General features: G+C 34.2%; 98 protein-coding genes, 1 pseudogene and 1 CRISPR repeat array (1 of these 100 cut by a window edge). Of the genes and pseudogenes, 47 read left to right on the top strand and 52 right to left on the bottom strand.

What is annotated here, in order from left to right:
- Positions 1-58: 58 nt before the first annotated feature.
- The 5 genes from ilvA to ilvG all read right to left on the bottom strand — a co-directional run bounded on the left by ilvA (position 59) and on the right by ilvG (position 6545).
- Positions 59-1603: a threonine ammonia-lyase, biosynthetic gene (ilvA, locus tag GQ596_RS02650; RefSeq protein ID WP_160400133.1), complete on the bottom strand. Its 1545-nt coding sequence runs from the start codon at positions 1601-1603 to the stop codon at positions 59-61.
- 1 nt (position 1604) lies between these two features.
- A complete protein-coding gene (gene ilvD, locus GQ596_RS02645; protein WP_160400132.1) occupies positions 1605-3455 on the bottom strand; it encodes a dihydroxy-acid dehydratase in 1851 nt (616 codons plus the stop codon).
- A gap of 115 nt (positions 3456-3570) precedes the next feature.
- A complete protein-coding gene (locus GQ596_RS02640; protein ID WP_160400131.1) occupies positions 3571-4500 on the bottom strand; it encodes a branched-chain amino acid transaminase in 930 nt (309 codons plus the stop codon).
- A gap of 131 nt (positions 4501-4631) precedes the next feature.
- Positions 4632-4862: an acetolactate synthase 2 small subunit gene (gene ilvM, locus GQ596_RS02635; protein ID WP_160400130.1), complete on the bottom strand. Its 231-nt coding sequence runs from the start codon at positions 4860-4862 to the stop codon at positions 4632-4634.
- A 3-nt stretch (positions 4863-4865) separates the two neighbouring features.
- Positions 4866-6545, bottom strand: coding sequence for an acetolactate synthase 2 catalytic subunit (ilvG, locus tag GQ596_RS02630; RefSeq protein ID WP_160400227.1), 1680 nt, complete (start codon positions 6543-6545; stop codon positions 4866-4868).
- A gap of 459 nt (positions 6546-7004) precedes the next feature.
- Between ilvG and GQ596_RS02625 the strand changes: the two genes are divergently transcribed.
- From GQ596_RS02625 to GQ596_RS02605, 5 genes are all read left to right on the top strand, one after another.
- Positions 7005-7448 (top strand): hypothetical protein, encoded by a 444-nt coding sequence (locus tag GQ596_RS02625; RefSeq protein ID WP_160400129.1) that lies wholly within the window; start codon positions 7005-7007, stop codon positions 7446-7448.
- Between the two features lie 383 nt (positions 7449-7831).
- Positions 7832-8722 carry an SDR family oxidoreductase gene (locus GQ596_RS02620; RefSeq protein WP_160400128.1) on the top strand — a complete coding sequence of 297 codons (891 nt, stop codon included), beginning with the start codon at positions 7832-7834 and terminating at the stop codon, positions 8720-8722.
- A gap of 153 nt (positions 8723-8875) precedes the next feature.
- Positions 8876-9538: a hypothetical protein gene (locus tag GQ596_RS02615; protein ID WP_160400127.1), complete on the top strand. Its 663-nt coding sequence runs from the start codon at positions 8876-8878 to the stop codon at positions 9536-9538.
- Positions 9539-9749: 211 nt separating this feature from the next.
- Positions 9750-10196, top strand: coding sequence for a hypothetical protein (locus GQ596_RS02610; protein ID WP_160400126.1), 447 nt, complete (start codon positions 9750-9752; stop codon positions 10194-10196).
- A 250-nt stretch (positions 10197-10446) separates the two neighbouring features.
- Complete coding sequence (locus GQ596_RS02605) at positions 10447-10974, top strand: hypothetical protein (protein ID WP_160400125.1); 528 nt, start codon at positions 10447-10449, stop codon at positions 10972-10974.
- Positions 10975-11101: 127 nt separating this feature from the next.
- On the opposite strand, the gene GQ596_RS02600 is transcribed toward GQ596_RS02605, so the two are convergent.
- From GQ596_RS02600 to GQ596_RS02570, 7 genes are all read right to left on the bottom strand, one after another.
- A complete protein-coding gene (locus GQ596_RS02600; protein WP_160400124.1) occupies positions 11102-12310 on the bottom strand; it encodes a PLP-dependent aminotransferase family protein in 1209 nt (402 codons plus the stop codon).
- A gap of 269 nt (positions 12311-12579) precedes the next feature.
- The gene (locus GQ596_RS02595) at positions 12580-13821 is read right to left on the bottom strand and encodes an MFS transporter (protein ID WP_160400123.1); all 1242 of its coding nucleotides are present in this window, start codon (positions 13819-13821) and stop codon (positions 12580-12582) included.
- Positions 13822-14005: 184 nt separating this feature from the next.
- Positions 14006-15118 carry a cupin domain-containing protein gene (locus GQ596_RS02590; protein WP_160400122.1) on the bottom strand — a complete coding sequence of 371 codons (1113 nt, stop codon included), beginning with the start codon at positions 15116-15118 and terminating at the stop codon, positions 14006-14008.
- Entirely contained in the window at positions 15108-15893 is a 786-nt protein-coding gene (locus tag GQ596_RS02585; protein WP_160400121.1) for a YchF/TatD family DNA exonuclease, read from the bottom strand. The genes GQ596_RS02590 and GQ596_RS02585 overlap by 11 nt, the downstream gene beginning before the upstream one ends.
- Positions 15894-15905: 12 nt before the next feature.
- A complete protein-coding gene (lapB, locus tag GQ596_RS02580) occupies positions 15906-17084 on the bottom strand; it encodes a lipopolysaccharide assembly protein LapB (RefSeq protein WP_160400120.1) in 1179 nt (392 codons plus the stop codon).
- Positions 17085-17096: 12 nt separating this feature from the next.
- Complete coding sequence (locus GQ596_RS02575; protein WP_202113724.1) at positions 17097-17402, bottom strand: LapA family protein; 306 nt, start codon at positions 17400-17402, stop codon at positions 17097-17099.
- 148 nt (positions 17403-17550) lie between these two features.
- Positions 17551-18270 carry a phosphatase PAP2 family protein gene (locus GQ596_RS02570; RefSeq protein WP_160400119.1) on the bottom strand — a complete coding sequence of 240 codons (720 nt, stop codon included), beginning with the start codon at positions 18268-18270 and terminating at the stop codon, positions 17551-17553.
- Positions 18271-18371: 101 nt separating this feature from the next.
- Here GQ596_RS02570 and ribA point away from each other — a divergent pair, with 101 nt between their 5' ends.
- Complete coding sequence (gene ribA / locus GQ596_RS02565; RefSeq protein WP_160400118.1) at positions 18372-18983, top strand: GTP cyclohydrolase II; 612 nt, start codon at positions 18372-18374, stop codon at positions 18981-18983.
- A 182-nt stretch (positions 18984-19165) separates the two neighbouring features.
- Here ribA and GQ596_RS02560 read toward each other — a convergent pair whose 3' ends face one another.
- From GQ596_RS02560 to zipA, 4 genes are all read right to left on the bottom strand, one after another.
- Complete coding sequence (locus GQ596_RS02560; RefSeq protein ID WP_160400117.1) at positions 19166-19354, bottom strand: 2-hydroxymuconate tautomerase; 189 nt, start codon at positions 19352-19354, stop codon at positions 19166-19168.
- Between the two features lie 9 nt (positions 19355-19363).
- A complete protein-coding gene (gene luxS / locus GQ596_RS02555) occupies positions 19364-19879 on the bottom strand; it encodes an S-ribosylhomocysteine lyase (protein ID WP_160400116.1) in 516 nt (171 codons plus the stop codon).
- Between the two features lie 70 nt (positions 19880-19949).
- On the bottom strand, positions 19950-22028 hold the full coding sequence (ligA, locus tag GQ596_RS02550) for an NAD-dependent DNA ligase LigA (RefSeq protein WP_160400115.1): 2079 nt from the start codon (positions 22026-22028) through the stop codon (positions 19950-19952).
- 178 nt (positions 22029-22206) lie between these two features.
- Entirely contained in the window at positions 22207-23127 is a 921-nt protein-coding gene (gene zipA / locus GQ596_RS02545; RefSeq protein ID WP_160400114.1) for a cell division protein ZipA, read from the bottom strand.
- 405 nt (positions 23128-23532) lie between these two features.
- Here zipA and GQ596_RS02540 point away from each other — a divergent pair, with 405 nt between their 5' ends.
- Both GQ596_RS02540 and GQ596_RS02535 read left to right on the top strand, forming a co-directional pair.
- The gene (locus GQ596_RS02540; RefSeq protein WP_160400113.1) at positions 23533-24741 is read left to right on the top strand and encodes an efflux RND transporter periplasmic adaptor subunit; all 1209 of its coding nucleotides are present in this window, start codon (positions 23533-23535) and stop codon (positions 24739-24741) included.
- Between the two features lie 16 nt (positions 24742-24757).
- The gene (locus tag GQ596_RS02535; RefSeq protein WP_160400112.1) at positions 24758-27967 is read left to right on the top strand and encodes an efflux RND transporter permease subunit; all 3210 of its coding nucleotides are present in this window, start codon (positions 24758-24760) and stop codon (positions 27965-27967) included.
- Between the two features lie 133 nt (positions 27968-28100).
- On the opposite strand, the gene ruvC is transcribed toward GQ596_RS02535, so the two are convergent.
- Together ruvC and GQ596_RS02525 are read right to left on the bottom strand one after the other, a co-directional pair.
- On the bottom strand, positions 28101-28589 hold the full coding sequence (gene ruvC / locus GQ596_RS02530; protein ID WP_160400111.1) for a crossover junction endodeoxyribonuclease RuvC: 489 nt from the start codon (positions 28587-28589) through the stop codon (positions 28101-28103).
- Positions 28589-29332: a YebC/PmpR family DNA-binding transcriptional regulator gene (locus GQ596_RS02525; RefSeq protein WP_160400110.1), complete on the bottom strand. Its 744-nt coding sequence runs from the start codon at positions 29330-29332 to the stop codon at positions 28589-28591. Before GQ596_RS02525 ends, ruvC begins: the two co-directional genes overlap by 1 nt.
- A gap of 339 nt (positions 29333-29671) precedes the next feature.
- Between GQ596_RS02525 and rbsD the strand changes: the two genes are divergently transcribed.
- The 6 genes from rbsD to rbsR are packed head-to-tail and all read left to right on the top strand — an operon-like array spanning position 29672 to position 35480.
- A complete protein-coding gene (rbsD, locus tag GQ596_RS02520) occupies positions 29672-30091 on the top strand; it encodes a D-ribose pyranase (protein ID WP_160400109.1) in 420 nt (139 codons plus the stop codon).
- A gap of 33 nt (positions 30092-30124) precedes the next feature.
- Entirely contained in the window at positions 30125-31648 is a 1524-nt protein-coding gene (rbsA, locus tag GQ596_RS02515; RefSeq protein ID WP_160400108.1) for a ribose ABC transporter ATP-binding protein RbsA, read from the top strand.
- Complete coding sequence (gene rbsC / locus GQ596_RS02510; protein WP_160400107.1) at positions 31626-32576, top strand: ribose ABC transporter permease; 951 nt, start codon at positions 31626-31628, stop codon at positions 32574-32576. The genes rbsA and rbsC overlap by 23 nt, the downstream gene beginning before the upstream one ends.
- Before the next feature lie 23 nt (positions 32577-32599).
- Complete coding sequence (gene rbsB / locus GQ596_RS02505; protein WP_160400106.1) at positions 32600-33487, top strand: ribose ABC transporter substrate-binding protein RbsB; 888 nt, start codon at positions 32600-32602, stop codon at positions 33485-33487.
- A 55-nt stretch (positions 33488-33542) separates the two neighbouring features.
- The gene (gene rbsK / locus GQ596_RS02500) at positions 33543-34472 is read left to right on the top strand and encodes a ribokinase (protein ID WP_160400105.1); all 930 of its coding nucleotides are present in this window, start codon (positions 33543-33545) and stop codon (positions 34470-34472) included.
- 15 nt (positions 34473-34487) lie between these two features.
- A complete protein-coding gene (gene rbsR, locus GQ596_RS02495) occupies positions 34488-35480 on the top strand; it encodes a ribose operon transcriptional repressor RbsR (protein ID WP_160400104.1) in 993 nt (330 codons plus the stop codon).
- A gap of 76 nt (positions 35481-35556) precedes the next feature.
- Here the strand turns inward: rbsR and fis are convergent, their stop codons facing one another.
- The 5 genes from fis to GQ596_RS02470 are packed head-to-tail and all read right to left on the bottom strand — an operon-like array spanning position 35557 to position 39442.
- Entirely contained in the window at positions 35557-35853 is a 297-nt protein-coding gene (gene fis / locus GQ596_RS02490) for a DNA-binding transcriptional regulator Fis (RefSeq protein WP_160400103.1), read from the bottom strand.
- A 7-nt stretch (positions 35854-35860) separates the two neighbouring features.
- Positions 35861-36868: a tRNA dihydrouridine synthase DusB gene (dusB, locus tag GQ596_RS02485; protein WP_160400102.1), complete on the bottom strand. Its 1008-nt coding sequence runs from the start codon at positions 36866-36868 to the stop codon at positions 35861-35863.
- Positions 36869-36905: 37 nt separating this feature from the next.
- On the bottom strand, positions 36906-37772 hold the full coding sequence (gene prmA / locus GQ596_RS02480) for a 50S ribosomal protein L11 methyltransferase (RefSeq protein ID WP_160400101.1): 867 nt from the start codon (positions 37770-37772) through the stop codon (positions 36906-36908).
- Positions 37747-39198, bottom strand: a complete 1452-nt coding sequence (gene panF, locus GQ596_RS02475; RefSeq protein ID WP_160400100.1) for a sodium/pantothenate symporter — start codon at positions 39196-39198, stop codon at positions 37747-37749. The genes prmA and panF overlap by 26 nt, the downstream gene beginning before the upstream one ends.
- A 7-nt stretch (positions 39199-39205) precedes the next feature.
- Complete coding sequence (locus GQ596_RS02470) at positions 39206-39442, bottom strand: YhdT family protein (RefSeq protein WP_160400099.1); 237 nt, start codon at positions 39440-39442, stop codon at positions 39206-39208.
- 165 nt (positions 39443-39607) lie between these two features.
- Here GQ596_RS02470 and ilvC point away from each other — a divergent pair, with 165 nt between their 5' ends.
- A complete protein-coding gene (ilvC, locus tag GQ596_RS02465; protein WP_160400098.1) occupies positions 39608-41086 on the top strand; it encodes a ketol-acid reductoisomerase in 1479 nt (492 codons plus the stop codon).
- A 288-nt stretch (positions 41087-41374) separates the two neighbouring features.
- Positions 41375-41938, top strand: a complete 564-nt coding sequence (locus GQ596_RS02460) for a cell division protein ZapC (RefSeq protein ID WP_160400097.1) — start codon at positions 41375-41377, stop codon at positions 41936-41938.
- Positions 41939-41976: 38 nt separating this feature from the next.
- Here the strand turns inward: GQ596_RS02460 and GQ596_RS02455 are convergent, their stop codons facing one another.
- The 3 genes from GQ596_RS02455 to greB form a co-directional block, all read right to left on the bottom strand.
- A complete protein-coding gene (locus GQ596_RS02455; protein ID WP_160400096.1) occupies positions 41977-43674 on the bottom strand; it encodes an SEL1-like repeat protein in 1698 nt (565 codons plus the stop codon).
- Between the two features lie 92 nt (positions 43675-43766).
- Positions 43767-44867, bottom strand: coding sequence for a YcbX family protein (locus GQ596_RS02450; protein WP_160400095.1), 1101 nt, complete (start codon positions 44865-44867; stop codon positions 43767-43769).
- A 599-nt stretch (positions 44868-45466) separates the two neighbouring features.
- On the bottom strand, positions 45467-45952 hold the full coding sequence (gene greB, locus GQ596_RS02445; RefSeq protein ID WP_160400094.1) for a transcription elongation factor GreB: 486 nt from the start codon (positions 45950-45952) through the stop codon (positions 45467-45469).
- A gap of 286 nt (positions 45953-46238) precedes the next feature.
- On the opposite strand from greB, the gene GQ596_RS02440 reads away from it, so the two are divergent.
- The 3 genes and pseudogenes from GQ596_RS02440 to GQ596_RS02430 all read left to right on the top strand — a co-directional run bounded on the left by GQ596_RS02440 (position 46239) and on the right by GQ596_RS02430 (position 51868).
- The gene (locus GQ596_RS02440; RefSeq protein WP_160400093.1) at positions 46239-47684 is read left to right on the top strand and encodes a hypothetical protein; all 1446 of its coding nucleotides are present in this window, start codon (positions 46239-46241) and stop codon (positions 47682-47684) included.
- 165 nt (positions 47685-47849) lie between these two features.
- Positions 47850-50019: pseudogene (locus GQ596_RS02435) on the top strand (Tex family protein); the annotation flags it as partial.
- A 301-nt stretch (positions 50020-50320) separates the two neighbouring features.
- Entirely contained in the window at positions 50321-51868 is a 1548-nt protein-coding gene (locus GQ596_RS02430; RefSeq protein ID WP_160400091.1) for a hypothetical protein, read from the top strand.
- A 305-nt stretch (positions 51869-52173) separates the two neighbouring features.
- Here GQ596_RS02430 and GQ596_RS02425 read toward each other — a convergent pair whose 3' ends face one another.
- From GQ596_RS02425 to GQ596_RS02380, 10 genes are all read right to left on the bottom strand, one after another.
- Positions 52174-53040, bottom strand: coding sequence for a YjjW family glycine radical enzyme activase (locus GQ596_RS02425; RefSeq protein WP_160400090.1), 867 nt, complete (start codon positions 53038-53040; stop codon positions 52174-52176).
- Positions 53015-54562 (bottom strand): YjjI family glycine radical enzyme, encoded by a 1548-nt coding sequence (locus GQ596_RS02420; RefSeq protein WP_202113723.1) that lies wholly within the window; start codon positions 54560-54562, stop codon positions 53015-53017. The genes GQ596_RS02425 and GQ596_RS02420 overlap by 26 nt, the downstream gene beginning before the upstream one ends.
- 14 nt (positions 54563-54576) lie before the next feature.
- On the bottom strand, positions 54577-56193 hold the full coding sequence (ushA, locus tag GQ596_RS02415; protein ID WP_370516478.1) for a bifunctional UDP-sugar hydrolase/5'-nucleotidase UshA: 1617 nt from the start codon (positions 56191-56193) through the stop codon (positions 54577-54579).
- Between the two features lie 99 nt (positions 56194-56292).
- Positions 56293-57594, bottom strand: coding sequence for a pyrimidine-nucleoside phosphorylase (locus tag GQ596_RS02410; RefSeq protein ID WP_160400088.1), 1302 nt, complete (start codon positions 57592-57594; stop codon positions 56293-56295).
- Positions 57595-57741: 147 nt separating this feature from the next.
- Complete coding sequence (locus GQ596_RS02405) at positions 57742-58137, bottom strand: cytidine deaminase (RefSeq protein WP_160400087.1); 396 nt, start codon at positions 58135-58137, stop codon at positions 57742-57744.
- A 27-nt stretch (positions 58138-58164) separates the two neighbouring features.
- On the bottom strand, positions 58165-60123 hold the full coding sequence (locus tag GQ596_RS02400) for a bifunctional 2',3'-cyclic-nucleotide 2'-phosphodiesterase/3'-nucleotidase (RefSeq protein WP_160400086.1): 1959 nt from the start codon (positions 60121-60123) through the stop codon (positions 58165-58167).
- Positions 60124-60152: 29 nt separating this feature from the next.
- A complete protein-coding gene (gene add, locus GQ596_RS02395) occupies positions 60153-61325 on the bottom strand; it encodes an adenosine deaminase (RefSeq protein WP_160400085.1) in 1173 nt (390 codons plus the stop codon).
- Positions 61326-61620: 295 nt separating this feature from the next.
- A complete protein-coding gene (locus GQ596_RS02390; RefSeq protein ID WP_160400084.1) occupies positions 61621-62892 on the bottom strand; it encodes a nucleoside permease in 1272 nt (423 codons plus the stop codon).
- A gap of 120 nt (positions 62893-63012) precedes the next feature.
- Positions 63013-63729, bottom strand: a complete 717-nt coding sequence (gene deoD, locus GQ596_RS02385) for a purine-nucleoside phosphorylase (RefSeq protein ID WP_160400083.1) — start codon at positions 63727-63729, stop codon at positions 63013-63015.
- Positions 63730-63771: 42 nt separating this feature from the next.
- Positions 63772-65004 carry a phosphopentomutase gene (locus GQ596_RS02380; RefSeq protein WP_160400082.1) on the bottom strand — a complete coding sequence of 411 codons (1233 nt, stop codon included), beginning with the start codon at positions 65002-65004 and terminating at the stop codon, positions 63772-63774.
- Between the two features lie 439 nt (positions 65005-65443).
- Here GQ596_RS02380 and murB point away from each other — a divergent pair, with 439 nt between their 5' ends.
- The 3 genes from murB to birA are packed head-to-tail and all read left to right on the top strand — an operon-like array spanning position 65444 to position 68584.
- Entirely contained in the window at positions 65444-66454 is a 1011-nt protein-coding gene (murB, locus tag GQ596_RS02375) for a UDP-N-acetylmuramate dehydrogenase (protein ID WP_160400081.1), read from the top strand.
- Positions 66455-66513: 59 nt separating this feature from the next.
- A complete protein-coding gene (locus GQ596_RS02370) occupies positions 66514-67656 on the top strand; it encodes an MFS transporter (RefSeq protein WP_160400080.1) in 1143 nt (380 codons plus the stop codon).
- On the top strand, positions 67631-68584 hold the full coding sequence (birA, locus tag GQ596_RS02365; RefSeq protein WP_160400079.1) for a bifunctional biotin--[acetyl-CoA-carboxylase] ligase/biotin operon repressor BirA: 954 nt from the start codon (positions 67631-67633) through the stop codon (positions 68582-68584). Before GQ596_RS02370 ends, birA begins: the two co-directional genes overlap by 26 nt.
- Positions 68585-68636: 52 nt before the next feature.
- Here the strand turns inward: birA and GQ596_RS02360 are convergent, their stop codons facing one another.
- Both GQ596_RS02360 and GQ596_RS02355 read right to left on the bottom strand, forming a co-directional pair.
- Positions 68637-70979 carry a zinc/cadmium/mercury/lead-transporting ATPase gene (locus tag GQ596_RS02360; protein WP_160400078.1) on the bottom strand — a complete coding sequence of 781 codons (2343 nt, stop codon included), beginning with the start codon at positions 70977-70979 and terminating at the stop codon, positions 68637-68639.
- Between the two features lie 262 nt (positions 70980-71241).
- On the bottom strand, positions 71242-72147 hold the full coding sequence (locus tag GQ596_RS02355; RefSeq protein WP_237398341.1) for a substrate-binding domain-containing protein: 906 nt from the start codon (positions 72145-72147) through the stop codon (positions 71242-71244).
- A 315-nt stretch (positions 72148-72462) separates the two neighbouring features.
- On the opposite strand from GQ596_RS02355, the gene GQ596_RS02350 reads away from it, so the two are divergent.
- The 3 genes from GQ596_RS02350 (at position 72463) to dnaB (ending at position 75763) form a co-directional block, all read left to right on the top strand.
- On the top strand, positions 72463-73482 hold the full coding sequence (locus GQ596_RS02350) for an aspartate-semialdehyde dehydrogenase (RefSeq protein WP_160400076.1): 1020 nt from the start codon (positions 72463-72465) through the stop codon (positions 73480-73482).
- Positions 73469-74260, top strand: coding sequence for a tRNA pseudouridine(38-40) synthase TruA (truA, locus tag GQ596_RS02345; protein ID WP_160400075.1), 792 nt, complete (start codon positions 73469-73471; stop codon positions 74258-74260). The genes GQ596_RS02350 and truA overlap by 14 nt, the downstream gene beginning before the upstream one ends.
- Positions 74261-74338: 78 nt before the next feature.
- Positions 74339-75763, top strand: a complete 1425-nt coding sequence (gene dnaB / locus GQ596_RS02340; protein ID WP_160400074.1) for a replicative DNA helicase — start codon at positions 74339-74341, stop codon at positions 75761-75763.
- A 56-nt stretch (positions 75764-75819) separates the two neighbouring features.
- Here dnaB and GQ596_RS02335 read toward each other — a convergent pair whose 3' ends face one another.
- Genes GQ596_RS02335 through GQ596_RS02320 form a run of 5 tightly spaced genes read right to left on the bottom strand, consistent with a single transcriptional unit; the run spans position 75820 to position 79351 of the window.
- The gene (locus tag GQ596_RS02335; protein WP_160400073.1) at positions 75820-76671 is read right to left on the bottom strand and encodes a metal ABC transporter permease; all 852 of its coding nucleotides are present in this window, start codon (positions 76669-76671) and stop codon (positions 75820-75822) included.
- Positions 76668-77498: a metal ABC transporter permease gene (locus GQ596_RS02330; RefSeq protein WP_370516477.1), complete on the bottom strand. Its 831-nt coding sequence runs from the start codon at positions 77496-77498 to the stop codon at positions 76668-76670. Before GQ596_RS02330 ends, GQ596_RS02335 begins: the two co-directional genes overlap by 4 nt.
- Entirely contained in the window at positions 77477-77581 is a 105-nt protein-coding gene (locus GQ596_RS11230) for a hypothetical protein (RefSeq protein WP_370516476.1), read from the bottom strand. Before GQ596_RS11230 ends, GQ596_RS02330 begins: the two co-directional genes overlap by 22 nt.
- Positions 77535-78431 (bottom strand): manganese/iron ABC transporter ATP-binding protein, encoded by an 897-nt coding sequence (locus tag GQ596_RS02325; protein ID WP_160400071.1) that lies wholly within the window; start codon positions 78429-78431, stop codon positions 77535-77537. Before GQ596_RS02325 ends, GQ596_RS11230 begins: the two co-directional genes overlap by 47 nt.
- The gene (locus tag GQ596_RS02320; protein ID WP_202113721.1) at positions 78431-79351 is read right to left on the bottom strand and encodes a metal ABC transporter substrate-binding protein; all 921 of its coding nucleotides are present in this window, start codon (positions 79349-79351) and stop codon (positions 78431-78433) included. The genes GQ596_RS02325 and GQ596_RS02320 overlap by 1 nt, the downstream gene beginning before the upstream one ends.
- A 415-nt stretch (positions 79352-79766) precedes the next feature.
- Between GQ596_RS02320 and GQ596_RS02315 the strand changes: the two genes are divergently transcribed.
- From GQ596_RS02315 to GQ596_RS02300, 4 genes are all read left to right on the top strand, one after another.
- Complete coding sequence (locus GQ596_RS02315) at positions 79767-80693, top strand: L-lactate dehydrogenase (RefSeq protein WP_160400070.1); 927 nt, start codon at positions 79767-79769, stop codon at positions 80691-80693.
- Positions 80694-81257: 564 nt separating this feature from the next.
- Complete coding sequence (locus tag GQ596_RS02310; protein ID WP_160400069.1) at positions 81258-82919, top strand: hypothetical protein; 1662 nt, start codon at positions 81258-81260, stop codon at positions 82917-82919.
- Between the two features lie 683 nt (positions 82920-83602).
- Positions 83603-83870: direct repeats of the CRISPR family, unit length 28 nt; unit sequence CCTTAACGCCGTATAGGCGGTTTAGAAA.
- Positions 83871-84534: 664 nt separating this feature from the next.
- Positions 84535-86244 carry a hypothetical protein gene (locus GQ596_RS02305; protein ID WP_160400068.1) on the top strand — a complete coding sequence of 570 codons (1710 nt, stop codon included), beginning with the start codon at positions 84535-84537 and terminating at the stop codon, positions 86242-86244.
- A 271-nt stretch (positions 86245-86515) separates the two neighbouring features.
- A complete protein-coding gene (locus GQ596_RS02300) occupies positions 86516-86743 on the top strand; it encodes a ChaB family protein (RefSeq protein WP_160400067.1) in 228 nt (75 codons plus the stop codon).
- 134 nt (positions 86744-86877) lie between these two features.
- Here GQ596_RS02300 and rplI read toward each other — a convergent pair whose 3' ends face one another.
- Genes rplI through rpsF form a run of 4 tightly spaced genes read right to left on the bottom strand, consistent with a single transcriptional unit; the run spans position 86878 to position 88257 of the window.
- Positions 86878-87327 (bottom strand): 50S ribosomal protein L9, encoded by a 450-nt coding sequence (gene rplI / locus GQ596_RS02295; RefSeq protein ID WP_160400066.1) that lies wholly within the window; start codon positions 87325-87327, stop codon positions 86878-86880.
- Positions 87328-87349: 22 nt separating this feature from the next.
- Positions 87350-87577: a 30S ribosomal protein S18 gene (gene rpsR / locus GQ596_RS02290; RefSeq protein ID WP_025314965.1), complete on the bottom strand. Its 228-nt coding sequence runs from the start codon at positions 87575-87577 to the stop codon at positions 87350-87352.
- A 4-nt stretch (positions 87578-87581) separates the two neighbouring features.
- The gene (gene priB / locus GQ596_RS02285) at positions 87582-87890 is read right to left on the bottom strand and encodes a primosomal replication protein N (RefSeq protein WP_160400065.1); all 309 of its coding nucleotides are present in this window, start codon (positions 87888-87890) and stop codon (positions 87582-87584) included.
- Positions 87874-88257: a 30S ribosomal protein S6 gene (gene rpsF / locus GQ596_RS02280; protein ID WP_160400064.1), complete on the bottom strand. Its 384-nt coding sequence runs from the start codon at positions 88255-88257 to the stop codon at positions 87874-87876. The genes priB and rpsF overlap by 17 nt, the downstream gene beginning before the upstream one ends.
- Before the next feature lie 386 nt (positions 88258-88643).
- Here rpsF and GQ596_RS02275 point away from each other — a divergent pair, with 386 nt between their 5' ends.
- The 7 genes from GQ596_RS02275 (at position 88644) to GQ596_RS02245 (ending at position 95548) form a co-directional block, all read left to right on the top strand.
- On the top strand, positions 88644-88991 hold the full coding sequence (locus GQ596_RS02275; protein ID WP_065626141.1) for an HIT domain-containing protein: 348 nt from the start codon (positions 88644-88646) through the stop codon (positions 88989-88991).
- Positions 88992-88998: 7 nt separating this feature from the next.
- Positions 88999-89649, top strand: coding sequence for a hypothetical protein (locus GQ596_RS02270; protein WP_160400063.1), 651 nt, complete (start codon positions 88999-89001; stop codon positions 89647-89649).
- The gene (gene nagZ / locus GQ596_RS02265; RefSeq protein ID WP_160400062.1) at positions 89649-90692 is read left to right on the top strand and encodes a beta-N-acetylhexosaminidase; all 1044 of its coding nucleotides are present in this window, start codon (positions 89649-89651) and stop codon (positions 90690-90692) included. Before GQ596_RS02270 ends, nagZ begins: the two co-directional genes overlap by 1 nt.
- Complete coding sequence (locus tag GQ596_RS02260; protein ID WP_160400061.1) at positions 90655-91914, top strand: sigma 54-interacting transcriptional regulator; 1260 nt, start codon at positions 90655-90657, stop codon at positions 91912-91914. The genes nagZ and GQ596_RS02260 overlap by 38 nt, the downstream gene beginning before the upstream one ends.
- Positions 91915-91919: 5 nt before the next feature.
- The gene (gene rfbB / locus GQ596_RS02255) at positions 91920-92948 is read left to right on the top strand and encodes a dTDP-glucose 4,6-dehydratase (RefSeq protein ID WP_160400223.1); all 1029 of its coding nucleotides are present in this window, start codon (positions 91920-91922) and stop codon (positions 92946-92948) included.
- A gap of 4 nt (positions 92949-92952) precedes the next feature.
- On the top strand, positions 92953-93912 hold the full coding sequence (locus GQ596_RS02250) for a glycosyltransferase (protein WP_160400060.1): 960 nt from the start codon (positions 92953-92955) through the stop codon (positions 93910-93912).
- 196 nt (positions 93913-94108) lie between these two features.
- Positions 94109-95548, top strand: coding sequence for a hypothetical protein (locus GQ596_RS02245; RefSeq protein ID WP_160400059.1), 1440 nt, complete (start codon positions 94109-94111; stop codon positions 95546-95548).
- A 109-nt stretch (positions 95549-95657) separates the two neighbouring features.
- Here GQ596_RS02245 and GQ596_RS02240 read toward each other — a convergent pair whose 3' ends face one another.
- The gene (locus tag GQ596_RS02240; protein WP_160400058.1) at positions 95658-96650 is read right to left on the bottom strand and encodes a glycosyltransferase family 2 protein; all 993 of its coding nucleotides are present in this window, start codon (positions 96648-96650) and stop codon (positions 95658-95660) included.
- Positions 96651-96828: 178 nt separating this feature from the next.
- On the opposite strand from GQ596_RS02240, the gene glf reads away from it, so the two are divergent.
- On the top strand, positions 96829-97926 hold the full coding sequence (gene glf, locus GQ596_RS02235) for a UDP-galactopyranose mutase (RefSeq protein WP_160400057.1): 1098 nt from the start codon (positions 96829-96831) through the stop codon (positions 97924-97926).
- A gap of 64 nt (positions 97927-97990) precedes the next feature.
- On the opposite strand, the gene GQ596_RS02230 is transcribed toward glf, so the two are convergent.
- Together GQ596_RS02230 and GQ596_RS02225 are read right to left on the bottom strand one after the other, a co-directional pair.
- A complete protein-coding gene (locus GQ596_RS02230) occupies positions 97991-99730 on the bottom strand; it encodes a glycosyltransferase (protein WP_160400056.1) in 1740 nt (579 codons plus the stop codon).
- Positions 99711-100667 carry a hypothetical protein gene (locus GQ596_RS02225; protein ID WP_160400055.1) on the bottom strand — a complete coding sequence of 319 codons (957 nt, stop codon included), beginning with the start codon at positions 100665-100667 and terminating at the stop codon, positions 99711-99713. The genes GQ596_RS02230 and GQ596_RS02225 overlap by 20 nt, the downstream gene beginning before the upstream one ends.
- A 220-nt stretch (positions 100668-100887) precedes the next feature.
- On the opposite strand from GQ596_RS02225, the gene GQ596_RS02220 reads away from it, so the two are divergent.
- The 3 genes from GQ596_RS02220 to GQ596_RS02210 are packed head-to-tail and all read left to right on the top strand — an operon-like array spanning position 100888 to position 103503.
- Positions 100888-101262 (top strand): capsular biosynthesis protein, encoded by a 375-nt coding sequence (locus tag GQ596_RS02220; protein WP_160400054.1) that lies wholly within the window; start codon positions 100888-100890, stop codon positions 101260-101262.
- Positions 101259-102821: a capsular biosynthesis protein gene (locus GQ596_RS02215; protein WP_160400053.1), complete on the top strand. Its 1563-nt coding sequence runs from the start codon at positions 101259-101261 to the stop codon at positions 102819-102821. Before GQ596_RS02220 ends, GQ596_RS02215 begins: the two co-directional genes overlap by 4 nt.
- Positions 102793-103503 carry a capsular biosynthesis protein gene (locus GQ596_RS02210; protein WP_160400052.1) on the top strand — a complete coding sequence of 237 codons (711 nt, stop codon included), beginning with the start codon at positions 102793-102795 and terminating at the stop codon, positions 103501-103503. The genes GQ596_RS02215 and GQ596_RS02210 overlap by 29 nt, the downstream gene beginning before the upstream one ends.
- Before the next feature lie 313 nt (positions 103504-103816).
- Here the strand turns inward: GQ596_RS02210 and waaO are convergent, their stop codons facing one another.
- Positions 103817-104833 (bottom strand): lipopolysaccharide 3-alpha-galactosyltransferase, encoded by a 1017-nt coding sequence (gene waaO / locus GQ596_RS02205; RefSeq protein ID WP_160400051.1) that lies wholly within the window; start codon positions 104831-104833, stop codon positions 103817-103819.
- A 221-nt stretch (positions 104834-105054) separates the two neighbouring features.
- Here waaO and msbA (GQ596_RS02200) point away from each other — a divergent pair, with 221 nt between their 5' ends.
- From msbA (GQ596_RS02200) to GQ596_RS02185, 4 genes are read left to right on the top strand one after another with little or no spacing between them, the layout of a single operon-like run.
- Positions 105055-106791, top strand: a complete 1737-nt coding sequence (gene msbA / locus GQ596_RS02200; protein WP_160400050.1) for a lipid A export permease/ATP-binding protein MsbA — start codon at positions 105055-105057, stop codon at positions 106789-106791.
- A 13-nt stretch (positions 106792-106804) separates the two neighbouring features.
- Entirely contained in the window at positions 106805-108577 is a 1773-nt protein-coding gene (msbA, locus tag GQ596_RS02195) for a lipid A ABC transporter ATP-binding protein/permease MsbA (RefSeq protein WP_202112557.1), read from the top strand.
- 36 nt (positions 108578-108613) lie between these two features.
- On the top strand, positions 108614-109732 hold the full coding sequence (locus GQ596_RS02190) for a glycosyltransferase family 9 protein (RefSeq protein ID WP_160400049.1): 1119 nt from the start codon (positions 108614-108616) through the stop codon (positions 109730-109732).
- A 31-nt stretch (positions 109733-109763) separates the two neighbouring features.
- The gene (locus GQ596_RS02185) at positions 109764-110972 is read left to right on the top strand and encodes a glycosyltransferase family 9 protein (protein ID WP_160412526.1); all 1209 of its coding nucleotides are present in this window, start codon (positions 109764-109766) and stop codon (positions 110970-110972) included.
- Between the two features lie 11 nt (positions 110973-110983).
- On the opposite strand, the gene GQ596_RS02180 is transcribed toward GQ596_RS02185, so the two are convergent.
- Positions 110984-111934 carry a glycosyltransferase family 8 protein gene (locus tag GQ596_RS02180; protein WP_160400047.1) on the bottom strand — a complete coding sequence of 317 codons (951 nt, stop codon included), beginning with the start codon at positions 111932-111934 and terminating at the stop codon, positions 110984-110986.
- Positions 111935-112079: 145 nt separating this feature from the next.
- On the opposite strand from GQ596_RS02180, the gene GQ596_RS02175 reads away from it, so the two are divergent.
- From GQ596_RS02175 to GQ596_RS11225, 3 genes are all read left to right on the top strand, one after another.
- Entirely contained in the window at positions 112080-113057 is a 978-nt protein-coding gene (locus GQ596_RS02175; RefSeq protein WP_160400046.1) for a glycosyltransferase family 8 protein, read from the top strand.
- An 11-nt stretch (positions 113058-113068) separates the two neighbouring features.
- Positions 113069-114043 (top strand): glycosyltransferase, encoded by a 975-nt coding sequence (locus GQ596_RS02170; RefSeq protein ID WP_160400045.1) that lies wholly within the window; start codon positions 113069-113071, stop codon positions 114041-114043.
- A 295-nt stretch (positions 114044-114338) separates the two neighbouring features.
- Positions 114339-115343 carry the 5' portion of an ATP-dependent DNA helicase gene (locus GQ596_RS11225; RefSeq protein WP_160400044.1) on the top strand. It continues 900 nt past the right edge of the window, so 1005 of the gene's 1905 nt are visible here — the first part of the coding sequence; its start codon is at positions 114339-114341; the stop codon falls past the right edge of the window.

The raw sequence follows: 115343 nt of genomic DNA, 5'->3' as shown, positions 1-115343 counted from the left end.
GGAAAGGTGTTGATTTTATTGATGTTTTTTCTTGTTGTTTTTTAACAAAAAAACAACATTACGCCCCCTGATTTGTCAAAAACAACCCAAGTGATGGATTTTGCGTTTCGTTATGAAAACCATACCCCAAAGCTTTCAAATGCTGATTAAATTCACTACTATCACTTTCGCCAATTTCAAACGCAGCAAGCACTCTACCATAATCAGTCCCATGGCTACGGTAATGGAACATCGAAATATTCCAATTTGTCCCTAATGTTTGCAAGAATTTAAGCAAAGCGCCTTGTGATTCAGGAAATTCAAAACTGTACACTTGTTCTTGAAGCGATTTGCACGGTTTGCCGCCAATCATGTAACGAACATGCAGTTTTGCCATTTCATCTTCGGTCAGATCCACAACAGGGTAGCCTGCGGCGGTGAGTTCTTGCATGATGTCGTCTTTTTCGTTGCTTTGCGCAATTTTGATGCCGACAAAAATATAGGCGGACTTGTCGTCGTGGTAGCGGTAGTTAAATTCGGTCACTGAGCGTCTGCCAAGGAGTTGGCAGAATTTTAAAAAACTGCCTTTCTTTTCGGGAATGGTGACTGCAAAGAGTGCTTCACGCTTTTCGCCAAGTTCGCAACGTTCTGATACATAACGTAAGTTGTGGAAATTTAAATTTGCCCCCGATAATATGTGGGCAAGATTTTCGCCGCTGATGTTGTGGTGCTCTACGTATTTTTTTAGCCCTGCTAAGGCAACTGCGCCAGAGGGTTCAGCTATGGCACGTACATCGTCAAATAGGTCTTTTACTGCTGCACAAATTTCGTCGCTACTGACGGTGATGATATCGTCGATATATTGTTGGCAAAGCCTGAATGTTTCGTCTCCAATTCGTTTAACGGCGACACCTTCGGCAAAAAGTCCAACACGATCTAAATCAACAGGGTGGCCGGCATCTAACGCCGCTTTTAAGCAAGCGGAATCTTTAGGTTCGACCGCAATAACTTTGATTGATGGCATGATTTGTTTGATTAATACCGCAACGCCAGCAGCAAGCCCTCCACCACCGACGGGTACAAAGATGCGGTCGAGTTTGGCATTTTGTTGTAATAATTCCATCGCAATACTGCCTTGTCCTGCAATGACAAGTGGGTGGTCAAAGGGTGGAATAAAAATGCGTTTTTGTTCTTTGGCAAGCGCCATGGCTTTGGCTTTGGCTTCGTCAAAATTGGCTCCGTACAAAAGTACTTCACCGCCGAAGCTTTTTACTGCTTCGACTTTGATGTCGGCGGTTGTTAGCGGCATAACAATTAAAGAACTGATGCCTAATTTAGACGCCGAAAAAGCAACGCCCTGCGCATGGTTGCCTGCTGATGCGGCAATAACACCGCATTTGCGTTCATCTTCACTTAGGCTTGCTATCATGGCTTGTGCGCCACGGATTTTGAAACTGTGGACGAGTTGGCGGTCTTCGCGTTTGACAAAAATTTGATTGTTTAATCTTGTTGAGATTTTTTCCATCTTTTCAAGTGGAGTGACTTCGGCCACGTCATAAACGGCACTGCAAAGTGTTGCTTTTAAGTAGTCGGCGCCTGTGAATTGTGTGTTTTGTTGTTTCACATTAACCTCCAAGTTTGCTTTTATCACGAACTGCCCCTTTGTCTGCGCTGGTTGCTAAGCTAGCGTAAGCTTTAAGTGCATAAGAGACTTGGCGGTTGCGGTGGTGAGGCGTAAAGGCTTTGTCACCACGGGCAAGTTCGGCGACTCGGCGGCGTTCAAGTTCATCATTAGGGACATCTAGTACGAGTTTTCGATTTGGAATATCAATATCGATTATATCACCATCACGAACTAGCCCTATAACTCCACCACTTGCTGCTTCTGGTGAGATGTGTCCGATTGATAAGCCCGATGATCCTCCTGAAAATCGTCCATCAGTAATAAGGGCACAAGCTTTGCCAAGTCCCATTGATTTTAGATAGCTGGTTGGGTAGAGCATTTCTTGCATGCCCGGTCCACCTTTTGGTCCTTCGTAAATAATGACAACTACATCGCCTGCTATTATTTTTCCACCTAAAATGGCATCGACAGCATCTTCTTGGCTTTCAAATACTTTGGCCGGGCCTCGGAAAATGAGATTTTCAGCAGCAACGCCTGCAGTTTTAACAATTGCTCCATCCAGTGCTACGTTACCATAGAGTGTGGCAAGTCCACCATCTTGACTATAGGCATGGGCTATATCACGAATACACCCCTCTTGACGGTCATCGTCAAGTGTGTCCCAATAGCAGTCTTGTGAAAATGCTTTGGTAGTGCGAATGCCGGCTGGGCCACTACGGTACATTTTTTTGACGGTTTCGTCGTTAGTTTGTTTGATGTCGTATTTAGTAAAGGTTTCTTGTAATGATAAACCGAGTACGTTGTGAACATTACGATTGAGTAGGCCTGCTTTGTCTAATTCAGACATGATTGATACCACGCCACCAGCACGGTGTACATCTTCCATATGATATTTTGCAGTACTTGGCGCCACTTTGCATAGGTGTGGGACTTTGCGGGATAATTTGTCGATATCTGACATAGTAAAATCGATTTCACCCTCTTGTGCTGTTGCTAGCAGATGTAAAACGGTATTGGTCGATCCCCCCATGGCAATATCGAGTGACATGGCGTTTTCATATGCGGCTTTAGTTGCGATAGCGCGTGGTAGGTAAGATTCATCATCATGTTCGTAATAGCGTTTGGTAATTTCAACAATGCGTTTTGCTGCTTGTAAAAAGAGTTGTTCACGCTGTTTGTGTGTGGCAACTAATGAGCCGTTGCCGGGTAGGGATAGGCCTAAGGCTTCAGTTAAGCAGTTCATGGAGTTAGCGGTAAACATGCCTGAGCAAGAGCCACAAGTTGGGCAGGCTGATTCTTCGATTGCTTTGCTGTCTTCGTCGCTGACATTTGGGTTAGCACTTTGGATCATGGCATCGACCAGATCTAATTTTATAATTTGATCTGAAAGTTTGGTTTTGCCCGCTTCCATTGGTCCACCAGAAACAAAAATGGTGGGAATATTTAAACGAAGTGATGCCATTAACATGCCGGGAGTGATTTTGTCGCAGTTCGAGATGCAGATCATTGCATCGGCACAATGTGCGTTAACCATATATTCAACCGAATCGGCAATAAGTTCGCGCGATGGTAATGAATAGAGCATACCACCATGCCCCATGGCGATGCCGTCATCAACGGCGATTGTGTTGAATTCTTTGGCAATACCACCTGATGCTTCAATTTGTTTTGCAACCAGTTGACCAATGTCTTTTAGATGGACATGCCCTGGTACGAATTGTGTAAATGAGTTAACCACCGCAATGATGGGTTTACCAAAGTCTTCATTTTTAACGCCTGTTGCACGCCATAATGCACGGGCGCCAGCCATGTTTCGGCCTTCGACCGAGGTTGCTGAACGATATTTAGGCATTTTTTGCTCCCAAGTTTTTATTATGCATACGATTTTATTTTGTCTCGATAATAAATCAATATAGCTAATTCGATGTTTAAAAAATTCCCACCAAATTAGTTGGTGGGAGTGATTTTTATTTAATTGGATCTAACCAACCGTATTTGTCTTCGGTTTTACCACTAAATAAGCCAAAAAATGTTTGTTGTATTTGTTTGGTGATTGGGCCGCAACGACCAATACCCACTTGAATGCGGTCAACACTGCGTACGGGGGTGATTTCGGCTGCGGTGCCTGTCATAAACACTTCGTCGGCTAAATAAAGTGATTCACGAGATAGTGTTTGTTCACGCACTTCTATGCCAATGTCTCGTGCTAATGTTAATACTGCATCACGTGTAATACCCGGTAGCGCTGAAGACGATAGCACTGGGGTATATAAAATGCTATCTTTTATGATGAATAGGTTTTCGCCTGCGCCTTCTGATAGGTGACCATGCACATCTAATGCGATACCTTCTTGGAAACCATTTGCTCGTGCTTCAGATCCAATTAGTAATGACGATAAATAGTTACCGCCCGCTTTAGCTGCTGCGGGAATGGTGTTTGATGCGACACGATGCCACGATGAGACCATTGCATCAATACCTTGGTCTAATGCTTCTTCGCCAAGATAGGCACCCCATGGGAATGCGGCAATCATGACATCGGTTTGATAACCTGCTGGTGGGTTGACTCCCATGCCTACATCACCAACAAAAACAAGTGGGCGGATATAAGCACTTTTTAAATTATTTTTTTTGATGGTTTGGCGAGTTGCTTCCATAATTTCTTCAAGCGAATAAGGAACAGGAAAACGATAAATTTTGGCTGAGTTTAATAGTCGTTGTGCGTGTTCTTTATGGCGAAAAATAGCAGGGCCTTTATGGGTGTCATAACAACGTACCCCTTCAAATACTGAAGTTCCATAATGTAAGGCGTGCGACATAACATGTACTTTGGCATCTGCCCATGGAACCATTTCGCCATTAAACCAAATATAATCCGATTTTGCTGTAGAACCCATTTTTGTTTTCCTCTTTATTTTTTATTTGATAAGCATTTTTTGCTGTAAGTATTTTGCTTTAATGGTTAAGCATTATACTCTGAACTTGTGTTTGTTTAACTGTTAAGTTATTTATTAATTTGGTTAATCTTTTATTCAACTGTAATGACATCTTCTAATTTTGCGACTTGGTTTTGTAATGTTGATAGTGATCTTTCGGTCGTTAAGTGTAGCGTCATTGTTATTGTGTTGTTTTCGAATGTTTGCATTTGCATTGATTCGATGTGTCCACCTCGATGGCGGATTACACGCAATATTCGTTCAAGTGTTCCTAAGGCGTCATTCGCTTTTATGGTTAATTGATGTTGCGTTTGTTGGTTCATTGCTTACTCCTTGCCACTTTTGTCTAACATGTTTTCGTTGGCCGCACCAGGTGGTACAAGTGGCCATACGTTTTCTAATTCGTCTATGCATACATGTAAAAGGTAAGCACCTTTGGAATTGAACATGTTGTCAAGCGCACCGTTTATTTGTGACTTTTTGCTGATGGTTTGCCCCGGTATGTCAAACGCTTTGGCTAGCGTTAAAAAATCGGGATTATCAGATAGGTTTGTTTCGCTGTATCTTTCGTTAAAAAATAGCTCTTGCCATTGGCGAACCATGCCTAAGCGTTGGTTATCAATTAATACAATTTTTATTGGTAGCTGTTTGCGTTTGATGGTGGTGAGTTCTTGAACATTCATCATGAATGAACCATCGCCCGATACACAGATAACGCAGTCATTCGGTCTTGCCATTTGTGCACCAACGGCAGCAGGTAAACCAAATCCCATAGTGCCAAGCCCACTTGATGTGATAAAGTTTTGTGGGTGGGTAAAGCGCATGTGCTGGGCTGTCCACATTTGGTGTTGTCCAACATCGGTTGTAATAACTGCATCGGCCGATTTACGCTCTGATAGGGTTTTTAATAATGCTGGTGCATAAATGGCTTCGCCTGGGTGATCATAACGGGTTGGATGCTGTGCTTTTAATTCATCAATCCTTTGATGCCATGCATTTATTGATACAGTTTGATTTAGCAAGGGTAACACGTGTTTTATGTCACCTTGCAATCCTAAATGGCTTTGGCGTAATTTGTTGATTTCGGCTTGGTCAATATCAACATGAAGCACTTTAGCATGTCGTGCAAATTCGTTAAGATTGCCCGTTACTCTGTCATCAAATCGCACCCCTAACGCAATTAGTAGATCGCACTCTTGCACTGCTAAATTAGCTGCTTTGGCGCCGTGCATGCCAATTAGTCCTAAATAATAAGGGTTATTAAGATCGGCTACGCCAAGTCCTTTTAGTGTTGATACACTTGGGATGTTTGTTAGTGCCATGAATTGTCTTAGTTCGGCTATTGCTCCAGAAAGTCCAACACCACCACCAATGTAAAGGATTGGTTTTTTAGCTCGGGCGATCATTTGTTTGGCTTGGTTTATATCATCAGGCAAGATTGGATATAATTGAGAGTTATCTTGTTGAGAAGTTTTGGTTAAGGATGGCGATAAATAGTTTTGGTACTCTAGGTTTGCAAGCTGTATGTCTTTGGGGATGTCAATTAATATTGGTCCCGGCCTGCCTGAATTGGCTAAGTCAAAGGCCTGTTCTAAGGTGTTGGGTAAGTCTTTAGCCTCATCAATTAAGTAACTGTGTTTGGTGCAAGCAAGTGATAATCCTAAAACATCTACTTCTTGAAAGGCGTCAGTACCAATAAGGTTGGTGGGAACTTGTCCTGTTATGGCAACAATCGGTACTGAATCAATTAAGGCATCGGCAAGACCTGTGATGATGTTTGTTGCACCAGGGCCAGAGGTTGCAATGCAGACACCTGTTTTTCCTGTTGCTCGGGCATAGCCTATGGCTGCCATGGCTGCACCTTGTTCGTGGCGACACAGTACATGCTCAATACCACCATCATAAAGCGCATCATATAGTGGCATAATTTGTCCGCCAGGATATCCAAAAACGGTAGTTACGCCTTTCTCTTTTAAAGTTTTTACTATCCACTGTGTTCCTAACATTGATTCCTCACTTATTTTGCCCATTTATTTTTCATAAAAAATAAGGTTCATAAAAAAACCCCCGCTTTTTGAGGGCGGGGGTTTTTGATCTATGTATGAACATATTTTTAATTCAAAAAACGCCCCCGCGCTGGAATAATGACCACGCTGACAATAATGTTGATGAGGACGATTTTGAGTGAAAATTTCATAATGTTATATAATTAACTTTTTGTCATTTTTAAAAACTATTCTTAACAAAATACTCGTTTTTAAAAAAAGTGCAACCGTTTTTTGACGTTTTTGTCATGTGTATCAATAATCTGTTGAAAAGGTTTGGCGATTTTTTTGTTGTAGTATAAAAAAACATCATCTTTGATGCTTTGTTTTGGTGTTTTTGATGATGTGGTGTATAAATAGTAAACATGAGTAATATTAAGAAATATCGTATATCTAAACCATTAAAAATGAGATATCAGTATGAAAATATTGCAACTAATTCTTTTTGCACTTTTAAATCTAGCTTTAATCAGCTGTGATAACGCTAAAAGCCCTTCACAAAGTGCGTCCAATACAGATTCAAAAAACAGCGAGCTTAGCGATACTCAAAATGAAGTGATTGAACCAATAAAAAAAGCGTTACCGATTGATATTGATGAGCTCACTACGTTAGTTGGGGTAGAAAAAGATCATAATACAATTAATTATACTTATAGTGTTCGAAATACACCTGAACAAGCTCTATTATTACCAACAACAATTGATGCTATTCGTCAAAAATTGCTTAAGACGTATTGTGAAAATAGTGATGAGATGAGAACACTAAAAAATGATTTTCCGGATGGTATTAACTATCACTACGATATTAATAATAAAGAAATCATTATAATTGAATTAAAATCAACAGATTGCAAAGTTAATTGATCTTTTTTGTTAATGCGCTATATCTAGCTTAGTTAATTTTAATTTGCTACACTAAATCCAGTACAAAATTATACAACGATCATGGCTTTGATATGACTATTTTCACCGTTCTCACCAAGCCCACTCAAAGCCAGCTTTAATGAATTTTTAGTCCTTATTTTTAATTTTTTTGAAAATTTAGAAGGTGTTACCAAGTAGCAAAATTCAGTTTTAAAAGCAAAAGTCTTTAAAAAAGTCCCAATCTTAAACTATATAATTTATTGAGTTGATTAAGTATTTTTAACATTGATATGAGTACACATAGGATTTTGTGAGTCTTAATTGATTTTATTTAAATTATATTAAGGTTTTATAAAAAATATAGATTAACTTAGGAGCATATTATGCGTAAACAAAAAATCTATAATCCACTTACCAAATATCATCATGACAAGTTTCCAAAACAAAAACAGGTTGCACCAGCTTTACAGTGTGAAATGACCCCAATTCCTGATTGTGGCGAAAAGAGCTATCAAGGACATAATCGTTTAGAAGGGCGTAAAATGCTTGTGACTGGCGGCGATTCAGGCATTGGACGTGCAGCAGCGATTGCTTATGCTAAAGAAGGCGCTGATGTGGCTATCAATTATCTTCCTGTTGAACAAAAAGACGCGGAAGAAGTTGCTAAAGTTATTGAGGCCGCTGGGCGTAAAGTGGTGTTAATTCCCGGTGATTTAAGTGATGAGGCGTTTTGTAAAAAATTAGTTGATGAAGCTCATGATAAATTAGGTGGGTTAGATAATTTGACGTTAGTTGCCGGTAAACAAACTGCAGTCGAAAATATTATGGACCTTACCACAGAGCAAATTAAAAAAACGTTTGAAGTGAATGTGTTCTCGCTTTTTTGGATGACTAAAGCAGCTTTAGGATATTTAAAACCCGGTTCGACTATTATTACTACTTCGTCAGTTCAGGCTTATCAACCTAGTGGTAATTTATTAGATTATGCTTCAACTAAGACGGCTATTATTGCGTTTACTCGTGGTTTAGCTAAACAATTAGCGCATAAAGGTATCCGTGTAAATAGCGTGGCGCCAGGACCAGTTTGGACTCCACTACAAATTTGTGGTGGTCAACCAAGTGATGTGATTCCTGAATTTGGTAAACAAACCCCATTACAACGAGCAGGTCAACCTGTTGAGCTTGCTGGTGTTTATGTGCATTTAGCATCAGAAGAGTCAAGCTATACAACAGGCGAAACGTATGGTGTTACTGGTGGTATGCATATTAACTAATTAAGTAATTAGCTAATAGATAACGGTCACTGTAAAAGTGCTTTTTATGTGCTTTTACAGCTGATTTATAGGTAATCAATTTTTAAAATCAATAGGTTATTGCGAATCCAAATCACTATAGCCAATATAAATTAAAAATAGAAGGGGAATAATATGAAACTTTTTAAAGTAATCTCTTTAGTAGTATTAGGGTTTTTTTTAGTTAATTGTGATAATTCAAAATCAAAAACTGATGATATCAAGCAGCAAGCCGAGCAGACAAGTTCAGAAATAAATGACAAGGCTAATCAAGTAGGATCTCAAATTAGCGAAAAAGCGAGTCAATTAAGCTCTGAAATTGGCGATAAAGCAAGTCAATTAGGCTCAAAAATTGGCGATCAAGTTAAGCAAGTAAGTTCAGCCGTTAGTGATAAGGCTAAAGATTTGTATGAACAAACAAAATCGGAAAAAGAAGATATGCTTAATAAGATTAAAGAAGGTAATTATGGTGTTGCTCAAGGTTTGATGATCAAGGCGATTAAAACAAAATTGCCTGCAACTATTGATTCGAGTATGACTTTGGTTGATGTATCAACAGAGAGTAATGCAATTAATTATAAATATGTTGTGAATAATATTACTAAAGATGCATTGCTAGCTGAAACTAATCAAAAAAATTTACAAAATAAATTAGTTGCGTTTTATTGTGGTGATGATGCTAGTATGAAGACGCTAAGATTAGTATTCCCTAGAGGTGCTAATCATAATTATTACATCAATGACGATAAAGTTTTTTCAGTGGATGTAAAACCGACTGATTGTGATGATAATGATTAAATATGGTTTGATTAGATTCAATAAGTATAAATAGTTAAAACTCATTAGTAATAAAAGGGCTTATTAAAGCCCTTTTTATTTATTATTTATTTTTGTTTAAAAATGTAAAATATGACAATTTTTATACCTATTTTCTTTCAACTATTTTACAATGCTAATGCCTGAATAATTGGCAAAAATAAAATTAGTAACTTAATAAAAAGGAATATTGATGAAAGGTTTAAAACCAGCCGCAGTAGTCGCAATTTTGATGAGCTTAGCTCTTTTTGGTTGTGATAACTCAAAATCCGATGCCAACAAATCAGTTGGTGATTCTTCAAAAAGTACTGATCTTACTCTTTTACAAGATACTATTATTAATGAAGCTAAAAAAATGCTTCCAGTTAAAGTTGATGCAAAAACTAATTTAGTTGAAATAGCAAAAGATAGTGAATTACTGAGTTATAAATATATTATTAATGCTTCAAAAGATGAGATATCAATCTCTGACACAAAAAATCAAACAGGAGAGGCATTGAAAAAAGTTTATTGTGGTAATAACCCACAACTTAAACAGTTTAGAGACGCATTTCCAAATGGTGTTAGTCATAACTATTACATTGGAGACGAAAAAATAATGTCATTTGAGTTAAAACCGAGTGATTGTGATACTAAATAACGGTATATTTATTTTGCATTATTTTGTTTAACATTATGAAAAAGTTAAAATTTATGGATTATATCTATCAATTTTGACGAGTTTAGATAAAAAGGGCTCTGTTTGAGCCCTTTTTATTGATTTTTTGTTTAATATGTAAAATATGACAATTTTTATACCTATTTGTTTTCAAAAATTTTACAATGATAATGCCTGTATTTTAAATAATTGGTAAAAATGAAATTGGTAACTTTAATAAAAAGGAATATCAATGAAAGGTTTAAAACTAGCAGTAGTTGCAATTTTGATGAGTTTAGCTCTTTTCGGTTGTGATAACTCGAAATCTGATGCCAACCAAGTAGTTGGTGATTCTTCAAAAAATACTGATCTTGCTATTTTACAAGATACCATTATTAATGAAGCTAAAAAAATGCTTCCAGTTAAAGTTGATGCAAACACTAATTTAGTTGAAATAGCAAAAGATAGTGAATTGCTGAATTATAAATATATTATTAGTGCTTCAAAAGATGAAATATCAATCTCTGATTTAGTTGAAATAGCAAAAGCTAGTGAATTACTGAATTATAAATATATTATTAATGCTTCAAAAGATGAGATATCAATCTCTGACACAAAAAATCAAACAGGAAAGGCATTGAGAAAAATTTATTGTGGTAATAACCCACAAATTAAACAGTTTAGAGACGCATTTCCAAATGGTGTCAGTCATAACTATTACATTGGAAACGAAAAAGTAATGTCATTTGAGGTAAAACCGAGCGATTGTGATACTAAATAACGATATATTTATTTTGTATTATTTTATTTAAGATTATGAAAAAGTTAAAGTTTATGGATTATATCTATCAATTTTGACGAGTTTAGATAAAAAGGGCTCTATTTGAGCCCTTTTTATTGGTATGAATCTACATTATTGTTGGGCTTTCTTCTAGTATATCTGACCAGTTAGCGATTAATTTAGCTAATGTTTTGATGCCTTGTTCAATTTTTTCTTCTGGTACTGTGACAAAAGCAAGTCGCATGCAATTAGTTCGAATAGCATTAGCAAAAAAGGTTTCACCCGGTACAAAAGCAACTTTATGTTGGATTGCTTCGCTAAGTAGTTCTGTCGCATTGATATTTTTTGGTAATTCAATCCAAATAAACATGCCTCCTTCGGGTTTATTCCAAGTGACTGTGGTTGGCATGTATTTTTGTAATGCATTTAACATTGCTTGGCAACGATGACCGTATAATTCACGAATAGTTGGAATATGCTTATCAAGAAAGCCATCTTTTATTACATGGTAAGCAATACGTTGAGTTAGACTTGGGGTATGTAGATCTGCTGCTTGTTTTAGTTGTACCAATTTGTTGATTAATTTTTCATTGGCAACGATATACCCAAGGCGTAGTCCTGGGGCTAAGATTTTTGAGAAAGAACCTAAATAAATAGTGTTTTCTGGCGCTAATGTGTATAAGCTTGGTAAACGATGTCCTTGGTAATCTAATTCTCCATAAGGATCGTCTTCGACCAATGCAAGGTTATTGCGGATTGCTTTTTCTGCTAATTGTTGGCGTCGTGCTAATGGTAAACGGCGTCCTGTCGGGTTTTGAAAGTTAGGGATTACATACATAAAATTGGCATCGGCTGCCGTTTTGTCATCAAGTTTTTCAGGAATAATGCCTTGTTCATCACCTTCTAGCGAAATATACTCAGGCTCATATTGAGTGAAAGATTGTAATCCACCTAAATAGGTTGGGGTTTCAACTAGGACTTTACTTCCTTTGTCTATCAGTGCTTTGCCAATAAGATCTAAAGCTTGTTGAGAACCAGTGACTATCAAAATTTGGTTAGGTTTTACGTTAGTGTTATCACGCTGAGATAAATATTCAGCTAACCAGATGCGTAGCGGTGCATAACCTTCGGTTGGTCCATATTGTAAAGAACCACTCATTTCGTCAGCGGTAATAATATGGTCGAAGGCGTCTTTTATTTTTTGTACTGGAAAAGTATTTGGCGAAGGTAAGCCTCCAGCAAATGAAATAACATCAGGCTGTTCGGTAATTTTTAAAATTTCACGAATAGCAGAGCTTTTCAATGCTATAGCTCGGTTAGATAGTTTCCACAACATAAATACTCACCTTTATCTTGTTTATAGTTTTATAGTCGGTTTTATCAGTGCATTATTGTATTTTAATGAATAATGCTTTTTTAGAATGATTTAGATATCGACAATATTTTAGTTACAATATTATTTTCGTGCTCACTATAATATGGCATATTTAATTTGTCATTAAAACAAATTAAACAATTTAGCCGTATTTTCATTGTTTAATATAATAAGTTTGAATTGATATAAAAAAACAGGGCTGTTGCCCTGTTTTTTATTTTTGAGATATTTTATTCGAGTGCTTTGCCTTTTGTTTCAGGTATTAAAAAGACAAATGCAGCAGCCGATAATAAATAAGCGGCAGACAATAAAGCTAATGCATAGCTAATTGAGTAGACAGTGGCCAAATAGGCAATAAGCACTTGTGATACGCCAGCAAGACCTCGACCTATATTGAAGATAATGTTTTCAGCACTTGATCGTGCATCTGTTGGGTAATGCTCAGCAAGCAACGCACCATATCCACCCATCATGCCATTGACAAAAAAGCCAATCACTGAACCAAATATAATAAGTATAACCATATCAGTTTGTTGGAAATAGAACCAAATCGAAACGGCTGAAACAAATAAAAACAGAATGTAAGAAGGACGACGGCCAAATTTGTCGCATAACCAACCAAAAATCAAAATCCCTAATGACATGCCAATAGTGGTTGAAATGGTCCAAAACATGGTGTTTTTAAATGGCAATTTGAGTTCGGTTGCAATCATGTTTGGCATCCAAACCATGAGTCCATAAAAGCCGAAGTTTTGTACTGCACAAGCAATGGTTAATCCTATTGTTGTTGCTATTGTTCGGGGATTTTTAAATAATTTGCCAATGGCAATTTTATTTTTGTTTTGGTTTTTAAGGTTTTGCCAAATTTCAGGTTCTTTTAGACCTTTACGAGTCCATGCAACAAATAATGCGGGTAATACACCCATGGCAAAAGCCCAGCGCCAACCATAAATTTCACCAATGAAATTGACAGTCAATGCGGCTAAAATAATACCTACTTGAAAGCCTAGTGCAACAATTGATGTTGCTCTTGAACGTTTATTTTTAGGCCAACTTTCAGAAACTAGCGTCATGCCAATACCAAATTCGCCACCAAGACCAAGCCCACTTAAAAAGCGAAATATTAAAAAGCACTCATAGTTGGGTGAAATTGCGCATAGTCCAGTGAAAAAGGAAAATATTAAAATCGTCCATGAAAAAACTCTAACTCGACCATATTTATCAGCAAGTACACCAAATAAAATGCCCCCTAATACTGCGCCAAGTAGGGTCACTGATGTTAAGGTGCCTAAATCTGCTTTAGTTAGGTTAAAGCTTGTCGAAATCAGGCTAAAACAAACACCTAAAATCATCATATCCATGCCATCAAGTGCATAACCTACGGTGGAAGCAAAAAGTGTTTTCTTTTGGTATGGCGTTGTTTGTTCACTTTCGCTTTTAGCTTGCTGGGCTGTGTTTGCTTCAGTTTTCATGTATACCTCTAGTTTTTAAAATTAGATAGTTACTTAAAATTTTCATTTTATAATGTTTAATTTGTGATTAAACGGCGGGTAAATAAAAGCGGGGGAAAGTATATACTTAAAACTCATAAAAAGCCAAACTTAAAGCTTAAATAGCTGTTTTATCCGCCGATTTTAATATCGGCGGGATGTTATGTCATTCTTCTGCAAAATACCAGTAACCTTTGTTAACAAACTCAAGCATTATTTGAAGCACGTTTTTATCTTGTAACTGCTTGTAATATAATGTTTCTGTTTCACAAAGTAGATCGATGATAGGCATTGGTAAGTCAATTTTTTCACCATGAATGTAGCCAAAATCACCTACCTTAAGAATGCGAATGCTAGGTACTCGGTGTAGTTTTGAACCATTTTTTAGTAGTGATTCGAATTCATTGTAATCGTAGGGTGGTTCAACAGGTACAATATTTAGTTCGTGCATTGATTGTGTAATGTGTTTGCCAAACCAATCGTTAAATAATTGGGGTGTTTTGATTAAGTCGATAATTTGATCCTGTAGTTTTGTTAGTTCATAAGGTTGAACTCGGTGTGGATCGTTAGGTAGTTTTAAATTCGGGTCTTGATAATAAATACCATTAGGTAGGTTATCGATGATATAGTCGGCAAAGCTACTAAGTAGTTCTTGCGATGTTTGTGTCATAAAACCAACAGAATAGCTAAGTGATTCACCAATAGATATACCATTATGAGGGCAACCTATTGGAATGTATAAAATGTCGCCTGTCGTGAGTTCTTCATCTATGATGGATTGGTAATCTTCAACATGTAATAATGCTTTGTGTGCATTAAATTGTTTATAATTTGGGTTGCGATCACCCACTTGCCAACGCCTGCTCCCCATGCCTTGAATAATAAACACATCGTAATTATCAATATGAGGCCCAACACCTGCTCCTTGTGTTGCATAAGAAATCATTAAATCATCAAATTGCCATTGTGGTATGCATTTGAATGGTTCAACTAATGTGGCAGCTTGTTCATGCCAGTGATCAACCGCTTGAACAAGTAAACTCCAGTGATCTTCTCCTAAGTTATGATATTCAGTAAATGGTCCATATTTTGCATCCCAAACGCCATCTTTATTGGAAACAATTCGGCTATCAATTTCTTCTTCCATTGCTAACCCTGCAAGTTCATCTGGTGTAATGGGATCAATAAAGTTAGTAAATGCTTTGCGTAAGATTACTGGTTTTTTTTGCCAATAATTTGTTAAAAAATCATTCCAATCAATGGTTAATTTATAATTCATTTAATTTTCCTTGCAGATTGAATAATCGACAAAAGTTAGCTGTGGTTTTTTGGGCTATCGCTTCTAATGAGACGCCTTTTAAAGCGGATAAATATTGTGCCACTTCACGAACATACGCTGGTTGGTTTTCTTTCCCTCTGTGTGGTACTGGAGCAAGGTAAGGGGAATCTGTTTCGACCAAGATACGATCAAGTGGTACATATTTGGCAACATCGCGCAGGGCTTCGGCATTTTTAAAGGTGATGATTCCTGAAAATGAGATATAAAAGCCGATGTCTAAGAGTTGTTTGGCTGTTTCGATATCTTCAGTAAAACAGTGTAAAACGCCAGAATGAACGTGTTCGTCTTTTAATATTCTTAATGTGTCTTGTTTGGCGTTACGGGTATGGACAATAATTGGTTTATTTAATTTGCGACCTAATCGAATATGCTCTTTAAAATTTTCTTGTTGCTGTTCTAAATTATCTTGTTGATAGTAGTAATCAAGACCTGTTTCGCCTAGTGCTATGACGTTATCTTCTTGCGCTAAGCTTTGAAAACGATCGGCATCATACTTTTCATCGTCTAAATTAAGCGGATGAATCCCACACGAAAAAGAGCATTGATGTTTATAAGGGGTAAGTTGATGTTTCATCGATTCATAGCCCGATAATGTTGTTGCTACACTTAAGCAATGTTTAACATCGTTGTTTACAGCTTCTTGTAAAACATCTTTGATGGATTTAGTACTAAAGTCTAAACTATCTAAATGACAGTGAGAGTCAATTAAAAACATAGAAATCTCTTTTTATTTATTGGTATGTTGTTCAAAATCACGAACAGGTTTTATGGTTGACCACGAACGGCAAGCAGGGCATAACCAGTAGATGGAGTTGACCGTAAATCCACATTTTTGGCATCGATAATTCGGGACAATTTTTATTTGCTCACCTACCATGTTACGTAAAAGCAACAGGCTTTCTTTCGCTTTGCCTTGTTCTGCATCTGCAACATGATAGTTCATTAATCGATAAAATCCTTTTAAATTAGGATGTTTAAGTAATTCACGGTACATGTAATGTTGTGCTGCATCTAAGCCTTTCTGTTTTTCTATAAGATCAGCAAGCATTAATTCGGCGACGCTACCGCTATCTTGTTCGACACATAATTGTAAAAATTGTTGAAATTGCTGTTGATTATTTAGTTTTAGATAGCACTCTTTTAATAAAGGTAATGCTTCGCCAATAAAGGCTTTGTCTTGTTGTAATATTTCTTGAAACGATTCGATAGCTTGCTCTATTTTGTTTTGAGCCATAAAAACGCGACCCAGCATGAGTGAAGTCCGAGCACATGTTGCATCTGCCGTTGCTGATTTTTGTAGTAGGTTATTTGCTTTGTCTAGTTCATTATTGGTCATAGCTTGTGAGGCGAGTTCACAATAAAATTGTGCAATATCAGTTCTGTATTTTTCATTGCCAAGTTTCACTAGTTTAGTTGCTGTGTTAATGGCATTTATCCATTCACTGGTTGACTGATATATGATGATAAGTTGTTGTAATGCATGTTGTTGAAAGTCTTCTTCATCTATTAATTGTAAAAACATCTTTTCGGCACGGTCGTAAAAACCTGCAACCATATAATCTCGGCCTAATTGTTGAATGGCTAATAGTTGTTGTTCAAAGGTTAATGATGCGCTGTCTAACAGTGCTTGGTGAATACGTATCGCCCTATCAACTTCGCCTCGAGAGCGAAATAAGTTACCTAATGTTAAATGCGCTTCAAGTGTACCATCATCTTCTTTTAATAGATCTAAAAAAAGATCGACAGCTTTATCTTTTTGGTTAGACAAAAGAAAGTTTAAACCATCTACATATTCACGAGATAGCCGATTAGATTCATTTAAATATTTTTGTTTTGCATTTCTGTTACCCATATACCAGCCATATCCGGCAGCAATAGGAAGTAACAGAAATAACAGCTCAAACATAGTAACCTATTCTTAATTGGGTTTAGTTAAGGTTGTTTGTTGATGATTTGCTATATCTTCATCGTATTTTTTTTGTAATTTGTTTAATTTACGTTTTGTTGATGAGTGTTGAAATTTAGATTTTAAGAAGAAAGCGCCTGTTAATATCCAACCAACAATAAAACCGGAACCAAACAAAATAGCTAATAATACTGATAAACGAATTTCTGTTTTAGCAACCAAATAATTAAATGTTACAAGTTGATCATTCGCTGAACCTATTGCTATTGAGATGGCAAAAATGATAATTATCAATAAAATTGATATAACAAATTTCATAATGTTAACCTTTTTGTTTTTAGTTAAACGTTTTTATTATATGTGTCTGTTTCTATAAATTGCTTTGGTTCGTTAAGCTGTTAATTATAACGTTCAAAAATTAAATCCGTCTGTTATAAATTGAATTTCTTTTATTTTTATTTAAGCGTTACTTGTCTACTATATGCCATTTTTTAGCATAAAAACAGCAGATTAATGAAATTATCCAAGCGATTAATATGCTTGTTATTAAATCAATTGGTCGATGCATACCTAGTAATAACCGACTAATTTCAATTAATACCGACCAGATAATGGTGCTTGATATTATTATATAATGCCGTTTAAATTTTAGTAATGTTAAAGCTAAAAATGCCCAAGTGGCAGAAAATAACGTATGCCCAGAAGGAAAGGAATATCCTGTTTCATGTTGCCAGTGGTTAGATAACCAACTTGGGATTGTTATTGAATTATTTAGTAATTGGTGGATAAGTTCTTTTCTTTCTGACTTTGTTTGCGAATAAAATTGTTGATCAGTCATATTAAATTCTTTTGCCATCCAAAGTACATAAGGTCTTGATTCGGCTGTTTGCGATTTCAAAAAGCTTTTAATTACTTGACCACTTAATATTGCGCTAACAAGTAGCAACCATAACAAAACAATTTTTGTTTTTGTTTTGTTGGGTAATAATAGGAAAAATACTAAAAATAAAATTGCCGATGTTATTATTGCCCAAGGAAAACTGGCCGTTTCGGTTATTAAAAATAAATATTTAGATGTATTATTTAATGACGTTGGTTGCCAGTGCCAATTTATGGCTATAATAACTAAAGGCACAGTTAAGAAAATAGCTAGTATAGCTATTGTTTTTTTTATTACTAACCCCATTTATAAACTCAATTAAGTACAAATTGCTTAATATTTTAGCATAGAATGTAGATTTATTTTTATAAAATCTTATCTATGTTTTATTTAAAACGGAGAAAATAATGCAATTAAAACGTGTTGCACAAGCAAAATTACCAACTCCTTGGGGATGTTTTACTATTGTTGGATTTGAAGAGATTGCAACAAAGAAGGATCATGTAGCATTGGTATTTGGTGATATATCTAGTGATGCACCTGTGCTTACAAGGATTCATTCTGAATGTTTAACGGGGGATGCACTTTTTAGTTTACGCTGTGATTGTGGTTTTCAGTTAGAAGCAGCTTTAAAACAAATTGCAAAAGAAGGTAAAGGGATTTTAATTTATCATCGTCAAGAAGGGCGTAATATTGGTTTGCTGAATAAAATTAGAGCTTATGCATTACAAGATCAAGGATTAGATACAGTTGAAGCCAATGAACAATTAGGTTTTGCAGCGGATGAACGCGATTTTACTTTATGTGCTGATATGCTTAATTTATTAGGTGTGTCTCAAATTCGTTTATTAACCAATAATCCAGAAAAAATTAGAGTACTTGAAAGCTCAGGTATCAAAATTACAAAACGAGAGCCATTGGAAGTCGGTGAAAATCCAAATAATGAACATTATTTAGAAACAAAAGCGAATAAAATGGGGCATATACTTCATTTACATCACTGCAATTGCAAGCATTAAGCGATTTAGCTGAATTACGAATAATTTATTGGTGGCTGAATTTATATGAAATAGTGATAAATGTTTAGGTAAAAATCTCAAAATATATTTATTTTGAGATTTTTTTATGAAGCTTAAATATACCCAAAGGGTTTTAGCTTATTTGCGTAATTATTTGTATATGTAAAAATTAATCTTTGTCACTATTCTTTATCACTACGTAGTATGCCACCATTAGCGATCTGATCTTTTGATATTTCGTGCATGATGATTTGTACTGCTTCAGGTTTGCAGTTAAGTGTTTCGGCAATTGCATTTGTTACGCGTTTTGCCATTTCTCTTTTTTGCTCTATGGTGCGACCCTCTAAAAAGTCGATAACGACGTTTGGCATAGATATCTCCTAGTGATTAATTTGAGCTAGCTGTTCATCAGTCAATGCGATTTCATCATTATGGCATATGCTAATGCCTGATTTTATAATTTTTTCAGCAATAGCTTTGGCTTCATCTAATGAATGCATTTTGTAGGTACCACATTGATATTCGTTTAATTCTGGAATTTGATTTTGTGATTTGACATTTAAAACATCATGCATTGATTTTAACCATGCATCCACTATTAATGCTTCGTTTGGTTTACCAATTAAACTCATGTAAAAGCCTGTACGGCACCCCATGGGTGAAATATCAATTATTTCAACTTTGTCGCTGTTTAGGTGATCACGCATAAAGCCAGCAAATAAATGCTCTAATGTATGAATCCCTTTTTCTGGTAGATTATCTTTATTAGGAATAGTAAAGCGTAGATCAAACACAGTGATGTCATCACCTTTTGGGGTTGCCATAGTTTTTGCAATTCGCACAAAAGGCGCTTTCATTTTGGTGTGATCAACTTTAAAACTATCGAGTAAAGGCATAATTTCCTCCTTGTTTTTTGATACTTGTTATTGTAATCAATCAACCAACAAGTACCAATGAATTTTATTTTTATTGAGCGAACAAATTTAGCATTTCTTGTTCATCGATAACTTTAATTCCCAATTCTTGGGCTTTGTTAAGTTTAGAACCAGCGGCTTCTCCGGCAATGACTAGATCGGTATTTTTTGATACGCTACCCGTTACTTTTGCTCCTAATTGTTTTAATTTATTTTTGGCTTCATCTCGAGTTAAAACTGATAAGGTGCCTGTTAATACCACTTTTTTACCAAAAAAAGGTGAATCAGTATTAACTGCTTGCATCTGTGGATTTACATTTTGCCAGTGAATACCAATTTCATTACTGGTTAATTGTTCAATGATATTACGATTATGAGGTTCTTGAAAAAAGTCTATAATACTTTCTGCAATGACAGCACCGATATCTTTTACCGTTTGTAATTGTTCAAGCGAGGTGTTCTCAATTGCCGGTAAGTTACCTAGTTGGTTAACTAGATTTTCGGCAGTAACTTCGCCAACATTTGGGATGCCAAGAGCAAATATAAATCGACTTAATGTTGTATTTTTAGATTCCTCAAGTGCATTTAATAAATTATTGGCAGATTTTTCACCAATTTTATCTAAACTACATAGCATTGGTCGATTTAGTTTATATAAATCTGCAGGTGTTTTGACATAGTCTTTATCAACTAGTTGTTCGATGACTTTATCACCCATACCTTCTACATTCATTGCTTTGCGTGAAACAAAATGCTTTAAAGCTTCTTTTCGTTGCGCAGGGCAAATTAGTCCACCTGCACAGCGTGATATAGCTTGACCTTCATCTCGAACTATTAGTGATCCACAAATAGGGCAATGTGTTGGGAATACGATCTCTTTTGTATCTTTAGGTCTTTTATCCAATATTACGGCTACAATTTTGGGAATAACATCACCGGCTCGACGTATTGTAACATAGTCTCCTTCACGTACGCCTAGTCGGGCTATTTCATCACTATTATGTAATGTGGCATTGCTAACAATAACACCAGCGACAGAGACAGGTTCCAATCTTGCAACAGGTGTAATTGCACCTGTTCGTCCAACTTGAAAGTCTACTTTATTTAATTGTGTAATTTGTTCTTGAGCAGGAAACTTAAATGCAGTAGCCCATCTAGGAGCTCGAGCAATAAAGCCAAGTTCATTTTGTTGTTCAATACTATTAACTTTTATAACTACGCCATCAATATCAAAGCCTAGCGACATGCGTTGTTCGCCAATTTTTTTGAAGTAGTCTAAAGCCGCCTGTGCACCTTGATGTTTTTCCACTTTATTGCTAACAGGTAAGCCCCAAGCTTTGAATTGCATTAAACGGTCATAATGAGTATTAGGTAATGTAGCACCTTCAACTATACCCACACCGTAACAAAAGAATGTTAATGGACGTTTTGCTGTAATTTTAGGATCTAATTGTCTTAATGAACCCGCTGCCGCATTACGAGGGTTGGCAAAGACCTTTTCGTTGTGTTTTATGGCATCAGCATTAAGTTTTTCAAATCCTTTGTGGGTTATAAATACTTCTCCACGAATTTCTAATCGAGTTGGAATATTGTCTCCTCTTAAAACTAGAGGAATTGTTTTGATGGTTTTTACATTTGCGGTTATATCTTCCCCTGTTGTACCATCACCTCGGGTTGCGGCTTGTATAAATTGCCCATTTTTGTAAAGTAAGCTGACAGCAAGCCCATCAAGTTTGAGTTCGCAACAATATTCAACATGTTCAGTATCGCTTAAATGAAGACGATCTTTTACTCGTTTGTTAAAAGCAATAAAACTTGTATCATCAAAAACATTATCAAGTGATAACATAGGTATTTCATGCTTGATCGATGCAAATTGTGCTAATGGAAAACCCCCAACGCGTTGAGTCGGTGAGTCGGGTGTAATAAGGTCTGGATATTGTTGTTCTAATGTTTGCAGTTGTTTTATTAATTTGTCATATTCGGAGTCGGGAATTTCAGGTGTATCAAGTACATAATAGCAATATTCGTGATGTCTAATTTTTGTCCTTAATGAGGTCAGTTGTTCTGTTATGTCTTTAACAGATTTAGATGTATTTGCTGAGTTTTCGGCTTTATTAGATAGTGACATAATAATAGGCTCTTAAATTAAAACGTAGGGTTGGGAAATATCATTACAATTGCATTAATTTAACTGTGAATAATGCATAGCCAAATTAAGTCATTTAATTAAATATTTTATATTAATATCTGTAGCCACCAACTTAGGTTGGTGGAATTTTGCTAAAGATTTGTTGAAAATGCTGTGGTTAAATTTCGTTACAGGATTTTTTTATGCGATCTTTGTAACTGTCTATCTTTTGCGGAGTTAACATGTGATGTTCGTCATCTAACACTACACCGTTGACATCATCAGCAATACGTTGTGCTGTCTGTAACATTAATTTGAAGTTTTGTTGGTTGTTACCCTCTGTTGGTGCAACCATGAAAATAGATACGCCAGGCGTTGTAAATTCATGCATAGTTTCAGGATCCAAATACCCGGGTGTAATCATATTTGCTAAGCTAAATAATACTGGACCGTTACCTGCAGGATCCACATGACGGTGAAAAATCTGCATATCACCAAACTGAAACCCAGATTGCATAATACTAGCAAGTAATACATCACCTTGTAGTAGTTTTCCGTTAAGACCAGTAACATTTAATACAATAATTTCTGTTTTAGATTGTTCATCTTTAATGTCTAGCTTTTGATGTGTATCATGATTAATTTCATTATTGGTTTGCTCATTAGTATCAACTTGTGTTTCTTTTATTTCTTTAGTTAAACTAAGGTCTTCTTCGTCTTCAAAAAGATCTCTATTAATATTAATAGCCGATTTTTGATCTTTGTCTGTAGTAATTTCTAGTTGATCACAATTATCAACAAATAAATCTTTTTGCTGAGGTTTATTTTCTTGTTCTTCTGTAAGCTCATCTACAGTGGCGGTATTTTCAGCAGTATCATTATCTTTTGTTGTTTTAGGTTTGAGTAGAATTACATCATCTTCCTCTATATCATTCATAGAAAAATTTTGGCGTTGTTGAGTATTTTGTTCAAATTTTCCTTTTTTATTTGAACTAAAAAGCGAAGAACGTTCTTTTTTATTGATCCAAAATCCATGGATAAGCAATGCAATAACAACCAAGGATGCAACAACAATTAGAACAATACGTAAATTATCCATAATAACCATCTCTGTATTAAATTAAATATAGATTTAAATTATTTAATCATATTTTAAAAAAATGATTCCGGAATGCAGTAATGCAAATTTTTGCTTCTTTTAGCAATTTGAATTAATCTTCATTAAAGCAACCGTATTTGATATTTGTAGTATAACATTTTCTTTAAGATACTTTATAGTACAAAAAAATCAGTTAGTCTATATTACTTTATTTCTAGTAATAATCATAATTATCAATATACTTTTTTATTATCATGGTTTATTTAGTCATTTTTTAGAACTCTGTGCTATTAAGTAGTAGGGCTACTTACAATCTATCCATATTTTTTGTAAAATTACTGACCACTTTTGAATAAGAACTATTAAAAAATAAATAATTATTAAGTTTACTGAGGTCATTTTTATATGAGATTTAACAAGCTACTATTAGCCTTGCCTGTGGCGTTTGCCGGCCTGCTTTTATTAACAAGCTGTGATAATGGTAAATCACAAGACGGTAATAATCAATTACCAGGAGTCACTGTATTTAAAGTTCAACCATTAAACTATACGTTAAAAATCAGTTTGCCTGGCAGGGTTGTTGCATCTCAAATTGCTGAAATTAGACCTCAGGTCGGTGGTATTGTTTTAAAACGTGAATTTGATGAAAGTTCTAATGTTAAAGCTGGGCAATCACTATATCAAATAGACCCTGCTATTTATCAAGCTAATTATGATAGTGCTGTTGCTAGTGTTGCTAGTGCCAAAGCAAATGCAAATATTGCACAGCTTACATTAAAACGTTATGCAGGGCTGTTAAATACCAAATCAATTAGTCAACAAGATTACGATAAAGCAGCAGCCGATGTTAAACAGGCAGAAGCGGCTGTATTGGTTGCTCAAGCCGCTGAGCATACAGCCAAAGTTAATTTAGAGTATACGAAAGTGTATTCACCAATTGATGGATATATCGGTAAATCAAGTGTGACTGAAGGAGCATTAGTAGCCGCTGGTCAGTCAACACCGCTTGCGCTAGTTCAACAATTAGACCCTATTTATGTCGATATGACAGAAGCGGCTACTCGTTATAATAAATATCTTCAAGATGAAAATGTTATTTATGAACCAGCAAAAGAAAATAATGTAGAATTATTTTTTAACGATGGTTCAAAATATGCTCTACCTGGTAATATTAAGTTTTCAGATATGACTGTAAACGAAACGACAGGTACAGTGACATTACGTTCTCAATTTGCCAACAATGACGGTAAAATTTTACCAGGTATGTTTGTTAAACCTCAGGTGACATTAGGTTATATTAAAAATGCTATACTTGTTCCGCAACAAGGCATCACTAGTAATAAGTTGGGACAATATACTGCAAAAATCTTAAAGCCTGATAATACAGTGGAATATCGTCAAGATATCCAAGTATACACAGGTATTGAAGGTTATTGGGTTGTGACAAAAGGAATTAACGTTGGTGAAGAAGTTATTATTACAGGATTACTCAATTTGACTTCTGTCGAAAAACCTAGACAAGATACCCCACCACTGAAAGTAGAAAAAGTTGGTGAACCAAGTACACTTTCACAAAAGCAGCTGGACAGTATCACCCAAAACAGTATGAAATAGAATAGGGGTAGTAATTATGGCTAAGTTTTTTATTGACAGACCTGTTTTTGCATGGGTAATTGCTATCATGATGATGCTCGGTGGAGCCTTATGCATAAAGCTTTTAGCCGTCGAACAGTATCCAAATATTGCGCCACCAGCTGTGACCGTTAGTGCAACCTATCCTGGTGCTGATGCGCAGACTATCGAAAATACTGTTACTCAGCTGATTGAGCAGAATTTAACTGGATTGGATAATCTTATTTATATGAAATCAACCAGTAGTGCACAAGGTGTTGTCCAAACAACGTTAACTTTTGCTCCTGGTTCTGATCCTGATTTTGCCCAAGTACAAGTGCTAAATAAAGTAGAAAGTATTAAATCTCGTCTTCCTGAAAGTGTGCAAAAAAATGGTGTTTCTGTTGCAAAAAATAACACCAGCTTTTTAAAGGTTGTTGGTTTTTATTCGACAAATCCTCAAAAAACACAAGCGGATATTGCTGACTTTGTGTATTCCACTGTCCAAGACCCGATTCGACGTGTACAGGGTGTTGGTGATACTCAATTATTTGGTTCTGAATACGCAATGCGTATTTGGCTTGATCCAAATAAATTGACCTATTTTAATTTATCAATTGAAGAAATCATAGCTGCTATTAAAGCGCAAAATGCACAAGTAACAGCAGGGCAACTAGGTGCTTTACCGTCAATTGAGGGCCAAGAGCTTAATGCAACAATTACTGCACAATCACGTTTAAAAACGCCGGAGCAATTCCAAAATATTCTTGTTCGTGTTAATACCGATGGTTCTAATATCTTATTAAAAGATATTGCTAGAGTTGAGATTGGCGCATCTGATTATAACTTTATTTCTCTTTATAACGGTAATGAATCAGCAGGTCTTGGAATATATTTGGCAACAGGTGCTAACCAATTAGATACGTCAGATAAGGTAGATAAAAAATTAGAAGAGTTATCTAAAATCTTTCCAGAAGATATTAAATATGATTTTCCATACGATACAACTCCATTTGTTAAATTGTCGATTAGTAATGTAATTCATACGTTAATTGAAGCAATTATTTTAGTTGTTATTGTCATGTATGTGTTTTTACAGAACCTGCGTTCTACACTAATACCGACTATTACCGTACCTGTCGTACTATTGGGGACATTTGCGATTCTTTATATTTGTGGATTCACCATTAATACTTTATCTATGTTTGCAATGGTACTTGCTATTGGATTGTTGGTGGATGATGCCATTGTTGTTATCGAAAACGTTGAACGTATTATGCATGATGAGGGGCTATCGCCTTATGATGCAACTGTTAAGTCAATGGAGCAAATTACTTCAGCATTAATAGGTATTGCGGTTGTATTATCTGCTGTATTTGTGCCGATGGCATTTTATGGTGGTGCTGCAGGTGGAATATATCGTCAGTTTTCGATTACTATTGTAACCGCAATGGGGTTATCAGTATTGATGGCTATTGTATTAACCCCCGCTCTTTGTGTGCAAATTTTGAAAGCGCCATCTAAAAGTAAAATTAAAAAAATCTCATTGGCTGAAAAATTAGAATCAGTACCGCCATTTAGTTGGTGTTCAAAAGGAACTAAAGCTTTCTTTAAATGGTTTAATCATTTTTATGATAAATCTTTACGTTCTTATGAAAAGGGTGTTATTAAAGTTATTCGTAACCCAATAATTGCTTTTGTTTGTTATGTTTTAATATTGGTTGGAGTGTTATTCGGATTTAATCGTTTACCTACAAGCTTTTTACCGAATGAAGATCAGGGGGTTCTTTTCGTAATTGTTGAATTGCCATCAGGTTCGACATTAGAAGAGACTAAGTCAGTATTAAATAAGACTGCTGATTATTATACAAAAGAAAAAGCTGATTCTGTTAAAGAAATTTTTACCGTTTCCGGCTTTAGCCCTGTTGGTCGTGGGCAAAATATGGGGATGGGTTTTATTCGATTAAACGATTGGGATAAGCGTAAACGAGCTGATCAAAAGATTAATTCGTTAGTCGAAAGTGGTAAAAAATTTGCTTCTACTATAACTGAAGGACGAGTAATTATTGCCAATTTGCCAGCAGTACCTGCATTAGGTATGACCGATGGTTTTTCTTATGTATTGAAAGATACAGCTAGTTATGGGCATGATGCATTAGTTGATGCATTTTTCCTAATGTTCGGTCAAGCCTCTAAACATCCAAAACTGCAACAAGTTAGACCAGGAAGTATGTTAGATGTCCCACAGTATAAAATTAATGTTGATTTTGAAGCTGCACAAGCATTGGGGGTTTCGGTAAATTCAGTAAATACAGTATTGTCGACTGCTTTGGGTTCTGCTTATATTGATGATTTTGTTTATAACAATCGAGTTAAAAAAGTATACCTGCAATCGGATGCACCATATCGTATGCTTCCAGATGATTTTGGTTATTGGCACGCGAAAAATCAAAATGGTGAAATGGTTCCATATGATGCATTTGCTACCACGACAAAAACTTATGGTTCGCCATCACTAGTTCGTTATGATGGTGTGTCAGCAATGGAAATTAACGGTTCTCCTATTCCTGGAGTGAGCTCAGGGCAAGCAATGGCTGTGATGGAAGAATTATCAAAAAATTTACCTAAAGGATTTACGTTTGATTGGACATCTATTTCTTATCAAGAACGTCAAACAGGATCACAAACTACAACACTTTATATTATTTCGATCATTGTAGTATTTTTGTCATTAGCTGCATTATATGAAAGTTGGACAGTACCTATTTCAATTTTATTTATTATTCCTTTAGGTATATTAGGTACAGTATTTGCTACTATGTTTAGAGGACTTGATAATGATATTTACTTCATTGTCGGTCTATTAACTACCATGGGATTATCGGCTAAGAATGCTATTTTGATTGTAGAATTTGCCAAAGATGCTATTGAAAAAGAAGGTAAATCGTTAATTGATGCAACACTTGAAGCTTGTCGTCTTCGCTTGCGTCCGATTTTAATGACTTCATTTGCCTTTATTTTAGGTGTGTTACCATTAGCATTAAATAGTGGCGCTGGTTCTGCTAGCCAAAATGCGGTAGGTACAGGTGTAATAGGTGGTATGTTAACTGCAACATTTTTAACCATATTTTATGTTCCATTATTCTTTTTGTTTATCACAAAACTATTTACTAAACATAAAAATAAAGTGGTATTGCTAACTAACCGTTCGAAAATGAAGTCTAAATAGTTGATTTTATATACATGAGTTATATTATTTAGCTCATGTGTTGAAAATTAAGATACTAAGAAATAAAAATGCACCAATTTAGTGGTGCATTTTTGTTTATAGATAGTTATTAAATATTGATGTTTGGTTTATTTTACTTACGCGATTGTATTTTCTGTTGATAGGTATGAGCATGAGTAATTGCTATAGCTAATGCATCTGCCGCATCAGCTTGAGGACTAGCAGGTAATTTTAATAATAACTTTACCATGTGTTGTACTTGTTTTTTATCCGCAGCACCTGTTCCAACTATACATTGCTTAACTAAACGAGCAGCATATTCAAAAACAGGTAAATTACTATTTACTGCTGCGACAATTGCAGCCCCTCTTGCTTGGCCTAATTTTAATGCAGAGTCGGCATTACGTGCCATAAATACTTGTTCAATAGCAAACATATCAGGTTGAAATTGTAAAATAATTTCACTGACACCAGCATATACACGTTTTAATCTAGTAGGTAAATCATCAACAGCGGTTCGGATGCAACCACTGCCAAGATAGGTAAGTTGACGTCCCGATTGATGGATTACACCGTAACCCGTCAAACGAGAGCCTGGATCAATGCCAAGAATAATGGCCATTAGAGTGTTGCGGCAACCTCATCAGAGACTTCACCATTATGATAAACTTCTTGGACATCATCACAATCTTCAAGCATATCAATTAAACGTAGTAGTTTTGGTGCTGATTCAATATCAAGATCAACTTTGGTTGCTGGAATCATTGAAACCTCTGCTGATTCAGCAATTAATCCTGCTGCATCAAGTGCATCTTTAACTTCACCAAATGTTTCAGGTGTAGTAAATACATCTATTGCACCATCATCATAAGTCACAACGTCGTCAGCCCCTGCTTCGAGTGCTGCATCCATAACTTGGTCTTCATCAGTTCCCGTTGGGTATGAAATAACCCCTTTTTTGGTGAACAAATATGAAACTGAACCATCAGTACCTAAGTTACCACCAGTTTTTGTAAATGCGTGGCGGACTTCTGATACGGTACGATTGCGATTGTCACTTAGGCATTCTACCATCACAGCTGTACCAGCAGGTCCATAGCCTTCATAAATGATCGTTTCCATATTGCTGTCATCTTCACCACCAACACCACGGGCAACAGCTCGATTCATTGTGTCACGAGTCATATTATTCGATAATGCTTTATCCATTGCGGCACGTAACCGTGGATTTGACGCTGGATCGCCACCACCTAGTTTTGCTGCGGTTACTAATTCACGAATAATTTTGGTGAAAATTTTACCGCGTTTTGCATCTTGTGCGGCTTTACGATGTTTGGTATTGGCCCATTTACTATGACCTGCCATAAAAATCTCCAGATAAATAATTTATAATTCGCCGTATTTTAGCAAACTTTTACTTAAAATTCATTATCAATATACTGATAAGTTTCTATCTTATGTAAAATTATTATTTAATAGTGATTGATAATACTATTTATATTTTATCAATGGTTTCCCTGCCCATATTAGATTTTAATTATAAATTTTATAAGTTTTATAAGTTGTATTTTTGCTGAATCATTTCACATTGATCAAGATCACAAGTTTAGATTTTATACATTGAAAGTATGAGCTATTCGGTAGATGATAGCCGTCGAAACGTTTCGATATTTGTTGTTAGTAAACTTCCCTAAGGATCATGATATGTACAAAGGTCAACTGTTTAATTCTGAAATTATTCGAGTTTTATCCCAAATGGGGCATACCGATCAAATTGCGATAGGGGATGCTGGTCTACCGATTGATAAAGATACTCCACGTATAGATTTGGCTTTGACTTATGGTCTACCATCATTTATTCAAGTTTTTCAAACAGTATCGCAAGATATGCAGATCGAAAAGATAATATTAGCTGAAGAAATTATCGAACGAAATCCTGATGTGCATAGACAAATATTAGAACAAATTAAAAATATTGAGGTAATTCAAAATAATAGAGTTGAAATTGTGTATATTAGTCACGAAAAACTAAAACTTCGAACACATCAATGTAAAGCCGTTATTAGAACAGGCGAATGTACTCCATTTGCTAATATAATTTTACAGTCTGGCGTTATTTTTTAAAACTCAGTTATAAAACTTAATAATGAGTAATTTATGAACGATAATCTTTTACAGCTTACAAATATTCATAAGTCTTTTCCCGGTGTTAAAGCTCTTGCAGGGGTTAATTTAACTGTACGCGCAGGTCAAGTTATGGCTTTGATTGGTGAAAATGGTGCGGGTAAATCAACTTTGATGAAGGTTTTAACGGGAATTTATCAAAAAGATGAAGGTGAAATCATTTATTTAGGTAATAAAGTAAATTTCCAAGGTCCTAAATCTTCACAAGAAGCTGGAATTGGAATTGTTCATCAAGAATTAAATTTAATTCCACAACTTAGTATTGCTGAAAATATATTTTTAGGGCGTGAATTTACCAATAAATTTGGCTGTATAGATTGGAAGAAGACATATGCTCAAGCTGATAAATTACTGAATGAACTTCATTTAGATTATGATAGCCGTCGTTTAATTAGTGATTTATCTATTGGTGAACAGCAGATGGTTGAAATTGCTAAAGTCCTTAGTTTTAACTCTAAAGTCATCATTATGGATGAACCTACAGATGCGCTTACTGATACTGAGACAATTTCTCTTTTTGAAGTAATAAAAAAACTTAAAAAGCAAAATTGTGGTGTGGTTTATATATCTCATCGACTTAAAGAGATCTTTGAGATTTGTGATGAAGTGACCGTATTACGTGATGGGCAATTTGTTGGTGAAAAAAAGATTGATCAATTAAATGAAGATACATTAATTGAAATGATGGTAGGACGCAAACTTGAGGAACAATATCCAAGAGTTAATGTACCTAAAGGTAGTGTTACATTAGAAGTTAAGAATTTAAATGGTTTAGGTGTAAATAATATTAGTTTTTGCCTTCATGAAGGCGAAATACTTGGTATTTCAGGTTTAATGGGGGCTGGACGAACTGAATTAATGAAAATGATTTATGGAGCTAACCCAGCAAAGTCAGGTGAAATAATTTTAAATGGTAAATCAGTCCAAATTGATTCACCTCGTGAAGGTTTGTCACAAGGAATTGTTTATATTTCAGAAGATCGTAAGAAAGATGGACTTATTTTGGGCATGTCAGTAAAAGATAATATGTCGCTTAATTCATTAAATTATTTTGTAAATAAGTTTCACAAATTACGATTAGATGAAGAACAAGTAGCTGTTGAAGATTTTGTAGGGTTATTCAATATTAAAACGCCATCAATCAATCAAACAATTGGTTTTTTGTCGGGTGGAAATCAACAAAAAGTTGCTATTGCTAAAGGCTTAATGACTCGTCCAAATATATTAATTTTAGATGAACCAACACGAGGAGTTGATGTCGGAGCTAAAAAAGAAATTTATCAACTTATTAATCAATTTAAACAACAAGGTTTAAGTGTCATTCTTGTTTCGTCTGATATGCCAGAAATACTTGGTATGAGTGATCGTATTTTAGTTATCTATGAGGGAAAAGTAACAGGAAACTTTTCACGTTGTGAGGCAACACAAGAAAAACTTATGGCAGCAGCCGTTGGAAAAAAACAGGAGATCTCTGATGTTGCAAAAGAAAACATTTAAGAACTTATTAATTGAACAAAAGTCCTTAATTACTTTACTAGTCTTAATCGCTATTGTTTCTTGTTTAAGTGATAATTTTTTTACCTTAAATAATTTTTTCAATATATTACAACAAACTTCAATTAATGCTGTCATTGCTGTTGGAATGACTTTAGTTATTTTAACATCAGGAATTGATTTAAGCGTGGGGTCAATATTTGCTTTAACTGGTGCAATTACTGCCTCTATGATTGGTGCAGATATTTCGCCTTTTATTGCTATTTTTGTTTCGTTGGTTTTAGGTTGGTTATTAGGGGGATTTTCTGGTTTTATTATTGCCAAGGGGAAACTTCAAGCTTTCATTGCTACCTTAGTTATGATGCTAATTTTACGAGGTGTAACGCAAGTTTATACTAGAGGTAGTCCTATTTCTACTGGTGCTAATGATAATTCTGAGTTATTTGAATGGTTTGCATTTGGCCGAGTGTTGACTATTCCTGTTCCAATATTAATCATGGTTATTGTTTTTATCCTTGCATGGTACTTATTAAAATATACTCGCTTAGGTCGTTATATTTATGCACTTGGGGGTAATGAGTCGGCAACCCGTCTTTCAGGCATTAATGTCGATAGAGTGAAAATTATCGTTTATGCTATTAGTGGTTTACTTTGTGCGCTTGCTAGTACCATTGAAGTAGCACGATTATCGTCAGCACAACCAACAGCAGGTACTGGTTATGAAATGGATGCAATAGCCGCTGTTGTTCTTGGTGGTACTAGCATGTCTGGTGGGCGAGGAAAAATTATAGGGACGCTAATAGGTGCTTTAATTTTGGGTTTTTTAAATAACGGATTAAATATGTTGGGTGTAGATGCCTATTACCAAATGATTGTAAAAGGTGTGGTTATTTTATTGGCTGTTTTGGTTGATAAAAAAACCAATAAGTAGTTGTATTATCATAGGGGAAAGTTATGAAATTTGGGAAAATTTTTACAGCCATTGTTGCAATTATATTGAATTTTTCTTTTGTTTTTCAAGCTTCGGCAAAAGAAAATATAGCTTTAGTTATTTCAACTTTAAATAATCCTTTTTTTGTTAATTTAAAAGAGGGAGCGGTAAATAAAGCTAAGGAGCTAGGTTATGAATTAGTAGTGTTAGACTCGCAAAATAATCCGGCAAAAGAACTTGCCAATGTTGAAGATACCATTGTTAAAGGAACTAAAGTAATTCTTATTAATCCTACTGATTCAGAGGCTGTTGGAAATGCTGTATTGGCTGCAAATAAAGCCGGTATTCCAGTAATAACATTGGATCGTGCATCTGTTAAGGGCGATGTTATTAGTCACATATCCTCGGATAACGTTGCTGGGGGAAAAATGGCTGGTGACTTTATTTTTCAAAAATTAGGTGCTAGTGCAAAAGTAATCCAACTACAAGGCATTGTCGGTACATCAGCTTCTCGTGAACGTGGTGAAGGTTTTAGCAAATCAATGCAAGAAAACAAATTTACAATTTTAACTCAACAACCTGCTGATTTTGATCGTGCTAAAGGTATGAATGTTATGCAAAACTTATTAACTGCTTATCCAGCAGTACAAGCTGTATTTGCAGAAAATGATGAAATGGCATTAGGTGCAGTGCGTGCAATTCAAACTGCAGGACGAAATGATATTTTAGTGATCGGTTTTGATGGCACGGATGATGGTGTTAAATCTGTCGAACGTGGAAAATTAGCTGCAACTGTGGCTCAACAACCAGAAAAAATAGGAACAATTGGTATTGAAGTTGCTGATAAAGTGATAAAAGGCGAGAAAGTTGATACAAAAATTCCGGTAGAATTAAAACTTATTACTAAATAAACTTTTTTAGGGCGCATGATTGCGTCCTATTGCTATGTAACTAGGATCTGCGTATATGAATTGTAAAAAATTAATTGTACTTGGTAGTGTAAATATCGATCATATTTTAAATGTAAATGAATTTCCTAAACCGGGTGAAACATTACAAGGTTCAAACTATAAAATTTCATATGGGGGAAAAGGCGCTAACCAAGCTGTTGCAGCTGGTCGTTTAGGCGCTAATATTCAGTTTATTGCTGCTGTGGGTGATGATCATTTAGGTAACAAAATTAAACAACAATTAGAAAATGATCATATAGATACTCATTCTGTTTCTGTTATTGCTAATGAAAATACAGGTGTTGCGCTGATTTTAGTCAATGCTCAAGGCGAGAACCAAATTGCTATTCATGCTGGCGCTAATTCAGCAGTTACACCAGAATATTTAAGTCAATTTGAAGATGATATAATAAAAGCAGACGCGGTTTTAATGCAACTCGAAACACCATTACAAACTGTAGAACAAGTAGCAAAGTTAGCTAAGCAGAATAATACACAGGTGGTTTTGAACCCTGCTCCTGCACAAAAATTATCAGATGATTTGCTAAAAAATATTGATATTATTACTCCAAATGAAACAGAGGCCGAGTTTTTAACAGGTGTAAAAATTGTTACAGAACAAGATGCACAAAAAGCATCATTATTTTTACATAATAAAGGTATTAAAATCGTTATTATTACGCTAGGAAGTAAAGGTGCTTGGGTAAGCAACTGTGGTAAGGGAGAGATTATTTCAGGTTTTCGCGTTAAAGCTGTTGATACTATTGGTGCTGGTGATACATTTAATGGAATGTTAGTAACTGCCTTGTTAGAAGGAAAAACACTTAACCAAGCGGTCAGGTATGCACATGCTGCTGGAGCATTATCTGTGACTAAATCAGGAGCGCAAATATCGGTGCCAACTCGTAAGGAAGTTGAAGATTTTATCATTTTACAGGATTTATAAAAGAGAAATAATAATTTGGTTACAATGAAAGATGTCGCAAAATATGCGAATGTATCAACATCAACAGTTTCTCATGTTATCAATAATGATCGCTATGTGAGTCCGACTATACGTGAAAAGGTTGAATTAGCTATTAAGCAGTTAAACTATGCTCCTTCAGCCATTGCTCGTAGTTTAAAAAGTAATAAAACCTATACTATTGGTATGTTGGTGACTGCAAGTAATAATCCTTTTTACTCAGAAGTAGTGCAAGGTGTTGAACGTAGTTGCTATGAACTTGGTTATAATTTGATTTTATGTAGTACTGAAGGAGATCATCAGCGCATGCTTGATAACATTGAGCATTTATTACAGAAACGTGTTGATGGTTTATTAGCTATGTGTACTGAGACTTATTCCATTCCACAGCAAATATTTGCGCGATACCCTAAACTTCCTATAGTAATGATGGACTGGGCACCATTTAGTGGTATATGTGATATTATTCAAGATAATTCTTTTCATGGTGCAATGCTTGCTACTGAATATTTGATTGAGCAAAAATATAAACATATTGCTTGTATTACTGGACCATTAAATAACACCCAAGCACAATCGCGTTTACAAGGTTATCGTAAAGCTATGCAAAATGCTGATCTAGAAATTTTTGAGGGGTATGAGGCTCAAGGTGATTTTCAATTTGCATCTGGTATTGTGGCTATGCAACATTTATTAGAGCTTGAAATTCCTCCCGAGGCAGTGTTTTGTTCTAATGATGCTATGGCTATTGGTGCTTATCAAGCGCTTTATCGAAAGGGACTCGAAGCAGGAAAAAATATTGCAATTATCGGTTATGATGATATTGAAATTGCACAATATATGACACCACCTTTAACTACTATTCATCAACCCAAAGAAGAATTAGGTCAACTAGCTGTTGAAACTTTATTAAATCGATTTCATAACCCTATAGATTCACTGCATACGTTGGCTTTAACTCCCACGTTAATTAAACGTTTATCAGCCTAATTTTATTAAAATATAAAAAAAGCGCCTAATGGATAAGCGCTTTTTAGTTATCTAATAAGAGTCAATAAAGGATTGACTAACTCATTCCGTATTGTTTTAATTTTTTGCGTAGCGTACCGCGGTTGATACCAAGCATATTTGCTGCTCTAGTTTGATTTCCACGTGTATATTGCATAACCATATCAAGGAATGGGTGTTCAACTTCAGCTAACACTAAGTCATAAAGATCTGTAGGATCTTCACCATTTAATTGCGATAAATAGTTTTTTAAAGCTTGCTTTACTGAATCTCGCAAAGGCTTTTGTGTTATTTGGTCTTGAGAATTTACAGTTGTAAATTGAAGTGCTGCAGCTGTAACGCGTTGTTCTGACATAGTATTCTTAACTCTTTGTTTTGTTTCTAATTTGACTAAAAAATGCTTTTAGAGTGTTTACTTGCTCACTTGTATTGCTAAGTACACTAAATAAGCGCCTGAATTGATCGCTGTCAGCATAATTCTTGGTGTACCAATTTACATGCTTTCTGGCAATCCTTAATCCTTTGTATTCTCCATAAAACTGATAAAGCTCATCAAGATGCGACAATACAACTTGTTCTACTTCATCAATCGTTTTATTTTTTTGTAACTTTCCATGTGTTAAATAGAATGCAATTTCTTCAAATATCCAAGGTCGCCCTTGTGCCGCTCGGCCGATCATTATAGCATCAGCTTGCGTATATTGAAAAACATCTTTTGCTTGTTCTGGTGTACAAATATCACCATTAGCAATTACAGGAATAGTAACCTTTTCCTTAACTGCTTTAACAGATTCATATTCAGCTACACCGTTGAATAAGCAAGCACGAGTTCGTCCATGAATAGTAATTGCCTTTATGCCACAATCCTGTGCAATTTGTGCGATTTCTATGCAATTTCTATGATCTTTATTCCATCCAGTCCGCGTTTTTAATGTTACCGGAACATCAACTGCACCGACAACTTTCTGCAAAATAGTTTTAATAAGTTCTGGATACTGCATTAAAGCAGATCCTGCCAATTTTTTATTGACCTTTTTAGCAGGGCACCCCATATTAATATCAATTAATTGAGCACCGTGCTTGACGTTAAATTCGGCAGCTCTAGCCATTTCGTCGGGATCTGAACCAACAATTTGTACTGCACGAACACCAATATCATCATCTGCGATCATCCGCAAAGTAGATTTATCGGTATGCCAAACATCCGAATTTGCTAAAAACATTTCTGAAATAGTCATTCCTGCACCAAATCGATGACACAAATTCCGAAATGGTTTGTCGCTGATTCCAGCCATTGGTGCTGCAATTAAATTATTCTTTAATTTAACTTCACCAATAGTAAGCAAATTAAGGTCGGCTATATTACGCATTTTTTCTCAAACTGAAAAGGGGGATAACGTTAATTTTTTATTTTTTTTTACCAGTGATACGACACCACTCTTCCTGTTCGACAACAGGATCTAGCTCAAAATGAGGCTGATAAGCTATACAAACACTTTGTGATTGATTTGCTAAAATGCCAGATAACCCTAGTTCACCTTGTGGTTTTACTAATTTATTTATATGTGGTTCAAGCTCCTTTAAAGGTCCTGCTAATATGTTGGCAACAACGACGTCGGCTTGTAAATCATGTGGAATATCTTTTGATAAATAGAGTTCTAACTTTTCACTAACATTATTACGTTGTGCGTTGTCTCGGCTAGCTTGAATAGCTTGAGGATCAATATCAATGCCGATTACACGCTTGGCACCTAATTTTAAAGCTGCAATAGCTAAAATACCAGAGCCACAGCCATAATCAATAACTAATTTATCTTTAAGTTCTAAACTATCAAGCCAGGTTAAGCATAACGCCGTGGTTGGATGAGTACCTGTACCAAATGCTAATCCAGGATCTAGCATAACATTGACAGCATTAGGATCAGGAACTTCTTGCCAACTAGGACAAATCCACAGACGTTTACCAAATTGCATTGGATGAAAATTATCCATCCATTCTCGTTCCCAGTCTTTATCTTCTAATTGTTCAATTTTATAGGAATATTGCTCTAGATTTAATATTGCCTTTAATTGATCAATATCTATTTGTGCATCATATAGACCAACGACATCGGTATTGCCCCAAAGCTTAGTTTCGCCAGGCAATGGCTCAAAAACAGGAGTATCATAAGTGTCTTGAAACGTGACAGATACTGCACCCGATTCTTCTAATTGCTCACTAATTTGTTCAGCAAGTTCATTGGTTGTATTAATTCTGAGTTGAATCCAAGGCATAATTCTTCCTTTTATTGTCAAACATATTGGCTATAATAAAAATAATAAATCCAATAGTTAAAGAGGGGACTATTGGGTGTAGCGATAATAATTTAATATTATAACTTGCCAATAATGTATAACTTACAGCTCCAGCAAGCATTGAACAAAGAGCACCAGTAGCATTAGCTCTTTTCCAATATAATCCAAGCACTAATGGCCATAAAAAGACAGCTTCAAGCCCACCAAAAGCGAGTAAATTTAGCCAAATAATCATATCAGGTGGGGTCCATGCTGCCCAAATAAGTAATCCACCAAAAATAAAGGTGATAGTGACCGAAATACGAGTAAGAAACTTGTCACTGAAATTAATATCAGTTTTGATGCTTAAAAAGAGATCTTTAATAATAACGGATGATACTTGCAATAATTGAGCGTTAATGGTCGACATAATAGCTGCAAGTGGAGCAGCTAAAAAGATTCCAGCAGCAAAAGGCGGTAATACTTTTATGATCAATGCCGGTACTATTTGATCAGGGATAGTTAAATCGCTAATAATTGCACGACCTAAAGCACCAGATAAGTGCATGGTTAGCATAATAATGGTAACAACAATAGTGCCAAGAATAATTCCTTGGTGTACTGCTTTGCTATCTTTATAGGCCATACATCGCACAGCCGTATGAGGTAGGCCAACTACACCAAAACAAACTAATATCCAAAATGAGGCCATGAATGGAAAGTCCATAAAATCATTAGGTCCTTGTGGTGTTAAAAGAGCAGGATCAATTTTTATTAGCTGATCAATTATTGTGGTAATTCCACCACCCGCATAGATAATAGCACCAAGTAATAATATAGCACCTATGATCATCACTAACCCCTGAAAAGCGTCATTTAATATACTGGCTCGAAAACCGCCAAATGCGGTATAAATAACTGTTCCAATACCAAATATTAATAGCCCAGTATGATAAGGTATACCTACTGATGATTGTAGTAAGCGTGCTCCACCAACAAACTGTACCGTCATTGCACCAATAAAGGCAACAACAAGGGTAATACTGGCTAGCCAAACAATAGTTTTACTTTTATAGTGCGCATAAAGCATATCACTTAAGGTTATTGCATTATATTTGCGAGCTAATATGGCAAATTTCTTACCTAAAATACCTAATGAAAGAAGCACCGTTGGAACTTGAATCATCGACAACAATACCCAACCAAGACCATATTTATATGCAGCACCCGGCCCCCCGATGAATGAACTTGCACTAATATATGTTGCAGCAAGTGTCATGGCGAGCAAAAATCCGCCCATAGTTCGATTACCAATAAAATAATCAGTGAATTGATTTATTTTTTTGCGTTTAACATAAGCATAAATGGATAAAGCAAACACAAAAATAAGATAGATGATAAGTGGTAAGATAATATCAAAATGCATTGTTTAATTACTTAGTTTGTTCTAATGAAATATTTTTGAATTGAAATTTGACAACCAACCAACAAAGCAATACAAAACCAAAAGGTATCACAATGCAAGATAGTTCAAACCACAATGGTAATCCTAAAAATCCTATTTTATTGCTAATGCAGTAAGCACAAATAACCCATCCAAGAAGATAAATAAAAGTTAGTACTAACGATAGTTTAGCTTCTTTATTTGCTTGCTTATATCGAGCATCCATATTGATTTATTGAAAATTGAAAATAGTCTAGATTAAAAGAAACCACTTAACTTGGCAAGTTTATTGCAATTTATGCAACATTGTGTTTTAAATATATCAATTTTCGCAATATAAAAAGTACTATATAGTAATTAATTATAAATAACCCAATTTTTGGAGAGAATAATGTCAAATTACTTTAATACACTAAATTTGCGTGAAAAATTAGAACAACTAGGACAATGCCGTTTTATGAGCCGTGATGAATTTGCATCAGAGGCCAATTTCTTAAAAGGCAAAAAGATTGTTATTGTTGGTTGTGGTGCACAAGGTCTTAACCAAGGTCTTAATATGCGCGATTCAGGTTTAGATATTGCTTATGCGTTACGTAAAGAAGCCATTGCTGAAAAACGTGCATCATGGAAAAAAGCGACCGAAAATGGTTTTAAAGTAGGAAGTTATGAAGAATTAATTCCAACTGCTGACCTTGTTATTAACTTAACACCAGATAAACAGCACTCAGCAGTAGTAAAAGCGATACAGCCGTTAATGAAGCAAGGTTCAGCATTAGGTTATTCTCATGGTTTTAATATTGTTGAAGTAGGCGAAAAAATTCGTTCAGATATTACTGTTGTAATGGTTGCACCTAAATGTCCAGGAACTGAAGTGCGTGAAGAGTATAAACGCGGTTTTGGTGTTCCAACACTTATTGCTGTTCATCCTGAAAACGATCCTAAAGGTGAGGGACTAGCAATTGCAAAAGCATGGGCGGCTGCAACAGGAGGTCATCGTGCGGGCGTTTTACAATCATCATTTGTTGCTGAAGTTAAATCAGATTTAATGGGCGAACAAACAATTCTTTGTGGTATGTTGCAGACTGGTTCATTACTTTGTTTTGATAAACTTGTGGCTGATGGCGTTGATCCTGCTTATGCATGTAAATTACTTCAATTTGGTTGGGAAACGATCACCGAGGCATTAAAACAAGGCGGAATTACGCTAATGATGGATCGCTTATCAAATCCCGCTAAGTTAAGGGCAAATGCACTAGCAAAAGAATTAAAAGTGATCATGACTGATCTTTATCGTAAACATATGGATGATATTATTTCGGGCGAATTTTCATCAACAATGATGAAAGATTGGGCAAATGACGATGTTAATCTACTCAAGTGGCGTAAAGAAACTGGTGAAACAGCATTTGAAAAAGCGGCTGAATACCAAGGTAAAATTGATGAGCAGGCTTACTTTGATCAAGGTGTCGTTATGGTAGCGATGGTTAAAGCAGGGGTAGAACTTGCATTTGAAACAATGCTTGAATCAGGAATTTTACCTGAGTCAGCCTATTATGAGTCATTGCATGAATTACCACTTATCGCTAATACTATTGCGCGTAAACGTTTATACGAAATGAACGTGGTCATTTCAGATACAGCGGAATATGGTAACTATTTATTTGCCAATGCAGCAGTACCATTATTAAAAGAAAAATTTATGCCAATGCTACGAGCAGGCGATCTTGGTAAAGTGATCCCCGAAGGTAGTGTTGATAACGCGCAATTACGCGATATAAATGAAGAAATACGTAATCATCCAATTGAACTAATTGGTCGAAAATTACGTAGCTATATGACTGATATGAAACGCATTAATGTGGCAAGCTAATTCATAATAAAATAAAAGGTGCTGAAAGGCACCTTTTTTTATGTTTACGGTTCTGTATAAAATTTTCATAAAAGAAAAATTAGATATAAAAATAAAGTTGATCCAAAAGGATCAAAGATGATCTAGATTGGATCTAACTTAGATCTTTTTGATCCTTTAAGTTTTTGTTTAAAGTTTTTAAAAATTATATAATTAAATAATTTTTATTTTAAATTTATATTTATTTCTTATATTAATTATGTTATCTTTTTGACCAAATTTAGTTCAATTAACGAGGGTAATATATCAATGAAAATGACTTTTCGTCCAACGGATTGTTGGCGATGGTATTTTGATAGTGAATACGATAGCTTAATGCTCGAAGTTTCATCTGAAATGTTATTTCGCTCTTGTTACCCAAGTAAAATGCTCATTCCTGATGTTTTTGGACAGTTTCCATTTTCTGTTAGTGATGCAACGTCTTATTATCAATTCCATGATAGTTGTCAGTTGCTTAATTTAACTGATTCTCAAAAAATTGAACTATCTATTAACGCTATTGTAGCTGCTAACTTTTTAAAACCTCAAATGCCAAAAAGTTGGTATTTTTCTCAACAACCAATGCTATACACGCCTAAAATAGCTGATATTGTTGAGGTAAATTTACAAGAGGATGGTAAAAAAGTTTGTCTAATGGTGGTTGAAGCTGGTGAAAATGCTTCGTTATGTATCATCGCACAACCTACTTTTATGGCAATGAACAAGACGTTCAGTTTTTCTGAAGCTATTAAAATCATGAATGACAGACTAAAGCTTATTCAACACAATGTAGTACAGTATCCAGAACATCTGGAATTAGAAGCCATTTCATAAAATTAAAACCATGGCTTATCGGCATGGTTTTAAATTATTTAACCGGAAAAATTAATCCAATGGCGATCTTTATTTATAAGATAAAGAATTTTGGCTTTTTCATGGCCTTGATCAGCGGCCAGTGCAAGATAATATAGTCCTATCTCATAGAGTTGTCCTAGAGCAACTATTTTCTCTCCTAGTTTATATTGTGCATTCTTATCACCGCTGTTAGCTTTTGCAAGCAAATCAAACACTTCTTTATTACCGTAAAGAAACGGTTCACAAAATTCTTCAAAAGGAAATCCAATTTTAACTGAAATACTGCAATAGTTACCATACCAATACAGTGCTTTAGAATAGTCTTTGGGCAAATAACTTCCGGTTTTGAATCGCTCAGCCATTGCCAATCTTGCCTCGGCAGAACCTGCTTTGGCTGCTTTTTCCAACCACTCTAGACCTATTTTATTTACTTCATAAGTAGGATCATCATGCTTCATTGAAGGATAGTAAAGTAAAAAAATTTTATATTTAATATCAGCATTATCAACATAACTATCATACTTAGTATAAGTTTTAATTAATGCATCATTTAATTCACCCGAAGATTTTATATTTGCTTTTTTAAATAATTTGGCTATTTTAAGCAATAACTCAGGATCTTTATAAACAACATATGAATAGTAATCGATAGCTGTTAAATTTTTACCTAAATCCTCATACCATTTAGCAATATCTATACTTACCTTAATATCAGGATTATTCTTGTCAAATTTACGAAGTAATGAATATATCTTATTTTTATTTGGTTGATTTAACTGTTGTTCATAAAGATCACATGCTCTAGAGGCTTCTAACTCACAAGCTTTTTCAAAATATTCAATCGCTTTATTTAATTTTTCTTCATCAGCATAATAATAGCTAAGTTTTGATATTGATAAAAAATCATTTTGTTCCAGCTTTTCTTCGATTTGATTTATAGCATCAGCATGCTCACTCCAATCTTCAGTTACATTATCTCGTAAATAAAAGTGATTAATAGATTGATGTTGTGCAGCGATCACATCTTCTATTTTTGCAAATGCAAGAAAATACCATAAATCATGATGTTGAATATCTTTAGCCTGATCAAAAAATGTTATTGCTTTTTCAGGATTGTAGGTAAAAAAGTAATCATCAATATATAATTGACCAAGTAGAAAATTAGCATAAGGATTATCATTTAAATTTTCATCTTCCATACTAGCAATTGGAATAAAATAACTATATGGAATTTCTTGGGATTTAAAGCGATTTAATAATATTGAAATAGATTCAATATCACCACCTAATATTGCAGTTTTATATAACGAGACACCTTTACCAATTAACTTAGGTAACAAAATATAATTTATTTTATCATCGCTTAATGTTTTACAGCCAAATTTTTTATCATTACTCTCTGAATCGCCTTCTTCGTCATAATCTGATTCAGGATCATAATACAAAGTAAACTCGGTTTTCTTTGTTGTAATAAGATTATAAAGTTTTTTCAACTTATTACAGTCTTTAGATGAAAGATTATTAGCTAAATCAACATAAGCTGTTGCTAATTTTCTAATACTAAGTAAATCATCTTTAACTTGATTTAATTCTTTCTGGTTTTGTTTATTTTTGTTCTTTTCAAGGCTGCTCACCACGATACTAAAATCACTAGATGAAAAAACCGCAGGCGAAAATATAAATACTAAAACAAACAAACATATTTTTTGAATCATTAATATTAACCTTATATTTCTATTTTAATTATTGATGTTATTATCATTATAAAGCAATTTTACATGATATATTTAATAGACAAGCTGTTATATTACTTTTTTAACGTTATTACAATATCGCCTTTGGGCACACAACTACAGGCTAAAATTTGATTATTTCTTTTTATTGCTGATTGCGTTAGTGGGTTGACTTTGCCTTTTTTCAACACAACTAAGCAACGTCCACATATACCAGTACGGCAAGAATAAGGTAATGTTATTTTATTTTGTTCCAATTGTTCTAAAATAGGTTGTTTATTATTACCTTTAATGGTTTTATCTTCGAAAATAATTGAATAACACTGTTCTTCACTTTTTGCTTCAGGTGGGAAAGCTTTAATATAGTTTTTGGCTGGTTGCCGTTCTAATACTTCTATTTTATCACCAACTGAAATTTTTCCATGATTTCGAGCAATCATATTTACACCAAAATCGATCTGTCCTTGTTCATCGGTTCTAAAATCCCCTAATGTTTTAAGTGGCTCATTATTAGTTAATGGTTTTCCTGTATTAACATTCATCGTGATTAACATACAACGAGTACAAGGCTTAACAATATCAAAGATTACCTCACCAATTTTAATTGTTTTCCAACCATCTTCCGCAAAAGGCAGTGCACCTTGAATAATAATATTTGCACGAAACTGCCTAATATCGAGTTTTTCTGGGCATTGATGTTGTAAATAATCAAATGAAGCTTTGTTTAATAACAAATAAGGATAACCATCAGCAAAACTGACAGGTACTTCTTGATAGCGTTTTGTTCGTCGTGATAATTGATGACCAAGCCAACGTAATTGCACATCTTTCTGTAAAAACTGGCTTATGAATTGGTTAACCTTAATTGGTGCTATATATGAAGTAAAGCGATTTCCAAAGACTTCGGTTGGTTCAGCATTATTCGAAAAATCGTCCAGATTTATTATGAGCTTTTCTTCTGATGGAAGTGTGACATGGATATCATTTTTTATAATAGCTGTTTCTATTTTTAAAAGCTCAGGATATTGTCTTGCAGTAATGAATGAGCCATCAGGTTCAGTAATCATCAAAATACGATCATTCTTAAAACCACCTTGAACGGTATTTACTTTTGTTAATGATATACCTTGCATTGATTTGATTGGGTAAATGTGAAGTTGATTAACTGATATCATAATGTCTTAAATAATTTATCAAAATTGGTGTAATTATATAGTTAATAATAATTTATAGGCATTAGACAGTCTAGCATATTAAAAGAAGTATTTGTGGACAATAGTTGTCATAAAAATCCTGATAAATGACAAACTAATTTGGCTTTAAGTTATTTCAAAATAAATATCATATGGCTGAAGAGTTTTACATTTGTAATGGACAAAATAGATAATCTAAAAATCAGTCAGGAAAGGTATTGATTTTATTGAAGTTTTTTTTGATAAAAATGTTTTAAAAAACTTCAATAAAATCAATACCTTTCCTGAACACTTTTTTAAAAGCAAAGTCCATGTTCAACATAACCATTTTGATCAATTTATTTGTCAGTTTTTTGCATATTTTAGTTTTATTGTCAAAATAAAGAAACTATTGCAAGTCATAGATAAAACAATGTCGTTGAAAGCCATACTATTCTCGTAGCTCAAGTACAAAAATAAGTAAATTTGTTGCGTAGACTTCCTTAACCAAAAAATGTTTCAGCAAATTTTATCAAAAAATTCGCAAAAAACGGGATTAATAATAAATTACCATTTTAATCATTTCATTTTAAATATGCTATTTAAGATATAGGTTCAGCATAACTTATCTCTATAATGTAATAGCATATTTTCCCATTTGGAGTGACGACAGTTATTTCATCATCAACTTTATGTCCAATTAAGGCTCTGGCGACAGGGCTATTTATTGATATCCAATTTTTTTTAGGATCAAACTCGTCTGCACCAACAATACGGTAAGTATATGAATTACCAGATTCATCTTCTAATTTAATCCAAGCACCAAAAAATACTTTTCCCTCTTGTCTTGGATCGGGATCGACAATTATTAGTGATTCTAATCGTTTAGTTAGAAAGCGTACTCGTCTATCGATTTCTCGTAATCGGCGTTTACCATAAATATATTCGGCATTTTCACTGCGATCTCCTAAAGCTGCGGCATCTGATACAGCTTGGGTAACTTTAGGTCTTTCTTCTTTCCATAAATATTTTAGTTCACGATCGAGAGCCAAGTATCCTTCTCTTGTTATGTAATTTGCCTTTTGCATATTTTAAAACCTATAACATAGTTTGTTTTTTGTGAGAATAAAACATATTTGCTCAGAATAAAAACATATTAAATTTTTTTTATTATTTCCTCTTAAATTCTGTTTTAAATACGAAATTAAGATGATATTCTTGTTTTTCTGATTGAATATTGTTTTTTTTGTTGTTTTATGGCTTTGTAAAGCTGATTATATAGTTTATACATATTATATAAATAGGTTCAGTTTTTTATTTGTAGATAATAGACTAAGAAAGTTATTATTGCTTTAACTATTAACAGGAATAGATATGACTAAATGGAATCGGGTATCTTTTTGTATGGCTTGCTTTGTAGGTTTTCCTTCTGAAGAATCTTTTGCGTTATCTGCTATAACAGCAAAAGTTATTCAAGGGAATAGTCCTCGCTTTATATCTGAAATAGAAAATCATATTGAATCTAATAAACATTTCAAGTATTTTGGTGTTGTTTATAATGGAAATGCTTATTTTAATACAGTAGATTTAAATAATGCTTTAGGGGGTAATGTTGCATCTAAAACACCAGCGAGTTTGAAGTTATCAACGGTAATTAAACAGCCGCAAAGTGATGAAGTTATGGATCTTGATGGCGATGGCGATATTATTTTATCAGAGGATTCGGCTAATCCTTTGACATTAGCATGGTATTATGAGGATGCAAAAAATAACGAAGTTAAGCTAACTCCTACTCAAACATCCACAGCATTTAGTGCATTATTAGGTAGTGGTATTTATCCATATATCAAAATAAGTGGTCCAGTTACTTTAAATACGAGGTATGGTGTTCCAAATTTTCAATCTTATCCAGATAATGACATTGCAATAAGTAAAACACCTTATCGAAATTTTAATATTGCAATAGGCGGGGAAGCGATTAAATATGCTAGTCCCAATATGCATTTTTCAGATCATGACTATTCATATCGGGACAAAACAATTTTTGACTACACGCCAGCAACACTGAATGGTTTTGTGGCACAAAATGATTATTTACGTAATTTTCCATCAACAGGTGCAAATAACCTTTATTTTTATCTCGTCACGGATGGAATAGATAATTCTCTTAATACAACAAATTGGACAGTCAGAACATCTAATATTGATGATAGTTCGCCAAGTGCAATTACAGCAACTGTAACAAAATCAACTGCTCCAGGAATAACAGGATTTAAAGCTTATAATAATAAAAATATGGTGCTTGTCACTTTGAAGGGACCGGATTCATCAGCTAAAACTCGAACTCAAACTACCCCCCAAATCCCAACAGCGAACCTTCCTGTTGATATTGAATTGGCTGTAACAACCAAACAAAAAGTTAAACTGTCTTATAAATTTAGAATAAATAAGTGGTTTGTAAATAGAGGGAGTATCGTGGCTGCACTTAGAGAACAACGAGAATGGTGTAATAATTTGGGCGATTATAAACTTGCAGAAGCGAGAGATTTAAGTAATGCTCGATTGCTTAATCTTATTGAGAGTGGTAGAAATACTTTTAACTTCTATAAACGGTATGTTGGAGAAGGTTTTTTATCTGAATGGGGTCCATTAACTCATTATTCGGGTGCTAATTTTTATAATGCGACTTATGCATGGTCTAATACTGTTGTACCATCTAATGGTGATAATTTTATTTATGTTAATATGAATGATGGGGCATTACATCATATTCTAACTCATCAAAATCTTTTGCACTACGCAATATGTGTAACTAAATAAACAGAACATTTAGTTTTATAAGTAGTTCCATAAAAGACTAAATAAAAATATCACGGCCATAGGTTGTGATATTTTTTTATGGATAATAGATAACTCTGACTAAATTGCAACAAAAAGGCAGATAGGTATATAATTACGCCTTTCTTTGAATTAGATAACAACACCATGATAAACAATCAAATTAGCCATATTATAGCAGGAGAGCTTACAGTAAAACCCGAACAAGTGTTAGCTGCCATTCAATTATTAGACGAAGGTAGCACAGTTCCCTTTATTGCTCGTTATCGAAAAGAGGTAACAGGAGGGCTTGATGATACTCAATTACGAACACTTGATAGTCGATTGAGTTATTTACGTGAACTTGAAGATCGTAAGCAAACCATTTTAAAATCAATAGAAGAACAAGGCAAATTAACGCCTGAATTAAGTAAAAGTATTGCCTCAACGCTTAGTAAAACAGAACTTGAAGATTTATATTTACCGTATAAACCCAAACGCCGTACTCGAGGCCAAATTGCAATTGAAGCAGGTCTTGAACCTCTTGCTGATGATTTATGGCAAAATCCTTCATTAAATCCAGAAAACGAAGCAGAAAAATATTTTAATACAGATAAAGGTATTACCGATACTAAATCTGCCTTGGATGGGGCTCGTTATATTTTGATGGAACGATTTGCTGAAGAGGCTAACTTATTAGCAAAAGTACGTCATTATCTTTGGAATAATGCTCATTTGGTTTCTCGAGTAGTCAGTGGAAAGGAAGATGAGGGTGTAAAATTTCGAGACTATTTTTCTCAAAGTGAACTTATTTCAAAAGTACCTTCACACCGAGCATTAGCTATGTTCCGTGGGAGAAACGAGGGTTTTTTACAACTTTCCTTAAATGCTGATCCGCAATTTGAAGAAGCACCAAAAGAGAGTTATTGTGAACAAATTATCACTGAGTATTTAGGTGTTCATTTTAATGATCAACCAGCAGATAAATGGCGAAAAGCAGTGATTAATTGGACGTGGCGCATAAAAATTTTAATGCACATGGAAACCGAGCTGATGACGACGCTTCGAGAACAAGCCGAAGAAGAAGCAATTAATGTTTTTGCTGCCAACTTGCATGATATGTTAATGGCCGCACCAGCAGGTATGAAAGTCACCATGGGTATGGATCCGGGGTTAAGAACTGGAGTAAAAATAGCGGTTGTTGATGCAACAGGTAAATTAGTTGCGACTGAAACTATCTATCCGCATACGGGGCAAGCTGATAAAGCGGCAATAGTTATTGCTGCGCTTTGTATTAAATATCAAGTTGAATTGGTGGCAATTGGTAATGGTACGGCTTCGCGCGAGACAGAACGTTTTTATTTGGACGTTCAAAAAAAATACCCAGAAGTGAAAGCGCAAAAAGTGATTGTCAGTGAAGCTGGCGCTTCGGTTTATTCCGCATCAGAACTAGCCGCACAAGAGTTTCCTGATCTTGATGTATCTATTCGTGGTGCTGTTTCTATTGCACGTCGTTTACAAGATCCATTAGCTGAACTTGTTAAAATTGATCCTAAATCTATTGGAGTAGGTCAATATCAGCATGATGTAAGCCAAACTCAGTTAGCTAAAAAACTTGATGCCGTGGTTGAAGACGGTGTCAATGCGGTTGGTGTAAATTTAAATACTGCCTCAATGATGTTACTCGCACGTATTGCTGGTCTAAATAAAGTTATTGCGCAAAATATTATTGATTGGCGTAATGAAAATGGACAATTTACGGATCGCAAACAACTATTAAAAGTTTCGCGTCTTGGTCCTAAAGCATTTGAACAATGTGCAGGTTTTTTAAGAATTATGGATGGTAAAAATCCACTTGATGCCTCTGCAGTTCACCCAGAAGCTTATCCTATTGTTGAGCGTATTTTAGAGAAAAATGGAAAATCTTTAAAAGATATTTTAGGTGATAGCAATTATTTAAAATCACTTAAAGCAATTGATTATGTGGATGAAAACTTTGGTGTGCCAACAGTAACTGATATTATTAAAGAACTTGATAAACCAGGACGAGATCCAAGACCTGAATTTAAAACTGCTCAGTTTGCTGATGATATTGAAACTATGGAAGATTTAAAACTCGGCATGATTATGGAAGGTTCTGTTACCAATGTGACCAATTTTGGTGCCTTTGTTGATATTGGTGTTCATCAAGATGGCTTAGTGCATATTTCGGCCTTATCAGATAAGTTTGTTGATGATCCAAGAACAGTAGTAAAAGCGGGGGATATTGTTAAAGTTAAAGTGGTAGAGGTTGATATTCCTCGTAAACGTATTGCGTTAACCATGCGTCTTGATGATCCTGCGTCATTGACTAAGCAAGATGCTAATCGTATTTCAAAAAAACATACTCAGGCCAACAAACAAAATAATTATAATTCATTGCCGAATAACAGTGCGATGGGAAATGCGTTTGCTGCTGCATTAAAGAAAACTAAATAAAAATATTTACAAATTATGGGACAGTTGTCCCTATTTTGTATTCAGTGCGTTGAAATATGGTCATTTTTATATTGGATATCATCAATGTGCTTTTTAGCTATTTTTTATTAAGTTATAAAATAAAATAAAATTAAATTAATAGAAAGGGAATATCAAAAACAATGAAAAAATATTTTAATGTTGTTTGGTTGGCATTAATTGTTATCCTCTCAGGATGTGATAAAAACCAAGTAAAATTAACGGAAGAAGTTAAATCTGAATTGGAAGATCAAGACAAACCGATTTGTTTTTATCTAGGTAAAGTAACATTTCCTTATCTTAAAAAAGATCTTAGCTATCCTGCAAATGAACGAGCAGAGGTTTGGGTAAATAATGAATTAAATCGACGGTTAGAGATTTTTTCAAATTTAGGTTTACTAGAGCGTTCATCAGATGCTAACAATCAAACAACCACCTATCAATTAGCTAAATTAAACAGCGATACTATATTTAAAAAAGGTAGTTTTTGTTTTGGGCAAGTGAGTTTAGATCATCTTTTTGTTGACAATTATAGAAATAGTGTAAACCCTTTTGCAACGGTAACTTATACTATTGAGCAAATTCCTTCTTGGGTTAATAATGATATCTTCAAACAATATTTTTATTCTCGTGAATTAGATAAAAATAAACAAAGTTATTATGATTACTATAGTTATCCTAGTTTAATTGATGGGCAATTTCCTAACCAAATATCGTCCACAATTAAGTTAGCTAAATTGGAGAATGGTGAATTGATTTTTGATAACGAAGATTCGATAAAGCATTCATATTTTAATAGTAAAAAAGATGATAACTGGGATCGTGAGCATTTCACTTATGCATATTATGATACGGCAAAAGCAAGCGAAATCAGATATGATTTTGTTAAGTATAATCAAATGAATAATGATTGGGGGATAGAGCCAGATTCTGTATTATTTTCAAAAGAAAAACCAAAACCATCAGCAAATTTAGCTCGTTCAACTAACTTAGTTGTAATGTATTACTATTTTGATCATGCGCTTACTCAAAATCGTATTAAGTCGGCAAAAGGATATATAAAAGATAAGTTATTAGATCAGTACTCAAAATTGCTTGGTGAAAACGATTTTGCTTTTGAAATGGATTTTGATGAAAATGGGGTGGTTTCTTATTTCGTTGATACAATTGAAAGTTATAATTATAAACAGAAACGCATTATTTCATCTTCTGACGATATGAAAACAGAACGAACGAGTTGGAAATTCTATGATTATTTTACCATGTCTTTACCTAGCCGAGAGCAAAGCTATCTCAATCCGTTTGCAACCAATAATTATAAAAAAACAGAGATATTTGATATTTTCCAAGCAGACTATAACACAAAATTTGTTCAAACAGGGGTTGATTTAGATGAACTTCATTCAGTTTTCGTTGACTATGATGATGAAGACAAAATACTATTTTTTGATAATAATATGACATTTCAATACAATGATAAAAACCAGTTGATTTCAAGGGTGATTGATAATGAAACTTATACTATGGAGTATAATAAAGAAGGTCAATTAATCAAAATGAAAAAATATACTGGTAATAAAAATAAAGCGAGTCTTGAATGTCAATTTTTTAAACACAACCAAAAAGGTGATTGGACAATCAAAGAATGTGATGATGGTAAGATAACAACTCGAACTATTGAATATTATTAATAGCTTTTATAATAATCCTATTTTATTTCTTGTGTATTTACTCGTTAAAGGTGATGGTTTAGGCCGTCACCAAATTCGATAATAAGCCAACTTATTGTTAGTTATCACAAATATTACTGCGTTGGTGATTTATCGATTGGCTATATTTTTGTCATATAGAAAAGAAACCGCTTTCTTATTATCGAGAAATAGAAAACCTTGGTATCATTTTTGTATAGTCTTTTTGTCGATATGCATTTACTTTTTTAGTGAATGGATTAATTCAAAAACTAAAAATCGATAAAATTTTTACAGTGGTAAAAAAATCACAAATAAACACTAGGTAATACAATCTTTTGTAGATTATATTGTTTTAATTGTTTTGCAAACTGCTCTACTTGTTGTTTACTGGCAGATGGCCATGTTTTAGCAATGCCATGTACACCATGATTATGAAAGGCGTTAATTCGAATTCGAATATTGGGATCTATATCAATTAAGAATTCAGCAATATTTTTTGCATTATCTTGTAGATCGGTTTGTTTTGGAATAATTAAAAATCTTATTTCATATAATTTATTGATTTTGGCAAGATATTTAATCGTTTCTTTTACTCGTAGATTGTCTCGTCCTGTTAGCTGTTTATGTACATTATTATCCCAAGCTTTAAGATCAATCATTGCTCCATCCATCGTGCTTGTTACTTTTTGCCATCCTGTCTGTTTTAAGTAACCATTACTATCAATAAAGCAAGTAAGGTGATTTAAATCGTTGGCTTGTTTTATTGCTCTAAACAGATTCTCAATAAAAGGGAGTTGTATAGTGGCCTCTCCTCCACTAAAAGTTATACCGTTTAAAAATGGCAGATATTTTCGGATAATTTTTAATATATCTTCAACACTGTATTTATAAGTCATTGGTGTTGAGTTATAACCGCAAGTATTAATACAAGTATCACATTGTTGGCAAACCGAAGTTTGCCATATGACGCGATGATTGTTAAAACTTAATGCCTTATGTGGACAAGCATTAATACAATCGCCACAATCCTTACATAATGATATTGTGTAAGGATTGTGGCAGTTTAAGCAACGAAAATTGCATCCCTGTAAAAATATTACAAGTCGATTGCCTGGTCCATCAACACAAGAAAAGGGTAATATCTTGTTAACGATTGCCCATGACTTGTTCATGACTGATTACTCTTGGCTTTCGAGATAAATAATTATTGTTTTTAACGTCATCAGCAGCTTCTGCTCCTAAAAACGTTGTGTTAATTCGTGATCCTTCTTGTTTATACTTTTTGATGTCGGATAATCTAACCATATAACCCGTTACTCGAACAAGATCATTGCCACTGATATTGGCGGTAAATTCACGAAAACCCAATTTAAAAGCTGCTTTACAAATTTGCAGTAATGCTGATGGGTTATTTTTGATGGTTTCATCGATAGTTAAAATATCACTAATGCCCGATGTGTAGTAATGATGATGTTTAAATAGCGCCATAATATGGGTAACTGGATCGGGTTCATGACCGTAAGGAATTCTTAGACCAGGGGTTATGCCTATATCGGTACTGATTCCTGATTGTGAATGTAACATAGCCTTTCCTTTCCAAGCATTTTCTATTGTGTGGTTGTCAATAAATTTGGCAATGAGTTGGGTAATGGTTAATGCCAGTTCATTGGCTTGTTCGTCAAAACCATAACGCCCTGCTAAATTTGCTTTTTCTTGCAGGATATTGACCGCTTCAGCCATACCAAAAATACCAAACATAGGTGCAAATCGGTTGGGATCAATTAATCCTTCTTGAACTAAAAAACTGCTATTAAAAAAATTGGATTGATTATAAAGAAAATTCGATCTTGCTTGAATAAGATTAAGCTGTAACTGACAATAGTAAGGCAAGGTATTTGTCAAAAAATCCTCACTATTTTTACTGCGTAATGCCACTTCTTTTAAGTTGATTCGTGAAAGCGTGCTTCCTCCGCCTGCAACTGGCAGTGAATTATAGCAACTTACAACACCGTACCCTTTGCTATCAAAATCTTTTTGGACCATATTATTGTTTGCAATATGAGGTTTGCTTGTTTCACAGATATTTTCAATTGCCACTAATAATAATGATTCTGGGGTAATGTCTTTATCATAGATAAAGGTTAAATTAGGTGCAACTTGTTTTAGTTCTCTATCTATACGTAAAATTACCCGACAGATAATATTATCTGTTGGTCCAATGTTTGCATGCATAAATGCATCAGGTAAATTACGATCGAGCATGATCCAAAAACGCTTTAATCGCTGATAAATTTCATCTTCAGTAAGCTTACCAACGTAAGGAAGTAAAATTTGATCTAAGCATCCTAAATAAACAGGCATACCAGTTACTGAAGGAACGTGATGATAGATGATGATAAGCAAATTTAATGCATCATCAAATGTTTCAGCTGGATTAAGTTCTAACCACTTCGACCCTTGTTTTAAAAATTTCACATAATCAGGTAAAACATAACGAGGTTTATAAGGCGCGTGACCTTCGTACATATCACAGATAACGCGGTCATTTAAAGCTTGTTGTGTTTCTTCATCCAGATCTACATAAGGTAAATTATTTTCTGCTGCTAAGGCGAGTAAATTTGATTTTTGTTTAGGCGACAAATTAGGATCTGTCACAATATTATAACAACTTTGTTGAAATTCAGTCATGCTCATAATTATCTCAATATTTATTTCTCAATAATAAATTGTTTTGGTTCATAATCAGATGCATTAATTGGTGAATGTTTTTCAACATATTGTTTTACTACATCTGCATCGCGATAACCTGTATCAACGTAAGTCGGTGACGTATTGGTTATTGGGTAACCATCTCCACCAGCGGCTAAAAAGTCAAGCGTGGCAATGCGATAGTTTTTTTGTAAATCGATCGGTTGATTGTTAATTTTTACATTTTCAATATTGTCCTCATTTTTTGTTAGGCTAATATTTTTCAAATGCGTATATCCTCCTGAGCCTTGTTTTTTACTTAATGCCGCTTTCAGATAATCAATTAATTCATTGCCTGTTAATTCGAAATAAACCACACTGTTACCAAAAGGTTCTACTTTTAAAATATCGCGGTAAGTAATATTACCTTCAATTAAGGAGTCACGAATCATACCACCAGACATAATGCCAACATCTGCATTAGTTTTTTCAACAAAAGCACTAAGTAACAATTGTCCCATATTGCTTTGCTGGTATCTAACAACATCACGATTGCCTTCTAACCGACCTATCAACTCACCACTTTTCACTAATAACTGCTGTTTACCCAGTTCTTGATATGGCCTCAAATTTTCAAGTAAGGATTTATCTTGAGGAATTTCTTGCGTGTAATATTCAAGGCGTTTAGTGCTATTACCATTCTCCACCTCTTTTTTTAGATTAATAGGAATTAATTGGTAATTTTTTAATGTGATTTTGCCATTTAAAAAGACAAAATCAGCTCGTCCAACATATTTACCCCATTCGTGGGCTTGTACAATCCATGTGCCATTTTGTTGATCTGGTGCACAAGGTGTACCTGGTACATATTCGGTAATACGTTTATTAGGGCTAGCCATACAGACAGGATTTTGGGAGTGTCCACCTACTATCATATCCAAATCGCCTGTGTGCAATTTTCTGGCTAATTCAACATCGCCCGGTGCCATCGAGCCATGTTCACCATTTTCATAATGTCCCATATGAGTGACAGCAATAATCATGTCTGGGTGTTCATTGTCTTTTAATTGTTTAATTATTTTCTGTGCTTCAGGTAAAGTTTGTCGAAATTCGACGCCTTCTGTATTTTTGGGGGAAGCTAGAAAAATGGTATCATCAGTAGTCAAACCAAACACTGCAACTTTAATACCATTTAAATTAAACATTTTATAAGCATCAAATACACGTTTATCAGTTCCCTTGAAATAAGTATTTGCTGATAAAAAAGGAAATGTTGCCCATTTTTGTTGCTCACGAATAATTGTCAAAGGGTGATCAAACTCATGGTTACCCACAGCCATAGCATCGTAACCAACAGCATTCATACCAATAAAATCAGGTTTGGCTTGCTGTACATCAGATTCAGGGACCCCCGTATTAATATCACCACCTGAAAGTAGCAATAATTTGCCACCTTCTGCTGTAACTTGTTTTCGAATTTCATCCACTACAGTTTTTTGGGCAGCAAGTCCATATTCACCAATATCGTTTTGCCAAAAACGACCATGATGGTCGTTGGTATGTAAAATAGTAAATTGATAAGACTTGTCTTTTTCCCAAGTTGGAGTAGGGGTGTTTTTTGTGGTAACATCGGCCATGCAAGAGGCTGAGAATAGCCCCATACAAACAAGTAATGATAGTTTTTTATTAAATTGAAACGGATACATTGTATCTCCTAACTTACTATATAATAACTACTATTCTGTAATAACTTTGTAAATAAGTTGTGGTTCTTTTGCACTATCACTAATAGTAATATTGTCGTAAAGTTTTTGTTTGATCGCATCAATCTTATCGGTACTAGCATGGATCGTTAACAAAGCTTCGCCTTCGGCTACTTTATCACCTACTTTTTTATGTAACACGATTCCTACAGCAGGATCGATAATATCCTCTTTAGTTGCACGGCCTGCACCTAATTGCATAGCAGCAATACCAATTTGATCGGCAATGATTCTTGAAACATAACCTGATTTAAGTGCAGGTAAAGCAATTTGATAAGGAGCACTAGCTAATTTTTCAGGGTGATCAACAACTGAGCTATCCCCACCTTGTGCTTCAATAAGTATTTTGAACTTCTCAATGGCTTTGCCATTTTTAATAACTTCTTGAAGTTTTGCTCTGGCTTCTTCTAATGTTTTGGCTTTATTAGCAAGCACAACCATTTGGCTACCTAACGTTAAAACTAATTCAGTTAAATCAGCAGGGCCATGACCTTTTAAAGTATCAATGGCTTCTTTTATTTCAAGTGCATTACCAATTGCATAACCAAGCGGTTGTGACATATCAGATATAATAGCCATGGTTCGACGACCAATTTGGTTACCGATATTGACCATTTCGTGAGCTAACTTTTCGGAATCGGCCATATCTTTCATTAGTGCACCATCACCTGTTTTGACATCAAGTACAATAGCATCGGCGCCTGCTGCTAACTTTTTACTCATAATTGAGCTTGCAATAAGAGGAATAGAGTTAACTGTTCCTGTGACATCACGTAAAGAATATAACTTTTTATCAGCGGGGGTTAAATTGCCTGATTGACCGATAACAGCAAGACCTTTATGATTAACTTGATCGATAAAATCTTGTTTACTTAATTCAATTTTAAATCCTGGAATTGATTCAAATTTATCGGTAGTACCACCTGTATGACCTAAACCACGTCCAGACATTTTGGCAACAGGAACATCTAATGCGGCAACAAGCGGTGCAAGTACGAGTGTTGTGGTATCACCAACGCCTCCAGTTGAATGTTTATCAACTTTAATTCCTTGGATTGAAGATAGATCAACGGTATCGCCTGAATACATCATTGCACTAGTTAAATCAGCACACTCTTTTGGTGTCATACCTTTATAGTAAATTGCCATTAATAACGCACTAACTTGGTAATCGGGGATAGCGCCATGAGTATAGTTGGTGATAAAAAATTGGATTTCTTCGGTAGTTAGAGGATGTCCATCACGTTTTTTTTCAATAATATCTACAAATCTCATTATTTTTCTCTTTTAAATCAATTAATTATTTTTTGTTTGCTTATACAAATGAGCATGTTTAGTTTTTGTCGAAAATAATCGACTTAAAACAGCACTAAAATAAGTATAATGTTACATTATTTAACAACTTTGTTTCAAAAAACGAAATTACTCCAAATCACTTGGTGAAAAAGACCAAGGTAATAATTCCCCTACCGTTGTTTCTTGAACTTTACCATTCATATTCGTTAAAATAACTGGCATATCTTTAGCACAAAACTCACTAATCACTTGACGACAAGCGCCACAAGGTGAGATAGGGCCTTGAGTATCTCCAATTACCACTAATTTTTTAAATTTCCTTTTACCTTCAGATACCGCTTTAAAAATAGCCGTACGCTCCGCACAGTTGGCTAATCCATAAGAGGCATTTTCAATGTTGCAACCTAAAATGGCTTCGTCATCTTCGGTGATAAGTACAGCCCCAACCTGAAATTTAGAATAGGGTACATAAGCCTTAGCTCGGGCTGTTTTGGCTAATTCAATTAGTTTTTCAATTTTCATATTAATAATCCTTCTGTCTTAATCACATTATTTTGTGGGTGTTTGTAGATTGATACGGTAAACACCAAACCCTAAGTTGTTTTGTTCTATAAATTTTATTGGGTAGAGTGAATTATTTTGAATATAGTTTTTTGCATCATCATTAAGGGAGGATTCAAAGCGAATATCCAAATCTTTATTACTAGTAATCGGAGCAATTCGCCAATTATTATCGACAGTAACATCTACTGTGCCGTTTTTTTGGGTCATATTGGTGATATAAGCTGAAAGAATCACTCTTAAATCATCTGGTGAATTGAATTTAACATTTTTTTCACCTGTCCCAGGAAATATGCCACTATAAGCGCGATAGTTATTGGTAGCAATTAAAAATGTTTGATTAGGGTTAATCGGTTTTTGTTGATAAGTTAGATTGTTAATTCTTTCTGATGTTGGATTAATTAGCTGACAATTTGCATCATAACGAGGTGGTTTAGTAATATCTATTTGATAATTCACCCCATCAATTGTATCAAAATTATAAGTTCTAAACTGTTCCCAGTTGATCAGGTATTGTGGGTTTGATGTATTAACATCAATTTGATTATATACTCCTGCCGAACATTCAAGCCACTCTTTTACGTCTGCACCAGTAATTTTTAATGTTGATAGTAAATTAGGATAAAGGTAAATATCCGCTGCATTTCTAAAGGTTAAATCCCCTTTTTTTACATCAACAAAAGCATTTGGATCATTTTTTCTTCCACCAGCTTTAAACGGTGCAATGGCTGATAAAATAGGTAATCCATCTAGATCGGGATCGCCTTGAATAAATTGTTTAACATAATCGATCTGCGCATCGCTAATAATTTGTAAGGCTGAGCTATCTTCGACCAAAGCTAAATAACTAGTAATATCAGTTGAAACTTTGCCTATTGGTTTGCTAACAAATTCACGCGTACCTTGATGGTCTTGATTTAAAATATTGACGATATTTTGATCGGTATCAACTAATGCTTTTTTATTTTTTATATCATAAATAGGGCGAGCTTCAGATTTTCCTGAAACCACTTGCCAATTTGCTTGTTCACCTTCAAGAACTAAGTCAACTACTCCTAAGTGGCTTCCCCATTGTCCTGGCATGACCGCAGGAACGTGATTAATTTTACCGGTTTTTATATCTGTATTTGGTAGTGATTTGAACTCCTCGCTTGGAAACACTCCATGGGCGTGGCCAAACATAATTGCATTAATACCTTCAACTTGACTTAAGTAATAAACTGAATTTTCAGCTAGTGCTTTATAAGGCTCAGAAGAAACACCTGAATGAGGAATGGCAATAATGATATTAGCGCCTTGTTTTTTCATTTCTGGAACCAAGCGCTTGGCTGTTTCGGTAATGTCTTTAACCACAACTTTACCATCAAGATTAAGTTTGTCCCATTGCATAATTTGTGGTGGCACAAAGCCAATGTAGCCAATCTTAATGGTTTGTTTGTTACCATTTCTATCTACAACGGGGGTATCAATAATAATATATTGCTTAAAGAACGGTTTATTGGTTTTTGCATCATAGACATTTGCATTAATATAAGGGAATTTAGCTCCAGCAAGGCTTTTTTGTAGGAATTCCAAACCAAAATTAAATTCGTGATTACCAATATTACCTACAACATAATTAAGCGTGTTCATTGCTTTATATACAGGATGAATATCACCATCATTAAGGCCTTTATTTACTGTATAATCAGCCATTGGACTACCTTGAATCAGATCGCCATTATCAACAAGAACACTATTTTTTATTTCACTTCGTGCTTGGTGAATCAAATTAGCTGTTTTGGCTAATCCAAAGGTCTCGATAGATTGATCTTTAAAATAGTCGTAGTTCATCATATTACCATGTAGGTCGGTTGTTTCGATAATCCTTAAATCAACCGTTGCTGCACTGGATGTGCCAGAAATGAATAGGGCTAAAAAGGTTAAAGGTAACTTAGTTTTTTTCATACAAATCTCCTATTATTCTGACAACTAAATTAATTAATGGTCATGGCTAGTAATAATTTTTGATATTCTAAAAAGCGTTCGATAATTGCTGGATGATATCTTTTATCATTGATACACTTTTCTAACAATTGCTTATCATCAGATGTAAAACAAGCAAGAATTTTTTTAATTAATTGGGTTTTAATTGAATTTTCAATAAATGCAGCGTGAATACCGCACAGTGTAATATCAAGTAATTCTAATCGCGAAAATGCAAATATAGATTGAGCGATGTTATACTCTTTTTCTATATCGGTACCAAAAATCCCTGCATCATCCGTATTTAATGTAATGCGAACACCTTGGTCATAAAGCTGCCTGATGGGGTGCTGATAAATATCACCATGTAGCTCATTAACTAAAATTCGATTGCTTGTTAAGGCAATTTCGAGGGTGATTTTTTTATTAATCAGTTCACCAATAAGTGTTTTGTCTTCAATAGCACGAATGCCGTGTCCAATTCTATTTGCGCCATGCTTAATGGCTTGAATAATACTTTGAGCTGAATCTATTTCGCCAGCGTGATACGATTTTTTTAGATTAAGCTCGGTAGCCAATTCATGAGCATCCTTAAAGTCATCAAAATGACCTGTTTTTTCATTACCAGCGATATTGAAACCAGTAATAAATGGGTGAGGATTATTTTTAATGAATCGCAAAGTATCGTAAACCACGTTCGCACCAAGATGCCTAACACCGATTACATGATATCGTACGGTAATATCATATTGCTTACGAACGTCAATAATTGCCTTATCCATTTGCTTTAGTGTTTGGTGAAATCGATCTTGATTCCAAACAACATGTCCATCGTGGGATTGCGTTGCACAGATATGAAAAGGGGATATAAACAGCTCGCAATAAATTAACCCTTGTTTAGCATTTCTATTAAGAAAATCGTAAGTAATTAAATAGTAATCCTCTGGATTTTTTAGAAAGCTAGAAACAATATCATATGTTTTGATAAATTCTTCAAACTTAGATTCGTCGTATGAATATCTACCATTTTTATACTCATTGGTATCATATTGATCGGGTTGGTAACATAAAGTTTTAGGGAATGGAATATTATTTTTTTGGGCTAATTTGTGAGCCATTATTGGGGTTATGCTTCCTTCAATGTGCTCATGTAATATGACTTTGGGTATTATTTGGTTGTTCATTTGATATTTAATTTCTTTAAATGAGCTAAATATGCTCTAGTAACAATGGCATAAAAAATTGATCAAAAAGATCAAAATAGTATACGCACATTGTGAATTATAGTTTCAGCTAGTCTACCTTGATAAGCTATCTTTCTGCTATTTATTTTGCATTACTTATTTATTTTTTGTGCGACAAATCATACTTTTTTAACTTTAACAATAAAGTTGGCTTGTTGATAACCAAAAAGGCAACAACCGATATTGTTGCCTTTATATTGGTAGTGTAAAATTCAACCTACCACACAATAATTGATTAATTAATGATTTGAGTGGCTTTTTCGTTAGTATTAATGTTTTCGTTAGAATTTTCGTTTTTAAATATCAACGCAAATACGACGGCTAGAATCAAAGAATAGCTAGCAAAAATAAGCCAAACGCTTTGCCAATCAATAACATCATTATTAGTATAATGATCGACAACAAAACCACTAATTACCGAACCTAAATAAGCACCAATCCCATTAGTCATCATCATAAATAGACCTTGGGCACTATTACGAATACTAGGGGAAACCGTTTTATCAACATACATGGAACCAGAAATATTATAAAAATCAAAGGCACATCCATAAACAATCATGGATAAAAGTAATAGCACAAAACCAAATGGTGATGGATTACCATAAGCAAACAAGCCAAAACGAGCAACCCAAGCTAGCATACTAATTAACATCACATATTTAATGCCAAGGCGTTTCATAAAGAATGGAACGAATAGAATAAATACCACTTCTGAAATTTGAGAAATTGACAACAATACTGATGGATATTGAACAGCGAAGCTATTTGCATATTCAGGAATATCTTCAAATGAGCGAATAAAAGGATTACCAAAAGTATTAGTGATTTGTAAAATACCGCCAAGTAATATTGCAAATACGAAAAAGATAGCCATTTTGGGTTGTTTAAACAAAACAAACGCATCTAACCCCAAAGAAGTTATAAGTGATTTTTTTTCTGATTTTCCTTGAGAAGTTGAAATGAATGGTAAAGTAAGGGTATATAGGCTAAGTAAAATAGAACTTAATCCTGCAATATACAGTTGCATACTACTTAATTCTAATTTTAAAAAGCTCACTAGCCACATAGCAACGATAAAGCCAATTGTGCCAAATATTCTTATGCTTGGAAATTGTGTAATGACATCTAAACCTTGAGATTCCAAGCAAGAGTAAGAGATAGAGTTGGAAATTGCAATGGTTGGCATAAAGGCTAAACAGTGAATTAGCATAATAATGAACATCATAAAAGGTGATGTTATTGAAGCTGCTATAAATAGTGTAGCAGCACCGATCAAATGACAAATCATATATAAGCGGTTAGCAGGTATCCATCTATCTGCTACGACACCGAGTAAACCAGGCATAAATAGCGATGCTATCCCCATGGTTCCATATATAGAACCGACAGCAGTACCGCTAAATTTTAGGGTCTCCATCATATAAGAACCGAGGGTAATAAGCCAACTTCCCCATATAAAAAATTGTAGAAAAAATATAACTCTAAGTTTTTCCGTAGTGTTCATTTTGTTCCCTTATTAAACAAGATATTTATAACCTACTACACATAAATATAAATAAAAAGTCGTATTACTATCAATATTGATAAGTTAAAAAAAATGGCAGTGATTCTGCCATTTTTAATTTTAGTTTTGATTTAATAAAACAGATTCCAACGCAACAGTAATCATATCTTTAAAGCCTAGCTGGCGCTCTTGTGCTGACATGGCTTCGCCTTTGCGAATATGGTCTGAAACTGTACAAATAGCCAATGCTTTTGCACCGTATTCTGCGGCAACGCCATAAATGCCAGCAGCTTCCATTTCAACACCTAAAATATTGTATTTTTCCATCACATCAAACATATCAAGTTCAACACTATAAAAAAGGTCGGCAGAAAAGAGATTACCCACTTTAACATTTACACCTAATTTTTTAGCTGCATTAACAGCATTACAAGTTAGCTCAAAATCAGCGATAGCCGCAAAATCATGATCTTTAAAACGTAAACGATTGACTTTTGAATCGGTACAAGCACCCATTCCCACAATGATATCACCCACGTTAACGTTAGGGCTTATAGCGCCACATGAACCAACACGGATAATGTTTTCAACGCCATAAAATTTAATTAGTTCGGTTGCATAAATAGAGCAAGATGGAATGCCCATACCATGCCCCATAACTGAAATTTTTTGTCCTTTGTAATAACCGGTAAAACCTAACATAGATCTTACATTAGTGACTTCTTGTGCATTTTCTAAAAACGTTTCTGCAATAAATTTTGCTCGTAGAGGATCGCCGGGCATTAAAACGGTTTTTGCAAAAGCATTATCAATGGCATTAATATGCGGGGTAGACATTAACTTCTCCTGATATTTGTTACTAAATTGGCATGACTTAAATTATTTCTTTTTTATAAACGATTTACCGTAATCCATTGGCGATAAATCAAAATAGTTAGCAACACTTTGCCCAATATCGGCAAATGTTTCACGATGGCCTAAAGAGCCCACTGGCACACTGTTACCATAAACGATGACAGGAATATGTTCACGAGTATGATCAGTACCAGTCCAAGTAGGATCGCAACCATGATCGGCACTAATAATTAGCAGATCCTCGGGCTGAATTAGTGCTAACATTTCAGGTAGGCGACTATCAAAATATTCTAATGCAGCGGCATAACCACAAACATCACGACGGTGACCATAAGAAGAGTCAAAGTCAACAAAATTGGTAAATACAATAGTATTATCTTTAGCTTGTTTTATTTCTTCAAGTGATGCATCGAAAAGTGCTTCAAGACCCGTTGCTTTAACTTTTTTAGTTATCCCAACTTGAGCATAAATATCGGCAATTTTACCGATTGATACTACTGTGCCGTGTTTTTCATCAACTAACTTTTTAATCACTGTTGGAGCAGGTGGTTCAACGGCAAGGTCATGACGATTACCCGTACGTACAAATTCGCCTGCTTTTTTACCGATAAATGGTCTAGCAATAACACGTCCAATATTGTAATTACCTTTATTTAGCTCATCACGAGCAATTTCGCAAATTTCATAAAGTCTATCTAAGCCAAAAGTTTCTTCATGGCAGGCAATTTGGAATACCGAATCAGCAGACGTGTAAAAAATAGGTTTATTAGAAGCCATATGCTCTTCACCTAGTTCATCAAGGATAATGGTACCAGATGAATGACAATTACCAAGATAACCAGGGAGTTTTGCGCGGGTAACAATTTTATCTAAAAGGTCTTGAGGAAAGCTATTTGTAGTATTAGTAAAATACCCCCAGTCAAAAAGTACTGGTACACCTGCAATTTCCCAGTGTCCTGAAGGTGTATCTTTACCAGAAGATATTTCGCTAGCATAACCATATGAGCCAATAATTTTACCTTCAGTTTGCATGCCTTTAGGGTAATTACCCGATGATTCATACGCTGCTTCGATTAAGCCTAATTGACCTAAATTTGGTAATTTTAATGGTCCACTGCGTCCTTGTTCAGCCTTACCTAATGCACAAGCTTCGGCAATATGTCCCAAAGTGTTAGCCCCTTCATCGCCATATTTTTTGGCATCTTCAGCACCACCGATCCCAAAAGAATCTAGGATCATAATAAAAACTCTTTTCATAATATCCTCTAATTGATAGACAACACTTAACTTGAGCACAATAAATATAATCAATTACAGCCAATCAAATATTGACAACTATCTTGGTGCTAACAGTAATTCATAAAAAATTGCTCAGCTAGTGGTTATATATGATAACAAAAAACAAAAAAGATTTAAGCATTGCTTTTATCAAATAGTCGAATATTTGTTAAATAATGCAATTAACTTGCGCCAAGTTATACTTTTTATAAAAAAATAACATCGTTTTAGCAAAACGAAGGCAATAACAAATTGATAAAAAATTCAAATGCATTTACAACTAAATAAATCATCAAATAACATTAGCCATGTGATAATATAGAAAGCAAATACAGTAGATTCCAAACCATAAAAATAACAAAGAAAATCGATTTGCATTTGGTATCTACTTCCACAAAAATAAAGGTAGTGATTATTGATGAAACAAAAAATTCCTAATACATTTGGTTTAAGTGTTTTTGCTCAAAAAGTTATTACTGTTACGACTGTCGAACAATTACAACAAGTCTGGCAAGATAACATCCCAAATTTACCCATTATGATTATTGGCGAAGGCAGTAACACTCTATTTACATGTGATTTTGATGGTATTGTTATTGTTAATCGAATCAAAGGTATAACCATTGCCGAAACCGCCCAAGAATGGCATTTAAAAGTCGGCGCAGGTGAAATTTGGCATGATGTCGTATCACAAACAATCGAACAAAATATATCAGGGCTTGAAAACCTTGCTTTAATTCCAGGTTGTGTAGGTTCTGCCCCTATTCAAAATATTGGTGCTTATGGGGTTGAATTTCAAAAAGTAGCCGATTATGTGGAACTGCTTGAATTTGCTACAGGAAACATTATTACTGTCACAGATGGTCAATATGGTTACCGTGAAAGTATCTTTAAAAAAGCGTATTTACAAGGTTATGCCGTTGTCAATGTGGGCATTAAATTACCCAAACAATGGCAGCCTGTTTTAACTTATGGTGAATTACGAAACTTTGATCCACAAACAATCACCGCAAAAATGGTTTTTGATAAAGTGTGTGAAATCCGCCGTAGCAAGTTACCCGATCCTAAAGTACTTGGTAATGGTGGTAGCTTTTTTAAAAATCCTGTGGTCGATAAAATTGTTGCTGATAAGCTACTTGAAATTTACCCAACTATGCCAATATATCCACAAGCTAACGGAAAAACAAAATTAGCCGCAGGTTGGCTTATTGATCAGTGTGGCTTGAAAGGCTATCAAATAGGCGGAGCTGCAGTACATCAACAACAAGCGTTGGTATTAGTCAACAAAAAACAAGCAACTGCGCACGATGTCGTTGAATTGGCTCGTTATATTAAAAAATGTGTGGCACAGAAGTTCTTGGTGAATTTATCACCAGAAATCCGATTTATCGGCAACAAGGGCGAAATTGACGCAGACAGTTATTTATAATTAGCACTAAATTATAATTGCCCGCAAATTATAGCTCATAAATTATATGCGATAACATTATGAAACATTCGTACTCATTTCCTATTCTATTAACGAGTTTACTCTTTGTGACTATCTCGTTGTCGGCACTAAATACACAAGTACCATTATGGTTAGTGCGTAATGAGTTTTCGCTAGGGCAAATTGGGCTTGTAGGATCAAGTTATTTTACAGGTAACTTAATTGGTACTATTTTTGCCAATTGGTTTATTAATAAATTCAATGCGCGTCACACGTATACCTATAGTTGTATTATTTTTGCAATTGCAACAATCGGACTAGGTTTTTCAATGAATTTTTATAGTTGGATAATGTGGCGGTTTTTTATTGGTATTGCTTGTGCTGTAACGTGGGTGGTTATTGAAAGTTGTATATTGCTAACAGGTCCTGTGCGTACGCGTGGAAAAATGCTTGCAGTGTATCTGACCACTTACTATTTAGGCACGGTTTTAGGGCAAGCTTTATTGCAGTATTTTCCACAAGATGTATTGTATTTTGGGTTAGTTATCGCGTTACTGATGGGGCTAGCGATTTTATTTATTTTGCTCACCCATTATAAATTACCTAAAAGGAAAAAAAGCAGCTTTAACATTATGCCAATGATATTGAATAAGCCTTCTCGACTAGGCTTAACTGGTTGTGTGATTGCTGGTATGTTAATTGGATCATTATATTCACTTTTACCTGCTTATTATTCACATTTAGGTTATAGTGATATTCAAGTTGCAAATTGGATGATATTACTGATTTTATCGGGCGTCATTGCACAAATGCCTGCCAATTGGTGTGCAGATAAATTTGGACGGCAACGTGTATTATTAATTGAATCGTTACTGATGTTAATTGCATGTATTATGCTAATATTCAATTGGTTTGATGCATTAGCAATTATCTTATTAGGCGCAACCATTTACACTATTTACCCAATATCTATGGCTTGGGCTTGTTCTTGCGTTAAAAAACAAGATATCGTTGCCATGAATCAAGCTATGTTATTAACCAATACTTTAGGTAGTTTGATTGCGCCAGCGGTGATCGCCTTTATTATGGATAAAATGAATAATGCTTATTTATTTGTCAGCTTTGCTATAATCTCGTTATACTTCATTATGCTGTTAATTAAAAAAAGAGGAACGGATGCGCAACCACAACAACCCACTTAAATTAATTGAAATACTTGCAGATGGCAAATATCATTCGGGGGAAGAATTAGCGGTAATATTTGGCATAACACGTGCAGGCATCAATAAATACATTAAACAACTGCGTGAGTGGGGACTAGAGATAACATCTGTACAAGGTAAAGGTTATTGCTTGTCAGCTCCGCTTGATTTGTTAAGCAAAAACAAAATTGATCTACACTACCAATCCGATAGCCATTGTGAAATCTTACCGATTATCGACTCCACCAACCAATATCTAATGGATCGAATTGGTCAATTAACATCGGGCGATTGTTGTGTTGCTGAATTTCAATCAAAAGCAAGAGGGCGAAGAGGGCGAAAATGGTTTTCACCTTTTGGCACTAATCTATACTTTTCTATGTATTGGAAATTAGAACAAGGTGTGGCTGCGGCAATGGGACTAAGCTTAGTGGTGGGTATTGTGCTTGCTGACACGTTGCGTGCATTATCAGCTCAAGACATTAAAGTTAAATGGCCAAATGACCTTTATCTTAACGACCAAAAGTTAGCAGGTATATTAGTTGAACTTGCGGGTAAGACTGGCGATTGTGCTCATGTTGTGATCGGTATTGGTGTTAATCTAGTCATGACTAATCCTGATACCAACATCGTTAATCAAAAATGGGCTAATTTAGGCAAAGTTGATCGCAATTTGCTAGTTGCTCAAGTAGCCAAAACTTTGAAAAACAAATTAATCGACTTTGAACAACATGGTTTAGAACCATTTATTAACGATTGGCATAGACTCGATAACTTTGTCAATCGACCAGTAAAACTTATTATTGGTGACAAAACCATTCGTGGCACTGCAAAAGGCATTAACGAGCAAGGCGCACTAATGCTAGAACAAAATAGCAAAATTAACGCCTACATCGGAGGTGAAATATCCTTAAGAATTGATGATTAGTCACTTCACAACCTATTGCGCACAGTTTAAATGAAATAGGTTAATCGCTATTTTATTCACCTTTATTTTTAAATTTTAAAACACGAAGAGCATTTGCTGTTACAATCGCGGTTGCGCCAGAGTCAGCTAATACAGCTAGCCACAGTCCAGTGAAGCCTAACAAACTGGTCACTAAAAATACTAATTTAATTCCTAAAGCAATGGTAATATTTTGTTTAATATTACGATATGCAAAGCGCATTAAACGAATTAATTTAGGCAAACTTAACAGGCTATTTTGGGTTAGTGCGGCATCAGCTGTTTCAAGTGCAACATCAGTACCACTACCCATAGCAATACCTACGCTTGCGGCTTTCATAGCAGGAGAATCATTAATTCCATCGCCCACCATAGCAATAGCCGTTGTATTACGGATTTTTTCAATTTCTGCTAATTTATCTGTTGGTAACAGTTGGGATCGATAATCAATGTTGAGCTGCTTTGCAACCTGCTTTGCTGCACGTTCATTATCCCCAGTAAGCATCAAGGTTTTTAAACCTAATTGATGTAATTGATTAATTGCTGTTATTGCATCTGCGCGGAGCACATCTTGTAAAGCGATAATGCCCAATAATTTTTGGTCTGTTACTGCTACAATGACGGTTTTTCCTGCGGTTTCTAGCTGATTAACTATTTTTATTTGTTCATCGGTTAGTGCCATAGACACAGTCGATATTTTATTGGGTGATACAATATAAAAAATTTGCTGATTTATTTCACCTTGTATTCCAACGCCTGCAATTGTTTTACGATTATTGGCTTCCACAAATGGAATTTGGTTTTGCTTAACATACTCAACAATAGCTTTAGCCAGAGGGTGATGCGAACCACTTTCTATTGCTGCCACAATGGCAAGTAACGCTTCTGTTGAGTTTGCATTTTGATTAATAATATCGGTAATTTGTGGTTTGCCTTCAGTTAACGTACCAGTCTTATCAAACGCAACCAATTTCACTGAACCAATATGCTCTAACGCTGCGCCACCCTTAATTAATATCCCTTGCTTTGCCGCATTAGACAAGGCCGAGGTTATCACCGCAGGGGTTGATATCACTAGTGCACAAGGGCAACCAATTAATAACAATGTCAAACCACGATAAAACCAAGTATACCAATCTGCATTAAATAACACTGGTGGCACAACTATCACCAATAGTGCAAGCAAGGCAATTGCGGGTGTATAATAACGGCTAAACTTATCAATAAAGCGCTCAATAGGTGCTTTGCGCTCTCCGGCGTCTTCAATTAGCTGTAAAATACGATCAACGGCATTTTGTCCAACATCAGATACAACTTTAAGTTCAATGGTATTATCAACCACCAACGACCCGGCCAGAATTTTATCACCTGAAAGGTAATTTACAGGAATCGACTCGCCTGTTAAAGCGCTTTCGTCAATATTGGCTTGCTCGCTTATTAAAATCACATCAGCTGGCAAACGCCCTCCTGACGAAATTTCAATAATATCACCCGGTTTCAAATTATGGCTAGCAATGGTTTTTCGTTCGCCATCAATAATTATTACAGTTTCTTCAGGCATTAGCTTGGCAAGCGACGAGATTCCCTGTCTAGCTTTACTTGTTGCCACACCTTCTAGCATTTCGCCAATCATAAATAAAAATATAACCATGGTCGCTTCTTCGGCTGCACCAATAAATAAAGCGCCAATAGCCGAAATACTCATTAACGACTCGATAGCAAAAGGAGTGCCACTACGAGCTAAAATTAACGCCTCTTTTAAAATTGGAATCAATCCAATAATGGCCGTTACTATAAAAGCATATTCGCCAGCTGTTTTATTAAACAATAAAAGAAGGTAACTCACCACAATCAAGCCACCTAATACCGCTAAAGGAATAAGCGCCTTTTTATCGAAGCCGTGAGAATGCTCATGGTGGTGAGTATGTTCGGGAGTAGATTCAAAAATAGGGGTATAGCCTAATTCGGTGACTTTATCTTCAATCAATTTAATGGTTTTTTCATTTTTTTGCGGAACAAAAACCACTAATTTTTGGGTAGAAAAGATAATTTTAGTTTGGCAAATATTCGGCAACGTTTTTAGTCCGTTTTCAATTTTTTGTGCACAGTGCGCACAATCCATGCCTTTTATTTTCCATATTAATTTAGTTTGTGAGCTTTGCCTGTCTGGATCATCGGGGGAATCGTCACACTGATTTTTTTTTGCTGTTGTATGGCAATCATCTGTATGGCAATCACCACCACAGCTAGGGATTGAGTCTTGATGACAATTTAGATCATGAGATAAATGTGCATGATTATGCGCCATATTTTTACAGTCACAATGACAACTTTCATGATGATGATTATGCTGTATAAATTTGTTATTATATAACATAACATTACCTCGATTTGGGGATGATTTTGATTGTACGCTAAAAAAAGGGAAAAGGAATCATTTTGTTTTAAATACATTAGATTTTTTCAAGAGCGTGAATTCCGAGGTAGTGGTTTTCCATGTTTGTTATCAGTAAGCCTTTCAGATTATTATTCTTGGTACATATATAGATACTAATTTACTTTTTATTTGCAAAAATCGTTCAGGAAAGGTATTGATTTTATTGAAGTTTTTATTTTATCAAAATAAATCATTTCTATAATTAATAAAATATCGATTCTGCCTCTATAATTTTACAGCGCTTAGTAGGCTTTGTCGTACTTTTAATTAGCTCACATAGTAAAGTTGCTGATTTTTGCCCCATTTCAAACAGCGGTTTATTTATTTTACTTAAATTATCTAGCTGATTATATTTAAGTTCTTTGGAAGCGCTAAAATATGATATTGTAAGCGGTTTTGTGAGTTTTGATTGGCTTTCATTGGCTTGGTGAACGGCACCTAAAACCATGTTATCAGGCGATTGGTTGTGGTCTTTATAATTATTTTTATCTAAACAATTTAAGCTAAAATTATCAGTACAAATAATCGCTGAAGGTGATTTAGTGCTGTTTATGAGTTTTTTTACCGCAGATCTGGCATGTTGATAGGTAAAGCAGCCATGAATAATATATTGAGGTTCAATAATAATATTGGCGCGCAATAAAGCTTGTTTATAGCCTTGTAACAAAAGCGTAGAACTAGTTAATTTTTCATTATTGAGCAAAATGGCAATTTTGGTATGTGACTTATCAATCAAATATTTTGTTATTTGGTATCCAATAAGTAAATGATCAAAGTGAACACAAATAAAATCCAGTGAAAAGTGATTAACTAAGACAATGGTTGGTAATGTCGTTTTATAAGTAACTAGCGTTTTTAAGTAAGGTGCATCATTAATAATAATGATTCCATCAAATGCATGTTGAGCAACATAACGAATAATATGATGGATATCAGTTTTATTATGATAAGGAAACTGCAAATAAAATATTTGAAACTGTTCTTCTTTTAAAACTTGCTCTAATCCTGCATTGATTAAGCTTTTTGAATAAAGTTGATTGTCGATAATTAATATTTTGCCACTATTATGTATGGGTTTATAGGGTTTGAAATTTTTTGACGTATCCATATTTAATTCCTCAATTGCTTGATAAACACATAACTGTATTTGAGGTGAGGTTAAATGTGGTTTTTTTAGCACTCTAGAAACCGAAGCGATAGAGGTATTCGCTTTTTGAGCAATTGTTGATAGGGTGATTTTTGTCATAATAATAAATAAAGTTAACTAAAATGACTTATCACTTTACTGATATTGATTTTTTTTGTAAGGGATCAAATTTTATTTTGTCGATCTGTGTTCCAAAATCAAGAAATATCTTTTTCCGCTATCTTTGACAATATAGTGATATAATTACCGCTAAATTTTTTATTTGGGTTGATAAATATGTCTGCATGGAATATTGCTATTGTTGGGGCGACAGGACAAGTGGGTTCTGCGCTAGTTGAACTACTACAACAACGTGGTTTACAAGATAATAATCTAAAAATTGAAAATCTCTATCTAGTTGGTAGTGATAATAGTGCTGGCGAGATTGTTCGCTTTTCTGGCAAGAATTTAACCGTGATTGATAGTGCACAAATGGACTGGAGCGAGTGCCATTTTGCCTTTTTTGTAGCGGGTGCAAAAACTAGTGAAAAATATGCACAAGTTGCTGCAGAGGCAGGTTGTGTGGTGATTGATGCAAGTGGTTATTTTGCCGAGCAGGATCATATTCCACTTGTAGTCCCTAAAGTTAATAATAGTGTATTAACAGAATACCGTAACGAAAACATCATCGCTGTTGCCAGTGCCACTGTGTGCCAATTATTGCGCTGTGTTGCATCGTTGACTGATATGGCGTTATTAACTAATTTACATGTAACTAGTTTTATTCCAGCATCATTGTATGGTAAGTCTGGCGTTGATGAACTTGCCGGGCAAAGTGCTCGTTTATTAAATGGTATGCCAGTTGATAATCAACTGTTTGATAAACAATTAGCCTTTAACTTATTGCCTATATCTCACGAACAGGATGATGCGATATTAGGTGAAAAATCACAAGTGAACCAAATCCGTAAAGTATTGAGTAATTATGAACTTCCTGTTTCTATTGAGTCAGTGATTGTGCCCGTGTTTTATGGTGTATCACAAACCATTAATGTATCAAGTAGTTTACCAATTGAATTGGATATGGCTCGTTTTGGCGAATTTGGTGTTGAAGTCCAAGGTGATAACTTGCCAACGCCAGTGACCGAAGTGAGCACCGAATCAGAAAGCCAACTAACCATTAAATTGGCAAATTTACGACACAGTTATGGTCATTATGAACAAATTCAATTTTGGTCAGTAGCGGATAATATCCGTTATTTAGGCGCATTAATGCTAATTGAAACGCTTGAGATCCTCATTAATGACTATATATAAAATTGCCCTCGGTGTTGAATATGATGGCAGTGCTTATTTTGGTTGGCAACGGCAGCAGTCGGTCGATTCTATTCAAGAAAGGCTAGAATCGGCACTATCGATTATTGCCAATTCACCCATAACCGTATTTTGCGCAGGAAGAACAGATGCTGGCGTGCATGCAACAGGGCAAGTTATCCATTTTGAAACTCAAGCCGTGCGATCAGCTAGTGCTTGGACAATGGGCGTGAATTCGCATTTACCCGATAATATTGCTGTGCGTTGGTCGCAAAATGTAGATGATAGCTTTCACGCTCGGTTTAGTGCCACAGCTCGACGTTACCGTTATGTGATTTATAATCATCGCTATCGGCCAGCCATTTTAGCCAAAGGGGTATCGCATTATTATTTACCGTTGAATGAGAACTTAATGCACCAAGCAGCGCAGTATCTGTTAGGCGAAAATGATTTTTCATCTTTTCGAGCATCACAGTGTCAATCATTAACACCGTGGCGCAATATTCACCATATTGAAGTTTGGCGGCAGGGCGAATATATTATTGTCGACATTAAAGCTAACGCATTTGTGCACCATATGGTACGCAATATTGTAGGCAGCTTACTTGAGGTTGGTGCGGGTAATCAGCGCCCTGAATGGATCGATGAGCTGTTACAAGCTAAAGATAGAACACAAGCGGCAGCAACGGCAAAACCCGAAGGATTATATTTAGTTCAGGTCGACTATCCTGCTGAATTCCAAATACCAACGCAAGCATTAGGTCCGCTATTTCTAAAATAAATTATAAATTCAGTTGTAAAACGGAACATAGAATAGATAAAACATTTAAAATTGAATCAAATTAAAAAGATAAATGTCATGAATAGTAACGAAAAAAGCGCAAGTAAAGATTCAAGAAACCAAGAAGCGAAAAAATCAAAATTACATAATATCAAGCTTCCACCTCATTCAATCGAAGCTGAACAAGCAGTACTTGGTAGCTTGATGCTCGATAATCAACGTTGGGATGCGGTATCAGAAATGATCACCGAACGGGATTTTTATTCACGTCACCATCAATTGATTTTTTCTGAAATGCATACTTTGGTTAGCAAAGGAACTCCAATTGACTTAATTACTCTTTCTGAAAGCCTTGAAAGTAAAGATATTTTGGCCGATGTAGGGGGATTTGCCTATTTGGCGGAGCTGTCTAAAAATACGCCAAGTGCAATTAATGTTGTTGCTTATAGTGATATTATTCGCCAACAAGCAATTTTACGTGAATTAATCAGTGCGTCAAATGATATTGCCGATAACTGTTATACCACTGAAGGGCGTGATAGTACCGAAATTTTAGACTTTGCGGAAAGCAAAATTTTCCAAATAGCTGAAAGCCGAACAAAGCAAGGTGAAGGCCCGAAAAGCATTACCGAAGTGTTAGAGGCAACCGTGGCTAAGATTGAAGAACTCTTTCAACGTCCACATGATGGTGTGACTGGGGTTTCAACTGGTTATGTGGATTTAGATAAAAAAACAGCTGGTTTACAGCGTTCCGATTTAATTATTATCGCTGCAAGACCATCAATGGGTAAAACCACATTCGCAATGAATTTATGTGAAAATGCTGCACTAGAGCAAGAAAAGCCAGTGCTAATATTCAGTTTAGAAATGCCATCAGAACAAATTATGATGCGTATGTTGGCCTCACTTTCACGAGTTGATCAAACCCGAATTCGAACAGGGCAACTACAAGACGATGATTGGGCAAGAATTTCAAGCACTATGGGGTTATTGCTTGAAAAGAAAAACATTTATATTGATGATTCATCGGGTTTGACGCCAATGGAATTACGCTCAAGAGCCAGACGTATTTATCGTGAGCATAAAGGTTTAAGCATGATAATGGTGGATTACTTGCAACTTATGCGTGTGCCAAATATCTCTGAAAACAGAACATTAGAAATTGCTGAAATATCACGCTCATTAAAAGCCTTGGCAAAAGAGTTACAAGTTCCTGTCGTTGCGCTATCACAACTTAACCGTAGCTTAGAGCAACGGGCTGACAAAAGACCTGTTAACTCAGACTTGCGTGAATCAGGATCGATTGAGCAAGATGCCGATGTGATCATGTTTATCTATCGTGACGAAGTTTATAACGAGGCGTCAGAACATAAGGGTATTGCCGAAATTATTTTAGGCAAACAACGAAACGGTCCAATAGGTAAAGTCAGATTAAAATTCCAAGGACAGTTTTCACGCTTTGATAATTATGCTGATGCCAGTAAATATTTAGATGATGAATAACGATAAAAATCGTACACGGCAATGCTTAGCCTATTTTTGTTACAATGATTTAAACATTACTTAAATCGCTGCTTTAACAGCGATTTTTTATTATCAATAAATTGATAAATTTGAGCTAGTAAAAATAAAATTGCTTGTAAAATAACAATACTTGCACTGGTTGATGCATCAACATAATAGCTTATTAGCGTACCTAATACGGTTGAAAATGCCGAAACCAATACTGCTATGATTAACATACGCTCAAACCGCTTAGTTAACGAAAAAGCAATGATACCGGGAGCGATTAACATCGCTATCACTAAAATCATCCCAGCTGTTTTTAATGAACCAACAATAGTTAAAGCTAGCACACTTAATAACCCGTAATGCAACAGCTTGACTGGCAAACCAACCACTTTGGCTTGTACGGGATCGAAGCAGTACAGCATTAAATCACGGCGTTTAATAATAACTAAGATCGACACAATTGTGGCAATAAGGATAATTTGTTTAAGCTCGTCATAACTTGTTCCAAGCACACTACCAAATAAAATATGATTTAAATGTTGTGATGTATCTACCTTTGAAAACAGCACCAAACCAAACGCAAACATTCCCGAAAATACAATGCCCATGACAGTATCTTCTTTAACTCGACTGTTTTCTTTAATATACCCCGTTGCCACTGAGCAAAATAATCCCGAAGCAAATGCGCCAATAATGATGGGGATTCCTGCTAAATACGCCAACACGATCCCTGGCAAAACGGCGTGTGAAATCGCATCGCCCATTAACGACCAGCCTTTTAGCACCAAAAAACAAGAAAGCAAAGCACAAACAATACCTGTGGCTAACGCGGCTAAAATTGCGCGTTGAATAAGGGGTAGGGTAAGTGGGTAATAAATAAACTCCCAAAATTCGGTCATACTTTTCCCCCTTTATTTAATCGGCTTTGACGTATTTTAAGGCGATTTGAAATAAGCCCTTGTTGTGGGGCAAATAAAAATGCGGCGATAAATATCAGTGTTTGCAAGCTCACAATAACGCCACCTGTTTCGCCATTTAAATAATAGCTAATCCACGCCCCTACAGCACTGCTTACGGCACCAATTGCAACTGAAATCATCAACAACCGTGAAAATTGATTTGTCAATAAATAAGCCGTTGCCCCGGGAGTGATAACCATCGCAATAACTAAAATAGCCCCCACTGTTTGCAGTGCCGCAACGGTACAGGCGCTTAAAATGGTAAAAAATAGAATTTTTAGTTTTAGTGGTTGTAAACCAATGGATCTGGCATGGGTTTCATCAAAAAAAACAACTAATAAATCCTTCCAAAAAAAGAAAAGTAATATAAATGACACTAAAATAATGATTTGCACTTGCCACATATCGCTATCGTCAATGCCAAGAATATTACCAAAAATAATTGTTTGCACATTAACCGAGGTTGGATTGAGGGAAATGATCAACAAACCGATAGCAAAAAAAGTTGAAAAAATAAAACCAATAATCGCATCCGCTTTTAACCGTGTAAAAGCACGCACTAAGGTAATGGCAAGTGCTGCGAGCAATCCAGTAAAAAAAGCCCCAACCGAATAAGGCAACCCCAAGGCATAAGCACCAGCAACCCCCGGCACCACTGAATGCGAAAGCGCATCGCCCATTAACGACCAGCCTTTTAACATCAAAAAAGCCGACAAAAAAGCACAAGCCGCACCAACAAGACTACTTACCCAAATTGCTTTGAACATAAAATCATAGGTGAATGGTTCAAGTAATAGTTCCATTTATTTTGGCCTTTTTTGTTCGTTTTCAACATGGTTAACCAACAAATCTTGATGAGGAGAATCATGTTTACCTTCACCGTAAAAAATGGCAGCACGTTCATCATCGGTTAAGATCGATACTTTTCGGGGATCTTCATCTTCATGTAATTTATCACCCGATAGGCTAAGATAACGCAATGCACCACCAAAAGTAGTCATTAAATTTTGTGGTGTAAAGGTAGTTTCAGTTGGACCAAATGCCAACACCGTTTGATTAATTAACACCACCTGATCGCAAAATTCAGGCACACTACCTAAGTTATGGGTTGACACCAAAATCAAATGACCTTCAGCACGCAGATTTTTCAAAAGATCAATAATGGCATTTTCGGTTTTAACATCTACACCGGTAAAAGGCTCATCTAATAACAGCACATTACCTTGCTGAGCTAAAGCTCGGGCTAAAAATACACGTTTTTTTTGTCCACCAGAAAGCTCGCCAATTTGGCGATGCTTAAAATCAAGCATATTGACACGTTCAAGCGCAATATCGACTTGCTTTTTATCTTCTTTACTTGCAATACGTAAAAAAGACATATGCCCATATCGCCCCATCATCACCACATCCGATACAAGAACAGGAAAATCCCAATCGACATCTTCCGTCTGTGGTACATAAGCGATAATATTTTGCTTTAAAGCCTGATTAACAGACATATCATTAAACGTCACTCGACCGCGGGTTGGTTTAACCATTCCCATAATGCTTTTGAATAAAGTCGATTTACCACTACCATTTACTCCAACTAAAGCACAAATAGTGCCACCATTTAAGTGGAAGCTAGCATCATGAATTGCGGTATGACCATTATTATAAGTCACGGTGATGTCATTAACATTCAAGCAAATTTGAGTCATTATTCTTCGAATCCTTTAGCTATGGTTTCAACCGTTACTTTTAATAGATCAATATACGTTGGCACAGGCCCATCTTTTGTAGAAAGTGAATCAACATATAAAACACCACCATATTTTGCACCCGTTTCATTGCTTACTTGTTTAGCGGGTTTGCTTGAAATGGTACTTTCACTAAAAATCACCGGAATGTGATTTTTATTAACTAAATCAATTAAATGCCTAACTTGCTGAGGTGTACCTTGTTGCTCGGCATTGATAGGCCATAGATAAGCTTCTTTCAAATTATAGTCACGAGCCAAATAACTAAAAGCCCCCTCACTGGTCACAAGCCAACGCTTTTCATCAGGGATTTTGGCTAACCGCTCACGTAATGGGGTATCAAGTGCTTTAATTTTGGCAATATAATCAGCCGCATTTTTATTATAAATCTCGGTATTTTGGGGATCATATTTAACCAATGCTGCACGGATATTTTCGACATAAACTAACGCCAAAGTTGGTGACATCCAAGCATGTGGATTAGGGTTACCTTTATAACTACCTTCTTGGATCTGCATTGGCTCAATACCGTCTGTTACCACAACAGATGGTACATCTTTGACATCTTCAAAAAAACGTTTAAACCAAAGTTCTAAATTAAGCCCATTCCATAACACCAAATCGGCTGAAAGCACTTTAGTAATATCTTGTGGAGTGGGATCGTATTCATGAATTTCAGCGCCAACTTTGGTAATTGACTCAACCACAGCGGCATCGCCAGCGACATTTTGTGCAATATCTTGAATTATAGTGAAAGTGGTAACCACTTTGAATTTTTTATCTGCTGCGTGGGCGCATTCGGACTGGCCAGTCAAAATAATTAACGAAGTTAAAATAACCTTTAATAACGTTTTGCGGTTTTTAAAAAAATTAAACTTCATTAGCGACTCCTTGCACATAATCAAATAATAAAATTCAGTGATAGCCATTAACAAATAGAGTAATTAACCAATCAAGAAAATAACGTCTTATTTAATTAGTGATAATAGTGAAACAGCATTACTATAAACAATAGCAATAAATATTAATGAGAATTATTATCATTTAAATAAGTAAAGTCAAATATTTCCTAAAATTTATTGTTTATTGCTTCATTATTAGTATGACTATAACTTAATTCATTGTATATAAAACTAAATTAAATAGTAGATAGTTCCGTCTATTTAACCAATAGTTATCACAAAACAGATAATTATCAGGATCGCAATAACGCCCCTTTATTCACTATAACTAAAGGTATATTATTGATCTAACCTTTACCGTTCTAACTATTTGTTAAATTAAGCGAGGCTTAACATGAAATTGCGAAAAGTGATGATTATTGGCGTGGGTAATGTGGGATCAACAACGGCTTACACATTGGTAAATCGAGGTATTTGTGAAGAAATAGCACTCGTTGATCTTAATAAAGAATTAGCCTATGGCCATGCGCAAGATTTATTAGATGCTGCGGCCTATCGACAAAACATGATCAAAGTTAGCCTGCGTGAATCAACGGATTGTTCAGACATTGACATAGCTATTATCACCGTCACATCAGGCATTGCCCAAAAAAGTCGAGCCGAAGAACTTGCTGGCACATCTAAAATCATCGCAAGTATCGTGCCTAACATGATGAAAAGCGGATTTAAAGGCATCTTCTTAATTGCCACCAACCCTTGTGACGCGATTACTTATCAAGTTTGGAAACTATCAGGGCTACCACGCCATCGCGTAATTGGTACAGGGGTATGGCTTGATACCGTACGATTACGCCGATTATTAGGGCAACAAATGGATATTGGTCCACAAAGTATTGACGCTTTTATTGTGGGTGAACATGGTGATTCACAATTCCCTGTTTGGTCGCATTCATCGGTTTATGGCATTAATCTTAATGATTTAGAAAAAAACAAAATCGATTTTGAACAAATTGGCACTCAAGCTCGAAAAATGGGCTTTGAAATAGCTAACCGTAAACACTGTACCGAATACGGTATTGCCAGTACTATCACCGAAATCTGCCAACACATATTCACTAATAGCCACCGAGCCTTAGCGCTTAGTTGTATTTTAGACGGCGAATATGGCTATAAAAATGTTGCTATTGGTGTTCCTGCAATTTTAGATCAACATGGTATTAAAAAAGTGATCAAACTCGACTTTACCGAAAATGAAAAGCAACTTTTTGAAAAAAGCATCAATATTGTTAAAGGCTATATTGATCATATCAAATTACCGTAGCACAAGTTATTTTCATTATTGCTTGATTAGCCGCCACCTAATTAACCTCTTTTGGGTTAGTGCGGTGGTTTCGGACATTTGTCGTCTAGTGTTCAAAATGACGATAGTAACCATATTTGAATAATTACCGTTCAAAAAATCGGTCAGAAAAGGTATTGATTTTATTGAAGTTTTTGTTTAACTCTTTTCAAACAAAATCAACCACTTGCATAATTAGCATTAAACACCAACAACTAACAAACCCATAAAACCAATAAAAGCACACTCAGGATAACAAAACTTAACCGCAAAAAAGTGGTCAGGAAAGGTACTGATTTTATTAAAGTTTTTATAAGGCATTTTTATCAAACAAAACCACTCTCCCCAAAAAACCAAAGCAACGCACTCAACCTTCTAACAAATCTTTACAATAAATTAACAAAAAAAGTGGCAGATTATGCACCATCAAGTTATAATTTTCCTGCTTATTCAAGCAGGGAATCGCTCAAAAATAAAGCGAACAGATAGAAAAATAGAGAAAAAACAAGAAATTACTTGACAGGGAATAAAAATGCATTACCATGATTGGCATCTGGCATCTGGCATCTGGCCTGCCAAACCTATGCCCTAAATCTTATTGATTCGCACAGTGGTCAAAATAGAGCGCCACAGTTATTTTTATCATCGAAGTCATTTCGCGTAGCGAAATCGACGCCGTCATCGCGGTCTGTATTGGCGATGTCTTCGGAGAGTTCTTCAACAGCATCCTCGGTCACATCCTCGGCCATATTTTCGGCAAAATTATCGCCGATATCCAAGTGGTTATTAAAACCGCCATTGTTATTCAAACCGTCATTATTGTCTAAATCGGCATTATTCTTAGCGCCATTGTTGTTATTGTCATATACGCAGGATACAGAGGCGTTAACGGCTTATACATCAAGGGCTATCGAGGGGAGTGCGCCGTATTTAACGTTTGATAATGGGCAGACAAAATTAACGAATACAGACCGTTTATTGTCAATAAAGTTGCAGGATGGCACGGTATACACAAGGTCAACGAACCCATCCACACCAAGCAATCCAATCAGGTTGCCATATGTGGGGAGTAATTTAAGTCATATAGAGACGATAGTACCAGCATCAAGGAGTTCAATCACGATGAATGATTTGGTGAGTCAGGGATATTGGCGAGATGATGATGGAGACGGACAGGGGGTAGGTGGAGTAACGGCATCGGGGAGTATATCGGTGGCGTTTAGGGATAAAAACGGTAATACGGTTAATCGTACTGATGCATTAAGTATATGTAGTGCACCTTATAAGGTAACTTTAACAAGTACAGGTGGCACATTAAGTACGCAGTATGGGGTACCAAGGAGTAGTAGTTTTAGTGGCGCAACGGTGGATTATTATATTAATCCATATGATTATGCCGGTATTTGTTCGGTCAGGCCGAATCTAAAGTATGGCACAAGCTACTTTGTAGGCCCATCTAACATATGGAATCCTGACAAGGGCTTTTTAGTTCAGTCAACGAGTCCATCATCTTACGACAGGAACTTTCCTACTACGGGTGCAGATGGTTTGTATTTTGATTTGGATGTAGGGGGGTTAGATGTAGCTCAGTTAACTTGGTCTCCAGTCACTCATAGTGGAATAACAGCTACAGTATCGGTGGTAGCAGGTAATGATAGTTGGATTCCTAGTGTTGATAGAGGGAAACTGGTAGCACGGGTAATGTTGCGTGGTCCTAAGGCTGATAGAAGTCGAATAAGCTCAAGTAATCCAGGTCGAATTACCGTGCCATCTTTGCCACAGACGTTCGAGTTGGTGGGTAGAGGTAGTAATGGTAATGAGGTTCGTTATGGATTTGTGTTAAAGCAGTGGTTCGTCAATCGGGGTAGTCAAAAGAAACCTTATAGTGACCAATCAGCATGGTGTAATCGTTTGGGTTATCGGATGCCTAGGGTAAGGGATTTAACCAATGCGGTCAGAACAGATAATCCTGCTATTTCAGGCGCAGCCCCTAGCTCATCTGTTAATTATTACAAGCGTCACATAGGAGCAGGATTTTTCACGGAGTGGGGCTACATGTACGACTACGCTGATGCGGGCTTCGTCAGCCACGACTACTGGACGAGCGACGCGGCGGGTGGCTACCAGTTCGTTGTCGCCTCGCACAACGGCAACGTCTACATCAACGGTGCCAGCGACTCCCGCTATGGGCTTTGCACCGCACCTTAGCTTTTAGCGTTTAGTTCTTAATCCTTAGGGCGCGGGGGCGATTATGGTGCCTGAGGGGATAATATAACAAAGAATAAAGCCCCCGCGTAAGTTGGGGCGTTTCCCTTAGGGTTGCGTTGTGGCGCTTTAAAGCGGTGGTCTATTTTTAGTACGGCAAGGTTTCGGACGTTTTGACCTTTGGTGAACAAAATAGCTACAGTGACAACGTCCGAGCAAAGGGAATTAAAGCGAATTCCCTTTGCAAACCCACGCTTTGGCTACAGAATGTGGCCTTCGGCTGCCCCGACGCCGACGCTCGGTCTTAACGCACCGTTTGTGGACGCGTTCCCGACGCACCACAAACTCGCCAAACATCCCTGTTTGGTGTGCTAACCTCGCTCTGTTGTCGGCACATTCCGACGCCGTAACAAGACAGACAGCATAACCTTAGGTATTTTTTTTGAGTTGTTTTTGTGTTAAAAAACACTGCAAAAACCCCAAAAAAGCGGTCAGGAAAGGTATTGATTTTATTGAAGTTTTTTCTGTCCGCTTTTTTGAATATAAACCTCTCCAAACCCTTTTTTTTATGATAATTTAAAATTCAATAAAATCAAAGTGTTATAAAGAAGCTTAAAAAAAGGGTTTTCAAAGCCAAAATTGTTGTTTATCTTTATATAACAAGATTTATCAAATCTTGAGTTCTACCTTAACGCCGTATAGGCGGTTTAGAAAAATATTTCGATTATTGGATTTTTGTACACTCACCTTAACGCCGTATAGGCGGTTTAGAAATGTGCAGAGGGCTCAAGAACAAAATCATTTACCCTTAACGCCGTATAGGCGGTTTAGAAATCGACTATCATTATATTTATCAGTCATCCGCTCCTTAACGCCGTATAGGCGGTTTAGAAATGTTGGATGGTTGTCGTGGACTGAAATAGCACCCTTAACGCCGTATAGGCTTTAATAAAAAGTAAAGTTAATCAAATAATTAAAAAACAATCGGCTATGCTATCTGTTTTATTCCGGCGTCAGAATGTGCCGACAACAGAGCGAGGTTAGCACGCCAAACAGGACGTTTGGCGAGTTTGTGGCGAGCTTGGAGCGCTTCCACAAACGGTGCGTTAAGACCGAGCGACGGCGGAGGACAAATTTGTCTGGAACAAATTTGAACATCTGAGCACAGCGAAGATGGCCTCGTAGAGGCGAGTATCAGGATGATACGAGTAATGCCGAAGGCCACATTCTGTAGCCAAAGCGTGGGTTGTCAGGGAATTCGCTTTAATTCCCTGACTCGGACGTGGGCACTGTAGCCATTTTGTTCCCCCAAAGTTCAAGCGTCCGAAACCACCGCACCTAACCCATTCTATCCACCAACAAAAAAAGCATCATTTTGATAAAAAATCGGCCAGAAAATGTATTGATTTTATTGAGGTTTTTATTTTTACTCCTAGACGATAAAACAACCAATTAAATTTAATATAAACAAAAAATTACAATTCTTTAAGAAAAAAAAGTGGTGAATTTGTTTTTGACAAGTTAAGCTTTAATAGAATTAAAAAGAACACACTATAAGTGAGTGATAGTTTATAAAAAAATCAAATAAAACAATAAATTAATTGACGGAATAAGTATTATGCGATATCATGGTGATGTAAGGCAACAGGCAACAGGCAACAGGCAACAGGCAACAGGCAACAGGCAACAGGCAACAGGCAACAGGCAACAGGCAACAGGCAACAGGCAACAGGCATGGCAGTCCTATATTCTAAATCTTTTTCAAGATCACGGTAGTCAAAAACAAACTCCATTTCTATTTCCATTATCAAAGTTATTGAGCTTAGCGATATTATCGAATTTATCGGCTAGGTTGTTATCAAGGTTACGATTTCTAGCTTTTTTATCTAAGTCCTCATTGTTTTTGGCAGCATTGTTTTTATCGTATACGCAGAGCTCACAGGCATTGTCAGCAAGTACAAATCATACCATTTATGGTAATGCGCCGTATTTAACGTTTGATAATGGTCAGACAAGAATAACTGATATAGATGAATTACTGTTTATTACGTTGCCAGATGGAACAAAATTAACGCCGTCGACGAATCAATCAAGTGCGACAAATCCGATAATATTGCCGTATGCGGTGAATAACTTTAGTCATATTGATTTGATTGTTCCGCCATCCCAGAGTTCAATCAATATAAATGATTTTGTTACTCAGGGAAATTGGGGGGATGATGATGGCGATGGACTTGAAGTAAATGGTGTTTCCGCATCGGGAAATATATCGGTATCGTTTACGGATAAAAATGGTAATGCTGTTAGCCGTAGTGATACATTAAGCATATGTCATGCCCCTTATAGGATAAGATTAATTAGTTCTGGTGGTGATTTAACTACACAGTATGGCATGCCAAATAGTACTACTTTCATTGGAAAAATGGAGGATTATTATATTAATCCATATGAAAATGTAGCTATTTGTTCGGCCAGACCGAATTTGGTATATGGTGGTACTGACATTAGTGTTTGGGACGCCCCATCCTATGCCGGTCCTGCTAACATATGGAGCTCTGAGAAAGGTTTTTTTGTTCAGTCTAGAAGTTTGTCGTCTTATGGTTTAAATTTTCCGTCAACGGGTTCAGATGGTTTGTATTTTGATTTGGATATAGTTGGATTAGATGCAAGTCAGTTGAGTTGGACAGTTAACACAAGTGGTATTATAAGCGCAACGGTGAGTAGGAGGTTGCCAGTCTCAGACCCAAGTCATTCTGACGTTGATGGATGGATTAGGGATAAATCCAAATATGTAACACGGGTAACGTTGCATGGTCCTAAAGCTGATAGTAGTCAAATAAACTCAAGTAGTCCAAGTTCACTTACACGTCCATCTTTGCCACAAACGTTTGAGTTGGTGGGAAGGGATAGTAGTGGTAATGAGGTGAAGTATGGATTTGTGTTGAGGAAGTGGTTCGTCAATCGGGGTAATCAAAAGAAACCTTATAGTGACCACTTAGCATGGTGTAATAGTTTAGGGTATCGTGAGCCGCAAGTAAAAGATTTAACTAATGCGGTCTTAATAGCTCAGGATGCTTCTGTTATTTCGGGTGCTACCCCGTTGGCACCTCATAACGGTTACCAGCGACGAATAGGAGCAGGTTTTTTTACAGAGTGGGGTAATGTAGGTAATTATGTTGATTTTGGAAGCAGTGGTTCCTACTACTGGACGAGTGAGAGTGATACATCATCAATTAACGTTGCTAAATTCATTGTCAATGGCGGTGATGGACGTATAAGCTATCTCACTCCTTACTGGTACAGCTATACTGTTTGTAGCACACCTTAGGTTCTTAACCCTTAGGGTGCGGATAGCTTATGGTGAAAATAAAGAGTGATATAGCAAAGAATGGAGCCTCGTAGTAGGGAAGATTGGTGTTGTTGTAATTAACCAACACAACAACGCCTTTTTTAGTTTACCGCATTCTTTTTATCAAAAATAGGTCAGTAAAAATACTGATTTTATTAAAGTTTTTGTTTCCTCCATAGACGATAACCCCTTGAAGTCTGTGTTATAATATTTCTCACCTTCAAAACTAAATTATGAGGAGGAATATGATATGCCATATAAAAAACGTGAAGATTTACCTGATTCAGTGCGCCATGTTTTACCTGAACATGCGCAGGATATTTTTAAGGAAGCGTTTAATAGTGCGATTAAAGAATACCAAGATCCACTTAAACGGCGTGATGATAGCAATCCCGAGACAATTGCTTTTAAAGTGGCTTGGGCAGCTGTTGAAAAGGTTTACCACAAAGATGAAGAGGGTAAATGGGTATCTAAATAGGTATTTATTTGATAAATATGATTAACTAAGAATTTATTATACTTTTAATTTTTCATATAGCATGAAAATTTTATATTTTAACAATAAAAAAACCCGTCATTTGAACGGGTTTTTTTGTATTTATTATTGGATGATTATTCAGGAATAATATCAACAATAACTTTAGCAAAAGCTTCGCTGTGTACTTGGAATAACACTTCGTGTTCACCAGTTGTACGTAATACACCATTTGGTAAGCGAACTTCGCTTTTTGATACTTGAATACCACGCGCTTTAACTGCATCAGCGATATCACGCGTACCGATTGAACCAAATAATTTACCTTCATCACCAGCTTTAGAAGTAATAGTTACTTTACCAAGTGCATTGATTTGAGCAACGCGTTCTTCAGCTGCTTTTAAAGTTTCAGCAAGTTTCGCTTCTAGTTCAGCACGACGAGCTTCAAAAAATTCGATGTTCTTTTTAGTCGCTGCTACTGCTTTACCTTGTGGGATCAGGAAGTTACGCGCATAACCCGCTTTAACATTAACTTGATCACCTAAGCTGCCTAAATTAGCAACTTTGTCGAGTAAAATAATTTGCATTATATGTTCCCTCTGTTGCTAATTACTGATGGTTGTCAGTGTATGGTAATAATGCCAAGTAACGAGCGCGTTTGATTGCGCGAGCTAGTTGACGTTGGTATTTTGCGCTAGTACCTGTGATACGGCTTGGTACAATTTTACCACTTTCTGTGATATAGCTTTTTAATAAAGAAACATCTTTATAATCAATTTCTTTAACGCCTTCTGCAGTAAAACGGCAGAATTTGCGACGACGGAAATAACGTGCCATTTGGCTATTCTCCTAATAGTTTAATTTGGTCAGCATGTAAAACAAGTTGGCTTGTTTTGTTGCGTTTAGTGTGGGTGCTTATAAATCCACTAACTAAAACGTTGCTGCCTTTTTTTATGTAACTTAACTCATGTTGTCCACTGGCTATGACGGGCATGACGCACCATGCTTGCCTTGTGAGTTCTGCTTCAATTTGTTCAGAAACATGTTCTAAATAAAACTGGCAGTGCGATATCCCACTTGGACTGACTTTTCGTATCGGGGTTTTGACAACAATTCCCGATAACGTTAAACGATTATTCTTCGGAATCATCGTCCATGTTTGTTTCGTTAAAATCTTCATCAGAGCTACGACGCTCATCTTTCGCTTTTAACATTGGTGAAGTTTCAGTTACAGCATGTTTAGTACGCATAATTAAACTGCGAATTACCGCATCATTAAAACGGAAGTTATCTTCAAGTTCGTTAACCGCTTCTTGAGTTGCTTCAACATTCATTAACACATAATGTGCTTTGTGCAGTTTTTCGATAGGATAGGCTAATTGACGACGACCCCAATCTTCTAGTCGATGGATTTTGCCACCATCAGTGGTTAACGTACCAGTATAACGTTCAATCATACCCGGTACTTGTTCACTTTGATCTGGGTGAACCATAAATACTATTTCGTAATGACGCATTATCGCTCCCTACGGATTAATCAGCTTTCTGTCGGGGCAACCGCAACCCATTGAAAGCAAGGAACATGAAAATAGGCGGTTGAAATCGACGGGGCATTATATATCAAGTTATTGGATTTGACAATGAATATGCCAAGATTTTTGGTAAGACAGTGTCGCTTTTAGTTGATAGGAAGTATCTGTTTTTATAAATGTTTTTATGAAAACCTTTTTAAAAACTTCAATAAAATCAATACCTTTCCTGACCGATTTTTGTGGTTGTAAAAATGCGTTGTAAAATGTAACGATTTCTATACATTTTTGTTAGTAAAATATGATATGCTTTCGCGCAATGGAATTGGTATTAGTAGATGTTTGTATAACTATATATTAAGAGGAAAGGTTTGATGGCTCAAGAAACTATTTTTAGCAAAATTATTCGACAAGAAATTCCCGCTGATATTGTTTTTCAGGATGATAAGGTGACAGCATTTCGTGATATTTCTCCCCAAGCGCCGACTCATGTGTTGATTATTCCAAATAAACTGATTCCAACCGTTAATGATATTCAAGAAGAAGATGAAGCTATTCTTGGGCATATGATGGTGGTTGCTGCTAAAATTGCCAAGCAAGAAGGCATTGACGAAAGCGGTTATCGTTTAATTATGAATTGTAATAAAGATGCAGGGCAAGAGGTTTTCCATCTTCATATGCATTTATTAGGCGGTAAAAATTTAGGTCGATTAATAGGTTAATCATAATATGAAACAGATCAAGCGTATATTTGTTGTTAGCTCATTAGCTTTTTTGTTGGCGGGTTGTCATCTTCTTGGAAACTCTCAAAAAGCCGAAGTAAAACCGCCTGTTGATGTTAATCAACCTGATGATACAGGCGTGATTGAAACGCCACCGCAAATTGTTCGACAAACTGATTGGCATTCAATATTGTCGCCATTTATCAGTAAATTAGTGACCTCATCATCTTTAGACTCAGATAATAAATTGCTTTTAATTAGTGATATTCAAAACCGCAGTGGTGATTATCTGGCTAGTAATAAAATTGATGATGTATTGCATCAATTAATGCATAAACAAAACACGTTCACGGTAATTGATCAACAAGCAATAAGCCAAGCTAAACAATCACTAGGTATTTCGGCTGATGACAAGCTTGTATCACGAGGTAAGATGATTGGTCTAGCTAAATCGATAAATGCAAATTATGTCCTCTTTACAACAATTTATAAAGTGCCAAGTGAAAGTGCTGATGCCGATTTAGCTATGGAATTACTTTCAACAAAAAGTGGCGAAATTCTCACTAGAGTTGCGTCGAAAGATTTTTCAAAACCGTCTGATAGCAATAGTAATGCCAATAGTAATACACAATCAAAGCAAATCGGAGATAATCAATAATGGGGCCGTTGTTGATTGATGTTGATGGTTTAACATTAACCCAAGATGATAAAAAGTTGTTACAAAATCCATTGGTGGCAGGGGTAATTTTATTTAGCCGAAATTACCAAAACCCTACGCAACTAGCCGAATTAATTAAACAAATTAGAGCAGCTAGCTCACAACGTTTGTTAATTTCGGTCGATCATGAGGGGGGGCGCGTTCAGCGATTTAGAGAGGGGTTTACGGCAATTCCTCCTGCGCAATCGTTTGCGGTATTTAATGATCTTGAACAAGCAAAGTCTTTGGCTTTTGATGCGGGTTGGGTTCTTGCTATGGAGCTAATTGCGTTTGATATTGATCTAAGCTATGCCCCTGTTTTAGATTTGGGACATGATTGTCTAGCCATTGGTACACGTTCATTTCATCAAGATGCTGATATTGCTTATCAAGTTGCTTCTGCCATGATTGATGGTATGCATGCTGCAGGGATGAAGACAACTGGCAAGCATTTTCCAGGGCATGGACATGTGATTGCCGATTCGCATAAAGAAACGCCTGTTGATCATCGTGAAAAATCGTTGATTGAGCACGATATGCAGATTTTTGCGAAGCTTATTGCTAATAAACAACTCGATGCGATTATGCCTGCTCATGTGATTTATCCTGCCTTTAATGATAAACCAGCGAGCGGTTCGTCATTTTGGCTTAAAACTGTGTTGCGCAATCAATTGCAGTTTGAGGGGGTGATCTTTTCAGATGATTTATCTATGGAAGGTGCTTCAGTAATGGGCAATCATGCTGAGCGAGCGCAGGCTGCATTAGCGGCTGGTTGTGATCTCCTTTTGGCTTGTAATAATCGGCAGGGGACGATGGCTATTTTAGAGCAATTAATGGCGTTAGATAAGGTTAGTCCGCTAACATCAGATAAAGCAAAATGCTTATTAACCCGTACTAAAATCACTTATGCTGAATTAATAAAAAATCCTAAGTGGCAAAATCGCCGTGATAATTTAATCAAACTTAATGAGAAGTGGGCAAATTATGCAAGTAGCCATCATTGAAATTGATCATCATCAACATCTGATTGCGTGTAATGATACCGCTAAGGTGTTGTTGGGGCATAAGGCTTTGGTATTAAAACAACCTTTTGATTATCAATCGATTTTTAGTTTTGATCATACCGTTAATATTGATGAGCAAGATGATACGATTATTGTTTTAAATTCTCAGTATTTTTTATTGCAAAAGGTGATGGAATCATCCAAAACAGTATTTATTTTACAATCCATTGATTATTTAAAAAGACACTTATCAAAAATAACCGTGGCAGCTTGCCATGCTTTTGATATCTTTGCGACCCAAAGCGTGGTTATGCAAAAACTCATAGCACAAGCGAAAGTGTTTTCTATACAGCGAGAACCGTTATTAATATCTGGCGAAACAGGTACTGGTAAGGATTTATTGGCTAAAGCTTGTCATCAATATAGCCCCCGTGGTGATCAGACTTTTTTAGCCTTAAATTGTGCAGCCATGCCTGATGATGTCGTTGAAAGTGAGTTATACGGTCATGCAGCAGGCGCTTATCCTGGTGCAATTGAGAGCAAAAAAGGCTTTTTTGAACAAGCCAATGGTGGCTCAGTATTGCTTGATGGTATTGATGAGATGTCGTTTCAAATGCAAACTAAGTTATTGCGTTTTATCAACGATGGCTATTTTCGTCGTGTAGGGGATGATAACGAGGTTTATGTCGATGTTAGAATCATTTGCGCAACGAAAGTGGATTTAGCCGATTTGGTCGAACAAGGAAAATTTAGAAAAGATCTTTATTATAGACTAAATGTGTTGTCGCTTAATCTACCTTCTTTACTAGAACGCAAAGATGATATAGTTCAACTTACTAGTATTTTTGTGAATGAATTTGCCAATAAACAAGACATCACACCACCAATAGTTGACGATAATGCTATTGATTATTTGAAGCGTTATTCATGGCCGGGTAATGTAAGGCAACTTAAAAATATCCTTTATTCTACATTGGCACAATTGAAAACGCCTAAACTAACGGCTAAAGATATCGTATTACCAACTTCGATGCCATCGCAATTGTCTTGGACTAACGATATTGAAAATAAAACGTTAGATCAAATGACCAAACAATTTGAGAAAGAGGTTTTATTAAAACTCTACGACGAATATCCCAGCTCAAGAAAACTTGCCAAAAGATTAGGTGTATCGCATACGGCGATAGCGAATAAGTTACGGGATTATGGGATAGGGCGGTAGGTTTGTTGAATCATACTAAAAAGATTTTAATTACAGGTGGTGCTGGATTTATTGGATCGGCTGTTATTCGGTATATTATTGAGGACACAAGAGATTATGTTATTAATATCGATAAATTAACTTATGCGGCAAATTTGCAATCACTTGCAATAGCTTCTAACAGTGAAAGATATGCTTTTAAACAAGTTGATATTTGTAATCGGCAAGAATTGGAACGTGTATTTCAACTATATCAACCCGATGCTGTAATTCATTTAGCAGCGGAAAGCCATGTAGATACATCAATAACAAATCCAATTGTTTTTATTGAAAATAATATTATTGGTACATTTACGCTTTTAGAGGTCTCTCGGCATTATTGGTGTAATTTATCAGAAGAAAATAAAAATAATTTTCGGTTTATTCATGTATCAACTGATGAAGTGTATGGCGATTTAGGCGGTTTAGAACAACCTTTTACAGAGGCAACTAATTATTCGCCAAACAGCCCCTATTCGGCGTCTAAGGCTTCAAGTGACCATTTAGCTAGAGTGTGGCATCGAACTTATAACCTACCGACAATTATAACTCATAGCACAAATAATTATGGACCTTTTCAGCATGCTGAAAAATTAATTCCGTCTATAATTTTAAATGCATTAGCAGGTAAACCTATCTCTATTTATGGCAGTGGCTTACAGATTCGTGACTGGATATATGTAGAGGATAACGCTAAAGCTTTATATACCATTTTAGTAAATGGTAAAATTGGCGAAACTTATAACATTGGTGCAAATAATGAGTATACAAACTTAGATACTGCCCAACTTATTTGTTCAATGATGGATAAACTTGTTCCAAAATACCAAAATGGTATAAAACGATATCAAGACCTAATCCAATTTATTGCCGATAGACCCGGTCATGATTATCGATACGCTATCGATTCGTCTAAAATTCAAAGACAATTAGGTTGGAAGCCAAAAGAAGAATTTGAGAGTGGATTGAAGAAAACCATTGAATGGTATTTAAATCACATAGGAGTAATAGGATAAATTTATGTTACCGAGTGTATCAATTGTAGTGCCAGTTTATAACGTAGAAAAATATTTGCAGCAATGTTTGGATAGTATTATCAATCAGTCATTAACCAATATAGAAATAATCTGTGTAAATGACGGTTCTACCGATAATTCACTTGCTATTTTACAAGAATATGCTGATAAAGATTCGAGAATTCGCATTATTGATAAGTTAAATAGTGGTTATGGTCATTCAATGAATATCGGTCTTCAACAATGTGTTGGCGAATATATAGGCATTGTTGAATCTGATGATTTTGCTGAGCCCAATATGTTTGAATTGCTATATAAAGTAGCTGTTGAAAATGATTTAGATATTGCAAGATGTCATTTTTTTACTTTTATGCAAAAAGATAGCTCAATTAAAAAAATTGACTCACATCAAATGGAAAGTAATGTTTTAATTAATCCTCAAAATGATTTATCTCCATTTTTACAGTGGCCATCAGTGTGGGCTAATCTTTATAAGCGATCATTTATTCAGAAAAATAACCTGAAATTTTTAGAAACACCCGGTGCATCATATCAAGATACGGCATTTAGTTTCAAAGTCTATGCCTGTGCAACAAGAATGATGCTTATTGATACTCCATTAATTTATTATCGAATACATGATCAGTCATCAATAAAGAGTAAAGATAAGGTATTTTGTATTTGCGATGAATTTAATGAAATAATGACTTTTTGTAAAAATAAAAGTTTATATGAAAAACTAAAATTCTTAATTTGTCATCTTCAATACAAAAGTTATAAATGGAATTATAATCGATTAGAAATGCCTTATCGTTATCAATTTCTTTTACAGATGTCTAAAGAAATACGTGAAAATAAACAAGTTTATTGCAAAAAAAATCCTTTTTTTTCTTTTAAAGATATTAAAAAAATTTTGGTTATTCGATTTTTACCGTTATTGTATAAATATAGGAGGAAGCTGTAGATTTTATATAGACTTTAGATTTTTTAAAAAAATCACGAGTACTACTAATTTAATTGACATTATAGATTACACTTATATTTTTTATTACATACCAATATGTATAGCAAATACTAAGTTTGATTGAAAAACATTTATAAAAATACGAATAAAATATATAAAAGAATAATATCTTATTATTTATTAAGGAATAGTTACAATGGGATTTAGGAATTGGTTTTTTTCTAAGATTTATGCTGATAATAAAAAAATTAAACATCAAGTTTTAGATATAAATTGTAAATTAGATGAGTTAAATCAAAAAATATCTTCGATTACTGAATGTTTTCATAGGTTTGAAAAATATGAGAAATTGTTGCAAAGAATGGTTTTTCTAGAAGAAAAATTAGATTTAATTGATAAATTGTCTGAAAAAAACTCTAATTTAGATATCCATATTCGTAATTTGAATCAAACAGTTAATCTTATTTCAACTAAAACAATTAATAAAAACCAAAAGATTACCTGTTTGTTTTTAGTGCACAATATTGAATCATGGGATAGTGTTTTTTCTATTTATCAGGAGATGCTTAAGCGTAACCAATTTAATGTTATTGTTGCATCAATAAATAGACGATATCCGGGAAGTCAAATATTTAAAGATGAAGAATATGTCCATAATATTTTATTACAATTAGGTGTACCGCATTTGAGGTTCAATAATGATAACTCATATGACGATTTAAATATTATTAAAACATTGGCTCCTAATGTAATTTTTAGACAATCACAGTGGGATTATGATATTCCTCCCGCTTTCAGTACAGATAATTTAAGATTTGCAAAATTATGTTTGGTTCCATATGAAATTATGAATTTTGTTCAATTAGGATTCAATCATTTATCTAGTTATTACCATAGTTCTTGTTGGAAGCTTTTTGTCGCAAATCAGCAAACTAAAATAGAGCAGGAACAACATGATAAACTCAATGGGCTTAATGTTTTTGTAACAGGTCATCCTAAAGTAAAAGCATTAAAAAACGCCAAACCAAAATGGCCGATTGTTTCAAATTCTGAAAGTAAAAAATTTAGAATATTGTGGGCTTCTCATCATAGTACTGATAATAATTGGAGTAATTTTAGCGTTTTTTTAAATATATATAATGATATGTTAAATTGGGCACAAGAAGATAATTCAATTGAATTTGTATTTAGCCCTCATCCTGCATTAGTAACAGTTTTAGAAGCAATAACAGACGAAAACCTTAAGCGTAGTGTGCAAGAATTTTTTGTAGAATGGAATAAACTAGATAATACTTATTTTTACAGAGAAGGTCCTTATGGTCCATTGTTCCAAGCTTCAGATATTTTGATCATGGACGGTATAAGTTGGTTATTGGAATATCAATTGATGAAAAAACCATTAATTTTCATTGAACGTGAAGATCATTCTGCATTTACAGTGAATGGCAACTTAATTGCAAATGGAACCAATAGAGTATCTACATTTGAACAAGCGAAAGCGTTAGCTTATAGATTTAAAAATGGCGAGCCAGATCCAAATCGAAAGAATCAAGATATTGTTGTTGAACAGTTATTGTCAATTGATAATGCTGCAGAAAATATTGTTGATTCAATATTGGAAGATATAGTACTTTAAAGTAAAAATAGAGGTTTATTTTTGTTTTGAGTTCCATAAAAGAAGATAAATGGAATTTAGTAACAGTAAACTTCTATTTTGAATAAAATTAAAATTTTAAGAAAATTTCTTACCAATTAAATCTGAGAAACCGATAGTAAAGCGTGTAAAAAAACCAAATGACATAATTTTTTTTCTTTATAATTAAAAATTTCTTTTTGTCTTTTTTATTAAGTTTTCCTTCTTGAAAAAGTTGTTCTTTTTTTATGAAATTTGATTCAATTAAATAATTATTAATTTCTTTATATTTCCATTTTTTTATACAATCAATCATGTATGAGATTTCACGTTGAAAAATGAATTCAGAAGCTAGTTGTAGTACTTCCTTTTTATTATTTTTATCATAATTATTTGTTAGATAAAGTAAAATCTTCTCACGACCTTTGATATCCGAAAGCCATTTATTTTTTGACCACGAAGAAGACATTACTGAATCGGGGCGTTGAATATAATTAAATAAATGCTCTTTTACGCAATAGCAATTAGCGTTATTAAGAAGCTGAACAGTAAATAATAAATCCTCAGAAATACTACGACCAACTTCAAAATATATTTGTTTTTCTAACAAAATATTTTTACGAATTAACATACCTGAAAAATGAAAATACCCATTTCGCTGCAAATAAAAATTTAAGATATTTCCTTCCTTAAACAAACAAGGGACAACTGTAGATTTATCTGAATTTTTAATTATATTATAACCACAATAAACTAAATCAGCGTTTTCTTCTTTTTGCCTACGTAACAATTTTTCTAAATAATTTGGTGAATAAGTATCATCACTATCCAAAAATGTTATAAATTCTCCATTTGATAGTTCTATACCTTTATTCCTAGCAACTGATACTCCTCTATTTTTTTGATTATATAAAATTACATTATTATGTTTCTTTTTATAATTTTCTAAAATATTATGGGAATTATCTGTTGAACCATCATTAATTAAAATGATTTCATAATTATTATAAGATTGATTCTCTAAAGAAGCTAACGTAGCTAATATGAATTTACTAGAATTGTAAACAGGTATAATGATAGATACTAACGGCATTTCTATTTCCATCTAATTACTCTATAAAAAATATTAACTAAAAGCCTTTTTATGTAAAATCTTGATATACAAATAAATAATTTATAGTAATCCTATTTATCATTTGCTTTTTCATCTCAAAAATATACTATATTGTACACCAATTATAGCTTTTTATTCAGCTAGTTAATTAAACTACCAAGAGAAAATTATGAAATATGATTATTTGATTGTTGGCAGTGGCCTATTTGGCTCTATATGTGCTCATGAATTAAAAAAAAGAGGCAATAAAATACTTCTAATAGAGAAGCGAGACCACTTAGCTGGAAATATATATACCGAAGATAATAAAGGTATTCAAGTCCATAAATATGGAGCCCATATTTTTCATACTAATAATAAAGCAGTATGGGATTATATTAATAGTTTTGCCGAATTTAACCGTTTTACTAATTCGCCTATTGCAAATTATAAAGGTAAACTATTCAATTTGCCATTTAATATGAATACCTTTTATCAATTGTGGGGAGTAAAAACCCCTAAAGAAGCGCAAGCAAAAATTGAAGAACAAAAAAAATTATATCATATTGAAAACCCAAGAAATCTTGAAGAACAAGCAATATCGTTAATTGGAAAAGATATTTATGAAATATTAATCAAAGGATATACAGAAAAACAATGGGGAAGAAAAGCAACTGAACTTCCTCCATTCATAATTAACAGGTTGCCAGTCCGATTTACCTTTGATAACAACTATTTCAACGATAAATATCAAGGTATTCCAATAGGTGGGTATACACAAATTATTGAAAAAATGCTTAAAGGTATTGATGTAAAATTAAATACTGATTTTTTTGAAAATAAACAAGATAACCTTGAACTAGCAAATAAAATTATTTATACCGGCCCAATCGATAAATTTTACGATTATCAATATGGCGCTTTAGAATATAGATCTTTACGTTTTGAAAACGAAACAATTAATGAAGCAAATTATCAAGGAAATGCGGTAGTCAATTATACAGAGTATGAAATTCCTTATACGCGTATCATTGAACACAAGCATTTTGACTATGTAGAAACAGATCATACAATTATAACTAAAGAGTATCCTTGTGATTGGAAAATTGGAGATGAAGCATATTATCCAATCAATGATGATAAAAATGCCACATTATTTAAGAAATATAAAGAGCTTGCAGATAAAGAAAAACAAATTTATTTTGGCGGTAGGTTAGCTGAATATAAATATTACGATATGCATAATGTCATTGAAAAAGCATTGGAATTTATTGATACTTTAAGTTAATAAAAAGAAAAAAGAACTGCTTAGGATTGAGCAGTTCTTTTCAGATATAACACAAAATGTAGATTTATTTTTGTTCAAAAATCTTATTCCAAGCTTCAGATTTAGCGCTTTGATCTCGAAAAGATGTTAAATCTCTTTGTAATTTTATATTGTTTTTCTTTATTTTCATGTAACATTTTATAAATGAATAAATCAGACTCCATGATTTGACAAATCTAAATCTATATAATCTATATGTGTTATTTCCTATATATATTTTAGCTCTTTTTCTACCTAAAAAATAACGAGGGTTTCGCTCGTATCCACCTAATGAAGATATATTACCGCCTTTAATGTTGAAAATATACTGCAGGATTCCTCTACATAGTAGTTTTACTTTCCGTATATGTTTCCTTTTTTGAGGGGAACATTCCAAGCCACTATACTCTTTATAGTCAATATGCTTATTTTTATAATCCACGATATTTTTATGTATGAGCTCAGGATCTAATAGATATTGTTGTGTTAAAATATCTTCTAGCGCTTTTATATTTAATTTAGCGGCTACATAATCAAATATAAAAATATTCTTGAAAAATTTCTTAAAAATGTATTGCCGTTTAATATTTGAAAATTCTTGATTATAGATTAAAGAAATTATTGTCAAATTTCGGACAAGATAATAGTCCTCCATAATTTCATTATATTTCTTAAAGAACGGTTCATGCCAAACACAAATACCATTAAATGACAAAATATTTTTAGCACATCTGATTGAATACTCTACATCATCTCCTCGGACAAAAATAGGAAGGGGTAAATCATATTCAAGTATTACCTTAATAGGTATACAACAATACCACCATCCAGCAATCCCAGGATAAGCTGGCGCTATAGCGGAATAGAAAGCAGTATGTTTGGAACGCGTATCTTCATATGCACCATGATGGATAAAGCCTTTACTTGTTAAAGTTGCATTTCTTTCATATTGTAGCCACTTTTCATCACCAGATAACATTGCTCCAGAAATAAAATAATCGCTATATTCAGGTTTAAGACCTTTTAATATAGCTATAGTTTTGTAGATAGATGTTTTGTCTATATAAATATCATCATCAGCTAATATAACATGTGAGTGCCTTTTATTTTTTAAAGCAGCCATAATGGATTTAGTAAATCCTCCAGCTCCTCCTAAATTACGATTATTAATTACAGTAAAATTGTCACTAAAGTCAATAGAATATGGGCTTCCGTTTATCGTAATATAAAATGATATATTATTGTTTCCTATAAAGTGCGATGCTATATCTTTCACAAAAGAAGAAATATAACTTTCTCTATTATAAGAACAGATACAATAAGCAACAGAAACTTCATTTTCAGGTATTTGATTATTAGAAAAAATTTCTATACTATTAATTGTGACATCTTCATACGCTGATATTTTTAAATACAAAGCATCGTAGTTGCTTAACTGATCTGTAATATCTATACATGCAGAAAAAGTACCCGAAAATTGCTCAATAGAAATAACATGTTCGAAAATATAAAAATCTGTTTGCGCAATTGCAATTAACTCAATTTGACATTTACCTGTTCCATTGACTTTAAATAGAAAGTCATTATAAAAAGTAAACTCGCGCACTTTTTTTACAGCGAAAAGATTATGGTAAGTATCAGTTGAAATAGATGAACCTTTGGGCAGAAATAAAGCATTTTTATTTGCTATAATCGGTCCTGTCCAACGAATAAAAGATTCTGCGTCTTGTGATGAGATAGAATCAGGAAAGCAGATATTATAGAGTTTATTGTTTATTAGTGACACTGTTTATATAGTTCCTTATTTTATCGTTCATGTTTCGATGAATTCTTTTTACGCCGTATAATCCACAATTGTCAGGGTACGGGTTCCAATAATTACCACCATCATAAATTTCAATTTTTTTATATTCTGAAGAAATTATACTGTCTACTGTTTGTTCTTTTATCTTGTAAAATTGGCTTTTGAATAAAAAAGTATTTATATGTTTTTTTAAAGTATTCTTAAATGGTATACATGAATTATCAATTTTATTAAAAATTTTCCATAAAACCATATCAAAATAATGTACTTCAGAATAAACATAGGGAGTATTATCTGGAATAACACCTAAAGCATATGCAAAAGATGAAAAGTAGAATTCTTCACGAGGATAGAAAGCTTTATTGTTTCCAATTATTTCATATTTATCTATTAATTTTATTATTTCATTTAAAAGTCTTATTTGATACATTGATCCCTCAATTTGTGATGCAACAATTCTCCCTGTTCCAACTCTTCTGAGCACATCTAAAAATATTTTATCTTGATTTAGAGCTACATTTGCTGGCCACCAATATCCTGATCTTTCATAATATCGTGTATGGAATAAATTTGATGAGTTAGATAAAAAAGAGTCTAAGCCATTTCTAACAATCATATCATTAGATGCATGAAATATAACTTTGTCATTTTTATTTGAGGAGATACTATCAATGTATTTAACATTAGAAATATGAGATTGAATAATACTACCCCAAGAGGTATCAACAGATATCGGATTAATTAATACGTTATTAATTTTTTTTTCATCAAAAATTTTATTTAATTTATCTTTACTAAATGAAGCTTGCTTAGATACATGTAAAATAATACAACCATTGGGTATAAATTTAGTAATGTTAAAAATTTGATCAACGATTACTTCGGGAGCCTCATGTACAGGAACTGAAATATATATCATAATAATATAAAAGTTTATTTCGATAGGCTAGGTTTCATAAATTTTAAAATGAATTTAATAAAAAGTCATCTTAAATTTATAATTCCTTCTTAATATTTTTTTACAAAACAGAATTAATTTCTTAACATATTTTAAATATTAAGTATTATCAGTATTATAAACAACTGATTTTTAAATTTTAAATAAACAATATAAAATTAAAAGAAAAGGAAATAGTTTAATGAAAAGATTAGTTATGGATGTTGATATGACTCTGACTAAAGGTAAAGGTAATTTAGGGTATGAGGATGCGGTAGTTAATAGGGATGTTGTGGACCAGTTGGTTAAATATAAAGCGATGGGATTTACTATAGTTTTAAATAGTAGCAGAAATATAAATACTTTTGATGGTAATATCGGTAAAATTAATAAATACACTTTACCAGTACTAATTGAATGGTTAAAAAAAAATAATATTCCTTATGATGAGATCTACATAGGGAAGCCATGGTGTGGTTTTGATGGTTTTTATGTAGATGATAAAGCAATCAGACCCAGTGAATTTATATCTCTTTCATATGAAGAAATCCTGCAATTATTAGGCAATGAAAAATGATTATTATTTTATCAGCAAAATATACTGAACAAGATTTAAGAATAGAGTTTGGCAAAATACCACCTTCTTTTTTACCTGTTGGTAATAAGAGATTATATCATTATCAGATTGGTAGTATTAGAGATAATTGCCCAGATGAAACAATATATCTGACTTTACCTGCTAGTTATAACTTACATGAACAAGATAAATTAGAATTAGATTTATTAAATATAAAAATACTATATATTGAGGATTCTTTTTCATTGGGGCAATCTGTGGCTTTTAGTCTTTCTTCCGTGATATTGAATAATGATGAAAATGTTACTTTATATTATGGCGATACATTGTTAGAAAATGGATTGTATACAAATGAATTATCTGACAATATTATCTTTACCTCTCATTCAGAATATAATTACATTTGGTTAGAAATGCCTAAAAAAGACCTTGTCGAAAGACAAATTTTTTGTGGTATCTTGACTGTTAGCCATCCTTTAACATTAGTACATTGTCTGATAGCTAGTGAATTTGATTTGTCTAAAAGCTTGGAATTATATAATGATAAATTTAGCTTTAAGCTAGAGAAAAGAGATGACTGGTTGGATTTTGGTCATTTAAATACTTTTTATGATTCAAAAACGATTGTTACTACACAAAGGGCTTTTAATGAGTTGAAAATTACAAAGTATTATGTAGAAAAGAAATCTCATAAATCAAAAAAATTAGAGGCAGAAGCAAATTGGTTTAGGAGTATTCCTGAAAATCTAATTCATTTTACCCCTCGTTTAATAGATGCTAGAAAAGAAGAAAATTACTTTTCCTATAAATTAGATTATTTATATTGTCCTACATTAACTGAGATGTTTGTATTTGGTAACCACCCTTCTAATATTTGGTCGCTAATAATCAATTCTTGTTTTAATTTTTTATCTGAGTGTAAGAAAATAAAAAAACAAACTACATGTAATTTTTATTCATCATTAGTTAATAAAAATAATGAAAGGTTAAGTGAATTTTTATCTCAAAATCCTATTTATGATAAGCAAATCTTAGATGATGAGTCCAACCCATATTTTTTAAGAGATATTCTAAAATATGCACATGGTCAAATAAATTCTGAACATAAATCGACATTTGTTCATGGCGATTTTTGTTTTAGTAATATTTTATTTGATTTTCAAAGAAATAATATAAAAGTGATTGATCCTAGAGGACTAGATTTTGATAATAATTTTAATGTCTATGGGGATCTTCGTTATGATCTTGCGAAATTAGTTCATTCAGCAATTGGTAAATATGATTTTATTGTTTCAGATCGTTTTACTATAAAAGAAAATAGTAATAAGATTATTCTTGAATTGCCTTCTCAATCGGTAAATATTTCTTACCAAATAAAAAATGAAATAGAAAAGCTAGGTTATTCTTTTCGAGAAATTTTAGCTATTACAATAACTCTATTTTTATCAATGTTACCATTACATTATGATAAACCAAACCGCCAAAAAGCTTTTATTGCTACAGCTATTAAATTATATAAGGATTTAAGAAATGATAATTATTCCGATGGCAGGTCTTAGTAGCCGTTTTTTTAAAGCAGGATTTGATCAACCTAAATATAAATTAATTGCTCATGGGCATAGTTTATTTGAATGGTCAGTGAAGTCTTTTGAGAAATATTATAATACTGAAAAATTTTTATTTATTTGTCGTGATGTTTTTGATACACCACAGTTTCTTGAGCAAGAATTAAAAAAAATAGGAATTAATGATTTTGAAATAGCAACGTTAAATAGAGAAACAAGAGGGCAAGCAGAGACCATTTATTTAAATTTGGATAAAGTGCCAGAAAATGAAAAGATGTTAATTTTTAATATAGATACATACAGAAAAGATTTCGAATTTTATGATGTTAATTGTGATGGATATTTAGAAGTTTTTAAAGGGGATGGTGAGCATTGGTCATTTATTTTACCAGAAGAAAATACTGATAAGGTATTAAAAACAACAGAAAAGGATCGTATATCCGACTTATGTTCTAATGGCATATATTTTTTTAAAAATAAAAAAATATATGAGTATGCTTATAATAATTCTATTAATCATATGGTTGGTGAAATTTATATTGCTCCTTTGTTTAATAACCTTATAAAAAATAATTATGATATCCGATATAGGCTTGTCAATATAAATAATCATACTTTTATGGGGACTCCCGCTGAATATGATTTATTTATAAAAAATGGTAATTCTAGAAATTAAAATTTTGATAAAAAGTAGTTTGGAGGAAGATCCTTATTCTAAATGTGTATTTGTTAGTTAAAAGTGATGATTGGCTATGCCACTACACTTGATAATAACTAATTTACTGTGCTTTTTTAATTTTGGATAGGATAATCTACCTTTCAGAAATTTTTTATTGTAGTATTTTAGCAAATGGTTATAGTACTTTTTAAACTGTCTGAAATAAGCATGGAGAACTATAAAGAATAGTTCCCCCGTCTATCACTCGAAGAATTTTTAAAGTATTAAGCAAAAGTATAATGCTTATAAAATTATGGGAATAATGACGAGGCTATTTCACTTTTTTTAAACAATATTTTATGTAGTACATGAAGCTGGACAATATTTTCCCCTGATGCAATTTATGCTTTGCACAATATCTCATTTGTGTTGCTGTTATGGCTGATAGCAGAGGTGTTGATTTCCATGGCGATGCTGATTTGGCATCAAGAAAATATTGCGAGCATTTATAATCTTTAGCCCATTTGTGCCACGGTTTGGTTGGTCCAATGTAATGTATTAATATTGTTTCATCTGAAATGGGTGAGTAACAGTTAATGTTCGATTTATATTTTAATTCGTAATTAATGCTGACTTGTTGATTATATTTTCTATCAAGATACTTAACTTTTTCTAGCAATATAATATTTAATACATCTTGATCCAAATGCGTGAGTTTTCCTGAACGATTTAAATCGGAAAGTAACTCTAATGCTTTGCTATTTACATTAAATTCTTGCCATTTTTTTAGATTAATTAGCAAAAATCCTGCATTGAAATAACCTGATGATAATTTATGTTCACCAAGTCGAGTGGCACATTTGTTCCACCATATAGAGTCTTTTTCTGTCACTACATAGGCGATATTATTATCAAAATTTAACGTACATAATTCTTTTAATGAACCTTTACAGATAATATCAGCATCGAGATAAAGAATTTTGTCTATTTTTCCATAAAAATAGTCTGCTACGATAAATCTAAAATAGGTTGCAATTGTCCAATTTTTAGTAGTCGGTAAGTGTGATAACCCATTATCTTCAACTAAATAAATTGTTATGGTTGTCTTATAGCTATCGGCAAGTTGTTCTAGTTTTTTTTCTAGATCATCGTTAATGTAATTTGTGAATATATGAAAACTGAAACATAAACTAAGGTTAGTTAATAAAATGGAAGTAATAGAAGTGGCACAACCTAAAAAAAAGTTTTTATCAATGCCATATGCGATGTCTAGTTGATTAACGTTATTGTTATTTCTAGCTCCAAATATTATTTTTTTTTTTATGATTTTGTTTGCTTCGAAATACATTGCCAATTTCCTATTACACCGTTTTAAATTAATTATTATCTAATAACTGATTACTTAATCAAGTATTTAATATTGTAAGAAGCTTTAAAAAACTCACTTAATATTACTGTATTATATAGATAAAACAAATTTTTTCTAGTTGAAAAGAGTTGTAATAAAATTTCAAATTAATAGACTATGTATAGTATAATCACCTTTCTGATTAATTTTTTTACTTTATTATGTCTAATAAATATAGCTCATTGAATACCATTAAACAATTGTGGCCGTTTATTTACCCACATAGAAAAGCGTTAATTGTTGCAATTATTGCACTTTTGCTCAATGCTGCAACTGACGCAACACTGATCTCGTTAACAAAACCCTTATTAGATAACGGGTTAATGGATAAAAATTATGAGTTATTAATTCTTTTTTCGATTGGTATTATAGGGTTAATTGCATTACGAGGATTATCTAACTATTGTTCTACTTATTGTCTTTCTTGGTTATCTGGTAAGGTTGTAACCAAATTTAGACAGATGATTTTTAATCACTTAGTTAAAAGTCCTACCAGTTTTCTTGATAAGAATCCTATTGGTGAGCTTGTCACTGTAATCACTTATAATACTCAATTATTATCAAAAGCTTCATCTGATGCTCTTATTATTTTAGTAAGGGAAATAGCTTATGCTATCGGTTTATGTATCGTTATGTTTTATGGTAATTGGAAATTAGCTTTAGTTTTAATTATTGTTGTACCGTTAGTTATTTTTATAGCTCAATTTATTGCAAAAAAGTTTCGAAATACACTTGTTTCTATGCAAAAAGGGATAGGTAATATTACAACTGCTGCAGATGAAATGTTGAAAGGGCATAAAGAAATTTTAATTTTTAATGCTCAAAAATACGAAAAAGACAATTTTTATTCAATCAATAAGATTTTTAGGAAAAGCATTTTAAAAATTGTACTTGTGTCAGGTTTATCAACACCGATCATCCAATTAGTTGCTACATTGGCTTTAGGATTAATTTTATTTCTTGTTGCAAGTCAAACGTTAGATATTACACCGGGATCATTTACTGTTGTTTTTTCTGCTATGGTTGCCGTAATGCGTCCTTTAAGGGAGTTAACTAGTGTTCACCTTGAATTACAAAAAGGCTCGGTTGCTTGCGAATCACTATTCGGGCTTTTAAATTTACCACTTGAAGAAGACAATGGAAAAATTGAGTTAATTAGAGCAAAAGGTGATATTGAGTTTTGTCAGGTCACTTATACTTATCCAACAAGGACATCACCATCTTTAAATAATATTAGTTTTAAAATTAAAGAAGGCGAAACGGTTGCTTTAGTAGGACGTTCAGGTGCAGGTAAATCAACGATAGCAAGCCTCATCCCTAGATTTTATGATATACAAAAAGGCGAGATACTACTAGATAGTATTAATATTAACGATTATACACTTGCTTCATTGCGTAAGCAAATAGGCTATGTTTCGCAAAAAGTTCATTTATTTAATGGCACGATAGCTGAAAATATAACTTATGGTGCTAAAAATCAATATACTCAAGAGGATGTTATTAATGCCGCTAAACAAGCTAATGCAATGGAGTTTATCGAAAAATTAGAACATGGGTTGGATACTGAGATTGGTGATAATGGTGTTTTATTATCAGGTGGACAACGACAAAGAATCGCTATAGCAAGAGTACTTTTACGCGATAACCCTATCTTAATTTTTGATGAAGCCACCTCGGCATTGGATAATGAATCTGAACGATTTGTTCAGCAGGCTATAGAGCATTTACAGAAAAATCGAACCTCAATTATTATTGCACATAGATTGTCAACAATTGAAAAAGCTGATCGTATACTAGTTATTGATGATGGTTCGGTAATAGAGGAAGGTTCTCACAGTTCATTATTACTTCAAAATGGCATTTATGCCAAGATGTATCAAATGCAATTTAATTCTTAAAGCAAAAAATATTATGAAAAAAAATAATAATCAATCAATAAACAACGATATTGATCGAGACATATCCACATGGAAGACGTTTTCTAAGTTATGGCCTTATATTGCTAAACATAAATTTATTCTGTTTTTATCAATAATTTTGCTTATTTTTAGTGCGTTTGCCGATACTTCTCTTATTGCGTTGTTACAGCCTTTACTTGATAAAGGATTTGTTGAAAATGATCAGCATTTTTTGATGATGGCGCCTTTTTATATCTTTGGGCTAGTGTTGCTTCGTGGTATTGCAAATTATGGATATGCTTTCTTTTTATCTTTGATTTCTACTAAAATTGTACTTAATATTCGTCAACGCCTTTTTAATCATTTTGTTAATGCACCAGTCAGTTTTTATGATCAAAACTCTACAGGAAGGTTGTTGTCTCGTATTACTTATGATACTGATCAAGTTGCCTCATCATCATCAGATGCTTTGATAACAATAGTACGTGAATCAGCGTTTATTTGTGGTTTATTTTATACTATGTTTAGCAATAGTTGGCAGTTGTCTTTATCGTTGATTATCATTACGCCAATTGTTATTGGGTTAATTACTTTTATTTCTGTGAAATTTAGACGTTTAGCCAAAAATATGCAAAATTCAATGGGCAGTGTCACTATGTCTGTTGAACAGATGTTAAAAGGTCATCGGGAAATTATCCTTTTTGGAGCTCAAGATGAAGAGTCAAAAAACTTTGATAAAGTAAATAATAAATTTCGTCGAGATGGTATGAGATTAGTTTCTATTTCAGCATTATCAACGCCAATTGTTCAACTTATTATTTCGTTTGCTATCGCTTTTGTCTTGTTAATGGCAAGTAATCCTGATTTAAGCATTAGCCCAGGACAATTTACAGTCGTTTTTTCTTCACTAGTAGCGTTAATGCAACCAATAAAAAGCTTAACCAGTGTTAATGCAGATTTTCAAAAAGGTATGGCGGCTTGTCAAACGTTATTTGCTATTTTTGAACAACCAATTGAGAAGGATAATGGAAAAATCAATATTGAGCGGGTTAAAGGCAATATTGAATTTAAACATGTGACTTTTACCTATGAAAATAGACAAGAGCCAGCACTACAAGATATTAGTTTTTTAGTAGAGCCATGTAAAACGGTTGCTTTAGTTGGACGATCAGGTTCAGGAAAAACAACTATCGCAAGTTTGCTCACTCGTTTTTACGATATAAGTGAAGGTAAAATTTTAATCGATAATAATAATATTCAAGATTTAACTTTATATAGTTTACGTAATCAAATTGGATTAGTTTCACAAAACGTGCATTTATTTAATGATACTGTTGCAAATAATATTGCTTACGGAAAAGTAGGCGAATATTCTCAAGAAGAAATTGAAGAAGCTGCTAAAAAAGCGTATGCATATGATTTTATTATAGGACTTGAAAATGGATTTAATACAATAGTGGGAGAAAGTGGTGTGCTATTATCTGGTGGTCAACGGCAACGTATTGCAATCGCAAGAGCTTTATTACGAGATACGCCAATTTTAATACTTGATGAGGCCACTTCAGCTTTAGATACCGAATCAGAGCAAGCAATTCAAAAAGCCCTGGACGATCTTCAGAAAGGGAGGACATCAATAGTGATCGCACATCGACTATCAACTATTGAAAATGCAGATAAAATATTGGTAATTGATAATGGTAAAATTATTGAACAAGGCAACCATCAAACGTTGTTATCAATGGATGGTTTATATGCAAAATTATACCAAGGAAACTTTGTGATTTAATATAGATGATTTTTGCATTATAGGATATTGAAAGGAATGGCAAATAAATTACTAGAATGTATTAAATACTTAAATAGGCAACGAAATTTAAAGATAAAACCTTTTAAATTGGCTATTAAATTAGCATTAATAAATCGAAAAAAAAAACAACGATCGACTTTTATTCTTGAACAATATCGTTCTGTAGCCATTCTGATGAATGATCAAGGAATTGGTGATGCAATAGTCACTTCCTATTTAATTCATTATCTCAGAGAAAATAATTTTAAAGTATATGTAGTAGTAGAAAAGAGAATTGCCTTTCTTTTTGATAAATTTATTTTGGTGGATGGTGTTTTGTCCTACGATAGGAATAAAGGTGTAAAACAGATAGAAGAACAATCACAGAATATAAAGATTGACGTTGTAATAGATCTTGTCGATAAAGGCCCAAATAGTGTAAGGCGTGCTCAAATAATTCAAGCTATTAATCCATTACATACGATTGGTTTTAATCAAGAAAAATATAAATTATATGATACATCAATTTTCTATCAAGAATACAAATCACATATTTCAACACGAAGCCAAAAAATACTTGAATTAATGAGTATTGAATCAGCTCCCATAAAGTACTTTGTTAATATTCCAACAGAAGCCGAATTTTCAGCGAGAGATTTTATAAATCCTTTTCTTACTTCAAAAAAAAATATCATTATTTTCAACCCATATGGTTCAAATCAGGCGAGAAGTTTTTCTAATTCCCAAATTGATATCATCTTATCGTTTTTGTCTCAATATGATAATTGCATAACAATTATTATTGGCGAACCAAGTACAATTTCTCATATTAAAACTAAAAAAAATATTGTTATTAACCCATTAGGTTCTTTTTTTCAAAGTGTAGCTTTGGTGAAGTTTTCAAATTTAGTGATTTCTGTTGATACTTCAATTGTACATATTGCTTCTATTTATGATAAAAAAATGCTTTGTGTTTATAACAATAGGATGATTGATAATGTATTTATTAATAATTTTGTCTGGGCGCCAAATTATCCTAATGCAAAACAAATATTTACTAATGATAATTTAGGTACAGGGCTTGGTGATCCCATAGCGAATCTTGATATTAGTATCATGCTCGAACAATTAAAATTAGAAATAGAAAAATTATAAAAAATTGATCAAAAGAATGAGAATAACTTTGATGGATTTCAAGCAAAAATTGCGACAGTTAAATTGGAAACGTAATTTTATTACTAAAAAAATTAAATATATTTTATATATAAAAGTTTTGTTTATTTTTACTATTTTTTTGAAAAAGAAAAAAACACTATTTAATACTAGTAAGATAAAGAAAGTACTTGTTATTAGAAATGATTGTATTGGGGATATGATAGTTACAACACCATTTATCCGATATTTGGCTGATAAAGGATATGAAGTTTATATATCTTCTCGAAAAAGTAGCTTAGAAATTTTAGATAACAATCCACATATAACGGGTTGTTTTTTGTATAATGATAAAAGTTTGGGCAAGTTAATTAACTCACTAAAAATGGTTAGAAAATATGAGTTTGACTTGGCAATTGATGCACGATTTCACAGGCGATTAGATATAAAACATTTGTTTTTTTGTTGTTTTGTGAGAAGTACACATTTACTTAGTTACAATAAAAGCAATATAAAATCATTCAATATTTCTTTGCCTTATTATCAGCCAGAAGATCATGTTACAAATCAACTTAAATATTATTTAACATACCTTAATATTAAACATAGTTCGTTTAATTACGAAATTTTTATTGATTCTGTTAAAGAAAAAAATGTGGACATATTTATTACTCATAATATTAAACCCCAAAATAAATTTGTCGTAATAAACCCCTATGGTAGTTCAAACTATCGTTGTTTATCTGTGCATCAGATTAAAATGTTGTGTGATTTATTAAAAAACTGCCATCAAGATTATAAAATAATATTAATTGGTCAAGGTAAAAAATTTGATAAATTAGTTATACCAGATTGTGTTAAATTTCAGTCTCCTACAATTTCTGATGTCATTCCTTTAATAAAAAAAGCAGATTTAGTTATTAGTGTTGATACATCAATAGTACATATTGCTTCAGCTTTTTCAACTAAGTGTATTTCAATTTATATGGAGCCACCGCCTCCTAACTCAAATAGTTTGAAATCTGTTTATAGTCGAGAATTAAGTAATTATAAATATTTACAGCAAGATTTATTTTTAGATAAAAAATATATAAAAAAATACACCCCGAATCTTAACTTGCAAGTAAATAGTCATATTTGGTCACCCAACGATATAAATGGAAAACAAATTGTTTTTTATGTTAATAGTATGGAAAAGATTGACCCTGATAATTTAATAGGGGCAATTGGTAAATATATCTAAGTGAGTTAGATCTAATTTTTAAATTTATAGACTAAATAAAGCAAATAATACTTTAAGGCTGTCGCAAATTTTTTCTCTTTCATATTATTTTTGGCATAAATACGATAGTCATTAATGCGCATTTTATGCTTATAACTTTCAAGTGGACTATTTGCCCATGGCGTAAAATGCTTATAAAAACAATAAATATTTTGCGCAAGCCCAGTGTGTTCTTGATACCACATTTTTCGTGCACCAGTAAAATGTACAATGTATGGTAACGTGCTTTTATTATAAAAGAATGTTTCTTTTTGTTTATCATCCATCCAAGTAAATAAATAATTCCAATTCGGATCGATCAATAATACTTGATGTTGTAAAACTATATTTAATGCGTCTTGATCTGGATAAATTAATTCTTTTTGTTCTAATGATAATAATATTTTATTCGTTTTATTTTCGGTATCAAACTTCATCCAGTTATCAACATTTATATATAAAAAACCAGAGTTGAAATAACAATCGGAAGTTAACTCAAGTCTTTCTTGGTTTTTTGACATATTTTGTTCATCTAGTGAGTCCGGTGTTACTGCACAAATAACTGAATCTATATTGGTATTTAAAATTGGAGATATATCAGTAAAACATAACACATCCGCATCTAAATAAATAAATTTATCGACAATGCCATGTAATAGTCTTGGAACGGACAGTCGGATATACATTGATCGATTAATATGTTGTACTTTGTTATTTTTTGTATCTGAGTACTTATTTAATTCATCGGCAGGAATTGAATAGAGAGTAATTGATGAGCTAATTTGTTGTAATTTTTCTTGTTCTTCTATAGTTACATCATATAAAAAAACATGAAAATGAATATCATTATGCATATTATTAAGTATGATAGAGGTAATTGAAACACCTACATGTTCAAGATAATTTGAATCTGTGCAATATGCAATATTAATACTCTTATCCATTTCTAATGCTCTTTAAAACTTAACGCTGTTATTTAGTCATTACTAACATGATATGTCAATATAAAATTGATTATTACTTCATTGTTTAATTTAACGTATGTTACAATATTACAAATTTTTAATCATGGTTTTAAAAAAGTATACGATGAAAGAAAACCTTTTTATCAGTAAAATTACAACATTATTTAATAATACCATAGAATCCTTACAGTCTACACATATCGCTTTTTGCTTTGATGATAATTATGCAATGCCAGCAGGTATCGCTATGTCTTCAGTCATTTTAAATAATCCAGATAAAAACTTAGTTTTTCATTTATTTGCTAATAACGTATCGAATGAGAAAATCATAAGGTTTAATCAACTAAGTAAAGAAAATGTGACTATAATTTGTTATGAAATTAGTGATGATTTTTCTATTAATCCTGATACTTTAGTGCTGCATGTTTCGGCATCAACGTGTTTACGATTTGTTGTTCCACAAATTTTAAATAAAGTGACTTCTAGGGTTTTATATCTGGATTGTGATGTTTTATGTACTAGTAATCTTAATGAATTAATTAACACTGATTTAACGAATAAATATTCTGCGGTCGTCCCTGATGTTGATAAAACACAAGAAAAACAATGTACCGCTTGTAATATTCCATTAGGTGAATATTTTAATGCAGGGATGATTTATATTAATACGGATATGTGGGTGCAAAACAATCTTACAGACAAAGCATTTGCAATGATTAATAGTGGTCAAATATATAAGTTTGCTGATCAGGATGTATTAAACATTTTAATGCAAGGAAAAACCGTATTTTTACCTCGTTGTTTTAATAATTTAACTTCATTGACGGTTGGTGGACAAGAAGACAATCTTATCAGTAAAGATACCGTTATTATTCATTATGTAACGGGTAATAAACCTTGGTACCAGCTTTATATAACACCTCTTTATCAAAGTTATATCGCTTCCTCGCCATGGGCAAAAGATAAATTATTACTTGCCAACGAAAATGCCCCTTCAACAACAAGGCGATACGCTAAACTTCTTGCAAGCCAACATAAATATTTTTCTGCTTGTAAGTATTATTTATTGTATTTGAAACATAAAGCGTTCAAAAAGCATTAAGGATTAGTTGTGTGATTGATGTTGACAAGTTTATTCATAAACGAAATAAATTATTATTGTGTAATTCATTAAATAATACACCTGTATTACATATTTTATTATGTTTTGATAATAATTATGCGCTATCGGCAGGTGTCGACGTTATCTCTGTTATTGAAAATAACAAAAACCAGCAGATTCATTTTCATCTTTTTACACATAATATTTCAAAAGAGAATAGAAAAAAATTTGCAGATATTAAATCAGGTGATGTTTCTATCACCGAATATGTCATTAATGATCAGTTTAAAATAGATTCCAGAAATACTGAACAGTTTCCTATTTCAGCTTGTGTTCGATTAATTGCGCCGATAATTTTAAAAGATGTTACTGAAAGGTTGCTTTATATTGATAGTGATACACTCTGTATTCAAAATTTAGCATTTATTTATAATACTAATTTAGATTCAGCAGTCGTTGCCGCTGTTGCTGATGCCCCCTATATGCAAGAGTCCCAATGTGCTAAATATCACGTAATGTTTGGTACGTATTTCAATTCAGGAGTTATGTTAATTAATATTCCACTTTGGTGTCAGGAAGATATTACAACTAAAACGCTAACGCTATTAAATAGTGGTGAAAAATATCAATATCCAGATCAAGACGTATTAAATATTGCAATAGGTGAAAAAAGAATCATATTAGCAAAAAAATATAATAATCTACTAGCGTTATCAATAAATGGTAATGAAGATTCGAAAGTTCCAGACGATACAGTATTAATTCATTATATTACTAAAAATAAACCTTGGCATCAGCCTTATCGTTCAAGATTATTCGATTTTTATTTGCAAAAATCGCCATGGAAAAATGATGAACTGCCTTTATATAGTTGTAAAAAAACATCTTCAATACGAGCCTATTCTCGATTAATGTTTAAACAGAAAAAATATTTATTGGGAATTAAGCATTATTTAATTTATTTGAAAACCAAACTGGCAAAATAAATTTATTATTGATTATTTAGCTTTTTAAGCGTTGAACACTATCTATTTTTAATGGGTAATGTTCAAAATAAAAAACAACCGTATTCGTCTTAAAATATACCTATATATCTTTTTCTCTTTGTTACTGGTATAGTACGGCAATTATTTGCATTGTTAATTATTCAATTCAGCAATAATAAATTCACCTCATTTTGGAAATGAGTCATTATATTTTCATAACGTTTTATTTTTCTTAGAATATATTTTCTTAATTTTATTGGTGTGTTGAACTTAGCTTTTTATTGGGTATATTTAAGTGATTGATGATTTTGCAGAGGATGGTTTACTTGCTAAGGCTATAGAGGGGTTTGTGGCAAGAGAGCCACAACGCAATATGGCAAGTAAAGTCTCTGAATCAATAAAAAAACAGCATTCTCTTGTGGTTGAAGCAGGAACAGGGACGGGTAAAACTTTTGCTTATTTAGTACCCGCACTGCGTAGTGATAAAAAAGTAATACTTTCAACTGGCTCTAAAAATTTACAGGAACAGTTATTCAGCAAAGACTTACCAATAATAAAAAAAGCATTAAATTACACAGGCAAAATAGCTCTACTTAAAGGTCGAGCTAATTATCTTTGTTTAGAAAGAATGTATCATCAATATGCAGCAGCAGGTGACCTTGATAAGCAGTTACGCGCTGATTTAGCGCGTGTTAAAAATTGGTCGATTAAAACCAAAGACGGGGATATTAGCAAATGCACAACTGTCACAGAAGATAATTCTATTTGGCCAATATTAACAAGCACAAATGATAATTGTTTAGGAAGTGATTGTGAACATTATAGTGATTGTTATGTTGTCAAAGCGCGCAAACGAGCTTTAAATGCAGATATTGTTGTGGTTAACCATCATTTGTTTTTAGCTGATGTCGTGGTAAAAGATACTGGTTTTGGTGAACTAATTCCTAAAGCAGATGTTATGATTTTTGACGAGGCTCATCAATTACCCGATCTTGCTTGTCACTATTTTGGAGAACAGCTAACCAGCCGTCAACTTTTTGATCTAGCAAAAGAAATTAATTTAGTTTATCGTACTGAAGTCAAAGATATGTCTCAGCTACAGCAATGTGCTGATAAACTACAAAAGTGTACGCAAGACTTGCGAATTGTTATTAGTCAACAGCCACCAAAAGGTAATTTACGGTTTTTATTTAACCAAGAAGCGGTTAAAAAAGAGATTTCTTATCTTGTCGATGCACTAGATTTTTGTCACGAAGTTTTGTTATTAGCCGTTGGACGTTCGACAACGTTAGACAACTGT

Origin of the sequence: Gilliamella sp. Pra-s60, from assembly GCF_009795755.1 — a bacterium.
Classification (GTDB): Bacteria; Pseudomonadota; Gammaproteobacteria; order Enterobacterales; family Orbaceae; genus Gilliamella.
This window is presented reverse-complemented; position numbering and strand designations above follow the sequence as displayed.

Coding starts and splice junctions, on each gene's coding strand:
- ilvD (WP_160400132.1), bottom strand. CDS start 3,455: ATGCCTAAATATCGTTCAGCAACCTCGGTCGAAGGCCGAAACATGGCT.
- GQ596_RS02640 (WP_160400131.1), bottom strand. CDS start 4,500: ATGGGTTCTACAGCAAAATCGGATTATATTTGGTTTAATGGCGAAATG.
- ilvM (WP_160400130.1), bottom strand. CDS start 4,862: ATGAACCAACAAACGCAACATCAATTAACCATAAAAGCGAATGACGCC.
- ilvG (WP_160400227.1), bottom strand. CDS start 6,545: ATGTTAGGAACACAGTGGATAGTAAAAACTTTAAAAGAGAAAGGCGTA.
- GQ596_RS02625 (WP_160400129.1), top strand. CDS start 7,005: ATGAAAATATTGCAACTAATTCTTTTTGCACTTTTAAATCTAGCTTTA.
- GQ596_RS02620 (WP_160400128.1), top strand. CDS start 7,832: ATGCGTAAACAAAAAATCTATAATCCACTTACCAAATATCATCATGAC.
- GQ596_RS02615 (WP_160400127.1), top strand. CDS start 8,876: ATGAAACTTTTTAAAGTAATCTCTTTAGTAGTATTAGGGTTTTTTTTA.
- GQ596_RS02610 (WP_160400126.1), top strand. CDS start 9,750: ATGAAAGGTTTAAAACCAGCCGCAGTAGTCGCAATTTTGATGAGCTTA.
- GQ596_RS02605 (WP_160400125.1), top strand. CDS start 10,447: ATGAAAGGTTTAAAACTAGCAGTAGTTGCAATTTTGATGAGTTTAGCT.
- GQ596_RS02600 (WP_160400124.1), bottom strand. CDS start 12,310: ATGTTGTGGAAACTATCTAACCGAGCTATAGCATTGAAAAGCTCTGCT.
- GQ596_RS02595 (WP_160400123.1), bottom strand. CDS start 13,821: ATGAAAACTGAAGCAAACACAGCCCAGCAAGCTAAAAGCGAAAGTGAA.
- GQ596_RS02590 (WP_160400122.1), bottom strand. CDS start 15,118: ATGAATTATAAATTAACCATTGATTGGAATGATTTTTTAACAAATTAT.
- GQ596_RS02585 (WP_160400121.1), bottom strand. CDS start 15,893: ATGTTTTTAATTGACTCTCACTGTCATTTAGATAGTTTAGACTTTAGT.
- lapB (WP_160400120.1), bottom strand. CDS start 17,084: ATGTTTGAGCTGTTATTTCTGTTACTTCCTATTGCTGCCGGATATGGC.
- GQ596_RS02575 (WP_202113724.1), bottom strand. CDS start 17,402: ATGAAATTTGTTATATCAATTTTATTGATAATTATCATTTTTGCCATC.
- GQ596_RS02570 (WP_160400119.1), bottom strand. CDS start 18,270: ATGGGGTTAGTAATAAAAAAAACAATAGCTATACTAGCTATTTTCTTA.
- ribA (WP_160400118.1), top strand. CDS start 18,372: ATGCAATTAAAACGTGTTGCACAAGCAAAATTACCAACTCCTTGGGGA.
- GQ596_RS02560 (WP_160400117.1), bottom strand. CDS start 19,354: ATGCCAAACGTCGTTATCGACTTTTTAGAGGGTCGCACCATAGAGCAA.
- luxS (WP_160400116.1), bottom strand. CDS start 19,879: ATGCCTTTACTCGATAGTTTTAAAGTTGATCACACCAAAATGAAAGCG.
- ligA (WP_160400115.1), bottom strand. CDS start 22,028: ATGTCACTATCTAATAAAGCCGAAAACTCAGCAAATACATCTAAATCT.
- zipA (WP_160400114.1), bottom strand. CDS start 23,127: ATGGATAATTTACGTATTGTTCTAATTGTTGTTGCATCCTTGGTTGTT.
- GQ596_RS02540 (WP_160400113.1), top strand. CDS start 23,533: ATGAGATTTAACAAGCTACTATTAGCCTTGCCTGTGGCGTTTGCCGGC.
- GQ596_RS02535 (WP_160400112.1), top strand. CDS start 24,758: ATGGCTAAGTTTTTTATTGACAGACCTGTTTTTGCATGGGTAATTGCT.
- ruvC (WP_160400111.1), bottom strand. CDS start 28,589: ATGGCCATTATTCTTGGCATTGATCCAGGCTCTCGTTTGACGGGTTAC.
- GQ596_RS02525 (WP_160400110.1), bottom strand. CDS start 29,332: ATGGCAGGTCATAGTAAATGGGCCAATACCAAACATCGTAAAGCCGCA.
- rbsD (WP_160400109.1), top strand. CDS start 29,672: ATGTACAAAGGTCAACTGTTTAATTCTGAAATTATTCGAGTTTTATCC.
- rbsA (WP_160400108.1), top strand. CDS start 30,125: ATGAACGATAATCTTTTACAGCTTACAAATATTCATAAGTCTTTTCCC.
- rbsC (WP_160400107.1), top strand. CDS start 31,626: ATGTTGCAAAAGAAAACATTTAAGAACTTATTAATTGAACAAAAGTCC.
- rbsB (WP_160400106.1), top strand. CDS start 32,600: ATGAAATTTGGGAAAATTTTTACAGCCATTGTTGCAATTATATTGAAT.
- rbsK (WP_160400105.1), top strand. CDS start 33,543: ATGAATTGTAAAAAATTAATTGTACTTGGTAGTGTAAATATCGATCAT.
- fis (WP_160400103.1), bottom strand. CDS start 35,853: ATGTCAGAACAACGCGTTACAGCTGCAGCACTTCAATTTACAACTGTA.
- dusB (WP_160400102.1), bottom strand. CDS start 36,868: ATGCGTAATATAGCCGACCTTAATTTGCTTACTATTGGTGAAGTTAAA.
- prmA (WP_160400101.1), bottom strand. CDS start 37,772: ATGCCTTGGATTCAACTCAGAATTAATACAACCAATGAACTTGCTGAA.
- panF (WP_160400100.1), bottom strand. CDS start 39,198: ATGCATTTTGATATTATCTTACCACTTATCATCTATCTTATTTTTGTG.
- GQ596_RS02470 (WP_160400099.1), bottom strand. CDS start 39,442: ATGGATGCTCGATATAAGCAAGCAAATAAAGAAGCTAAACTATCGTTA.
- ilvC (WP_160400098.1), top strand. CDS start 39,608: ATGTCAAATTACTTTAATACACTAAATTTGCGTGAAAAATTAGAACAA.
- GQ596_RS02460 (WP_160400097.1), top strand. CDS start 41,375: ATGAAAATGACTTTTCGTCCAACGGATTGTTGGCGATGGTATTTTGAT.
- GQ596_RS02455 (WP_160400096.1), bottom strand. CDS start 43,674: ATGATTCAAAAAATATGTTTGTTTGTTTTAGTATTTATATTTTCGCCT.
- GQ596_RS02450 (WP_160400095.1), bottom strand. CDS start 44,867: ATGATATCAGTTAATCAACTTCACATTTACCCAATCAAATCAATGCAA.
- greB (WP_160400094.1), bottom strand. CDS start 45,952: ATGCAAAAGGCAAATTACATAACAAGAGAAGGATACTTGGCTCTCGAT.
- GQ596_RS02440 (WP_160400093.1), top strand. CDS start 46,239: ATGACTAAATGGAATCGGGTATCTTTTTGTATGGCTTGCTTTGTAGGT.
- GQ596_RS02430 (WP_160400091.1), top strand. CDS start 50,321: ATGAAAAAATATTTTAATGTTGTTTGGTTGGCATTAATTGTTATCCTC.
- GQ596_RS02425 (WP_160400090.1), bottom strand. CDS start 53,040: ATGAACAAGTCATGGGCAATCGTTAACAAGATATTACCCTTTTCTTGT.
- GQ596_RS02420 (WP_202113723.1), bottom strand. CDS start 54,562: ATGAGCATGACTGAATTTCAACAAAGTTGTTATAATATTGTGACAGAT.
- ushA (WP_370516478.1), bottom strand. CDS start 56,193: ATGGCCGATGTTACCACAAAAAACACCCCTACTCCAACTTGGGAAAAA.
- GQ596_RS02410 (WP_160400088.1), bottom strand. CDS start 57,594: ATGAGATTTGTAGATATTATTGAAAAAAAACGTGATGGACATCCTCTA.
- GQ596_RS02405 (WP_160400087.1), bottom strand. CDS start 58,137: ATGAAAATTGAAAAACTAATTGAATTAGCCAAAACAGCCCGAGCTAAG.
- GQ596_RS02400 (WP_160400086.1), bottom strand. CDS start 60,123: ATGAAAAAAACTAAGTTACCTTTAACCTTTTTAGCCCTATTCATTTCT.
- add (WP_160400085.1), bottom strand. CDS start 61,325: ATGAACAACCAAATAATACCCAAAGTCATATTACATGAGCACATTGAA.
- GQ596_RS02390 (WP_160400084.1), bottom strand. CDS start 62,892: ATGAACACTACGGAAAAACTTAGAGTTATATTTTTTCTACAATTTTTT.
- deoD (WP_160400083.1), bottom strand. CDS start 63,729: ATGTCTACCCCGCATATTAATGCCATTGATAATGCTTTTGCAAAAACC.
- GQ596_RS02380 (WP_160400082.1), bottom strand. CDS start 65,004: ATGAAAAGAGTTTTTATTATGATCCTAGATTCTTTTGGGATCGGTGGT.
- murB (WP_160400081.1), top strand. CDS start 65,444: ATGAAACAAAAAATTCCTAATACATTTGGTTTAAGTGTTTTTGCTCAA.
- GQ596_RS02370 (WP_160400080.1), top strand. CDS start 66,514: ATGAAACATTCGTACTCATTTCCTATTCTATTAACGAGTTTACTCTTT.
- birA (WP_160400079.1), top strand. CDS start 67,631: ATGCGCAACCACAACAACCCACTTAAATTAATTGAAATACTTGCAGAT.
- GQ596_RS02360 (WP_160400078.1), bottom strand. CDS start 70,979: ATGTTATATAATAACAAATTTATACAGCATAATCATCATCATGAAAGT.
- GQ596_RS02355 (WP_237398341.1), bottom strand. CDS start 72,147: ATGGATACGTCAAAAAATTTCAAACCCTATAAACCCATACATAATAGT.
- GQ596_RS02350 (WP_160400076.1), top strand. CDS start 72,463: ATGTCTGCATGGAATATTGCTATTGTTGGGGCGACAGGACAAGTGGGT.
- truA (WP_160400075.1), top strand. CDS start 73,469: ATGACTATATATAAAATTGCCCTCGGTGTTGAATATGATGGCAGTGCT.
- dnaB (WP_160400074.1), top strand. CDS start 74,339: ATGAATAGTAACGAAAAAAGCGCAAGTAAAGATTCAAGAAACCAAGAA.
- GQ596_RS02335 (WP_160400073.1), bottom strand. CDS start 76,671: ATGACCGAATTTTGGGAGTTTATTTATTACCCACTTACCCTACCCCTT.
- GQ596_RS02330 (WP_370516477.1), bottom strand. CDS start 77,498: ATGTTCAAAGCAATTTGGGTAAGTAGTCTTGTTGGTGCGGCTTGTGCT.
- GQ596_RS02325 (WP_160400071.1), bottom strand. CDS start 78,431: ATGACTCAAATTTGCTTGAATGTTAATGACATCACCGTGACTTATAAT.
- GQ596_RS02320 (WP_202113721.1), bottom strand. CDS start 79,351: ATGAAGTTTAATTTTTTTAAAAACCGCAAAACGTTATTAAAGGTTATT.
- GQ596_RS02315 (WP_160400070.1), top strand. CDS start 79,767: ATGAAATTGCGAAAAGTGATGATTATTGGCGTGGGTAATGTGGGATCA.
- GQ596_RS02305 (WP_160400068.1), top strand. CDS start 84,535: ATGCGATATCATGGTGATGTAAGGCAACAGGCAACAGGCAACAGGCAA.
- GQ596_RS02300 (WP_160400067.1), top strand. CDS start 86,516: ATGCCATATAAAAAACGTGAAGATTTACCTGATTCAGTGCGCCATGTT.
- rplI (WP_160400066.1), bottom strand. CDS start 87,327: ATGCAAATTATTTTACTCGACAAAGTTGCTAATTTAGGCAGCTTAGGT.
- rpsR (WP_025314965.1), bottom strand. CDS start 87,577: ATGGCACGTTATTTCCGTCGTCGCAAATTCTGCCGTTTTACTGCAGAA.
- priB (WP_160400065.1), bottom strand. CDS start 87,890: ATGATTCCGAAGAATAATCGTTTAACGTTATCGGGAATTGTTGTCAAA.
- rpsF (WP_160400064.1), bottom strand. CDS start 88,257: ATGCGTCATTACGAAATAGTATTTATGGTTCACCCAGATCAAAGTGAA.
- GQ596_RS02275 (WP_065626141.1), top strand. CDS start 88,644: ATGGCTCAAGAAACTATTTTTAGCAAAATTATTCGACAAGAAATTCCC.
- GQ596_RS02270 (WP_160400063.1), top strand. CDS start 88,999: ATGAAACAGATCAAGCGTATATTTGTTGTTAGCTCATTAGCTTTTTTG.
- nagZ (WP_160400062.1), top strand. CDS start 89,649: ATGGGGCCGTTGTTGATTGATGTTGATGGTTTAACATTAACCCAAGAT.
- GQ596_RS02260 (WP_160400061.1), top strand. CDS start 90,655: ATGAGAAGTGGGCAAATTATGCAAGTAGCCATCATTGAAATTGATCAT.
- GQ596_RS02250 (WP_160400060.1), top strand. CDS start 92,953: ATGTTACCGAGTGTATCAATTGTAGTGCCAGTTTATAACGTAGAAAAA.
- GQ596_RS02245 (WP_160400059.1), top strand. CDS start 94,109: ATGGGATTTAGGAATTGGTTTTTTTCTAAGATTTATGCTGATAATAAA.
- GQ596_RS02240 (WP_160400058.1), bottom strand. CDS start 96,650: ATGGAAATAGAAATGCCGTTAGTATCTATCATTATACCTGTTTACAAT.
- glf (WP_160400057.1), top strand. CDS start 96,829: ATGAAATATGATTATTTGATTGTTGGCAGTGGCCTATTTGGCTCTATA.
- GQ596_RS02225 (WP_160400055.1), bottom strand. CDS start 100,667: ATGATATATATTTCAGTTCCTGTACATGAGGCTCCCGAAGTAATCGTT.
- GQ596_RS02220 (WP_160400054.1), top strand. CDS start 100,888: ATGAAAAGATTAGTTATGGATGTTGATATGACTCTGACTAAAGGTAAA.
- GQ596_RS02215 (WP_160400053.1), top strand. CDS start 101,259: ATGATTATTATTTTATCAGCAAAATATACTGAACAAGATTTAAGAATA.
- GQ596_RS02210 (WP_160400052.1), top strand. CDS start 102,793: ATGATAATTATTCCGATGGCAGGTCTTAGTAGCCGTTTTTTTAAAGCA.
- waaO (WP_160400051.1), bottom strand. CDS start 104,833: ATGTATTTCGAAGCAAACAAAATCATAAAAAAAAAAATAATATTTGGA.
- msbA (WP_160400050.1), top strand. CDS start 105,055: ATGTCTAATAAATATAGCTCATTGAATACCATTAAACAATTGTGGCCG.
- msbA (WP_202112557.1), top strand. CDS start 106,805: ATGAAAAAAAATAATAATCAATCAATAAACAACGATATTGATCGAGAC.
- GQ596_RS02190 (WP_160400049.1), top strand. CDS start 108,614: ATGGCAAATAAATTACTAGAATGTATTAAATACTTAAATAGGCAACGA.
- GQ596_RS02185 (WP_160412526.1), top strand. CDS start 109,764: ATGGATTTCAAGCAAAAATTGCGACAGTTAAATTGGAAACGTAATTTT.
- GQ596_RS02180 (WP_160400047.1), bottom strand. CDS start 111,934: ATGGATAAGAGTATTAATATTGCATATTGCACAGATTCAAATTATCTT.
- GQ596_RS02175 (WP_160400046.1), top strand. CDS start 112,080: ATGAAAGAAAACCTTTTTATCAGTAAAATTACAACATTATTTAATAAT.